This window comes from Acinetobacter sp. ANC 4218 (assembly GCF_002135245.1).
GTDB lineage: Bacteria > Pseudomonadota > Gammaproteobacteria > Pseudomonadales > Moraxellaceae > Acinetobacter.
Genome location: NZ_NEGD01000001.1, coordinates 230,687 through 346,029 on the forward strand (window position 1 = coordinate 230,687; position 115,343 = coordinate 346,029).

103 protein-coding genes, 2 tRNA genes and 2 pseudogenes (2 of these 107 running past the window's edge) are annotated in these 115,343 nt (G+C 42.2%); 45 read left to right on the forward strand and 62 right to left on the reverse strand.

All coding sequences use genetic code 11. The features are described from left to right. Both B9T38_RS01140 and B9T38_RS01145 read right to left on the reverse strand, forming a co-directional pair. Positions 1 to 354 carry the 5' portion of an FKBP-type peptidyl-prolyl cis-trans isomerase gene (locus B9T38_RS01140; RefSeq protein WP_086195026.1) on the reverse strand. Its footprint begins 129 nt before the window's first position, so only the first 354 of its 483 coding nucleotides appear in the window; it begins with the start codon at positions 352 to 354; the stop codon falls past the left edge of the window. 459 nt (positions 355 to 813) lie between these two features. Further along, on the reverse strand, positions 814 to 2,124 hold the full coding sequence (locus B9T38_RS01145) for a D-alanyl-D-alanine carboxypeptidase PBP6B (protein WP_086195027.1): 1,311 nt from the start codon (positions 2,122 to 2,124) through the stop codon (positions 814 to 816). Between the two features lie 180 nt (positions 2,125 to 2,304). On the opposite strand from B9T38_RS01145, the gene B9T38_RS01150 reads away from it, so the two are divergent. Further along, a complete protein-coding gene (locus B9T38_RS01150) occupies positions 2,305 to 4,008 on the forward strand; it encodes a M61 family metallopeptidase (RefSeq protein WP_086195028.1) in 1,704 nt (567 codons plus the stop codon). Between the two features lie 249 nt (positions 4,009 to 4,257). On the opposite strand, the gene B9T38_RS01155 is transcribed toward B9T38_RS01150, so the two are convergent. Then, a complete protein-coding gene (locus B9T38_RS01155; protein ID WP_086195029.1) occupies positions 4,258 to 5,049 on the reverse strand; it encodes a pseudouridine synthase in 792 nt (263 codons plus the stop codon). Between the two features lie 194 nt (positions 5,050 to 5,243). On the opposite strand from B9T38_RS01155, the gene icd reads away from it, so the two are divergent. Then, positions 5,244 to 6,497 carry an NADP-dependent isocitrate dehydrogenase gene (icd, locus tag B9T38_RS01160; protein ID WP_086195030.1) on the forward strand — a complete coding sequence of 418 codons (1,254 nt, stop codon included), beginning with the start codon at positions 5,244 to 5,246 and terminating at the stop codon, positions 6,495 to 6,497. A 276-nt stretch (positions 6,498 to 6,773) separates the two neighbouring features. Here icd and B9T38_RS01165 read toward each other — a convergent pair whose 3' ends face one another. Then, positions 6,774 to 7,952 (reverse strand): YbfB/YjiJ family MFS transporter, encoded by a 1,179-nt coding sequence (locus B9T38_RS01165; protein ID WP_086195031.1) that lies wholly within the window; start codon positions 7,950 to 7,952, stop codon positions 6,774 to 6,776. Positions 7,953 to 8,182: 230 nt separating this feature from the next. On the opposite strand from B9T38_RS01165, the gene B9T38_RS01170 reads away from it, so the two are divergent. Next, positions 8,183 to 10,159, forward strand: a complete 1,977-nt coding sequence (locus tag B9T38_RS01170) for an acyltransferase family protein (protein ID WP_086195032.1) — start codon at positions 8,183 to 8,185, stop codon at positions 10,157 to 10,159. Positions 10,160 to 10,233: 74 nt separating this feature from the next. Here the strand turns inward: B9T38_RS01170 and B9T38_RS01175 are convergent, their stop codons facing one another. After that, entirely contained in the window at positions 10,234 to 11,664 is a 1,431-nt protein-coding gene (locus tag B9T38_RS01175; protein ID WP_086195033.1) for a pyridoxal phosphate-dependent aminotransferase, read from the reverse strand. A 228-nt stretch (positions 11,665 to 11,892) separates the two neighbouring features. Between B9T38_RS01175 and msrB the strand changes: the two genes are divergently transcribed. Together msrB and B9T38_RS01185 are read left to right on the forward strand one after the other, a co-directional pair. Beyond that, a complete protein-coding gene (msrB, locus tag B9T38_RS01180; RefSeq protein WP_086195034.1) occupies positions 11,893 to 12,312 on the forward strand; it encodes a peptide-methionine (R)-S-oxide reductase MsrB in 420 nt (139 codons plus the stop codon). Continuing rightward, positions 12,309 to 12,791, forward strand: a complete 483-nt coding sequence (locus B9T38_RS01185; RefSeq protein ID WP_086195035.1) for a glutathione peroxidase — start codon at positions 12,309 to 12,311, stop codon at positions 12,789 to 12,791. The genes msrB and B9T38_RS01185 overlap by 4 nt, the downstream gene beginning before the upstream one ends. A 185-nt stretch (positions 12,792 to 12,976) precedes the next feature. On the opposite strand, the gene dapC is transcribed toward B9T38_RS01185, so the two are convergent. The 5 genes from dapC to B9T38_RS01210 all read right to left on the reverse strand — a co-directional run bounded on the left by dapC (position 12,977) and on the right by B9T38_RS01210 (position 19,346). Then, the gene (gene dapC, locus B9T38_RS01190; protein ID WP_086195036.1) at positions 12,977 to 14,146 is read right to left on the reverse strand and encodes a succinyldiaminopimelate transaminase; all 1,170 of its coding nucleotides are present in this window, start codon (positions 14,144 to 14,146) and stop codon (positions 12,977 to 12,979) included. 25 nt (positions 14,147 to 14,171) lie between these two features. Then, on the reverse strand, positions 14,172 to 16,838 hold the full coding sequence (gene glnD, locus B9T38_RS01195; RefSeq protein ID WP_086195037.1) for a [protein-PII] uridylyltransferase: 2,667 nt from the start codon (positions 16,836 to 16,838) through the stop codon (positions 14,172 to 14,174). Positions 16,839 to 16,868: 30 nt separating this feature from the next. Beyond that, positions 16,869 to 18,083: a formate-dependent phosphoribosylglycinamide formyltransferase gene (gene purT, locus B9T38_RS01200; protein ID WP_171263134.1), complete on the reverse strand. Its 1,215-nt coding sequence runs from the start codon at positions 18,081 to 18,083 to the stop codon at positions 16,869 to 16,871. 170 nt (positions 18,084 to 18,253) lie between these two features. Then, positions 18,254 to 18,601, reverse strand: coding sequence for an L-valine transporter subunit YgaH (gene ygaH / locus B9T38_RS01205; protein ID WP_086195039.1), 348 nt, complete (start codon positions 18,599 to 18,601; stop codon positions 18,254 to 18,256). After that, entirely contained in the window at positions 18,591 to 19,346 is a 756-nt protein-coding gene (locus B9T38_RS01210; protein ID WP_086195040.1) for an AzlC family ABC transporter permease, read from the reverse strand. Before B9T38_RS01210 ends, ygaH begins: the two co-directional genes overlap by 11 nt. A 104-nt stretch (positions 19,347 to 19,450) precedes the next feature. Here B9T38_RS01210 and B9T38_RS01215 point away from each other — a divergent pair, with 104 nt between their 5' ends. Both B9T38_RS01215 and B9T38_RS16535 read left to right on the forward strand, forming a co-directional pair. Next, the gene (locus B9T38_RS01215) at positions 19,451 to 19,930 is read left to right on the forward strand and encodes a hypothetical protein (RefSeq protein ID WP_086195041.1); all 480 of its coding nucleotides are present in this window, start codon (positions 19,451 to 19,453) and stop codon (positions 19,928 to 19,930) included. Between the two features lie 224 nt (positions 19,931 to 20,154). Beyond that, positions 20,155 to 20,334: a hypothetical protein gene (locus B9T38_RS16535; RefSeq protein ID WP_143222630.1), complete on the forward strand. Its 180-nt coding sequence runs from the start codon at positions 20,155 to 20,157 to the stop codon at positions 20,332 to 20,334. A gap of 133 nt (positions 20,335 to 20,467) precedes the next feature. On the opposite strand, the gene B9T38_RS01220 is transcribed toward B9T38_RS16535, so the two are convergent. Continuing rightward, the gene (locus tag B9T38_RS01220) at positions 20,468 to 21,169 is read right to left on the reverse strand and encodes a Crp/Fnr family transcriptional regulator (RefSeq protein WP_086195042.1); all 702 of its coding nucleotides are present in this window, start codon (positions 21,167 to 21,169) and stop codon (positions 20,468 to 20,470) included. Between the two features lie 101 nt (positions 21,170 to 21,270). Between B9T38_RS01220 and B9T38_RS01225 the strand changes: the two genes are divergently transcribed. Then, the gene (locus B9T38_RS01225) at positions 21,271 to 21,804 is read left to right on the forward strand and encodes an Mpo1 family 2-hydroxy fatty acid dioxygenase (protein ID WP_086195043.1); all 534 of its coding nucleotides are present in this window, start codon (positions 21,271 to 21,273) and stop codon (positions 21,802 to 21,804) included. Positions 21,805 to 21,870: 66 nt separating this feature from the next. On the opposite strand, the gene ychF is transcribed toward B9T38_RS01225, so the two are convergent. From ychF to B9T38_RS01265, 8 genes are all read right to left on the reverse strand, one after another. Then, positions 21,871 to 22,962 carry a redox-regulated ATPase YchF gene (gene ychF, locus B9T38_RS01230; RefSeq protein ID WP_086195044.1) on the reverse strand — a complete coding sequence of 364 codons (1,092 nt, stop codon included), beginning with the start codon at positions 22,960 to 22,962 and terminating at the stop codon, positions 21,871 to 21,873. 113 nt (positions 22,963 to 23,075) lie between these two features. Beyond that, complete coding sequence (locus tag B9T38_RS01235; protein WP_086195045.1) at positions 23,076 to 23,735, reverse strand: methionine ABC transporter permease; 660 nt, start codon at positions 23,733 to 23,735, stop codon at positions 23,076 to 23,078. After that, a complete protein-coding gene (locus B9T38_RS01240; protein ID WP_086195046.1) occupies positions 23,716 to 24,786 on the reverse strand; it encodes a methionine ABC transporter ATP-binding protein in 1,071 nt (356 codons plus the stop codon). Before B9T38_RS01240 ends, B9T38_RS01235 begins: the two co-directional genes overlap by 20 nt. Positions 24,787 to 24,796: 10 nt before the next feature. Then, complete coding sequence (locus B9T38_RS01245) at positions 24,797 to 25,633, reverse strand: MetQ/NlpA family ABC transporter substrate-binding protein (RefSeq protein WP_086195047.1); 837 nt, start codon at positions 25,631 to 25,633, stop codon at positions 24,797 to 24,799. 11 nt (positions 25,634 to 25,644) lie between these two features. After that, positions 25,645 to 26,475, reverse strand: a complete 831-nt coding sequence (locus B9T38_RS01250) for a MetQ/NlpA family ABC transporter substrate-binding protein (RefSeq protein WP_086195048.1) — start codon at positions 26,473 to 26,475, stop codon at positions 25,645 to 25,647. 15 nt (positions 26,476 to 26,490) lie between these two features. Continuing rightward, on the reverse strand, positions 26,491 to 27,912 hold the full coding sequence (locus B9T38_RS01255; RefSeq protein WP_086195049.1) for an LLM class flavin-dependent oxidoreductase: 1,422 nt from the start codon (positions 27,910 to 27,912) through the stop codon (positions 26,491 to 26,493). Next, positions 27,912 to 29,135, reverse strand: a complete 1,224-nt coding sequence (locus B9T38_RS01260) for an SfnB family sulfur acquisition oxidoreductase (protein WP_086195050.1) — start codon at positions 29,133 to 29,135, stop codon at positions 27,912 to 27,914. The genes B9T38_RS01255 and B9T38_RS01260 overlap by 1 nt, the downstream gene beginning before the upstream one ends. Before the next feature lie 11 nt (positions 29,136 to 29,146). Further along, entirely contained in the window at positions 29,147 to 30,349 is a 1,203-nt protein-coding gene (locus B9T38_RS01265) for an SfnB family sulfur acquisition oxidoreductase (protein WP_086195051.1), read from the reverse strand. Between the two features lie 381 nt (positions 30,350 to 30,730). On the opposite strand from B9T38_RS01265, the gene B9T38_RS01270 reads away from it, so the two are divergent. Beyond that, positions 30,731 to 31,495 carry a glutathione S-transferase family protein gene (locus B9T38_RS01270; protein WP_086195052.1) on the forward strand — a complete coding sequence of 255 codons (765 nt, stop codon included), beginning with the start codon at positions 30,731 to 30,733 and terminating at the stop codon, positions 31,493 to 31,495. A gap of 386 nt (positions 31,496 to 31,881) precedes the next feature. Beyond that, on the forward strand, positions 31,882 to 32,352 hold the full coding sequence (locus B9T38_RS01275; RefSeq protein ID WP_086195053.1) for an Lrp/AsnC family transcriptional regulator: 471 nt from the start codon (positions 31,882 to 31,884) through the stop codon (positions 32,350 to 32,352). A gap of 93 nt (positions 32,353 to 32,445) precedes the next feature. Here B9T38_RS01275 and B9T38_RS01280 read toward each other — a convergent pair whose 3' ends face one another. Continuing rightward, positions 32,446 to 33,195, reverse strand: coding sequence for a YebC/PmpR family DNA-binding transcriptional regulator (locus B9T38_RS01280; protein ID WP_086195054.1), 750 nt, complete (start codon positions 33,193 to 33,195; stop codon positions 32,446 to 32,448). 112 nt (positions 33,196 to 33,307) lie between these two features. Beyond that, entirely contained in the window at positions 33,308 to 33,871 is a 564-nt protein-coding gene (locus B9T38_RS01285) for a 1-acyl-sn-glycerol-3-phosphate acyltransferase (RefSeq protein WP_086195139.1), read from the reverse strand. A 936-nt stretch (positions 33,872 to 34,807) separates the two neighbouring features. Here B9T38_RS01285 and B9T38_RS01290 point away from each other — a divergent pair. Next, positions 34,808 to 34,884 (forward strand) — tRNA-Ile (locus tag B9T38_RS01290). Between the two features lie 209 nt (positions 34,885 to 35,093). Here B9T38_RS01290 and B9T38_RS01295 read toward each other — a convergent pair. From B9T38_RS01295 to B9T38_RS01345, 10 genes and pseudogenes are all read right to left on the reverse strand, one after another. Beyond that, positions 35,094 to 36,431 (reverse strand): hypothetical protein, encoded by a 1,338-nt coding sequence (locus B9T38_RS01295; RefSeq protein WP_086195055.1) that lies wholly within the window; start codon positions 36,429 to 36,431, stop codon positions 35,094 to 35,096. 2 nt (positions 36,432 to 36,433) lie between these two features. Continuing rightward, positions 36,434 to 36,997, reverse strand: a complete 564-nt coding sequence (locus tag B9T38_RS01300; protein WP_086195056.1) for a hypothetical protein — start codon at positions 36,995 to 36,997, stop codon at positions 36,434 to 36,436. Then, complete coding sequence (locus tag B9T38_RS01305; RefSeq protein ID WP_086195057.1) at positions 36,987 to 37,949, reverse strand: hypothetical protein; 963 nt, start codon at positions 37,947 to 37,949, stop codon at positions 36,987 to 36,989. Before B9T38_RS01305 ends, B9T38_RS01300 begins: the two co-directional genes overlap by 11 nt. Positions 37,950 to 38,344: 395 nt before the next feature. Next, positions 38,345 to 38,869: pseudogene (locus tag B9T38_RS01310) on the reverse strand (hypothetical protein); the annotation flags it as partial. Beyond that, positions 38,866 to 39,882: a baseplate J/gp47 family protein gene (locus tag B9T38_RS01315; RefSeq protein WP_086195140.1), complete on the reverse strand. Its 1,017-nt coding sequence runs from the start codon at positions 39,880 to 39,882 to the stop codon at positions 38,866 to 38,868. The gene B9T38_RS01315 and the pseudogene B9T38_RS01310, both read right to left, overlap by 4 nt. 293 nt (positions 39,883 to 40,175) lie before the next feature. Beyond that, positions 40,176 to 40,787 carry a phage protein Gp37 gene (locus B9T38_RS01325; RefSeq protein WP_086195058.1) on the reverse strand — a complete coding sequence of 204 codons (612 nt, stop codon included), beginning with the start codon at positions 40,785 to 40,787 and terminating at the stop codon, positions 40,176 to 40,178. Then, a complete protein-coding gene (locus tag B9T38_RS01330; RefSeq protein WP_086195141.1) occupies positions 40,781 to 41,209 on the reverse strand; it encodes a gp436 family protein in 429 nt (142 codons plus the stop codon). Before B9T38_RS01330 ends, B9T38_RS01325 begins: the two co-directional genes overlap by 7 nt. A 420-nt stretch (positions 41,210 to 41,629) precedes the next feature. Next, positions 41,630 to 42,391 carry an AAA family ATPase gene (locus B9T38_RS01335; protein ID WP_251992198.1) on the reverse strand — a complete coding sequence of 254 codons (762 nt, stop codon included), beginning with the start codon at positions 42,389 to 42,391 and terminating at the stop codon, positions 41,630 to 41,632. 54 nt (positions 42,392 to 42,445) lie between these two features. Further along, positions 42,446 to 44,320: a Mu transposase C-terminal domain-containing protein gene (locus B9T38_RS01340; protein ID WP_251992199.1), complete on the reverse strand. Its 1,875-nt coding sequence runs from the start codon at positions 44,318 to 44,320 to the stop codon at positions 42,446 to 42,448. A gap of 296 nt (positions 44,321 to 44,616) precedes the next feature. Beyond that, complete coding sequence (locus tag B9T38_RS01345; RefSeq protein WP_086195060.1) at positions 44,617 to 44,892, reverse strand: helix-turn-helix domain-containing protein; 276 nt, start codon at positions 44,890 to 44,892, stop codon at positions 44,617 to 44,619. A gap of 143 nt (positions 44,893 to 45,035) precedes the next feature. Between B9T38_RS01345 and B9T38_RS01350 the strand changes: the two genes are divergently transcribed. Then, positions 45,036 to 45,938: a hypothetical protein gene (locus tag B9T38_RS01350; protein ID WP_086195061.1), complete on the forward strand. Its 903-nt coding sequence runs from the start codon at positions 45,036 to 45,038 to the stop codon at positions 45,936 to 45,938. 797 nt (positions 45,939 to 46,735) lie between these two features. Beyond that, complete coding sequence (locus B9T38_RS01355) at positions 46,736 to 46,948, forward strand: hypothetical protein (protein WP_086195062.1); 213 nt, start codon at positions 46,736 to 46,738, stop codon at positions 46,946 to 46,948. Positions 46,949 to 46,991: 43 nt separating this feature from the next. On the opposite strand, the gene bioB is transcribed toward B9T38_RS01355, so the two are convergent. Together bioB and queG are read right to left on the reverse strand one after the other, a co-directional pair. Beyond that, positions 46,992 to 47,981 (reverse strand): biotin synthase BioB, encoded by a 990-nt coding sequence (bioB, locus tag B9T38_RS01360; RefSeq protein WP_086195143.1) that lies wholly within the window; start codon positions 47,979 to 47,981, stop codon positions 46,992 to 46,994. Positions 47,982 to 48,265: 284 nt separating this feature from the next. Then, positions 48,266 to 49,378 carry a tRNA epoxyqueuosine(34) reductase QueG gene (gene queG, locus B9T38_RS01365; protein ID WP_086195063.1) on the reverse strand — a complete coding sequence of 371 codons (1,113 nt, stop codon included), beginning with the start codon at positions 49,376 to 49,378 and terminating at the stop codon, positions 48,266 to 48,268. A gap of 23 nt (positions 49,379 to 49,401) precedes the next feature. Between queG and B9T38_RS01370 the strand changes: the two genes are divergently transcribed. The 3 genes from B9T38_RS01370 to B9T38_RS01380 are packed head-to-tail and all read left to right on the forward strand — an operon-like array spanning position 49,402 to position 51,524. Beyond that, entirely contained in the window at positions 49,402 to 50,889 is a 1,488-nt protein-coding gene (locus B9T38_RS01370) for an NAD(P)H-hydrate dehydratase (RefSeq protein ID WP_086195064.1), read from the forward strand. After that, positions 50,886 to 51,161 (forward strand): acylphosphatase, encoded by a 276-nt coding sequence (locus tag B9T38_RS01375; RefSeq protein ID WP_086195065.1) that lies wholly within the window; start codon positions 50,886 to 50,888, stop codon positions 51,159 to 51,161. Before B9T38_RS01370 ends, B9T38_RS01375 begins: the two co-directional genes overlap by 4 nt. Positions 51,162 to 51,197: 36 nt before the next feature. Beyond that, positions 51,198 to 51,524 (forward strand): hypothetical protein, encoded by a 327-nt coding sequence (locus B9T38_RS01380; RefSeq protein ID WP_086195066.1) that lies wholly within the window; start codon positions 51,198 to 51,200, stop codon positions 51,522 to 51,524. Between the two features lie 6 nt (positions 51,525 to 51,530). On the opposite strand, the gene ruvC is transcribed toward B9T38_RS01380, so the two are convergent. After that, on the reverse strand, positions 51,531 to 52,076 hold the full coding sequence (gene ruvC, locus B9T38_RS01385; RefSeq protein WP_086195067.1) for a crossover junction endodeoxyribonuclease RuvC: 546 nt from the start codon (positions 52,074 to 52,076) through the stop codon (positions 51,531 to 51,533). A 122-nt stretch (positions 52,077 to 52,198) separates the two neighbouring features. On the opposite strand from ruvC, the gene B9T38_RS01390 reads away from it, so the two are divergent. Both B9T38_RS01390 and B9T38_RS01395 read left to right on the forward strand, forming a co-directional pair. Beyond that, positions 52,199 to 52,774 carry an FxsA family protein gene (locus B9T38_RS01390; protein WP_086195068.1) on the forward strand — a complete coding sequence of 192 codons (576 nt, stop codon included), beginning with the start codon at positions 52,199 to 52,201 and terminating at the stop codon, positions 52,772 to 52,774. Positions 52,775 to 52,919: 145 nt separating this feature from the next. After that, on the forward strand, positions 52,920 to 53,561 hold the full coding sequence (locus B9T38_RS01395) for a LysE family transporter (RefSeq protein ID WP_086195069.1): 642 nt from the start codon (positions 52,920 to 52,922) through the stop codon (positions 53,559 to 53,561). Here B9T38_RS01395 and B9T38_RS01400 read toward each other — a convergent pair. Next, the gene (locus B9T38_RS01400; protein ID WP_086195070.1) at positions 53,558 to 53,746 is read right to left on the reverse strand and encodes a hypothetical protein; all 189 of its coding nucleotides are present in this window, start codon (positions 53,744 to 53,746) and stop codon (positions 53,558 to 53,560) included. The two genes, B9T38_RS01395 and B9T38_RS01400, sit on opposite strands and share 4 nt — an antisense overlap. A gap of 309 nt (positions 53,747 to 54,055) precedes the next feature. Between B9T38_RS01400 and B9T38_RS01405 the strand changes: the two genes are divergently transcribed. After that, positions 54,056 to 54,289 carry a hypothetical protein gene (locus B9T38_RS01405; protein ID WP_086195071.1) on the forward strand — a complete coding sequence of 78 codons (234 nt, stop codon included), beginning with the start codon at positions 54,056 to 54,058 and terminating at the stop codon, positions 54,287 to 54,289. Between the two features lie 77 nt (positions 54,290 to 54,366). On the opposite strand, the gene B9T38_RS01410 is transcribed toward B9T38_RS01405, so the two are convergent. Together B9T38_RS01410 and metK are read right to left on the reverse strand one after the other, a co-directional pair. Then, the gene (locus B9T38_RS01410; RefSeq protein WP_086195072.1) at positions 54,367 to 54,678 is read right to left on the reverse strand and encodes a monooxygenase; all 312 of its coding nucleotides are present in this window, start codon (positions 54,676 to 54,678) and stop codon (positions 54,367 to 54,369) included. 114 nt (positions 54,679 to 54,792) lie between these two features. Continuing rightward, complete coding sequence (gene metK, locus B9T38_RS01415; protein ID WP_086195073.1) at positions 54,793 to 55,959, reverse strand: methionine adenosyltransferase; 1,167 nt, start codon at positions 55,957 to 55,959, stop codon at positions 54,793 to 54,795. Between the two features lie 905 nt (positions 55,960 to 56,864). Here metK and tkt point away from each other — a divergent pair. The 3 genes from tkt (at position 56,865) to B9T38_RS01430 (ending at position 60,177) form a co-directional block, all read left to right on the forward strand. Then, positions 56,865 to 58,853 (forward strand): transketolase, encoded by a 1,989-nt coding sequence (tkt, locus tag B9T38_RS01420; RefSeq protein WP_086195074.1) that lies wholly within the window; start codon positions 56,865 to 56,867, stop codon positions 58,851 to 58,853. 160 nt (positions 58,854 to 59,013) lie between these two features. Beyond that, positions 59,014 to 59,229, forward strand: coding sequence for a hypothetical protein (locus B9T38_RS01425; RefSeq protein WP_086195075.1), 216 nt, complete (start codon positions 59,014 to 59,016; stop codon positions 59,227 to 59,229). Between the two features lie 363 nt (positions 59,230 to 59,592). After that, positions 59,593 to 60,177: a YceI family protein gene (locus B9T38_RS01430; RefSeq protein WP_086195076.1), complete on the forward strand. Its 585-nt coding sequence runs from the start codon at positions 59,593 to 59,595 to the stop codon at positions 60,175 to 60,177. A gap of 64 nt (positions 60,178 to 60,241) precedes the next feature. Here the strand turns inward: B9T38_RS01430 and B9T38_RS01435 are convergent, their stop codons facing one another. Next, entirely contained in the window at positions 60,242 to 60,961 is a 720-nt protein-coding gene (locus tag B9T38_RS01435; RefSeq protein ID WP_086195077.1) for a glutamine amidotransferase, read from the reverse strand. A 142-nt stretch (positions 60,962 to 61,103) separates the two neighbouring features. Further along, positions 61,104 to 62,615: an acetaldehyde dehydrogenase ExaC gene (gene exaC / locus B9T38_RS01440; protein ID WP_086195078.1), complete on the reverse strand. Its 1,512-nt coding sequence runs from the start codon at positions 62,613 to 62,615 to the stop codon at positions 61,104 to 61,106. Between the two features lie 204 nt (positions 62,616 to 62,819). On the opposite strand from exaC, the gene B9T38_RS01445 reads away from it, so the two are divergent. Beyond that, entirely contained in the window at positions 62,820 to 64,001 is a 1,182-nt protein-coding gene (locus B9T38_RS01445) for a helix-turn-helix domain-containing protein (protein WP_086195079.1), read from the forward strand. A 16-nt stretch (positions 64,002 to 64,017) separates the two neighbouring features. Here the strand turns inward: B9T38_RS01445 and B9T38_RS01450 are convergent, their stop codons facing one another. The 5 genes from B9T38_RS01450 to B9T38_RS01470 all read right to left on the reverse strand — a co-directional run bounded on the left by B9T38_RS01450 (position 64,018) and on the right by B9T38_RS01470 (position 70,746). Further along, positions 64,018 to 64,986, reverse strand: a complete 969-nt coding sequence (locus B9T38_RS01450) for an alpha/beta hydrolase (RefSeq protein WP_086195080.1) — start codon at positions 64,984 to 64,986, stop codon at positions 64,018 to 64,020. A 238-nt stretch (positions 64,987 to 65,224) separates the two neighbouring features. Further along, on the reverse strand, positions 65,225 to 66,436 hold the full coding sequence (gene mdh, locus B9T38_RS01455; RefSeq protein ID WP_086195081.1) for an iron-dependent methanol dehydrogenase: 1,212 nt from the start codon (positions 66,434 to 66,436) through the stop codon (positions 65,225 to 65,227). A gap of 461 nt (positions 66,437 to 66,897) precedes the next feature. Continuing rightward, complete coding sequence (locus tag B9T38_RS01460; RefSeq protein ID WP_086195082.1) at positions 66,898 to 68,973, reverse strand: TonB-dependent receptor plug domain-containing protein; 2,076 nt, start codon at positions 68,971 to 68,973, stop codon at positions 66,898 to 66,900. Between the two features lie 183 nt (positions 68,974 to 69,156). Continuing rightward, on the reverse strand, positions 69,157 to 70,155 hold the full coding sequence (locus B9T38_RS01465) for an ABC transporter substrate-binding protein (RefSeq protein ID WP_086195083.1): 999 nt from the start codon (positions 70,153 to 70,155) through the stop codon (positions 69,157 to 69,159). 3 nt (positions 70,156 to 70,158) lie between these two features. Beyond that, positions 70,159 to 70,746, reverse strand: coding sequence for an ANTAR domain-containing response regulator (locus B9T38_RS01470; RefSeq protein WP_086195084.1), 588 nt, complete (start codon positions 70,744 to 70,746; stop codon positions 70,159 to 70,161). Between the two features lie 449 nt (positions 70,747 to 71,195). On the opposite strand from B9T38_RS01470, the gene B9T38_RS01475 reads away from it, so the two are divergent. The 13 genes from B9T38_RS01475 to B9T38_RS01535 all read left to right on the forward strand — a co-directional run bounded on the left by B9T38_RS01475 (position 71,196) and on the right by B9T38_RS01535 (position 86,949). Further along, positions 71,196 to 72,548, forward strand: a complete 1,353-nt coding sequence (locus tag B9T38_RS01475; protein WP_086195085.1) for an MFS transporter — start codon at positions 71,196 to 71,198, stop codon at positions 72,546 to 72,548. Between the two features lie 82 nt (positions 72,549 to 72,630). Beyond that, positions 72,631 to 75,177, forward strand: a complete 2,547-nt coding sequence (nirB, locus tag B9T38_RS01480) for a nitrite reductase large subunit NirB (RefSeq protein WP_086195086.1) — start codon at positions 72,631 to 72,633, stop codon at positions 75,175 to 75,177. A 137-nt stretch (positions 75,178 to 75,314) separates the two neighbouring features. Next, a complete protein-coding gene (nirD, locus tag B9T38_RS01485) occupies positions 75,315 to 76,949 on the forward strand; it encodes a nitrite reductase small subunit NirD (protein ID WP_086195087.1) in 1,635 nt (544 codons plus the stop codon). A 274-nt stretch (positions 76,950 to 77,223) separates the two neighbouring features. Continuing rightward, positions 77,224 to 80,004 carry a nitrate reductase gene (locus tag B9T38_RS01490; RefSeq protein ID WP_086195088.1) on the forward strand — a complete coding sequence of 927 codons (2,781 nt, stop codon included), beginning with the start codon at positions 77,224 to 77,226 and terminating at the stop codon, positions 80,002 to 80,004. Then, a complete protein-coding gene (mobA, locus tag B9T38_RS01495; protein ID WP_086195089.1) occupies positions 80,001 to 80,627 on the forward strand; it encodes a molybdenum cofactor guanylyltransferase in 627 nt (208 codons plus the stop codon). The genes B9T38_RS01490 and mobA overlap by 4 nt, the downstream gene beginning before the upstream one ends. Positions 80,628 to 80,760: 133 nt before the next feature. Continuing rightward, entirely contained in the window at positions 80,761 to 81,801 is a 1,041-nt protein-coding gene (gene moaA, locus B9T38_RS01500; RefSeq protein ID WP_086195090.1) for a GTP 3',8-cyclase MoaA, read from the forward strand. 1 nt (position 81,802) lies between these two features. After that, complete coding sequence (locus B9T38_RS01505; protein ID WP_086195091.1) at positions 81,803 to 82,054, forward strand: MoaD/ThiS family protein; 252 nt, start codon at positions 81,803 to 81,805, stop codon at positions 82,052 to 82,054. A 1-nt stretch (position 82,055) separates the two neighbouring features. Then, positions 82,056 to 82,574: a molybdenum cofactor biosynthesis protein MoaE gene (locus B9T38_RS01510; RefSeq protein ID WP_086195092.1), complete on the forward strand. Its 519-nt coding sequence runs from the start codon at positions 82,056 to 82,058 to the stop codon at positions 82,572 to 82,574. Positions 82,575 to 82,658: 84 nt separating this feature from the next. Beyond that, entirely contained in the window at positions 82,659 to 83,582 is a 924-nt protein-coding gene (gene moaCB, locus B9T38_RS01515; protein WP_086195093.1) for a bifunctional molybdenum cofactor biosynthesis protein MoaC/MoaB, read from the forward strand. Beyond that, the gene (locus tag B9T38_RS01520; protein ID WP_086195094.1) at positions 83,579 to 84,820 is read left to right on the forward strand and encodes a molybdopterin molybdotransferase MoeA; all 1,242 of its coding nucleotides are present in this window, start codon (positions 83,579 to 83,581) and stop codon (positions 84,818 to 84,820) included. The genes moaCB and B9T38_RS01520 overlap by 4 nt, the downstream gene beginning before the upstream one ends. Positions 84,821 to 84,834: 14 nt before the next feature. Beyond that, positions 84,835 to 85,596 (forward strand): molybdate ABC transporter substrate-binding protein, encoded by a 762-nt coding sequence (modA, locus tag B9T38_RS01525; RefSeq protein WP_086195095.1) that lies wholly within the window; start codon positions 84,835 to 84,837, stop codon positions 85,594 to 85,596. Between the two features lie 26 nt (positions 85,597 to 85,622). Then, positions 85,623 to 86,306 (forward strand): molybdate ABC transporter permease subunit, encoded by a 684-nt coding sequence (gene modB / locus B9T38_RS01530; protein ID WP_086195096.1) that lies wholly within the window; start codon positions 85,623 to 85,625, stop codon positions 86,304 to 86,306. Between the two features lies 1 nt (position 86,307). Beyond that, positions 86,308 to 86,949 carry an ATP-binding cassette domain-containing protein gene (locus B9T38_RS01535; protein WP_086195097.1) on the forward strand — a complete coding sequence of 214 codons (642 nt, stop codon included), beginning with the start codon at positions 86,308 to 86,310 and terminating at the stop codon, positions 86,947 to 86,949. 102 nt (positions 86,950 to 87,051) lie between these two features. Here the strand turns inward: B9T38_RS01535 and B9T38_RS01540 are convergent, their stop codons facing one another. The 4 genes from B9T38_RS01540 to B9T38_RS01560 form a co-directional block, all read right to left on the reverse strand. Next, on the reverse strand, positions 87,052 to 87,501 hold the full coding sequence (locus tag B9T38_RS01540) for a universal stress protein (protein ID WP_086195098.1): 450 nt from the start codon (positions 87,499 to 87,501) through the stop codon (positions 87,052 to 87,054). A gap of 570 nt (positions 87,502 to 88,071) precedes the next feature. Next, positions 88,072 to 88,147 (reverse strand) — tRNA-Gly (locus B9T38_RS01550). A gap of 65 nt (positions 88,148 to 88,212) precedes the next feature. Further along, a complete protein-coding gene (cysS, locus tag B9T38_RS01555; RefSeq protein WP_086195100.1) occupies positions 88,213 to 89,634 on the reverse strand; it encodes a cysteine--tRNA ligase in 1,422 nt (473 codons plus the stop codon). Positions 89,635 to 89,924: 290 nt separating this feature from the next. After that, a complete protein-coding gene (locus B9T38_RS01560; protein WP_086195144.1) occupies positions 89,925 to 90,620 on the reverse strand; it encodes a DUF1826 domain-containing protein in 696 nt (231 codons plus the stop codon). A 380-nt stretch (positions 90,621 to 91,000) separates the two neighbouring features. On the opposite strand from B9T38_RS01560, the gene B9T38_RS01565 reads away from it, so the two are divergent. The 8 genes from B9T38_RS01565 to B9T38_RS01600 all read left to right on the forward strand — a co-directional run bounded on the left by B9T38_RS01565 (position 91,001) and on the right by B9T38_RS01600 (position 96,754). After that, positions 91,001 to 91,978 carry a KpsF/GutQ family sugar-phosphate isomerase gene (locus tag B9T38_RS01565; RefSeq protein WP_086195101.1) on the forward strand — a complete coding sequence of 326 codons (978 nt, stop codon included), beginning with the start codon at positions 91,001 to 91,003 and terminating at the stop codon, positions 91,976 to 91,978. Positions 91,979 to 91,981: 3 nt separating this feature from the next. Then, positions 91,982 to 92,521, forward strand: coding sequence for a KdsC family phosphatase (locus tag B9T38_RS01570; RefSeq protein ID WP_086195102.1), 540 nt, complete (start codon positions 91,982 to 91,984; stop codon positions 92,519 to 92,521). Between the two features lie 41 nt (positions 92,522 to 92,562). Beyond that, on the forward strand, positions 92,563 to 93,111 hold the full coding sequence (gene lptC, locus B9T38_RS01575) for an LPS export ABC transporter periplasmic protein LptC (RefSeq protein ID WP_086195103.1): 549 nt from the start codon (positions 92,563 to 92,565) through the stop codon (positions 93,109 to 93,111). After that, complete coding sequence (lptA, locus tag B9T38_RS01580; protein WP_086195104.1) at positions 93,095 to 93,661, forward strand: lipopolysaccharide transport periplasmic protein LptA; 567 nt, start codon at positions 93,095 to 93,097, stop codon at positions 93,659 to 93,661. The genes lptC and lptA overlap by 17 nt, the downstream gene beginning before the upstream one ends. After that, positions 93,661 to 94,407 (forward strand): LPS export ABC transporter ATP-binding protein, encoded by a 747-nt coding sequence (gene lptB / locus B9T38_RS01585; protein ID WP_086195105.1) that lies wholly within the window; start codon positions 93,661 to 93,663, stop codon positions 94,405 to 94,407. Before lptA ends, lptB begins: the two co-directional genes overlap by 1 nt. Positions 94,408 to 94,569: 162 nt before the next feature. Continuing rightward, positions 94,570 to 95,169, forward strand: a complete 600-nt coding sequence (locus tag B9T38_RS01590) for an IMPACT family protein (protein ID WP_086195106.1) — start codon at positions 94,570 to 94,572, stop codon at positions 95,167 to 95,169. After that, positions 95,162 to 95,779 (forward strand): acyltransferase, encoded by a 618-nt coding sequence (locus B9T38_RS01595; protein ID WP_086195107.1) that lies wholly within the window; start codon positions 95,162 to 95,164, stop codon positions 95,777 to 95,779. Before B9T38_RS01590 ends, B9T38_RS01595 begins: the two co-directional genes overlap by 8 nt. 132 nt (positions 95,780 to 95,911) lie before the next feature. Further along, complete coding sequence (locus tag B9T38_RS01600; RefSeq protein ID WP_086195108.1) at positions 95,912 to 96,754, forward strand: universal stress protein; 843 nt, start codon at positions 95,912 to 95,914, stop codon at positions 96,752 to 96,754. A 142-nt stretch (positions 96,755 to 96,896) separates the two neighbouring features. On the opposite strand, the gene B9T38_RS01605 is transcribed toward B9T38_RS01600, so the two are convergent. The 13 genes and pseudogenes from B9T38_RS01605 to B9T38_RS16920 form a co-directional block, all read right to left on the reverse strand. Continuing rightward, positions 96,897 to 97,562 carry an O-methyltransferase gene (locus tag B9T38_RS01605; protein ID WP_086195109.1) on the reverse strand — a complete coding sequence of 222 codons (666 nt, stop codon included), beginning with the start codon at positions 97,560 to 97,562 and terminating at the stop codon, positions 96,897 to 96,899. Positions 97,563 to 97,700: 138 nt separating this feature from the next. Next, entirely contained in the window at positions 97,701 to 98,414 is a 714-nt protein-coding gene (locus B9T38_RS01610; RefSeq protein ID WP_086195110.1) for a D-Ala-D-Ala carboxypeptidase family metallohydrolase, read from the reverse strand. 140 nt (positions 98,415 to 98,554) lie between these two features. Then, complete coding sequence (gene fdxA / locus B9T38_RS01615; protein WP_086195111.1) at positions 98,555 to 98,878, reverse strand: ferredoxin FdxA; 324 nt, start codon at positions 98,876 to 98,878, stop codon at positions 98,555 to 98,557. 200 nt (positions 98,879 to 99,078) lie between these two features. Beyond that, positions 99,079 to 101,715 carry a DNA mismatch repair protein MutS gene (gene mutS, locus B9T38_RS01620; RefSeq protein WP_086195112.1) on the reverse strand — a complete coding sequence of 879 codons (2,637 nt, stop codon included), beginning with the start codon at positions 101,713 to 101,715 and terminating at the stop codon, positions 99,079 to 99,081. A gap of 329 nt (positions 101,716 to 102,044) precedes the next feature. Next, positions 102,045 to 104,054: an esterase/lipase family protein gene (locus tag B9T38_RS01625; RefSeq protein WP_086195113.1), complete on the reverse strand. Its 2,010-nt coding sequence runs from the start codon at positions 104,052 to 104,054 to the stop codon at positions 102,045 to 102,047. 132 nt (positions 104,055 to 104,186) lie between these two features. Then, entirely contained in the window at positions 104,187 to 105,101 is a 915-nt protein-coding gene (locus B9T38_RS01630; protein WP_086195114.1) for an ABUW_2363 family tetratricopeptide repeat lipoprotein, read from the reverse strand. A gap of 111 nt (positions 105,102 to 105,212) precedes the next feature. Beyond that, on the reverse strand, positions 105,213 to 106,022 hold the full coding sequence (gene cysE, locus B9T38_RS01635) for a serine O-acetyltransferase (protein ID WP_086195115.1): 810 nt from the start codon (positions 106,020 to 106,022) through the stop codon (positions 105,213 to 105,215). Next, a complete protein-coding gene (locus B9T38_RS01640) occupies positions 106,015 to 106,872 on the reverse strand; it encodes an RNA methyltransferase (protein WP_086195116.1) in 858 nt (285 codons plus the stop codon). Before B9T38_RS01640 ends, cysE begins: the two co-directional genes overlap by 8 nt. 33 nt (positions 106,873 to 106,905) lie before the next feature. Next, positions 106,906 to 110,475, reverse strand: coding sequence for a DNA polymerase III subunit alpha (dnaE, locus tag B9T38_RS01645; RefSeq protein ID WP_086195117.1), 3,570 nt, complete (start codon positions 110,473 to 110,475; stop codon positions 106,906 to 106,908). A 244-nt stretch (positions 110,476 to 110,719) separates the two neighbouring features. Next, the gene (locus tag B9T38_RS01650) at positions 110,720 to 111,415 is read right to left on the reverse strand and encodes a methionine ABC transporter permease (RefSeq protein ID WP_086195118.1); all 696 of its coding nucleotides are present in this window, start codon (positions 111,413 to 111,415) and stop codon (positions 110,720 to 110,722) included. Beyond that, positions 111,412 to 112,437, reverse strand: a complete 1,026-nt coding sequence (locus tag B9T38_RS01655) for a methionine ABC transporter ATP-binding protein (RefSeq protein ID WP_086195119.1) — start codon at positions 112,435 to 112,437, stop codon at positions 111,412 to 111,414. The genes B9T38_RS01650 and B9T38_RS01655 overlap by 4 nt, the downstream gene beginning before the upstream one ends. Before the next feature lie 73 nt (positions 112,438 to 112,510). Further along, positions 112,511 to 113,383 carry a MetQ/NlpA family ABC transporter substrate-binding protein gene (locus tag B9T38_RS01660; RefSeq protein ID WP_086195120.1) on the reverse strand — a complete coding sequence of 291 codons (873 nt, stop codon included), beginning with the start codon at positions 113,381 to 113,383 and terminating at the stop codon, positions 112,511 to 112,513. A 506-nt stretch (positions 113,384 to 113,889) separates the two neighbouring features. Then, positions 113,890 to 114,030 (reverse strand): annotated as a pseudogene (locus B9T38_RS16920) (GNAT family N-acetyltransferase); the annotation flags it as partial. A gap of 79 nt (positions 114,031 to 114,109) precedes the next feature. Here B9T38_RS16920 and B9T38_RS01670 point away from each other — a divergent pair. After that, a complete protein-coding gene (locus B9T38_RS01670; RefSeq protein WP_086195121.1) occupies positions 114,110 to 115,258 on the forward strand; it encodes a hypothetical protein in 1,149 nt (382 codons plus the stop codon). Here the strand turns inward: B9T38_RS01670 and B9T38_RS01675 are convergent. After that, positions 115,226 to 115,343, reverse strand: part of the annotated coding region (locus B9T38_RS01675; RefSeq protein WP_143222633.1) for an IS3 family transposase (this coding region is incomplete at its 5' end). 153 nt of the annotated region lie beyond the right edge of the window; 118 of its 271 annotated nt are in view. The two genes, B9T38_RS01670 and B9T38_RS01675, sit on opposite strands and share 33 nt — an antisense overlap.

The following is a 115,343-nucleotide window of genomic DNA, read 5'->3' on the forward strand; positions in this document are numbered from 1 at the left end:
AACAACGTTGTCGCCTTCAACCGCTTTAACAGTCACGATTTGAACGCCGTCATCAGTTTGAGCTTGGAATTGCATACCAGGTTGGATGTTCTCTACACCTTGGAACATTTGAGCTGGAACTTCTTGTACGAGGTCAGGGTTGTATTCACCATAACCTTCAGCAGCAGGAACGTTTACAGTGAATTTTTCACCAACAGTTTTGCCTACCAAAGCGTTTTCTAAACCAGGGATGATGTTACCCGCACCGTGCAAATATGCAAGTGGCTCACCTTGTGATTGGTCGAGAGTTTCGCCCTCTGCGTTAGTCAACGTGTAGTGGAAAGAAACCACGAGGTCATTTGCAATAGCAGTCATGTTATTGATCCATTCAATTTTTTAAGGGTACATCATAAAGTGAAAAGTAGGTTTTGTAGACTAGATTTAGCAAAAATCTGCATTTTTCCCACTCTTATGGTGTTTTTTTAATAGTGGGGATGGTTTTTTTAATTTCAATGAAATTTTAATTTTTTTAGCTGTTTTTCTTGTGACAAAATCCAGAGCTCTTGATTTGTCCATTCATACGCCAGTCGTTTGATCATGGTTTAACGACATGGCAAGACTTTGCGGGGGAAATTTGAGCATACTATACTGGGACTGGAAAGGAATTTGAGTTTGGGGTGTCAGGCATTTACGAGTCATGATTGGTCAGTAAAAAGAAGATGATATATACCTACCATCTTCTTTTTATTACTTTTATCCAAATGATTATTTTATGAATAGGATTGTTCTGTCATCTGACTCAAGTCAAAACTATTCATCCTTACTATTCATCCTTTAGCGTAGAGGATAAATTTTGACCCGAATGTCATCGTTTGAGAAAAAACTAAAAAGCTGTTTAAACCAGAGGGCAATTTTCTGGAAAAAATTGGCTTCTTCAATTTGTACATCATTTTCAATGGCAATGGTGTGAATCAACTGGTTATTTTGATAAACCTGCACGGTGGCCAGTTGCATGACTTTGGCTAAAGGTGCTGTCAGGTATTTTTCCGTGATTTCAACATTCAAGTGTGTCTTGGTTTCTTGTAAGGGCTCAATAGCTTGAATCGTACCATTGCCTGTATTCAGCATAACACGCTGATTGACCGTATCATAAGTTTGCAGATCAATCGCATAAGGCTGATCATATAAAGACATGGTCACAATTTGCGGTTTGCTGGTTTCCAGTTTAAACATTTTTAAAGTAGATTTCACCACAGGCAATTCAGCAATCAGCTGTTTATCTTTAATCGCCACCTCATTACGGGTATAGGTATAGGCCATATCCATCAGGATGTGGGCAACTTCCGCACGTTTTAATGCATTTTTTGTACCCATCACCACCACAATCAGACGACGTTCAGGCAGTGCAGGACTACCAGTAGGGCGATGTGCAGTCAATGCCAGGTTATAACCTGCCGCCTTGGTGAAACCTGTTTTTAAACCATCTACACTTGGGTCAAATTTGAGTGCCAGATTGGTTGCGCGGTGAAAACGCTGGTTATAGCTGAAACTTGGCATGACCGAATAATGCAGATATTCAGGCGTCTGAACGGTCAGTGCTTGACCCAGCAGGGCCATGTCATGAGCAGATGAGTAATGGTCCGGCATGGTCACGCCTGGTGCATTGGCAAAATGCGTATCCTTCATTCCTAAGGCTTTGGCTTCTTTATTCATGCGTTGGATGAAAGCTGGTACAGTACCTGAAATGCGTTCTGCCAAGGTCACCGCTGCATCATTGGCTGACATCACGATCAAACCTGCCAGAAGCTGATCTACAGTAATCTGATCACCTTGTTTAAGATACATCTGCGACTCATCCCACTGCACCATTTTTACTACTGGTGTCGCCGTGATGATTTCATCCTTTTTTAAACGGCCAGCTTCAATTTCTTTCAATGCAATATACGCAACCATCATTTTGGTCATGGATGCCGGTGCACGTTGCTCATGGCTATTATGCTCTGCAATGACCTGACCTGATTGGGTATCAAGAATGGTCCATGCCTGGGCTTCAACGCTTTCAGGAACAAGGTTGAGTAATGCAGCATTGACTATCGTGGAACACAATAAACTTAAGGATGCGAGGAGGTAGATGACAGCTTTCAATGATCTTCCTTATTTACCAATCCATTGGTGGTAGAAATGCAAAAAATATGAGGAATGCTATGCCTTTTTTTTAAGAATGGCTAGTCGGAATTGCAGACAATTGCGACAGTTCAGCATTGCCGGACAAAAAATGCTAAGCTAATTGTTAAGTTAACTTTTTTATATTTTATATTGCCCATTATGTTGCATTATCAAATCGAATTTGACGATTATCGTCAGCATCTTATTCACGTGACACTTCGCTTTTTGGCAGATCCGACTCAGGTCCTTTCTCTACCGACCTGGATTCCGGGTAGCTATCTGATTCGCGAATTTTCAAAGCATATTGAGTCCGTTCGTGCTTATGATGAAGATGGGCGCATTTTACAAATTCAGAAATTTGAGAAGAATAAATGGCGCCTGTTTAATACTGATCATGAACTGATTACGGTGGAATATGATGTCTATGCCTATGACTTGTCTGTACGTGGTGCCTATGTGGACCAAACCCGTCTCTATGTGAATCCGGCCTGTGCATGCCTGGGACTACAAGGGCAGGAAGATAAAGCAGTTGAAGTTGAAGTGTTCCTTCCGGATGAATTGAAACATTTCCAGCTGGCAACCGGTTTAATGGCTAAAAGTCTGGTTAAAGGTCGCTATACCTTAAAGGCGGATAACTATGCCCAGTTGATTGATTCACCCTTTGAGCTGGCAGAGCAAACGCGCTTTAGCTTTGAAGCCAATGGTATTGCACATGAATTTGTGGTGTCTGGCAAACATGCCATGAATGCTGCGCGCATGCAGCAAGACATTGAAAAAATCTGTGCCACTGAAATATCAATGTTCGGTTCCGCACCATTTAGCGACTATACCTTTATGACCATGGCGACAGGCAATAGCTATGGGGGCTTGGAGCATCCGAACAGTACCAGTCTTATTACCCCGCGTGATGACTTGCCTAAAGCAGATGAACCTGCTGAACCATCAGCGGATTATCAGCGTTTTCTGGGCCTATGCAGTCATGAATATTTCCATTCCTGGTTGGTAAAATTTATTCGTCCTGAAAATTTCGTCAATTATGATTTAAACAAAGAAGGCTACACTTCATTATTGTGGATTTTTGAAGGTTTCACTTCTTATTATGACGACCTGATTTTGATGCGTAGTGGGGTGATTTCTCAAGAATCCTATCTGAAATTATTAAAGACACAGATTGACCGTTATTTACAAAACCCGGGACGTGCGATTCAAACCGTTGCAGATTCAAGTTTTGATGCCTGGGTAAAATTCTACCGTCAGGATGAAAACTCCAATAACGCCGGCACCAGCTACTACAACAAGGGTTGTTTAGTGGCGCTGTGTCTGGATTTGGGCTTGCGTTTACGCGGTTCAAGCCTGGATGCCTTAATGCGTAAATTGTACAAAAATGCGCAAAATGGTGTTCAAGTTAATGAGCGTACCATCTTCGAATTGTGTAATGAGTTGACCGGTGATAACTGGCTTGAACAGATCAATCATTTGATCAATACCACCGATGAATTGCCGTTAGATCAGTTGCTTCCCGAATTTGGTTTAAGTTTTGACGTTAAAAATGACAAGTCTTTGCCATTTGGCTTAAAGCTTGCCGATAAACCTGAAGGTGTGGTGATTCAACAAGCACGTCGAGAGGGTGCCGGGGCGAAAGCAGGTCTTTCTGCGCAAGATGTTGTTATCGCGATTGATAGTTTGAAAGCGACGACTAAACTTGTTGAGAAGTATGCAAAACAAGAGGGAATGTATACTGTTCATGCTTTCCGCCGTGATGAGTTAATGACTTTTGAAGTTCAGGCGGGTGGTTCTGAACTGAGTGAGGTTGAGCTGAAAGTTGAAGATCAGGCCAAAGCTGAGAAGTGGTTAAAGGCTTAATTTGTATACTCTTTAAACTTTATGTAAAACCGATGCTTAGGCGTCGGTTTTTTATTTATCTAAAGAAAAATCAATAAAAAGAGAAGAACCAGTTATTTTGCAGGATTTTTCAAGGAAGAAAATAATTGGCATCAGATCAAGACGTACTATACATTGAGCCAAGTTGATGAAGCATATGACAAGTTAAATCTATAATACTTATTAAAGAAAAAAGCCCACTTATGTAGGCTTTAATTTGAATACTAAAAATTAACCGCGACCACGCCCACGACCACGCGGTGCTTTGGTATTCGGACGCGTTGTACCATTGGTCTTACGACGCGGTTTCTCGCTTTCATCCATTTGCCAGATACGTTTCGTACCAGATGACTTCTTCACGGAACCATCTTTGTTCTTGCGAACCATTGGCTTACCGCCTGTACCACCTGGTTTTTTCACATAAGAACGTGAACGGTAGGGTTCTTCCGCAGGTACATCTTTAAAGTCCGGGTATAACAAAGGCTCGATTTCTTTAGTTTCACCTGGTTGTAAACCCAATTGAACAAGATCAATAGAACCAATTTTCGTACGAATCAAACGTAAAGTTGGAAAACCTACCGCAGCAGTCATACGGCGAACTTGGCGGTTACGACCTTCACAGATTGAAATTTCAATCCAAGAGGTGGGCACAGATGCACGGAAACGAACCGGTGGATCACGGTCCCATAACCATTCTGGCTGTTGCACTTTAATGGCTTTGCCCGGAAGGGTTATACCATCTTTCAGTTCAACCCCTTTACGCAGCTGTTCAAGCGCTTCTTCAGTGACATCACCTTCAACCTGTACCAGATAGGTTTTAAACTTCTTGTTGGCCGGGTTGGTAATAAATTGGTTTAAACCGCCGTGGTCGGTTAAAAAAACTAAACCTTCAGAGTCCATATCTAAGCGACCCGCCAAACGCAAAGTCGGATCGTCTACGAAGTCAGCCATGGTCATGTGTGCTTCGTCTTTACGGAATTGGGAGAGGACGTCATAAGGTTTATTGAGAATGACGATTTTCATAGCAAATAACTTCTTTAATTACATAAGACTAAAAAGGTTAAGTTTTATTCAATGGGGAAATGTTGTTATTTCCCGTATAAATCTTAAACACAATGGAATTCAATTAAACTATTATGCGTTAAGAAAGGACGAAAGTATTGCCTAATCGGCAATTATTTTTAGATATCGCTAGATACAAAGGGAGAACCTAGACAATGGGTTATCAGAAGATCGTTGTTCCTGCGGATGGTAGCAAAATTACCGTAAATGCAGACTTGTCACTCAATGTTCCAAACAATCCTATTATTCCTTTTATTGAAGGTGACGGTATTGGTGTAGATATTACACCGGCCATGAAAGCAGTGGTTGATGCTGCGGTTCTAAAAGCTTACGCTGGTAAACGTTCGATCGAGTGGATGGAAGTATACTGCGGCGAAAAAGCAGACAAAATCTACGGCACTTACATGCCGGAAGAAACCTTTGAAGCTCTTCGTGAATTTGTTGTTTCTATTAAAGGCCCGTTAACAACCCCGGTTGGCGGCGGTATCCGTTCTCTAAACGTTGCATTACGTCAGGAATTAGACCTGTATGTATGTGTACGTCCAGTGCGCTGGTTTGAAGGTGTACCTTCTCCAGTTCAACATCCTGAACTGACAGATATGGTGATTTTCCGTGAAAACTCTGAAGATATCTATGCAGGTATTGAATGGAAAGCAGATTCACCAGAAGCCAAAAAAATCATTCGATTCCTGAAAGAAGAAATGGGTGTGACTAAAATCCGTTTTGAAGAGAATTGCGGGATCGGGATTAAACCGGTATCTAAAGAAGGGACTCAGCGTCTGGTTCGTAAAGCGATCCAGTTTGCGATTGATAATGACAAGCCAAGCGTGACGCTGGTCCACAAAGGCAACATCATGAAGTACACCGAAGGTGCATTCAAGGAATGGGGCTATGAAGTTGCGCTTGAGCGTTTTGGTGGCGAACTTCTGGATGGTGGGCCATGGGTTAAAATCAGCAACCCTAAAACTGGTAAAGACATTATTATTAAAGATGTGATTGCGGATGCCTTCCTGCAACAAATCCTGATGCGTCCTGCCGATTACTCGGTGATTGCTACGCTGAATCTAAACGGTGACTATATTTCTGACGCGCTTGCTGCCGAAGTGGGCGGTATCGGGATTGCGCCGGGTGCCAACATCGGCGGAGCCATCCAGATGTATGAGGCGACTCACGGGACTGCCCCTAAATATGCCGGTCAGGACAAAGTCAATCCGGGTTCAATTATTCTTTCTGCTGAAATGATGCTGCGTGACATGGGCTGGACTGAAGCGGCTGACTTGATCATCAAGGGTATTTCTGGTGCAATTGCCAATAAAACTGTGACCTATGATTTTGAGCGCTTAATGCCGGACGCGACTTTGCTACGTTGTTCGGAATTTGGTCAAGCGGTCATCAACAATATGGAATAAGTCATTTGACCTGAATCTGTATGAAAAAAACCTGCGCATATCGCAGGTTTTTTTATGGTTATGGCACACGATGTTTTATAGATCAGGAGCGAAATTTATCATGCAATCTGCACAATAGCATGAATAGTTAAGCGGTATGTTCTAGCATCGAACAAACGTGAGCAAGATAGTCAGTATGCGTCTTATTGCGACCGTTATGCTCATTTTGGGAGGTCAGTCTTGGTATCTGGTGGTGCAGCAGGCATACGTTATGCCATCTGCCTGAATCGAAACAGGTTATGCTGGCTTACTGGTTTTGAATTTAGCTGTACGAGTATGCCAGACCAGTTGTAATGTTCCCAATAATAAAACTATCGCAGCCAAGACAAACTGTTGATGATAAGTCACGCCAAAATGTTGCAGAGTGCTAAAACTTAATCCGCCAATCAGCTGCACAGATGCAAAGCATAGTGTGGCAATACTCCAGAGCTTTTTATACGCCAGACCATAGAGTTGCAGAATGGTATAGGAGGTTAAAAACACCACTGCCGGATTGAGCATGCCGGTAAAAAAGGAAGAGGCAAAAGTCAGCACTGGACTGGTGTTTAAGGTTGCAATAAAAATGGCCACTATATACAGACTGTAAAGAATTCTCAGGGCGAAAAAATTGCCAAATTTTCTTGCCAGTGAATAGGCAGTAAAAGCCCCCAAAGCACTGCCTAAGCCATACAGAATCCAGTTAAAATTGATCCAGAATAGGTTCAGCCCCAGTTCATGGCTCAGGTAGTCAATCCAGAATAATGAATGTGGAATATAGGCAAATGCACTGCAGGCATACACAACCAGCAAGCTATAAAAGATTGTGTTGAGTGGAGTTTTAGATTGAGCCGGCACTGTTTGTGCAGACAGATGATGCTTAAATTGTTGCAGTAAAACACTTAAGCAGGCACAAATAATCAGCGCGAAGCCACATAAAATCAGCCAGGCGGTCTGTATGGAAATCTGGTCCAGATAAGGCAGGAACAGGGTCGCCAATAAAACCCCCAGACCAATTCCGCTAAAACCAATAAAATTGATTTTAAAACGGTCCTGAATCTCACAGCATTGTGCCACTACACTCGGGGATAAAATCATCAGCAGGCCGCCACTGATTCCCGAAATCACACGCCAAAAAATATACCAGGCTTGCGGAAAACCGGAAAATGCACAGCACATTAAACTGAACATTCCGGCAATTGCAGCCATCTGAATATATAGGGTCATGCTTTTGTTTTGAGGTAGTCGCATGGCTGCAAAAGCCCCCATCAGATAACCGAGTAAATTGGCACTGCCTAAAAGACTGGCAAAACCTGTTGACCAATCAAACGCTTCACGCGTGCTGGGTAACAAGGCGGTATAGGAGAAACGTAAAATACCAATCCCCAAGCACATACTGAGGCATAAAAAAAGACTAAGCTTGATATTGGTTGAGGACATCCATGTACTCACAGTATTTATTATTCATTCATCATATAAATAGCATGTGTACCCAACAATAAACAGGATCAGAACAAATAAACACTATAAAAACATGCATGCATACGTGATTAAGTAATCTTTAAGAGTAGTTCTATAAAATTGGCCAAAATATAAATCTTTTATTTTGTAAATTGAGTTTTCTGAATAAAGGCATACAATTTTGCTTCTTTATTATACTTTGTGAAATGATGAATTTCTCCTATCGTGCTGATATCGATGGCTTAAGGGCAATCGCCGTTTTATTGGTGATTTTTAACCATGTCGGATTATCTTTCTTTTCAGGAGGATATATTGGTGTGGATATCTTTTTTGTCATTTCAGGTTATTTAATTACCCTCATTTTAACCCACGATATTCAGTGCAAACGGTTTTCTATTGCACGGTTTTACAAGAAACGTGTGGTACGCCTGGCACCTGCTTATTTTACCGTACTCAGCGTTGTCAGTATTATTGCCTGGCAGGTGATGCTACCTGGGGATCTGACGCAATATTTTGACAGTGTGATGTATGCCACTCTGCTCATGGCGAATATCTATATGCGCAATGAGGTGGGAGATTACTTCAGCCAAGATGCCGAAGGTATTCCTTTATTGCATTTATGGTCGCTTGGGGTAGAAGAGCAGTTTTATATTTTCTGGCCGTTATTGTTGTTGCTGTTTGTTGGAAAGGTGTCGCGTAAATATACCTGGGCCATCATCACGACATTAATCGTGACCTTACTGTTTTATGCCCAGCACACGTTAACGCAAAATGCAGAGAAGGCCTATTACAGTATGCCGGTACGTGCCTTTGAGTTGTTGATTGGCGCATTAATTGGTTTTCTGCCTCAGCTCAAAATTCCGGAAAAATTACGACAAAGTCTGGTTTGGGGTAGCTTAATCACGTTGTTTGCCACAGCAGTATATTTTAACCAACAGACGCCTTTTCCTGGCGCAATGGCTCTGATCCCATGTTTGGCAACTGCATTTATCATTTATCTCGGGCAATGTTCACCCTCAAGTAATGTGTTACTGAGCAATCGTTTAAGTACCTGGGTCGGAAGAATTTCTTATCCTTTGTATTTATGGCACTGGCCGATTATCGTGTTATTCGGCATTTATATGCAGCCATTAAATGTCGAAAATCAGGTAGTGATTGTATTATTGTCCATCCTGTTGGCATTTTTAACCTATCAGCTCATAGAAAAACCCAGCAAACGTTTTGTTATGGCGGCGAATTACAAGGTGATCATCATTGGTTTTCTGCTGCCAGCCCTGAGTTTTATCGCCATTGCTAAGTCCGTCAATATAAATCAGGGATTTCCAGACCGGTTTCCACATTCTGTTTATCTTAAACAGGAAGCACTCAACTCATTTGCGCATATCATCCGAAATAAATGTATGGATATTGAGGACCCGAAAGCTTTACCTTATCAGGATGACTGTGTATTGGGCAAGCCGAAAGCGGCTATCGATTTTTTGTTGATCGGCGATTCTCATGCCAACGCTTATAGCGCAATGCTGGATGTCTGGGCCAAAGATGCCAATTTACGCGGTTATGATGTCACACAAAGTTCAACTTTCTATTTACCCGGAGTACGGCGTTTTGAGTCTAATTTTAATCGCTGGGAAGAGCTGAGCGAATTTAAATTAAGAAATGATGCGATTACTGCCCATCTTGCAAAAACACATTACCGCACCATTATTTTAGCCGGTTCTTATGTGCCATATTTTGATGGTGAAGTGAAGCTGGAAGATGGTATACATCATTCCAATGCAGAGATATTTAAAATCGGTTTTATGAAAGCCTTGAAGATTTCCTATCAGTCCAGTGATCAGGTCATTCTGCTGAATGATGTACCGCGCTTAGATCAAGATGGGGTGCCGGCAGACTGTAACCTTCGCAATGAAATTTTACATACCCATGCACCATGTGCTGTGTCCAGAAAGAATTATGAGGCACAGTTACTACAATTTAACCGAATTGTTGCAGAGGCAAAACAGCAATACCCTGACCTGAAAATCATTGACCCCACTAAGGTCATCTGTAATCAGCAGGCGTGTAAAATTATGATTAATCATGTGCCTTTATATCGGAATAAAGACAGCAATCATATTAATAATCAGGGTTCTAGAGAATTAGGTGCTGAATATTTAAAACAGTTTGGCAATCCGCTCAAAGACTAGCACTGGCTAACAGCAGGCACAAAAAAAACCGCGTGATCAAACGCGGTTTTTTTGCGATTTCAGAAATCAGGAAATTAGCGCATTTTTGACAGGAAGCGACCTAAACGGGTAATCGCTTCACGTAATTCATTTTCGGCCGGCAAGAATACCACGCGGAAATGGTCTGGAGTCGGCCAGTTAAAACCGGTTCCTTGCACCAGTAATACTTTTTCTGCACGCAATAAGTCGAGCATGAGTTTTTCATCATCCTCAATTGGGTAAACTTCCGGATCCAGTTTAGGGAAGCAGTACATGGCACCTTCTGGTTTCACGCAAGAGACACCCGGAATCTCATTTAACATTTCCCAGGCAATATTGCGTTGCTCATATAAACGGCCACCCGGACGAATCAGGTCATTAATCGACTGATAACCACCTAAAGCCGTTTGAATGGCATATTGCGCTTGATGGTTGGCACATAGACGCATAGACGCGAGCATGTCCAAGCCTTCAATGTAGTCCATTGCACGTGATTTATCACCGGTAATGGCCATCCAGCCTGAACGGAAGCCGGCAATACGATAGGCTTTAGACAAACCATTAAATGAGATACAAAGTTGATCACCCGCAAGCGCAGCTACAGAGACATGTTCAATGCCGTCATAAATAATTTTGTCGTAAATTTCGTCAGCAAACAAAATCAGGTCATATTTTTTTGCCAGATCAACAATTTGTTGCAATACATGACGAGGGTAGACCGCACCGGTCGGGTTGTTTGGATTGATAATCACAATACCGCGGGTATTTGGGGTGATTTTACTTTCCATATCCGCAATGTCTGGATACCAGAAGTTTTCCTCATCACATTTATAGTGAATCGCGGTACCACCAGACAGGTTTACAGCAGCTGTCCATAATGGATAATCCGGCATTGGAACCAGCATTTCATCACCGTCATCCAATAGACCTTGCATGGCCATCACGATCAGTTCAGACACACCATTACCTATATACACGTCATTCACATGCATGTTGAGGATGCCTTTTTGCTGGTAATACTGACAAATGGCTTTACGGGCAGGGAAAATCCCTTTGGAGTCGGTATAACCTACCGCATTGGGCAGGTTTAAAGCGACATCATTAATAATTTCCTGCGGCGCTTCGAAACCGAATGTGGCGGGGTTACCAATATTTAGTTTAATAATTTTATGCCCGGCCTCTTCCATTTCGTTGGCCGCTCGCAACACTGGCCCGCGAATGTCGTAGCACACGTGCTCGAGCTTAGACGATTTCTTAATTTCGCGTGGGGTGTGGAAAGTGTTCGGCATTTTTATATTCTCGGAAAGAGTGGAGGTCACTTTTGCATAACGGTATAAATAGCTTTTAAATGTCTCGGTTGTTACCAGATCGAGATGATGTTCATCTCTGAGTAAAGCAACAATTTTTTCATGCGTAAAACCTGTCTGTTGATATTGTTTAATCACAGGCAGAAGATTTTTAAAAATTACGCTCTTTTTCTGCGACATTTTTTAATCCTGAGCAAGAGTAGGACTAAGCCTAACACTAAATTTGCTTACAAAAAAGCATTTAATTTTCAGCATTGCTTACCATGATTTTATATTTGCTTACTTTTTGCTTTTTGAGTCATTATATTGATTTTGTAAATTATTGAATAAAGACTAGAAATTTAAGATTGAATGACGTAAATATACGATTATCCTATTTTAAATAGCACGATATAAAGGGACGTCATCATGGGAAAACTCAATAAAACAGAAAGAGAATGGCAAAGAGAGTTATCACCAGACGAGTTTCGCATTACGCGACAAAAGGGGACGGAGCCAGCATTTACCGGTAAGTACTGGAATACCAAGCAGGCAGGGACTTATCTTTGCCGTTGCTGTGGGACAGAATTATTCTCTTCTGAAACTAAATATGACAGTGGTAGTGGCTGGCCAAGTTTTTATCGCCCTGTAAATAGTTCGGTCATTGAGGAGCATCAGGATTCGACACATGGTATGGTCAGAACAGAAATTGTTTGCCATCATTGTGGCGCACATTTAGGCCATGTTTTTGAAGATGGCCCACAACCGACAGGATTGCGCTATTGCGTCAATTCAGCTTCTTTAGAATTAAAAACACAAGAAAAAAGTGACGAGGAAACCTATCCATGACCAACATTTATCAGTTTGAGGCTGAGTTGTTAGATGGAAAAAATAAATCATTTGCCGACTATGAAGGCAAAGTTTTATTAATTGTAAATACTGCGAGTAAATGCGGTTTTACTCCCCAGTTTGCTGGTCTTGAAAAATTGTATGCAAAATACAAAGATCAGGGATTTGAGGTATTGGGATTTCCCTGTAACCAGTTTGGTGGGCAAGATCCGGGTTCCAATGAACAGATTGGTGCATTCTGCCAAAAAAATTACGGCGTGAGTTTCCCGATGTTTGCCAAAGTGGATGTAAAAGGGCCTGAAGCCCACATTTTATTTCGCTATTTGACCAATAACAGCAAGGGAATTTTAGGCAATGGCATTAAATGGAATTTTACAAAATTCTTGATTGGCAAAGATGGCAAGGTGCTCAATCGTTTCGCACCCACCACTAAACCTGAAGAGCTGGAAAGTGAAATTGAAGCAGCTTTAGCGCAGTAAGCTGGAATAATAGAAAATAAATAAAATAGGGCGATTCATGAATCGCCCTATTTTATTTTACAGGCTTAGAAATCTATTTCATTTTCACAAATGCAATCAACAGGTTATTTAATCCATACGCTATAAGCTAATCATCCACTGGTGAAACAGTGGATGATGCTTGATCTTATTGTCTCTTTAATTCATTAAAGAATGGCTTTCAGACGCTGAATGGCCTGTTCACATTGTGCGATATCGGCGACCAATGCCATACGGACATGATTTTCACCCGGATTGCCTTGCTCAGTATCACGTGACAGATAACGGCCAGGCAGGACTTTAATATGGGCTTTTTCCATCAGCATTTTGGCAAAAGCTTCATCATTGTCTACTTTTAACCAGTAATAGAAACCTGCATCCGGTTTTTTTAGTGGCAACAAGTGACCCAGCTCATTTTGGAATAATTCAAATTTGGCACGGTACAACTTACGGTTTTCTTCCACATGTGCTTCATCATCCCATGCCGCGATTGACGCCAGCTGGTGCTGAACCGGCATGGCAGCGCCGTGATAGGTACGGTATTGCAAATATGGTTTCAGTAAAGTTGCATCACCTGCTACGAAACCTGAACGCATACCCGGCAGGTTTGAACGCTTTGAAAGGGAATGGAACACGACACAGTTTTTGTAATCATCACGGCCGATTTCGGCACAGACTTCCAGTAAACCGACAGGGGCTTGATCAAACCACAGTTCCGAATAGCATTCATCTGAGGCAATGACAAAGTTATATTGGTCTGAAAGGGCAATTAGTTTTTTAAATTGCTCTTTGGACAATACAGCTCCTGTGGGATTGCCGGGTGTACAAACAAACAATAATGCCGTTTTTTCCCACACTTCTGCGGGAACTGCATCAAAATCACCCAGATAATTGTTTTCTTCTGTGCAATTAATGAAGTAAGGTTTGGCACCGGCAAGTAAAGTTGCGCCTTCATAAATTTGATAGAATGGATTCGGCATCACCACATAAGGCGCATCTTCACGGTTGACCAAAGCCTGAACAAAAGAAAAGATTGCTTCACGTGTTCCAGATACAGGTAAAACATGGTTTTCAGCGCTAATGCTATTCAGCTTGAAGCGACGTGTGAGCCAGTTGGCAATGCTTTGACGTAATTCAGGTAAGCCCTTGCTGTTCGGGTAAGTCGATAAATGCTGGAAGTTGTCAATAATGGCCTGTTTTACAAACTCGGGTGCCGGATGCTTCGGCTCACCAATTGATAAGGCAATAAGGGGTAAATTTGCAGTTTGGATATCCTGAAAAAGCTTATTTAACTTTTCAAAAGGATAAGGATGCAATAATGACAAACTTGAGTTCATGAAATCGATACCGCGTAAATTTAAGTTAGTGGTGACCAGAGACTAGACTTGAGGCTTCATCCAGAGCTGACTTCAATTGGGCAGCAAAAATTTCAGCTTCTGAATCAGTCATTGGCTTACCATCTTTTTTGGTGACAAAGAAAATATCTTCTGCACGCTCACCCAAGGTAGCAATTCTAGCAGAATGAATATCTAAACCCTGCATCATAAATAAACCACCTACTTTAGCAAGTAAACCCGGATGGTCGAGCGTTGCAATTTCAACCATGTTTTGCTGTAAAGCGGCATTCAGGGTGATATCCACGGTATTTTCAATATCAAAATGGCGTAACTGGCGTGGAATACGACGCTGCATTAAGCCCGGATATTTATCTGACTCGCTCAAAGCCTTGACCAATGCCTCAATGACCGTCTGTTCACGTTCCGGGTCGGTCAGCAAGGTGCCAAAACGGTCCAGCACCACATAGGTATCCAGACTAAAGGCCGTTGAGGCGGTGATAATCCGTGCATCCTGAACATCGAGATTCATCCGGTCCAGAATGGCGACAGTGGTGGCGAATAGATTCGGTTGATCCTGAGTGTAAATAAAGATCTGTACCGCATCTTGTGCCGACTGGCGATGGGCACGCATCAAGACCAGAGGTTCAGTGTTGTTGCCATGCTGCAAGATGGCACGGGTATGCCAGGCAATTTCATCGGCTGACTCTTTAATAAAATATTCATCGCCCAGTTCTTGCCAGACTTTTTCCACATCGGCCAGAGAGAAGTCATTGACCAATAATTCACTGGCAGCAAATTTGGTGTCTTCAATCAGCATTTGATAATCCACCGGATGTCCAAGACCGGTACGAATCACATCACGTGCATGGGTATAAAGTTGACGCATTAAGGAAGCACGCCAGGTATTCCAGAGTTTGGGGTTGGTCGCGTTAATATCTGCAACAGTTAAGGTATACAGATAATCCAGATGCTCCATATCACCGAGTTTTTCAGCAAAATCTTGAACTACATCCGGATCGGAAATATCTTTTTTCTGTGCAGTCATGGACATCAGTAAATGACTTTGAATCAGCCAGGCCACCAGATTGCATTCACGTTCGGTAAAGCCATGTTTCCGGCAGAATGCAATCGCATCTTCTGCACCCAGTTCACTATGGTCACCGCCACGGCCTTTGGCGATGTCATGGAACAAGGCTGCCAGATAAACAATGTCGCGACGGCGAAGACGTTGGAACACTGAACTGACCACCGGGAAATCTTTGGCAAATTCAGGTTCTTTAAAGCGGTTTAAATTACGCAGCAATAACAGGGTATGGGCATCTACGGTATAGATGTGGAACAGGTCATATTGCATCAGTCCCATAATTTGCCCAAAGGCTGGAATATAATTGCCGAGCACGCCATAACGTTTCATCGCCACCAGCGTATCATACAGGCGATGCGGTGAACGGATGATCGCCATAAACAGGGCTTGGTGTTCTGGGTTATCGCGATAATCTTGATTGATGCGTTTGGCTGCAAGGGTGAGCAGACGTAAAGTGCGGGCACGGATGCCTTCAATTTCAGGGCGATTTGCCAATAAATAGAAGATTTCCAGGATTGCACTGGGACGTTCCGAGAAAATTTTATGATGCTGTACCGCCAGTTTGCCATCGACCAGTTTGAAATTTTCGTTAATTTCTTCAATTTTACGTTCGTAGTTGGGCAAACGTGGGGTAATCACAGATTCATTAAAGTAAGCCAGCAGCATTTCATTTAAGGTGGATACCTGCTGTGCGCTACGATAATAACGCTTCATGAATTGTTCAATCGGATAATTCGGCGATTTATCTTCTTCACGTGTATAGCCAAACAGGGCTGCAATATCACGCTGATAATCGAACAATAAGCGGTTTTCATCGCGTTTGGTGAGGCGGTGCAGATGATGACGGATTTCCCATAAAAAGCTTTCAGCTTCTTCTAGCACACCCAGTTCGAACTCTGAAATAAAGCCTAAATGCACTAGGTCATAAATACGATTGACCCGGAAGTGACGTTTGGCAATCCAGCCAATCTGGTTGATATCGCGGATGCCTCCCGGCGCATTTTTAATGTCCGGTTCCAGGTTGCTTTCGGTATTGTTATGCTGAGCATAGCGCTTTGCCTGCTCATCCATTTTGGCATCAAAAAAGGTTTTGTCGGTCCAGGTTTGTGAAACAATACGGCGTGGCCATTTGGCCAAATGCCGGTTACCACTAATTAAACGCGATTCAATCAGCGCAGTCGCGACGGTCAAATCATTGGTGGCCTGTTCCACACATTCGTAAATGGTCCGTACACTAATACCGGGTTTGAAATTACCGACATCCCAAAGCGAGGAGATAAAAGTAGAAATCAGTTTTTCCTGCTCGGCAGTAATATCATCTTCCGATAAAATCATGATATCGACATCGGAATAAGGCAACATTTCCCGACGACCATAACCACCCACTGCAAACAGGCCCAGATCGGTCTGGTCAAGTTCAGCATGTCTCCAGAGAAACTCAAGGGCTTCATCAATCAAATGGGAGCGGGCCAAGATAATTTCCCGGATTGACTGTCCATTTTCAAAACTTTCCTGAAGCTGATTTTCAACATCGGTGCGCCATTGATTGATCGCCTGAATGTCATGGTTACTTTTAACGTAATTCAGCAGTGGAGAAGTATTGATCATGAACAGTGGTCCGTTAATAAGGTTACAAGTTTAGTTTTGTTGAACACTGACTTGAGACGCAGTCTCTAGTGCAAGTTTACGTGCCTGATCTGTTGTTTCAGCACGTGCAGTTGCGACCCCCATACGACGACGTTTAAAACCTTCGGGTTTACCAAAAAGGCGTAAATCGGTGTTTGGGTTGGCTAAAGCAAGATTTAAGCCAGAAAAAGACAAATTGCGATCATCAACGCCTGCATAAATGACGGCACTGGCTGCAACACTATGACGAGATGTATTTACCGGCAGACCTAAAATGGCACGTGCATGTAATTCAAATTCGCTCTGGAATTGCGATGCAAGGGTAACAAGCCCTGTGTCATGCGGACGTGGAGATACTTCACTAAACCATACTTTATCGCCTTTGACAAACAGTTCCACGCCGAAAATACCGCAGCCGCCTAAAGCAGCCGTGACTTTATGTGCAATGCGCTTAGCTTCTTCTAAAGCCACCGGAGTCATGGCCTGAGGTTGCCAGCTTTCGACATAATCGCCAGAGTCCTGACGGTGTCCAATCGCGTCGCAGTATTGGGTTTCGATTTCACCTGTTTCAGCATTTTTGGCACGAACTGTGAGCAAGGTAATTTCAAAGTCAAAATCGATTTGTGATTCCACAATCACTTTACCCTGATTGACCCGGCCACCGGTTTGCGCATATTCCCAGGCCGCATCGACTTCATCAAAGTTCTTAACTCGTGATTGTCCCTTGCCGGAAGAAGACATTACCGGTTTAACAAAGTTGGGATAGCCAATGTCATCACAGGCTGCACGGAATGATTCAATCGAGTCGGCAAAACGGTAAGCTGAGGTCGGCAAGCCCAGTTCTTCTGCTGCCAGACGGCGAATGCCTTCACGGTTCATAGTGAGGTTGACGGCTTTTGCTGAAGGAATCACGGTGGCAATATTTTGTTGTTCGATTTCAACCAGAACCTGAGTTGCGATGGCTTCAATTTCGGGCACAATCAGATTGGGTTTAATTTTTTCAATCAGCTTTTTGAGTTCTTCGGCATCGGCCATATTCAAGGTATAAGCATAATGCGCAACTTGCATCGCAGGAGCATGGTCATAACGGTCTGCTGCATGAACTTCTACACCTAAACGTTGCAGAGAAATCACCACTTCTTTACCTAGCTCTCCTGAACCTAATAACAAAACTTTAAAGGCAGAAGCTTGAAGGGGAGTACCAATAGTCACGCTCATGTAAATCATCCATGCTTGATTTTATGGACTTTTAGCATAGCAGAACTGATTGGTGAATTAAGCCCGGATTCACATAAAATAATGATATTGTCCAACAATTTTATTTATAAAGTGATCTCTAGCCTTAATTTTAACTCCCGCTAAGTCGCCCCTTTAAAAAGAGGAGACTTTTAAAACACTTAGAAGGAAACGGGCAGATAAGTGTAAATCAAACCATAGGTCAAGGCGGCGGTTAAAGTCGCTGGGACAATCTTCTTAAACTTAAAATATAGCCCGGTTAAGGTCAGGAAACCTACAAGCATGGCGAAGCTTTTATTGGGGCTTTCCATCAAGGGGGGGAGAGTTGCCACCACCAGCATGGAACTGATCGCGGCGATGCCAATACTGCCTAAAGCTATTCTGATCCAGACTGAGCCACGCTTTTGAGAATTTTGCCGACTTTTTTGAATGACATAAAACGGACCAAAACGCGAAGCAAAATTGGCAATGCCGACAATAATCCCGACCAGAATAATTTCAAGATTCATGGGCTTCTCCCAATGCATCATCATGCTGTTTTAAAACATAATGTTTAAATAAACCTGCCAGTATGCCGGATAAGATGCCAATAAAAATGGCTGCTGACAAATTAATGAAATAGCAGGCAATTGCCGAAACAATTAAACAGACCGTGACAATAAAGGTATGCTTCTTTTCAAAGGCAGCGAGCAGGAAGCTGAGGAATAAGGCTGGCAGCAAGAAATCCAAGGCGGCTTGTAAAAACTGTGGCAAGGCACTGACCTGGTCGGCAAACAGGCCGCCTAAAAATGAACCTAAAGCCCAGGACATCCAGCTAAACAGGCTCAAGCCCAGCATCCAGGATTCTGACCATTCCTGACGTCGTTGCGAGAGTTTAATCATTCCCGAGGCAAACACTTCATCGGTCAGGCCCCAAGCCCAGACGGCAGTTTTCTTTAAATTCAGCTTGTCCTGAATCAGGTTTTGTAGGGCCGGACCGTAAAGTACATGACGAATATCTAAAGCAATCACAGTGAGGGCAGTCATCCAGATGGATGTACCACTACCCAGTAAAGCCACGACCAGAAACTGGCTGGCACCGGCATACATGGAGCAGGATAGAAATAGTGCTTCCCAAGAGCTAAAACCGAACTGGCTGGCCGAAACACCAAAAGCAAATGAAACAGGAAGATAAGTAAAAATAATGGCTTGGCTGTCTTTAGCACCTTGCCAAAAGCCGGCAGCTTGAACTGGAGGGATTTTGTGCTCAGACACGACACACCTTTGCGGGAGAGTTGAACAACAGGTCAAATGATGATTGAGTATTGTACTCGAATTCACTAGCATAGTGCCGAATTGTTTATCTAAGCGAGCCTGATATGAGGATGTTGAAGACGCGTGGAATGCTGATTGTTTCTTTATTATGCAGTAGTGTTTTGCTACAGGCTTGTGGAAATAACAGCAAGAATACTGAAAAACCTGAAATTAAGCCGGCACCCAAGCTGACCAATGATGCCACCACTTATGCCAACGAAGCCTGGAAATTCATTAATCAGGTGGATGGTCTGGTCTATGCCAAAAAACTGGATGTATTGGAAGAACAGGTCCGTAAACCTGCACGCAAGCTCAGCACGGATTGGCGCATTAATGTCAAAATGACTGATTCCGTGACTGAAGGTAAATATGCGCTCTGCCGTAAAGCCCTGACCAGTCTGGAAATCTGGGCGCGTGAGACGATGGATCAATCTAGCTCAGTGGCCCAGAAACAGGCCGATTACGAACGTGATAAACAGCAATGTAAGGATGCGATTGAGCATCCGCAGCTGGGCAATACCGATCCGAAAAAGGTCGGAGTTTAAAAAATAAAAACGGGGCAAAGGCCTCGTTTTTTTATGCCTTAAATGTCATGGTATTTTCTTTTTGTTATAGTTTTAAAGAATTAGTAAGAGAATAAAACGATTATCTGATAAATATATAGAATTATCTTAAAATGATAAAATGTGTATAATAATGTGTGTTTTTATGATAAAAAATTCAATTTAATTCTAAATATATTTAACTTTAGTAGCGATCAGGAGTAATAATGATGTTAAATAAAGTGTTTTTATCTATAAGTATAGCTGTTGTTCTAAGCGCTTTGAGTAGTGTTACCACAGCTGCAGAGCCGCTACAAGCCATCCAGTCATCATCGGACAATGAATATGAAGTTGCGCCATGCACCAATGGTTTTGATGATGTCAATGTGTGCCAATTACGTTCATAAGCACGATGTGTAAAATAAATCCATCATCAGGCAAGTTATTCACCTGTCATGCTTGGCCGTAGAACAGCTGACACTGCAATGCTATACATCTCTGAATTATTTTCATGGTTTAAAATTTCATTCATCTTCCGATTTAAATATTGGGAAAGGCATGCGCAATGCGATGCAGTTTCGCTACATCTAAAATTTCAATTTTCTTAAAAGATACGCATAAAATATTTTGCTGTTCCAACGCTTGTAGTTCCTGATTGATGGTTTGTCGGGAGCAGGTCAGCATTTGTGCCAGTTGTTCCTGAGATAAATGAATGACATTCTTTTCAATACTTAAATGATTGCCATAGCCATTTAAAATAAACATCAGGCGTTGTGCCAAACGCTGGCTGATGCTTTGCGTTTGAATGGAAATCAGCTCCAAAAAAGCAAAGCGTAACTTTTGGCTGGTTAATTGTGCGATGTGATACCAAAAAACTGGGTGCTGTTGCAGCAGGGATTGTAGTGCGGTACTCGGTATATGCAGGATCAGGCTTTTCTGAGTTGCAATCGCATCGTGGGAACGGGGCTGGGCATCCACCAGCGAGATTTCACCAAACCACATAACCGGTTCTACAATGGCCGCCACAGCAGCTTTGCCATGAATGTCAATATAACCCAGGCGAACCGCACCTTCTAAAATGGCATAGATCCCATTAAATATATCTCCTGAACGGAAGATGCTTTGTTCCTTGTCAAAACGCTGCTGCACAGCACAGTTCACAATAAAATCCTTAAATAGCGCAGGCAATTGTGCAAACCAGATATTCTGCTCTAAATGTTTAATATAAATGGGTTCGAGCATTTTTATTCCTTTTTAATCTGAGTTGTCGGCTAGCTGACAACTTGTCCTGATATTTTTTTATATAGTGAAATGAAAATATAAGTCTAACAAGGAAGATGGTCATGACCAAATTAGAACAATTACTGAGCCAGTATGCCGCCTATCATCTGGACCAGAAAAATATTTATACTCACTTTATTGGTATTCCATTGATTGTATTTTCAATCATGTGTCTGACTGCACGTGCCGGTGTGGTCATTTCAGGTGTCGAGCTGACGCTGGCTTTAGCATTACTATTGGCAAGTACAGTGTATTATCTCAGTCTGGACCGCATCTTTGGCCTGATCATGTTGCTCATCTATGCGCTTGCTTATCCATCTGCTTACAGGATTGCGCAGCTGGATATGACTGTCTGGTTAAGCCTGAGCATTGGCATTTTTGTGGTGGGATGGATATTCCAGTTTGTGGGCCATTTTTATGAAAAGAAAAAACCGGCTTTTATGGATGATGTGATTGGTCTGGCGATCGGCCCTTTATTTGTTCTGGCTGAAATGGTGTTTATGTTTGGGTTTCGAAAAGAGCTGGAGCAACGTATGCTGGCAGAAGCTCGTAAGCAACGCGCTGTAATGGATGCCAAGACCGTTAATCTAAACTGAAAACAGCTCTAAATAAAAAAGCCAGCATCATGCTGGCTTTAAACTGTTTTGAAACGTCAGAATGGTTTAAACGTTAAAACGGAAGTGCAGCACGTCACCGTCCTGAACCACGTAAGTCTTACCTTCCAAACGCCATTTACCGGCTTCTTTCGCGCCAGCTTCGCCGTTGTATTGTACGAAGTCATCATAAGCAATACATTCAGCACGGATAAAGCCTTTTTCGAAGTCAGTATGAATCACGCCCGCTGCTTGAGGCGCCGTCGCACCGACTTTTACTGTCCAGGCACGAACTTCCTGTACACCTGCAGTGAAGTAAGTCTGTAAGCCAAGCAGGCTGTAACCGGCACGAATCACGATGTTTAGGCCTGGTTCTTCCATGCCCATCGCTTCTAAAAATTCAGCGCGGTCTTCATCTTCAAGCAATGAAATTTCGGCTTCAATTTGGTTGCACAGTGGAACCACAATCGCATTTTCTTCAGCAGCCAATTTTTTAACGGCTTCCAGATGCGGGTTGTTTTCAAAACCATCTTCAGCCACATTGGCAATATACATGGTTGGTTTTAAAGTCATTAAACCGAAACCACGTACCAGTTTACGTTCATCATCATCCAGATTGGCTGCACGGGCAGGTTTGCCTTCATCTAGTAACGGTAAAATTTTGTCTAGTACCGCTTTGGTCGCAACAGCATCTTTGTCGCCCCCTTTTGCAGATTTAGCCAAACGCGTAACCGCTTTAGTCACAGTTTCCAGATCAGCCAGTGCAAGTTCTGTATTGATGGTTGCAATATCATCCAGAGGATCAATCTTACCGTTTACATGAATCACGTTTTCATCTTCAAAACAACGAACCACGTGTGCAATCGCATCGGTTTCACGGATGTTGGCCAGGAACTGGTTACCCAGACCTTCACCTTTAGATGCACCTGCAACCAGACCGGCAATATCCACAAATTCCATCGTGGTTGGAAGCACGCGTTGTGGTTTAACGATTTCCGCAAGTTTGTCCATGCGTAGGTCAGGTACAGGCACGATACCGGTGTTTGGTTCGATGGTACAGAACGGGAAATTTTCTGCAGCAATAGCAGCTTTAGTCAATGCATTGAAAAGTGTAGATTTACCAACGTTCGGCAAGCCGACAATACCGCAATTAAAACCCATAAAATGACTCACAATGTGTTATTTAAAAATTGCCGCTGATTTTACATGAAAGCCATGACAAAGTCAGGTCATGGCTGAATGCTTTGTTGAAAACTCATAAAATGGATAGGGATTTAAATTTTACGTTTATCAAGCTGGCTGGAGATGGAATCGCCTGTGGCCTGTACCAGCATGACCAGAATCACCAGCACGACAATCACGGCCAGCATAATCTGCATGTCAAAACGCTGATAACCATAACGATAGGCAATATCGCCTAAACCACCTGCGCCAATGGCACCGGCAATCGCCGATGAGTTGATCATGGTCACCAAGGTCACGGTAAAGCCTGCCACAATCCCGGGCAGGGCTTCAGGTAGCAGCACATGCCAGATGATCTGCTTGCGGTTACAGCCAATCGCTTGGGCGGCTTCAATCAGACCCTGATCGACCTCGCGTAAACTGACTTCTGCAATGCGGGCAAAGAAAGGTGTGGCTGCCAAGGTTAAAGGCACTACCGCAGCCCAGACCCCATAACTGGTACCGACAATCCAGCGGGTGAGTGGAATGAGCGCTACCATTAAAATTAAAAACGGTACTGAACGGGTAATGTTAACCACCCAGCCTAAAGCCTGATTGATGCTTTTGGACGGATAGATGCCATGTTCGGAAGTGCTGACCAAAATGACCGCGATGGGCAAGCCAATGATAAAGGCAACAAGCGCAGATACCCCCACCATCAATAAAGTGTCAATTATGCCTGTAAGTAATAAATCAATGAGCTGGTCGTGCATAGCCAATGACCTCAATCTGTGCAATGTACTGTTTTAATTTCTGCTGGAGTAGTGTGGTATTTATATGCAGATCGGGGATTGCCACAATAAAACTGCCAACCAGATGGTTCTGGATGCTATCGATATGACTCTGATAGAGATGAACTGGATTATCGAACTGCTCGAAAATCACTTTCAAATCTGGTGAATACTGAACACTAGAGGCATAACGTAATTTTAAAATGCTATGTGAACTGTCGGCAATAATCTCTGGCGTTATCGCAAAAGGTAATTCCAGCTGTTCCAGATTCAGCAATTCCTGAGTAATCTGCTGCTGTGGATTAGAAAAGACCGACCAGACTTCACCCGCTTCGACAATTTCGCCATGTTCAATGACTACCACCTGATCACAAATTTCACGAATGACCTGCATTTCATGAGTAATCAGCACAATGGTGATGCCGAGCTTCTGATTGATTTCCTTGAGCAGAGACAGCACCACAGAAGTGCTTTCCGGGTCCAGGGCAGAGGTTGCTTCGTCACACAGCAAAATTTCTGGATGGTGAACCAGCGCCCGGGCAATCCCGACACGCTGCTTTTGTCCGCCGGATAACTGGGACGGATAGTTGTGTGCTTTTTCACTCAAACCGACCAGTTGCAGGACTTCATTGACCCGCGCTTCAATCTCGTGTTTGTTATAGTTGGCGACTTTTAGCGGCAGGGCAACATTTTCCCAAACGGTCTTGGCCGACATTAAATTAAAGTGCTGGAAGATCATGCCAATGCGCTGTCTGAGCTGGATCAGTTCAGCATGTTTCAGTTCAGCCAGATCCTGCTGGTGAATGTGAATATGTCCTTCACTGATCTGCTCCAGACCATTTAAAGTACGCAGCAAGGAAGATTTGCCTGCGCCACTTTTGCCGATAATGCCAAAAATTTTGCCTTCCGGAATATCCAGGTTGATGTTTTTCAAGGCATGTACAGATTGTCCTTGTACTTCATAATATTTATTCAGGTTTCTGATCTTGATATGGGGAACAGAAAAGTCCACCTGTGAACCAAAACTCACCATTTTATTCTCCTTATTTCCAGCCTTCAAACCACATGCCCGTACCAAAATCCCGGTCTAAAATTGTTTTTACTTTTGCAGAGTTCTGGAAAGCTTTGACAAAGGTTTCGAGTTTTTTATCGTGATCGACATAATCTTTTCGGGTCACAAAAAGAATGGCGTATTTCTTATCCACCGGGTCTAAAAACAATGCACTGTGAGGATCGGCTTTTTTCGCCATATTTAAGTAATGCGGAAAACCAAAAATCAAATCTGCATCGTCATAGGCAAGAGCCGTTTGCGGACCTTCTACTTCTAAAAATTTAAGCTGTTTTGGATTGGCCACAATATCTTGCAGGGTTGATAGCTCATTATGGATATCTTTGATTTGAATCAGACCAGCACGATGCAGCAAAATCAATGCACGAGCCGAGTTTACAGGATCACTGGGAATCACCACACGTGCATTTTTGGGCAAGGCATCTAAGGATTTATATTGCTTGGAATACAAACCGACATGGCTGCCACTGCCTATGCCAAAAGCATGCAGGTCATAATGGGTTTGTTGAACCGCATTCTTTAAAAATACGCTTTGCTGGAAAAAGTTGGCATCAATATCGCCATTTTGCACCGCAACATTGGGAGCCTGCCAGTCTGAAAATTCTACCAGTTTGACATGAATGCCATCTTTCTCTACTTCTTTTGCAACCGTTTGTAATAGTTCCGCATAAGGTGGACTAATACCAATCGTCAGGACATTATCCTGTTGCAGGTTTTGCACATAACGATAGGTTATTAATCCTGCAATAATGATAACGACAGTCAGGCCAATCAGCAGTTTTTTTAAATTTAGTTTGGAAACTTGAGACATGATTTAAGCCCTTATTTCCAGCCCGGGAACCAGAGTTTGGCACCGAAATCTGCATCCAAAGCCTGTTTCACTTTTGGCGAGTTTTGATAGATCTCGACAAATTTTTTCAGCTTGTCGTTTTTATCTTGGTAATCCTCACGCACGGCAAACAGGATGGCATAACGGTTATCCTTGTTAGAGTCAAATAACAGCGCCTGTTCAGGATCAGCTGTTTTGGCTAAACGTAAGTAATGCGGATAACCAAAAGCCAGATCGACTTCATCAATGGCACGCGCGGTTTGTGGACCTTCGACTTCAACAAACTGCAAGTTTTTCGGATTGGTTGCGATGTCTTTCAGGTTAGACAGATGGTTTTTAGGGTCTTTCAGGGTGATCAGTTTTGCCTGTTGCAATAAAAGTAGAGCACGGCCTTGGTTTACAGGATCGTTTGGAACCACAACCTTCGCACCATCTTTTAACTCATCAAAGCTTTTGATTTTTTTGGAATACAAACCCACATGTGTGGCGGCACCTTTGGCAAAGGCTTTGATCTTAAAGTCAGTTTCTTTTTTGGCATTATCCAAAAAGGGTTGATGCTGGAAGAAATTGGCATCAATATCACCGTGATTCAGGGTAATGTTGGGCGTATTCCAGTCGGAAAATTCCACCAGTTTGACATTCAGGCCTTGCTGTTTGGCCTCGACTGCTGCCACCTGTAAAGGCTTGGCAAATGAAGGGCTAATGCCAATCACCAGTTCATCAGAAGCTGATTTCTTTTGTTGATTCCAGACCACCAGTCCAATAATCACGGCGGCAATAATCACCCCAATAATGGTGAATTTGGTTTTCGCTGTTTGTGCCATGTTGCACCTCAAAATTTATGCGGATTGTTTTTGCTTTAAGTTGGAGTTCGAAGTTGAGGCGGAGCTTGGACATCGAAATTGCTGAACTGGGTGTGAGGTCGACAGGCGATCTCCCTGATTAAACAGTTTGTGTCTTAAACTGCCGTGTTCGTAGGCTGTTTTATAACGGCCGCGCTGCTGTAATTCAGGAATAACCAGACGGATAAAGTCATGGTGTGATTCAGGGGCAACGGTGCGGGTCAGGTTAAAGCCATCAATACCGGTTTCATCGATCAGCTGAATCAGTTTTTCAGCCACAGTTGCACCACTCCCGACAATCAGGGGATAACGGCCGCCTAATACATGCTGGGCTTTTAAATCATTTTTACTGATGCGCTGTTCTTTAAATTTATTGTTGACTGATGCAATACTGTTGGTCTTTTGGTAAGGGATCGCTTCATCATCGGCAAATTTGGACAGATCAATGCCGACAGAACTGGAGAAATGTGCCAGACCCGCTTCAGGACTGGCATAAGAACGATATTCATCCAGCTTTTGCTGCGCCAGTTCATCAGTTTCCGCAGTCACCACGGTAATGCCGACAAAGATTTTAATATCTTCAGGATGACGTCCTTGATCGGTGGCTTGCTGACGAATCTGATCGACCTGCTTTTTGATTTTTGCAGGCTGATCACCACCAATAAACATGCCTTCCGCATGCTGGGTGGCAAAGGCCATTCCACGCGGTGAAGCACCAGCCTGAAATAACACTGGTGTGCGCTGAATGGAGGGTGAAACCTGAAATACGCCTTGGCTTTGGTAAAACTGTCCCTGATGATTGACCTGATGTACTTTGGCAGGATCGGTAAATATTCGGTTTTTCTTGTCTTTTACAACGGCATCATCTTCCCAGGAACCTTCCCAGAATTTATAGCAAAGTTGTACAAACTCTTCGGCTTGCTCATAGCGCAGGTCATGGTCTTTAAGACCTTTTTCACCAATTAATCGCTGTGCGCTGTCCAGATAACCGGTGACAATATTCCAGCCAATACGGCCCTGGGTCAGGTGATCCAGACTGGCAAAACGGCGAGCGAATTGATACGGCGATTCATAACTTAAATTCACCGTGACCCCAAAGCCGAGATGCTGGGTCACCGCTGCCATGGCAGAAACCAGAGTACTGGGGTCATGACTCGGCAACTGAATCGATTCTTTTAAAGTCAGGTCAATATTGTTTTGATAGACATCATACACCCCGGTAATGTCGGCAATAAACAGGCCGTCAAACAGGCCTTGTTCCAGGGTTTGGGCTAAATCTGTCCAGTAACTCAGCTCATTAAAATGCTGCGACTCATCACGCGGATGGGCCCATAATCCGTGATTGATATGGCCGACACAGTTCATGTCAAAAGCATTTAGCAAGATTTTCTTGGCTACAGATTGTGATGCTGTTGTCATTACAATGTCCCCCGGCGCGGTGGTAGTACGCCATTTAAAATATGATTTGCAATGAAATAATATTTCCAGCGTGATGCATCATGCAGGGTGTGTACGCGGGCATTGCGCCAGAAGCGGTCCAGACCATCTTCGCGCTGGCTACCACGGCTACCGGCCAGTTCAATCAGTTTGGATGATGCTTTTAAGGCAGTTTCGGTACTGTGTGCACGTACTTTGGCCACATCTAACGATGCTTTGGCGATATTTTCTGCGGTCGGTGCAGGTCTGGCGGCATCAATTGAACGGGCGGCCTGTTTTAGTAACACTTCAGAGGCACGTACATCGGCGACAATCCGTCCCAGTTCGAACTTTGTCAGTGGGTCATCGGTGGCTTGATCGACGCCAGAATCAATCCACGGACGGGCCTGACGCACACGGTTTAAAGTTTCTTCAAAGGCGGCACGGGCAATACCGGTTTCAATAGAGGCATGCAGCAATTGAGCAAATGGACCGGAGATGGTTGGCTCTGAATAGGCAATATCAAATGGCACTACATCTTCAGCCAGCACTTGCACATTATTGAATTTCACTGTGCCGCTGCCTGTGGTACGTTGCCCGAAACCACTCCAGTCGTCGATTAAAGTCAGACCTTCGCTATTACGCGGAACAAAAGCCAGGAATTGCTGATCCTGTTCATTGACCACCAGTGTGGGAATGCGATGGGCAAATAAACTGCCGGTGCAATAAAACTTTTCACCATTAATCACATAGCCCTGATCAGTTTTGCGTATCGCGGTTTGGCGTTGTGCAGCGGTTTTGGTTTTAAACTCGGCAAGGGCATTGCCAAAGCGGGCACCTTTTAACACTTCAGCATAGAGTTTCTGTTTTTGCTGTTCGGTGCCGCTATTACGCAGAATCTCCAATCCATAAAAATGGTTTTGCGGAATCTGGCCAATGGAACCATCTATACCACTCATTAGTGCAATCACTTGCGCTACAGTATAGCTAGAGACCTCTGCACCACCATACTGTTTTGGGACGGTAATGGCCCAGAGTCCAGACTGGCTATAGGCTTCGATTTCTTCAAAAGGCAGGATGCGTTCAGCATCGCGCTGCACAGCTCCTGCTTTGAACTGTTGCGCTAGATTGCATGCAATTTCTAGCGCTTCTGCATCGGACTGAATAACATGTGCATGCGCCAACTGTTCGGGATGAAATGAAATAATGTTTTGATATGAAGTCATGACAAATATCCTTAAATCCAGGCGTGGCGGGCAGGGAGTGTATGATTGAGGTAGTAATCCCCAAGCGCATGTAGCTTCCAGCGCACCGGATCATGCAGGGTATGCACACGGGCATTGCGCCAGTGCTGGTCCAGGTTGTGCTGACTCAGGCTGGAGCGGCTACCGCCAAGTTCCAGTAATTTTTCCGAGATATGCAGTGCAGCATCATTGGCATAAATCTTGGCTTCAGCGACTAAAATAGAGGCTTTGGCCGCCTGTTCTTCAGTCACTGATTGCAGTTGATCCAGCTCATCCAGATATTCAGCTGCTTCATCAAGCAGCAAAATGGCAGCATCCAATAGCACCGTAGACTTGCCAACTTCCTGCAAGGTATAGTGTTCAAAGCTGGCTTTTTCCACTTGTGCATCGACAATCGGGCGGGCTTTATGCACCGCCGTCACGGTATCAGCAAAGGCCGCTTCAGCAATACCGACATCAATGGCAACCTGTAATAATTGTGAATACGCACCGCGGTAATTGGGCTGACTGGAAAGCAGGCGTTCATCAAAAATCAGTAGCGGATCAACTTCAACATGCTCAAGTCTGACTGTGCCACTTGAAGTGGTACGCTGCCCAAAGCCATTCCAGTTATCAATCACTTTCACGCCTTTGGCCTGAGCATTGACGATAGTCAGTACTACATAACCTTCTGGATGAATAGCTTTAATCGCCAGCCAGTGAGCAAAACAGCTGCCCGTTGAATAGAATTTTTCGCCATCGACAAAATAACGCCCATTTTCAAACGTTAATGTAGTCGCCAGGGTTTTGGTATCTTTGGTATTACGTTCCGGCCCACCATTGGCTAAGCGTTTACCTTGTAAAATTTCTTGATAAATAAACTGTTTTTGCTGCTCTGTACCCATCATTTGGATCATATTTAATAGCGCAATCTGATTTTGTGGGATTTGTCCTACACTGGAATCGGCCTTATTCAGAATGCGGAATACATGTGCCAATGTTTTATTGGAAACGAAAGCACCACCAAATTGCTTTGGAATACGAATACCACCTAAGCCTTTCTGGCTGAACAGATCAATTTCAGCAAAAGGCAATAAACGCTGTTGATCACGTTCATTGCGACCTTCCAAAGCAAAATCTGCGACATGATACGCAGCATGAATAGCTTCAAGATCGTTTTCAATTACATGAACATTTTCAGAAATTAAACGAGACATAATGACACCTTAAATCGATATCAGAACGCTACAAGTAATTCAGTTCAAAATTAAGCAATTGCTTTTGCAAAGCTTATGAAAAATCCTGTTTAAGATAAAAACTGCAAGATTTTTATTTATTTTGCATATATTAAGTGTTTAAAAAACAACATGATTTGAATTTTTTTAAACATTTATTTTTTGAAGTTTATGGGTTTATATCTGCTTTAAAGATAATCAAGACAAAAAAATGTATAAAAATAAAAAGCGTATGACTAATAGTACCAAGATGATATTTTGGATAAAAAGCGCATTGTAATTCCCAGATAGGGTGACTAAAGTATCCGACTGAATTAGATGGTTTTGACTTGGCAGAACTAAAAAAATAAAAGCGGAGTTTTTATGCGAATTTTATACCAGTTTCCTTTATCTCATTTTTGTGAAAAAGCGCGCTGGTTGCTCGATCATAAAGAGTTGGAGTATGTCGCACAAAATTTGGTGCCAGGTGTACATCGTGCCTTTGCACAGCTAAAAACAGGGCAGAACAAATTGCCTATTTTACGTGATCAAGATCTTTGGATTGCCGACTCGACTGAAATAGCCTTATATCTGGATGAGGTATATCCGGAACACTCTTTATTGCGTGCCGATTCACAACAACGTCACTTGGCTTTGGAAATCAATGGACTTGCTAACGAACTGGGTAGGCATGTACGCCGTTGGGGGCTTGCCCATACCTTGTCGGAAAGTGAAGAATCCTTAGATATTTTAATTGGTGAAAAGGGCTATCTACGCCAGTTTGAAAAATATTCCAAACCCCTTATCAAAGCCTTACTTTCCAAAGGCTATCAACTAAATGCAGACAAAGTGGCCGAATCTAAACAGCAGATGGATAATATCATCCAGAATTTAAATGCAAGATTGATAGAGAATTATGGGCGTTATTTTGTCAGTGAACGTCTTGGTCTTGCTGATATTGCAGTCTGTTCGATGCTTGCACCAATTCTAGAAATTCCTGGGACACCTTGGGAAAAAGAACAGGGCGAAACTTTATCTGAAGAATTTCGACAGTATAAAGAACATTTAATGGCATTACCCTTGGGACAATATGTGCTGCGTATCTATCACACTGAACGGAATGCACGGGTCGATTGGCGTGGAGTTTAAAAGCCAGCGATAAAAATACGCACTCTATAGCGCGTATTATTGCAAATCAAATGACTGTATTTTTTGGTTTTGGTCGATCATCTTCCTTTTAATCTATTTCTATTCAAATATAAAAGATGAGTGATAATCCGGAGCAGGATACTTGACTGGATGAGTGTTAAATTCGATATCAGTTTTTAATATATAATTAAAATTACCATTGAGTGTTTTTTATTTTTGAATGGCTTAGGGTACTTTAAGTAGGCATCAAGATCTTTCTTTATAAGCTGGAAGGCTTATGGAAAATATTTTCATAATCTTAAAATTTTGTGAAAAATAAATAATTGCTATATCACAAAGCTAATGTAATATTTTGCGTAGCTATCGATTATTGAAAAGAGTACAAAATGGAACTAGATCGTTTTGATAAACAGATTCTTGAAATATTGAGTCATGAAGATGTCAACTTAAATGAGCTTTCGGAACGTATTAATCTGTCTGTGAGTTCGGTTCATCGACGGATCAAGCATCTGATTGAGGCCAATATCATGACCCATTTAAAGCGTGATATTAACTATGCCAAGCTGGGTTTCAGTTTACATGTGCTCTTGCAGGTGTCTTTAAATAAACATGATACGGATACTTTTGCCAAGTTTTTAGAAGAACTGGAAAGCATTCCTGAAGTCATTAAGGCTTTTTTAGTGACCGGGCAATCCGCCGACTTTATTGTCGAAGTGGTGGCTAAAGATATGGAAAACTATAGTGAAATTCTGTTAAAACGCATCGGTAAAATTGAGCATGTGGTTGCATTACATTCCAGTTTTGTGATTAAGGAATACAAGGTATTGAATTGTAGTGGCTTACTGAACCGGGTTTGAAATTATAGTTTAGGTAGCAGTTTTATATAAAAATGACTTTAAAGCACATAAAAAAACGCACCCTCAGGTGCGTTTTTTTATGTGGAAAAAGAATTAATCATCTAATTGAGCTAACACTTCTTCTGTGAATTCAACGTTGGTATAAACGTTTTGAACATCATCCAGATCTTCAAACATATCAATCATTTTGACGATTTTTTTCGCTTGATCGATATCTGAAATTAAGGCTTTAGTTGAAGGGTTCATCACAACTTCAGCATTGTCAGATTTAAGACCGGCAGCGGCTAAAGCATCTTGAACTGTACCAAAACTTTCTGGAGTGGTAATGACCAAGATTTCATCTTCATCAACTTCAATATCTTCAGCACCGGCTTCTAAAGCCACATCCATGATTTGATCTTCTAAAGAAACATCTTCAAAAGTAATCTCACCGCGTTTAGTAAACATATAAGCAACTGAGCCAGCAGTACCTAAGTTACCATCAGTTTTAGAGAAACAGTGACGAACATCAGGCACAGTACGGTTTAAGTTATCAGTCATTGTTTCAATAATAACCGCAACACCTCCTACACCATAACCTTCATAAGTGATTTCTTTTAAATCGGCATTTTCTTCACCGCCAACACCGCGCTGGATTGCACGGTTGATGGTATCACGTGTCATATTTGCGACTAATGCTTTTTCAACGACAGCACGTAAACGTGGGTTAGACGCAACATCACCGCCGCCTAAACGGGCAGCTGTAACAATTTCACGAATGAATTTTGTGAATACTTTAGCGCGGCTCGCATCTTGTTTTGCTTTACGATGCTTAGTATTAGCCCACTTGGAATGACCCGCCATGCGAAATATGCTCCTTGTAGATTGGCCTTATGCCTATCAGATTGTGCAAATTCTACCATAAGCCCTTTTTTCTTAGAAAGAGCTAGATTTTGAGTTTTTAAACAAATAGCAACTAGTTTTTAGGTTCAGGGATCACAATATCCAGTCCAACTTTTTCTCTGTAAAGCTGTTTTAACAAAGCCAGGTCGTGATTAATTTCTGTTGGATAAATCTTGCCTAAAATACCACCTTCTTTGGTTTGAGAATTGGCATACATTAAAACAATAGGCACACCAGCGGCTTTGGCAATATACCAAAAACCTGTACGGATGGGCTTTCTAGATTCACCCGTTTTGGCACGGGTCGCTTCAGGTGCAATCACCAGATTGAATTTTTCATTCTGCTGAAAATGCTCAACCATAAGTGAAACAATATCCTGATTTGCTTTTCGATCAACAGAAATTCCCCCAATAGCTTCTAATAAAGGCTTCATGGGACCTTTAAATAATTCTTTTTTAATCAGGGTATGAATTTTTATATCATAAATCTGGAATAGTGCCAGTGAAAGCACGGCATCCATCATGGATGTATGTTCAAATCCAACAATAACCTGCTTATCTTCAAGTACATCTGGTTCAACATGATATTTCCATCCTGCAAGTTTAAATGCAGATTCACCGATAAATTTTTTTAACATGAATGTAGGGGATATTTGACTATATGAAAGTGGGCTAATTTCTGCCTGTTCTTGTATGTAGTCAAGTGTTAATGAATTAAAAATAACCAAATGGATACGCATTATATGATGGATGAAATATGTGTATTAATTGCTTTTATATATTAAATCTTAAGCTTAAAGATGTAACATGTATCAAGTTATATAAAATAAGACTAAATAATGACTATTCAGATGAAAAAATACCTATTAGACTTTTGTCGAAGATAAAATTTTTTAAACACAGGGCGCAATGTGGCCTAAGTTTAATGAGGATTGAAAAGAATGATGTATGTTTCAACTTTTCTATTAGCATTTTGTTTGTTTATGCTGGTTGTTGTATGGTCTTTAATCGAAATTCGCATTGAAGAGCAAAAAGAACGCAGTCTTTAGCAGTGATTTGCAGTCGAAGCTGGAAAAATCTTTATAGTTGGATTTAAAAAATATTTCTTCACAATCTAAATAAAAATTAAAGTAATACTTTTTAGGTATAAGATTTTCATCTTTTTCACATGATTTGAATTTCAAAAAACGTGAGTGGATGAGGATTTAATTTAGTTTTGGCATTTTTAAAAAATGATAGTCAACAATCATTCATTTAAAAGGTGTTGGCTATTTAAAACTGTGTATTGATCATTCTGTTTTTTAAGTTTTACTCTTCTTAATTTATATGAGTGAAATATTGGCTCTCATTTGAATTTTTCAAACACTTACTATAAAGGCTTTTAGCTATAAAACTTACAATCTGTTTACAGGAGGGTGGGGCGGAGTTTAAGGAAAAATAATCCTCCTTTAAAATATGCTCAGTAATTGTTGTGTTACTGTGCAAGTGACAGCAAAAATGCTTGTTTTTTGAAAAAATCTTCGTTAGTATTGCCTCGCTTGAACTTGTTGATATATAACAAATTCAGCTTATCAGGGCCTATAGCTCAGTTGGTTAGAGCAGCGGACTCATAATCCGTTGGTCGACAGTTCAAGTCTGTCTGGGCCCACCAAATAAATCAAGCACTTAAGAGCGATTCTCTTGAGTGCTTTTTTAATTCTAAATTCTATGTAAGCAATCAAAAATAAATGTGTAAGTTTTCGGCTTTTTTTGCACTAATTTGTTTTTTATTCTGCACTAAAAAAATTTCAGTTATTCTGCACTAAATAAAAATCTAACGCTTCTCATCAAAGCATTAGATAAATATCAATTAAATTCTTATCAAACCGCACTGGATACACGAGCAAAACCATTAGAACCATTTTTACCTGCAATATAATTAGCAGGCGTAACCGTATTACCATTTCCATCTGTAGTTAATAGCGATGATTCACCTTTACCAGCCCCACCTACATATAAACGTGCATACTGAGTGTTAGCAGTATTGTTAGTATAGATAATAGAAAGCCGTGCACCTTCACCAGCCCCACCACCAAAACCTTGAGTAGCGGTAATATAACCATCAGCACCGTCAGCACCTGAACCACGTCCGTTAGAATCAGTTGCAGCACCAGTATGATTGGCACCCGTTGCATTACCAGCCTGACCATTACTCCGAGTCGCAGATGTGTATTCACCAGAAATTGTCCATTGGCCACCAGTACCTGCAGTACCATTAATATACTGACCGTTGCCGCCATCAACACCACCAATGCCAGCCTTACCACCTCCAGCGGTAAATATAATATTGGTGCCATCAATAGATAGATATGTAGCTTCACCATCCATACCTTTTAATGTAGCCGGATTTGAGTTAGCTACTAAATCTTCATAACGAGATGAACCACTACCGCCACCTGCACCAATTAATAAGAATGACTTGGATTCACCAGCTAGAATAGGAAAGACTACAGGCGTTCCTGTATAGATGTAATCACTATTACCCGCAGATGAGGTAAGACCTTCAGTTTGAATAATTGACCAGCTGATATTGCCTGAATACCCAACACGGTTCGTACCTGAGCGGTCGAAAACACTAATTCCAATTTTGGTATCTTGGCGTGAGATACCCCACGCTTCATGTCCACCTTCTGGTGTAATCTGAATAGCGTAGCGCGTATCAAGAAAACTAATGTTGCTACCAGCAGGTTTGTTAATTTCCCAAGCTTGTCCAGGCTTAATAACTCCAGCCATAATGACTTTTGGATAGAGTGACGCCAGTCCACTTGATAAATTAGAAATTTGTTGCTGCAATTGCTCAATTGCATCTTGTAATTGAGTCTGAAGTTCATTGTCAGCATTTTCTTGGTCTCGTTGCAACTGTTGCAATCGCACTTCAATTGTATCTGCAAATTGATTTAATACATTTTCAATAGTATCTAAATCAATCTGAACCCCATTTTTTGTAGCTAATAACTCAAATAATTGAATATGACTATTCGGATCTAAAGGAATACCATTTTTCTCAATTAAATTCGCTAATTCTTCCTGAATTGCATTTAACCAATCTGGTGTTAAGTATGTCGCATCCTGACCTGGTAAATCAGCATTATCATGAAAACCTTTTTTACCTGGGCCATTTACATCTTCACGTGCATTTACGCTATCAATTCTTTTCATTTTTAGTCCCAATCGTAGTAAGCAAAACCAAAACGGCTGTTTTTCATTGAGCCGATCTGAATGAGTCGTTTCGCACGTGTAATTTCATGTTCTGTTTGAAAGCGCTCACGCTGCAGGCGCATATACATTTTGTTGTTACGGATATAAGTCAGAATCACGTCAGAATTGGATGATTGAACCAATCTGCGTTCATCTAGTGATAATTGAGGGAAAGTAATTCCGTTGCCTAAATCTGCTGTGATTTGCTTTGAAACAGCTGTGTCATAAAACCATAAATAGCAGTGGCTGTTTGCAAGATACGCAATGACTGGCCGCATACTTAAATCAAAGCCCAAGCTTAAAGCAGCAACATTATCTACATTTAAAACTGTCTGTTCTTGCTGATCATGACTGAGCTTAATTGAGCCATTTTCATAGAAACATTTCCAAAGCGTTTGGCTAAGACCTTCTGATGCATTTTGTAAAGCAGTGCCGCCAAATTCAAAATCAATTAATGGATCATTCCGTAGCGGTGTGAAAAATTCAGTAGTGATAGGCTGTGATGAAAGTGCATTATTAGGAAGCATAATTCCCCCACGTCAACGTAAAACTATAGGTCAGAATAGTTTCGGCATTTTTAGGAATCGCTGGACTAACTTCCCAGTTATAACCACAACTCACACCTAAACTACCATTAAAATCACTGCCACACATCAAGCCATATAAGCCTGATGTGAAAGACTTGTGATTTCCGATATTTGCTTCTGAAGATGGGATAGTTTTAGATGCTTTTAATCCACTGCTCATTCCAAGATGAGTCAATCCTCCTGTATTAAATTGAGTGGTGACATAACCTGTAGGGATAGTAGGAATTTCACCAATACCAATGCCAAATACAGAATTAGACATGCTGCCATTAGTTGCATATTGAACCTTAACAGGTTTCCAAGCAGCTCCACCGGTGGCTGAACTAAATCTTGGGAGAGCAACGAAATTATGTGTACTTATAATATTTCCAGTTTTATCGACTAAATTGAAAGTACCTGTAGACTCTTGAGGGTAAATGCGGACTTCTGAAATCACATCTAAATATTCATCTGCAAGTACCGTAATGGTTGTTGGATTTCCTTCAGCATCTTTCACAAGCGCGCGGTTCCACAGCGTCGTATTTCCCCAACCTAAGCCTATTTCTGAAATATTTCCTGTTGCTGTACCAACATCAAATCTCCATGTTCGGCGACCAAACCAATAGTATGGTGCTGTAGCGACTTGTATGCCTCCTGAATCAACTACACCCGAAGCAGTTGTAGTAGTGGATGCTAAAAAACTATCTAGTGCCACTTGTAAAGCGACAGGCGTACTGTTGCCAGTGCCGACACAGCATCGGTCAATCCATGTGCCTGTAGACATTCTGGCAAGACCTGTCGTTAATACAAGATTATGGAATTCAGGTGTTTCACGAACAATTTCATCTGTATCAGCTTTGCGCACAACCATCTTGAATACTGCGCCGATACTAACATTTGCATTAAATTTCATATTTTTTCTCTGATAACGTCATTAATAGAAAGTGAAACATTGATGGCTTCATCAATGTTGGTTTTAATTCGCGGTTTTGAGACAACATCATGCATAGCGAGTGAAACACTAAGATTCTCTTGCATACTGTATTTGAGCATCTGCCGTGCAACAACATCATGTACAGTAAGCTGTACGCCAATGTTTTCAGTTAGTTCAGTTTTTGGAGGACGACTTAGCACAACATCATGTAAAGTTAATTCGGCACCAATGTTCTCAACCGCCGGTATCTTTACGCTGACTAAGACTGGATCAGGACGTGTTGAAGAATCTTCAACAGATAAGCTAGTCGATAGGTTTTCTACAAAATAAAAAGGATAAGGCTTCGATGTCTTAAACAGCAGTGGTACTTTCAAAACGTCTATTCGTAAATATCCGGGAAAGTAATTCTGAATAATGCAGTCCATGTCAGCAGGTGTAGTATTTGGAATTACAATCCGAATTTTGTACCGCAGCTGCTCTGTATTAACTGGCACATTGCAAGATGATGTACATTGCATCGGTTTAAACTTCTTAAACTCAAAAAGCTCTACACCAAAAATCTTTAAAACCTGGTCAAAGTAAGCTCGGTTCAAGACATTTCGTGTACTGCGCACCCACTTCAGAATTTCAAGCCGTTCTTCAATCGTTCTGCTAGCATTCACCGTACATTTCAGTGGTAAACCATATTCTGTTTCATACTCATTCATTAGCTCAGGTGGAATTGCTTCCAAAATACCTAAAAGCCTTGTTCCATCTAAATCCGCTTGAGCCAGCAGTTTTGCATGTGCATATACATCAACCGCCAAAGCTTCTGTGTTCGGTGATGTGTCATAACCGCCAACAGGCAATAGCTGACGCAATACTGAAGCATAAAGCTCAGTGGTTTCTTCTAAAGTCATGGCGCAGCGCTCACTAAAACAGTGCCTGTACGCAGCCAGTATGTATGCATCCAGTTCACAATCGGTTGAACGTTAGAATTAGGAGTAAGCACTACATCTTCCACATTGGCTAAAGCCATGATGCGGGATACAAGAACATTGGCCTGGTATTCTTCAACTGGGGCAAGCTCAGCAATATAGTTGCGGATCGTGGTTTCAACATCGGTGAAATTCACACCCATGCCTTTTACAGCAGCCGTAATATCAATTAATTGCTGTGTCGGTGAATACACTCGACAATCTGCCCAAAATCCAGCTTCTTCATCTAATACGATTTGAGCCGTATCTATTAAGGCTTGGTTTGGTAATGTGGGAGGGCTGCCGACTGCAGTGATTGAGACATCCATGGAACCCAAGCCACGACGCTTCTTATAAATATAAATTTTATCTACGCCAGGAACACTTTTCATGGCCCGCTCAAGGTCAGAACCACGGTCACGGGCTTGTCCAAGCTGCTTGCTTTCAAGCATACGGGCACGCCATACCTCAAGCTCTTCTTCATCAGAGCCACCTGCAATGGATATGACTTCAGCAGTTCCACTCAAGCCTGCAATCGGACTGACCCAAATCAATGAAGTGCCAGTAAAGTTCCATGACGCACCAATCTGATCAGCAGTTACGCTGATTTCAGTTGTGATATTCGGCTGAACGACTGTTGTAGAAATGATGCTCCAAAAATGACCTTTACCATCAGTCAGTTTTGTCCCAGCTTCGATGGTAATTTCAGCATTAGACTTGGCTTTGACTGTACCTGCAGCACGTGTACCACCTAGACGTGGAACGTTTAGTTCTTCAGCATGAATATCCGTAAAAGGAATGACCAGAATAGCAGGACGTTGCTCAATTGCATCCCCGACAAAGTTTAAATGATCAGTCCATGCCATGGTTTGATCACCTACAGTCGGTGCGCTATTTAAAGCAATAATGGTATGACCCAATGGTGCGATAATATCTAGGGTTTCATCTATATCAATAAATGGTGCTTCAGGATTAGTATTATCAACTGCCAAGGTAATTGCATAAGCATCGACTAAACGATTGGTTTTAACGGCAGCTTTAATCATCTTGCCGACTTTACTGTTGGCAACAATCTTATCTGCTGCATCAGCTTCATCATAAATCGCAACAGGCTGAGTCATTATTTTTGCATCGTCGGTTACAAATAAAACTTTATGTTCATTTGATGGAAGACCGGCACGCTGCGTATTGATATTTACATCAGTATAAATACCTGGTGTTTTAATACCTGCTTGAACTGGCGGCATATTTATTTTTCCTTCAGATTGACTAAATCACTTTCATCAACATGCGTATCATCAGGTTGGAAGTAATAATCAAAATTAACTTTATGAATTTCAGATTCAGTTTCAGCTTCTTCACGGTCTCGATCTGAAGCAATAATGGTGTATTGAGTCGTGAATTCTTGAGAAAGAACACTGATCGATTGATTACGAGTCTTGGTATTAAAAATGGTTTTGGTTTTGCCCAATTCTAGAGGATCAAGTCCTTTGATCTCTTCAGATGACAAATCATTACCTGTTAAAAGATTTTGAACCTGGTGCAACATGGAGAAAGTGCCAATATCAGAACCAGCACCATGACGTCGAGCTTCTTCATTCCTAACAGATTGAGCACCCACTAAAACGACGAATGTCACAGGATATTGGGTTTTGTTATGACTGGTTTTTTTTGGTGTTCCAGAGCCAACAAAAGCGACCCATATAGCAGGGAAGTGATTAATGATAGTGGAGATATCATCATCAAATTCACCGCCATAAGTTTTAATTTCTCGAATCCAAGGCCATGCTTTTGATTGGATCTGTTTTGCCATGACATCTTTTAAAGCCTGCTCAACTGTGCCTAAGTCCAGATTCACCATCCACGACCTCCAAAATCATGTCGGCCAATGGTCATCACTACACTATTATTTGAAGTCTTTACTGGAGCACTTTCACCTACTGGAGAACCACCCAGCTGAATGACTCCTTTTGAAATTTCCTTTAAGGATTTAACTGCATTTTCATAACGTGTTTTGATGGGATCATTATCTGACATGGCACCTGTGCAGGCATGGTAGCGTGCCATGTGACACGCTAATGACTCAAGGAATGGAGGTACAGTTTGCAACGGTAAAGAATAACGGGCTGCAATATAACCTTCGATTTCGCTGTTTGCCTCATTCATCGCAGCATTCAGCTTATCCAAGTTAATTACATCTTGGTAAGGTTGTTCATTGTCTGTCAGTTCAACAAGTTTACGTTCACCAAATTTTTTCGTCATTGCTTCAAGCGTTGCAAACATAGCCTTACTCCTTAAGCTAGCCTTCTTGGTAATCCGCAGCGTATTCCACATGGCTTTAGTACCAGTCTGTTTACACTGAATTTCACCTGACTTAGATACAGTTGGAACATTAAAGCCAAGATCACGTACAAGTTTGAAAAGTTTCTGTTTTACAACACAATTTTCGTGATGAACTGGTTTAGTAGAAATGATTTCAACAATTCCCGCTTTTTCTAAACAGCTTACAAACTCACGTGCGCTCTCATATTTCATATTTCCCATTCCAGCAACTTGCTTGATTGAAAAACATTCTTGATTTTTACGAATAGCAGTCCAAACGCGTTGGCGTGGAGATTGATACGGTTGACCTGCTTTCATAAAATTTTCCCCTTGTGTCAAAATTGACGAGTTTAAAAAACCAACTTGCATTTAAAACAGTCCTTAGAAACTACGTGGCTTAGGGCTTTCGCCAGTAACAAAGCCTTCAGGCAACAATGTTTTTAAGGTTTTTAGACTGATGTGTTTAACCCCATTTTCGAGTGCTGTTTCATTCAGCATTTCCAAATTGGTTGATACCCGACGGGTTGAACCACGTACTGAACTCAAGAGCTGTTCAAGTACAGGATCTTCAATCTCCAGTTTCGGTGCATAAATACTGCATAGCAGTTTAGTGTCAGACAGATCGGCTGGCAGGGCAGGCACCCAGTTCAAGATACGGCCGTGAAAGCGTTCCCATTTCTCCAACTTGCGTGCCAGCATTTCTTCACCAATAATCAAGAACGTCCCTTGGCTGGCTTCATACAGGTCACGTACAATTTCAACCTTGTTACCAACAACAAGATGGTCAAATTCATCAATGATGAGAGGACGGCCAGACTTCGCCAATTCACTACTCGCCAGCTCCATCATTTCAGACAAAGTTGCTGGATAAGGAATACTCATTTCACGTAGCAAAGCTTGTAAGAAAGCCTTTTTCGTGTATGTACTTTTGACTTGTACATAAAAAGCATTGGTTTTGGTGGCCACAAAATTGGCAGAGGTAGACTTGCCAAAGCCGCTTGGTCCGTAGTATGCAGAAATACCAGGCAATAAAGGATTACGCTCCAATGTACGTTTTACAGCGGTATAGCACTGTGAAATATTACGGATCTGAGCAATTCCGGTTGGAGTATTCATCTCCATTGCATTGACATTTGAGTTCATATAAATCACCATTAAATAAGTAGGTTGTTTTAAAAGTGGTACGCCAATACCGCTTTAGCCTTGACGCTGAGCTAAATAAGCGTTTAGTTCAGCGTTATCCTCTGAAAGTTCATCGAACTTTTTAGAAGTCTGGAAAAGCTCCCAGAAATCTTTGTCTGTTTCGTTCATCTCCTCATTACGTTTTACTTTCTGATCTAAACGAATCCATCTTTGGATTTTGGTTTCAAAACCTATATCCGCAGTGGTTTCTGCTGTCTTAATCGGGTGTACATCTTTGAAATAAATCACTCCATCTTTCGGCTTTGAAACTGGTAAAGCATTCAGTTCAGCCATCAATTCCTTATGCTGGTTTTGGTTAAATGGAATAACAGTCTGATTTTCAATGTGTTCAATCACTGCTTGAGGATTAACTTCCTGCAATACTTCATCCTGCTTAACAGCTAGGCGGCGTAAGCGTCCGTCAGCGCGACGCTGGCGAGCTTGTTCAACTTTGGTCATTGGGAAGTAACTGCGCTTATTGGCGTTCCAGAATGCATAGCAGATCAATCGGCCGTCTTCATCCCGCACGGTAATGCGGTCAGCATTGTGGATGTCATAGCCCACTAGGACTGTGTCACTGTGGTATTCAGCAAGTTCCTGGCTAAAGTAGCGGTTACCGAATAATTCAATTTCACCTCGACGTACCTTACGTTCCTCATAAGGACGGAACAGATCCTCTGCATCCCAATCCTCTACACAGTCAATCGGAGCACCCAGCTCTAACGCTTCACTCCATGCTTCCAACGGACTTTGATGACGCTTTTTAAATGTCACAGGGTCAGTAATACGTTTCAGACCGCTATGTGGTTTGTTGTTGTAGTTTCTGACGACTTCATCTGCATAATTAAGGAAGTCAGTCCAACTCATTAGTGCTTTAGACACACCAATCTGTTTGATTTCGCTACGAGTTAACTTGAACATTTTGTTACTGGCTTCGGCGTCCATATCTTTACCTATATAGGATGGTAAATTTTTGGCAGCTTTTACCCATAAAGTCTGGTGACTACGTTCAATCAAACCTTTGGCCTGAGAGTTATATGGCAGAGCATGGCTCATTTCAGTATTTAAACGTGCCATCACACCACGGCCTTTTGCACCCATCATTTGGTTTTTATAACCAGAACCGTTATCCACATAGAAAATGGCAGGGATACCGCATTCACAGGCACTCATACGTACTGCATCCAGTACCGCCCAACCACTTTCTGCCAGGTCAATAGACCAGCCGACCAGGCGACGTGTAGCCACATCAATAATCGACGTAATCTCAGGACGGAATGGCTTACCATGCATAGGGTGAGCAACTTCCGCATCAAAGCAGTGACCATCAGCGGTATACACATCAGTTGGCAAAAGCTGTTCAGTATCACGACGAATAAACGGCTTGATGTTTTTAATATCATGGCTGCCCATACGTCCACGTTGAGCTTCAACATTACCCAGCTTTTCCTTAATAAAACGGTATGCCTGATTGTAGCTAGGGCAAGGCACATCCGCTTTTAGGTAGTTTGGAAGTAATTCCAAAACAGCAGGTAAAGTCGGTTTTTGTGGTTGTGCCCAAAGCTTTAATAAATCCATTGCCCAGGCAGGAATATCTGAACGACGGGCTTTAGGTGCCAGTACACTGATAATATTGATTTTATGTTGTTCAGCTTCCTCTACTGATTTAACCCAGTCGAAAACACTGCGACGAGAAACGGTGCGGCCTTCACCTGCTTTGGCATTAGCTTTTTGCACAGCAAGCTGCATTTCTTCAGGTAATAAAAGCGCTTCTGCATCTACAATAAATTGTTCGATTGCCGGTGTCTTTTTAGTACCTTGTTTGATTTGCTGCTGAATGTAGCGCACGACAAATAAACGGTTTTCAGCAATTTCACGTTGCCAATTCATAAGTTCACTTGAAGGGCAAAATGGACTATTTGCAACATTAGTAACCGATATAACCTCAGTAGGTTGAGATTGAGAAACTACCTCATTCTTAATTTCACGTAATGAAATTAAATTCGTAAGTTCGGAACTTAGTTCGTATTCTTTTCGAGTCCCACCTTTTCCTCTACTCGGAACTTCTCTATACTTTAACGAATGAGCTAGAACGTATTTTTCAAGTCCTCGACGACTTGTAGGTAATCCGTCTAATTCAAGTTCATGTAATTCAGCAATGCTGTAATGTGTTTTCATTGAGACACCTACACTTGCTTTTTACTGTAACGTGGGTAAATACGCTTGTTATCCATAGTCCAACGCTCTGGAAATAACACATATAGTGGAAGATCCAGAAACTGTGAGATAACAAGCTCTCCGCTCTTGCATGGTTTAGCCAATGCACTGCGTAGAGTTGGTTCAGGCATATCGAAATCACGTGCTAAGTCAGAAAGGTTTTTACCTTTTCTCGCAATAGCCGCTTTAATAGAATGCTTGTCCCAAATATCATGTTCTTTGGGAAGGTTTTGCATAGACCCCATAGAGAACTCCTAAGCCAAAAGGCTTTTTTTTGAATCGTTAGAATCATCATTTGATGAATCTTGAATCATATTAGTTCGTAAATAGTTCGTTTTAAATAGTTCGCAAATTAATTACGAACGGTAAATTGTGGGTTTTAGATTAAATGACTGAAAATAAAGAAAATAAATTTGTTCGCTATTCTGATTTTGATTTTGTCCAATGTTCGCAATACAAGGAATTTAATTACGAACAAAGTGAAGTGGCTGAAATTGAATTAACTGATATACAGAAAAGACTGTATTTTTTAATGGTTAATAGTGAATTAACTAGAGATTCTAATGAGTCGCTTTATCATTGGTGTACTAGGTTAGGTTTGTCTAAATCCACAGCGTTCGGAATTTTTTCGAAAAACAATCAAACTATGCATACCTCAGTATCAAAAAAAATTGCGAACTCTACTGGGTCTAATTTTGAATGGGTACAATATGGTAGAGGTGAGCCATTCGAGAAGTTGCAAAAGTCTGAGAGTCCCTCTAAAACTTATGATCCATCCGATGATTACCATAATGAGGAAGAAGAAAGAAGCTATGTAAATCGTAAAGATTTTATAAGTAGTGATGGTATGAGCATTTATTATCTGAAAGAAGCCGTAAGGATTCAAAAAGAATTAGATATCTCTGCTCGCTTACCACAAGATGATATGCAAACCTCAAATATGTTTTTAAACTTATATAATTATTTAGTAGGTGAAAATTCTCGTAGACTTCGTTTTCCCATAGAAACAGCATTTATCATTGTAAAAAAAGCATTAAAAAATAAAAGCCAAGTAACAAATAATCGCATGGCTCAACTTATATTTAGAATTGCACAAGCTTTATCTTATGAGATTGAAAGTTTTTCACAATCAAACTCATCACAGGATATAAGTCCTTGTAATGCCTATCATATTGATGATGTTAGGAGATTTGTTTACTTAAATTGGGATAATAGCGATTTCCAAAATTATGTTATTAATAGGCTAATCGAAGAAACATTGATTTATTATGAAAATATAATTAACTCATAGATTCAGTGCAAAATAAAAAACAAAAAAAATGCACATTACATAATTTTTTAAAATTCAGTGCAAAATAAAGGGCAAATCAAGTTCAACCTGGTTTGCCCTTAAATATTTCATCAAATCCTCATCAGCTCTAGCTTTCATCCCACATCATCCCAGAACTTCCCGAATCTTCCCGCATCTCTCCAGTGCAGAATAAATAGATAACTCACAGGTAGGCAATAAAAAAGTCTCATTAAGAAGCTTTTATTTCTTAGATAGTCAAAACTTACATATTTATATTATAGTCTTTATTTTTAATAACCTATTGTTTTAGATTGCTTTATTAAAGTTCTTATAGAAACTAAAATTATTGATTGATTAAAATTTCTTGCCTTTGAAGATAGTCTAGCCTCTTTAGCACTTAAGTGAATTTTATTTTGTAATTTTCTTAAAAATTAGAGTTAAGTTATTTGAATTATCATAAAAATATGATACTAAATAACTGTGATCTTTTTTTGATCACTTTGGTGTTTCAGGATGAAATATCAGATTATAGAAGCTGAACTTAAAAAATAAACAATGATGGAGTTTAGAAAATGCTTCAATTACTTATGAAATTATTTTGCTTGCATGTGTATGAGTATGAGCATATGGAAGAGATCGGAGAACATAAAGAATGTAGAAAGTGTGGCATCAATAAACCGCTTTAAATGAAACTATGGGGATCATTAAAAAGTGAGCTTCGGGCTCACTTTTTAGTTCTTAGAAACAATTGAAAAAAAGATTAAACTACCAATTTAGACCTATTTGAAATTGTAGTCATGAGCATTGATTTTACTGCAGATACTTACATTGTCACTGATCAATTAGCAGACACTTTGGTCTGGTTAAGTCATCATCAGAATTGTTTTGATTCGTTCAGTTATGACACTTTTACTCAGGAGTTGGTGGTTTACCATGCCAATGGAGCAGATATCATTCGTCGGGGAAATTATTTAAATGCACGTTATGGCATGTTAATTACCTCGGGTTAAATAAAAAAAGCCCTAAAAGGGCTTTTTTTAGAATTTGCTCAGTTTAACTGGCCATGGCATCTACGGAGAGTTCTTTGACTGTTGGTTTGGCTTTTTCTGCGATTAAACCTAACTTGTTAAATAACTGTCTGTCCTTACCTTCACCGGCATTCGGTGTGGTCAAGAGTTTCTCACCCGAGAAAAGCGAGTTGGCCCCTGCCATAAAAGCCAGTGCCTGATCAGAATCAGACAAAGACTCTCGCCCTGCAGACAGGCGAATATAGCTTTTAGGCATAATAATGCGGGCAACCGCAATGGTACGAATCCATTCAGTCACATCTAGTTTTTCCACATCAGCCAGTGGCGTACCTTCAATTGGCACTAGCATATTGATGGGTACTGATTCAGGATGAATCGCTAAAGTTGCTAACTCATGCAATAAACCAATACGGTCCTGGCTGCTTTCACCCAAACCGACAATTCCGCCACTACACACTTTCATGCCGGCTTGACGGACAAAATCCAGAGTATTTAAGCGGTCATCAAAGGTACGGGTACTGATCACATTGGAATAATATTCACGTGAGGTATCTAGATTGTGGTTGTAATAGTCTAGCCCTGCATCTTTTAAACGTTCTGCCTGCGACTGGTTGAGCATGCCTAAAGTCATGCAGGTTTCCAGACCCAAGGATTTTACCTCCCGTACCATTTCCAGTACATAAGGCATATCGCGTTCATGCGGATTACGCCATGCTGCACCCATGCAGAAACGAGATGAACCAGAAGCAAGCGCTTCTTTGGCTTCCTGAATCACTTTATCCACGGCAATACGTTTTTCGGCTTCAAGTTTCGAATCATAATGCGCTGATTGTGAACAATACTTACAGTCTTCTGGGCATTTACCTGTTTTGATCGAAAGTAGGGTACTGACCTGAATGGTATTTGCAGGAAAGTGTTCACGATGAATACGCTGTGCTTCAAAAACCAGATCTAAAAAAGGCTGGTTATATAAATCCTGAATTTCTTCTCGTGTCCAGTCATTACGTACATTCATTAGTGAAATTCCATAAATATCTTCATTATTACTTTTATCATACATAATTTATGCCAAATCCAAAGGCATAAACGACCAAATTTAATAGCATCTAACGATTGATTTTTAAAGTTTATAGTAATTGTAAGATTGTATATTTAGTAGCAAATTGAAGCTATTTACTACAAATATCACTGCAAAGTTTTTTATTATTTTTATAATTTTGTCCTGATCTGGAGTTTATGTTTTTTATTAAGGTAAAACTTTGTCAGTATCTTGAAATTAAAAAACTGGAGCAATAGCTGTTAATTTTGGCTCAGTATGGAACTGGATTTGGCCAGATGTTCTTGAATTGCCCAGTCAATATGGACTTGCACAATCTCATCATGCTGGTCGCGAGTTTGCTTTAAAGTTTCCATAATTTCTGTGGAAAAAGGTGCATTGCCCAAACCAATGGCAATATTACGCATAAAGCTTTGGTAACCGGTGCGCCGTAGTGGACTGCCTTCGGTATGGGCTAAAAAAGTCTGTTCATCCCAATGCCATAAGTCCAGTAAACTCACCTGATCCAGACCATGTCGCGGATTAAAATCTTCAATTGTGGTTTTCTTGGCAAAACTGTTCCAGGGACAGATCAGCTGGCAATCATCACAGCCAAATACACGGTTACCGATGCCACGGCGCAATTCTTCAGGAATGATGCCTTGATATTCAATGGTCAGATAGGCAATACATTTACGTGCATCGAGCATATAGGGTTCAACAATGGCTTGGGTTGGGCAAATATCAATACACGCCGTACATGAGCCGCAGTGCTTGGTTGCAGGACTGTCAAAGGGCAGTTCAAGTGAAGTAAACAGTTCACCCAAAACAAAAAAAGAACCTGATTTTTTATGGATCAGTAAGGTATGTTTTCCGGTCCAGCCCATGCCGGCATTTTCAGCCAAAGACTTTTCAAAGATTGGAGCAGAATCAGCAAAGGGACGAGATTCAAAATCTCCCACTTTTTCCCGAATTTTGCTGGCCAGGGTTTTGAGACGGCCACGCATGGTTTTATGGTAATCACGGCCACGTGCGTAACGTGCAATGATGGCGGCATTTGGTTCATCCGGGACATAACGTGGCTTGGGTGTCTCCACCAAGTAGTTCATCCGGACACAGATAATGCTTTTGGTCCCCGGCACCAGCAAAGTCGGATCGGCCCGTTTTTCCAGGTTTTCTTCTAGAAATTTCATGTCGCCATGGTAGCCACGTTTCAAATATTCTTGAAAACGTGGTAATTCTTCTTGAGCATCCGGTTTGGCAATGACACAATTACTAAAACCTAATTGCAACGCCTGTGCTTTAATCCACGCTTTCAGCGCTTCAGGATCGGTTTGATCTAAAGGAATTTTTTGTGATGCTGCGGATGAAGCCATAATGATATAAAAAAGGAAGAACAATGCCTCCGCAAGTTTACCATAGCCCTGTTTATCATAGCCAAAGTATTCAAGCCTGGGAGCAACGCTGGTTTGCTAAGCAAAACAGTTCTTATGGCTTAATGCAGCAAGTGGCCTGGAGGATTACGCAGCGCTTAGTTCCCATTTTTCAGCGACAAAATATCCAAAATATTGCGGTCTGCTGTGGAGAGGGCAATAATGCCGGAGATGGTTATCTGACGGCTAAATATTTAAAACAATATGGTTTTGATGTAGATATTTATGCTGCTGAATTGGGTGCATCCAAAGATTTGCACACTGCCTATCAAGAAGCAGTCGATGCTGAAATCAATATCCATTCCGGATTTGCATTTCAAAAACAGTATGAGGTTTATATTGATGCGCTATTTGGCATCGGCTTAAACCGAGAACTGGGGGCAGACTGGCAACAGATCATTCAAACTATCAATGCTGAAACAGGCCTGAAAATCGCCATTGATATTCCAAGTGGCTTACAAGCAAATAGTGGTCAGCCCTTACCCTGTGCCATTAAGGCAGATTATACCTATACAGCTTTGGGCTTGAAAGCTGGACTCTTTACCGGACAAGGCAAAGAGTTTGCAGGACAGGTTGAGGTCATTTCCCTAATTCCTGCCGATGCTGAATTAAAGCCGATTGCCCAGCTTTCATCGCAGAGTATTCATTTACCGCAACGCCAAGCTTTTGGTCATAAAGGTAGTTATGGTCATGTGTTGGTCGTGGGCGGCCATGAAAATATGGGTGGTGCAGTAATGATGGCGGCTGAATCGGCGTTTAGTGCCGGGGCGGGCAAAGTGACTGTCGTCTGTCATGGAAAACATCACACCGCAATTTTGGCACGTTCACCCAATATCATGCTGCGTGATATCAATGCCTTGACCAAAGTCGAGATTCAGCAATTATTAGATCATGTTGATGCCGTCAGTTTTGGCATGGGACTAGGCCGTGATGCATGGTCAGAACAGCAATATTTTAAATGGTTTCCGAAGTTAAATTCAGCTGACCATTTACATCTGGTGCTGGATGCCGATGCATTGTGGTTCTTAGCGGAGCATCCAGACATATTAAAAGCAAATAGTTACGCTACACCTCATTCGGGTGAGGCGGCAAAATTGTTGGGTTGTTCAGTCAAAGACGTTGAAAATGATCGAGTCGCAGCGATACATGCCCTTCAGGAAAAATATGCCGGACAATGGGTACTGAAAGGTTCAGGCAGTTTAATTCTGGAAGATCAGCTGTGGATTTGTACCGCCGGTAATGCAGGCATGGGAACTGGCGGTATGGGCGATGTCTTAGCCGGAATGACTGCCAGCTTAAAAGCCCAGTTTGCCGGGAAAATCCAGTTGCATGAAATTGTAACTTTGCATGCCTTAGCGGGGGACTGGCTGGCAGAGCAAGGCATGCGTGGTTTGCAGGCGCAGCATATGCATGCAGCAATTTATCATGTAGTGAATCAGGGAAATGGCCAATGAATAGGGCGGTTAAACTGATTATTCAGGGCAAGGTTCAAGGGGTTAGTTATCGTCGCTGGTTTGCCCAGCAGGCTGAAGAATTAGAGTTAAAAGGTTATGTGAAAAATTTGACTACGGGTGAAGTGGAGGCCCTGGTTGCCGGTGATGAACTGATCATTGAAGAGCTTTTGCAGCGAAGTTGGCTAGGGCCGAGTCGGGCAGAAGTTTCAGGAATTATTCAAACACCAGTCCAGCCCGATGCTCATCTTAAAGAATTTAAAATCCTGTATTAAATAAGAAACGATAAGAATAATGAGTTAAAGGAAAAGATGGATAAATATCTGGTGGTCGCTATTGTCATAATCGCTTGTATTGTTCTGGTGATTTATACGCAGCGCACTGATATAGGTACGGCGAGCAGATCATTTAAAGACATTGTACAAAAAGAATTTAGCCCATATAAAGTCATTGAAAGAAATGGTGTGATTGTTATCGGTGAGTACAATACGCATGACCAGTTTGAAGAGCGAATCATGATTCGAATTGACCAAAATCAGAAAAAGAATATACGAAATTTTGGACGGAGAGTGACCTTTACTTATAGTAAACAACCCTCGGTCCGGGAAATGCGTCAGGATTTTGCACCTTATCTTTAAACGTGCTTAACGTCTTCTGCCGCTGTAACGGCTACGACCACGGGCCATGCCACCCAAGGCATTCAGTACCGCCATTTTACTCATACTGCCTGAGGCATGCGCATGACAAATGGCGGCAGCTAAGGCATCGGCCGCATCCTGCTGTGGTTTGATGCTTAAGTTTAAAATCCGCATCACCATCATCTGCACCTGTTCTTTATCCGCAGCCCCATAACCGACTACAGACTGTTTGATTTGACGGGCAGTATATTCAGCCACCTGCAAATCCAGATTCACCAAAGCGGCAATGGCTGCACCGCGGGCTTGTCCCAGTTTTAAAGCAGAGTCCGGATTTTGTGCCATAAAGACCTGTTCAACTGCAGCTTCGGTAGGGCCATGAAATTTAACAATCCGTTCCACACCTGCAAAAATCCGTTTCAAGCGTTCAGGCATTTCCGGAGTTTCGGTACGAATGGTTCCTGCATCTACAAATGTTAATTTTTGCCCATCTTTTTCGATAATGCCATAACCTGTTAAGCGTGAACCGGGGTCAATACCGATAATTAATGACATGCAAAGCCTTTAAAAATAAAATAATGCCCATATTGTTACATAAGCGTAGCAAAAAAGCTTGATAGTGATTAAGCAGTTAATGACTACACATTATTCATTTTGTTGAGATTAGATTAATTTTCATGAAATTATTTCTTATTGTACTGGTTGGCTTAATCCTGGAAGTTTTTGTCTGGATTGGCGTGGGTGACCTCGTCGGCAGCATGTGGTACGTATTTTTCTGGTTTGTGATTGCCTTCTTTATCGGGATGAACCTGATTCGTAAATATTCAGCGGGTTTAATGCCACAAATGCAGCAAATGCAAATGGGACAAATGAGTGGCGATCCTGCATTGACCAATAATCTGCCTAAAATTCTGGCCGGTTTTTTCCTGCTGATTCCAGGTTTAATTACCGATGTCTTGGCATTGTTAATTTTGATTCCGGGCGTTCAAAATGCATTTAAAAATGTCATGATGAAAACCATGGCCAAACGTCAGCAAGCCATGATGGATAAAATGATGGGTGGCATGATGGGCAACATGAATGGCATGGGCGGTGATGCTCAAGGGCAAAACCCATTTGCGGATTTAATGCGTCAAATGCAAGGCATGCAGCAAGGCGGTTCACAGCATCGCGATTCCAGCATCATTGATGGTGAAGCACGTGAAGTAACACCTGAAGCGAAAAAAATTGAATTGAAAGATGTGAAAAAATAATTTTTAAAATGATATTTTTTAAGCCGAATCATCATGCTTCGGCTTTTTTATGTTCTGAATTTTTATCTAAATTATTTAAAGCTGCAATCATGCAAAAGATTAAACAAACGATATAATACGTTTTTTAAAAATCTCCACTATTTCTATGTCACTGCTTTTGACCATTTGTGCACTGCATTTTGTTGCACAGCTTAGCCCGGGACCTGATGTTTTATTAATTGCCAAAAGTTCGGCATCGACCTCAAGAGCCAATACATTAAAGATTATTCTGGGTATTTCAGTCGGCATTCTGGTTTGGGTGGTGCTGACCTTGCTGGGCTTTACTGTGCTGGTTGAACAATTTCCATGGATACAACAGATTTTAATGCTGGTCGGTGGGCTATTTCTGGCACGGATGGGCTGGGCCATGCTGAATGGCGGTTTAAAAACCCTTAAACAGCACACCGGCATAGAGACGGATGGTCAGCAAGTTGCAACAGCAGATGCGCAAAATTATTTTTTATCGGGATTGTTGACCAATCTCTCCAATCCTAAAACGCTGATTTATTTTAGTAGTGTCTTTTCTTTGGCCTTAAGTTCTTCAGCTTCGAGCCATTTAAAAACACAGCTGGCCATTATTATCCCAATCCAAACTTTTTTGGTCTTTACTTTGCTCATGCTGATTTTGTCTAGGCCAAAAATTAAAACGGCCTATCAGAGTTCTGGCAGTTATATTGATGTGATTTCGGGTGGGTTATTTCTGATGTTCGCCATCTGGTTATGGTATGACGTACTTGCCATATTTTAATACTCTTTGCTGATAGCATCAGTCGCAGGAGTAGATGAGGGAGTAGCAGTGCGTACTTCCTCATTTTTTTCGCCTTGAGAATAGCGATTGGGTTTTAAGGTCGCTTCTGTATTTTCTGAGCCTTTATAGCTGCGACTACGGTTGGCACGTTCGCGTAAGCCGCCTTTTTTAATCAGTTGAACCATAAGATCCTCCCTTTCAAGTTATTCAGGGTTATTTTACTCAAAATACGAGCCTTTAGGGAGAAGATTAAAATATACAGATTTAAGGGTGATGTTTTGTGTTTCAAATAGGGACTCTTTATTTTGAGGTTTTTATTTTTTTATAAAAATTAGTATCTTGAATTTGTGCTGGAACTATTTTTACTTGGGTGACTTTACTTGTAGATCAATAAGCTTGTATTCCCAAAAAGACTGGCTTAATATTTTATTGAAACTCCGGTCCATCAGTGCTAAAAGATGGAAAATAAAAACAAAAATAGTAGGAGCATAGCTATGCTATATCAATATCATTGTGCCTGTTGTAACAAAGTTGTTGAATCGACTGAAAAGGAATGTAGTAGTTGCGGTTCACATAATATAAGAAGTCCTTATGGTTTCTGGATTTTGTGTATTTTAACCTGTCTGGCAGCCGTTATTCTTTTTAAAATTAGCCATGTTTATTTACAGGATCATCAAGATGTTCCTCTGCAACCTTCTGTACTGGAAGTGATTAGTACTAGACAATAACAGAATTCAGTTTGAGTGATTGAAAAAAATCCTGATTTTTGACCGTCAGGATTTTTTTGTTGAGTAACTTTTAGATTTTATGGATTTAAAAAGTATGCCTGATTGATGGTAGACAGAGGATTATTCACTTCAAAAATTTTTCCACGAATATTATCGATGCCAAAACTTTGCAGACGTGCAGTGTGCATATTTAAGTATTTTTCTGCATTCGCTTGGCTGTCAAATAAATAGATACCGCCCGCTTCCTTGGTGGCACTATTTTCTGTCCATATTTTCCATAAGATGCCATCTTCCTGATTAATGCTTTCAGCAAGTTGTTGATAGGCCTGACTCATTTCCTCGCCAAATGGACCTTGAGAAGGGAAGTCAACTTGAAGAATAACAGCCATATTTTTATCCTATGCCATAAAACGATGATTGATCATAACATTGTAGTCTTTGCTATATTATTTTAAAGCAGAAATAAAAAAGCCCACAACAATGTGGGCTTTTTGATGGAAAAATTACAGTCCGGCAGAGGCTTTAAGTGCTTCCACTTTATCGGTTTTTTCCCAGGTAAATGCAGTATCTGAACCTTGACGGCCAAAGTGACCATAAGCAGCAGTCTGCTTATACATCGGTTGAATCAGATTCAACATGCGGGTAATGCCGTATGGACGCAAGTCAAAGTGTTCACGAACCAATTGAATAATGAATTCTTCAGGCACTTTGGCTGTGTTAAATGTATTGATTGAAATAGAGGTAGGCTCTGCCACACCAATGGCATACGACACCTGGATTTCACATTTATCTGCTAGGCCAGCGGCGACAATATTTTTCGCTACATAACGGCCCGCATAAGCTGCTGAACGGTCAACTTTAGATGGATCTTTACCAGAGAAAGCACCGCCGCCGTGACGAGCCATACCACCGTAAGTATCGACAATGATTTTACGACCAGTTAAACCACAGTCACCTACAGGACCGCCAATCACAAACATCCCGGTCGGGTTGATGTGGAATTTGGTGTCTGCATGGAACATTTCTGCAGGAATGATTTTCTTCACGATTTCTTCAATCACAGCTTCTTTTAAGTTGGCTTGTGAAATTTCAGGATCGTGCTGGGTAGAAAGTACCACAGCATCCAAACGGACAGGCACGCCATTTTCATAGGCAAAAGTCACCTGACTTTTCGCATCTGGACGTAACCATGGTAATGAACCATTACGACGTAACTCAGCCTGTTTTTCCATTAAGCGGTGTGCATATGAAATAGGAGCTGGCATTAATACGTCAGTTTCACGGCTGGCATAACCAAACATCAAGCCCTGGTCACCGGCACCCTGATCTTCAGGTTTTTGGCGGTCCACACCCTGAGCAATTTCAGGAGACTGTTTACCGATCATGTTGATCACGGCACAGGTTGAACCATCGAAACCGAGGTCAGAATGATGATAGCCAATACCATTTACGGTTTGACGTACGATTGCTTCAAAGTCGACGTTAGCAGTTGTTGTGATTTCACCGGCAAGTACTACCGCACCCGTTTTTACAAGCGTTTCACAAGCAACCCGTGCATAAGGGTCTTCTTTTAAGATTGCATCCAAAATAGCGTCACTGATTTGGTCAGCCATTTTATCCGGATGGCCTTCGCTTACAGATTCCGAGGTAAATACAGCGTACTCGCGCATAAGTCCTATCACAGTTAATTCAAAAGACGCAATATGTTACATCGAGTTGGACTTTTGGACCAGTTCTAGACGATAAAAATGGATGAATTTATTTCAATTCAATGACTTTTTAATTGATATGGGCATCTAAAAAACTGATAAGTCGTTAAAAATGAGCCTGAAATAGTAATTTTGCTTATAACAAAAATTTGCTTAAGCAAATATTTAATCCTTGCTTCAAAAGCATTTCTATTTAATCAAAAACGATTATAAATATATTTAATCATTTAAAAATTTATATATATTATTGTTATATATTAACTTCGACAAAAAATCATTTTGAAAAAAGCCTGACGGGATGAAACTTTATAAAAGTGAAGCGATACAGTTAATAGGAATTAAATTTTTCAGTTAGTTTTGTTTAAAGTGAATCAAATTCATTTTTTAAGCTTTTGAGTGTTTATTCATCAATTGGGTAAGGCCAAAAATTTAATTTACCCTGTAATTTTGTAGCGGGCATTTATCAAAGCATAAACAATAAAATGATTCTGTAAATGAGGAAAAGCTTTAAAGGCTATATTCAATAGCCAAAGTAAAGGTTTTTTTATCATTGTTGGATACTCTTTATCTTTTCTCACATAAAGAAATAAAAGCAACTGGTGAAACAACGCTCATGCAATTAATAATGGTTAAAGTGTCATATATAAATTTTAGATTAAATAAGCCAAGGTATTTAATCATGCGCTAAGTCGCTGCAAATGATGTGAAATTGAGCTCTGCCTGCATTAAAGTATGTCCAGTGGTGAATAAATGCCGAAATGTTGGCTATTAGACTTTACCCTTTGCTGTTTTTTTAAGACAATATAGCCAGCTTTGAATTTTCCTATTCATCATATTCTTTAAACGATTTAGTTGGACTCTGACCTATGACAACCCCGCTTAACGAACGTCGTATTGCAAACGCAATTCGTGTATTGGCAATGGATGCTGTGCAAAAAGCAAATTCAGGACATCCAGGTGCTCCGATGGGGATGGCAGACATCGCTGATGTCGTTTGGCGTGAATTTTTAAATCATAACCCGCAAAACCCGCAATGGGCCAACCGTGACCGTTTTGTATTGTCTAACGGCCATGGCTCTATGTTGCAATATGCACTATTGCATTTGACCGGTTATGATCTTTCTATTGAAGATTTAAAATCTTTCCGCCAGTTACATTCTAAAACCCCAGGTCACCCTGAATTAGGTTATGCACCAGGGATTGAAACCACGACTGGTCCATTGGGTCAGGGTATTGCCAATGCAGTTGGTTTTGCGCTGGCTGAAAAAACTTTGGCTGCTCAATTTAACAAAGACGACATCAAAGTGGTTGACCACTTCACTTACTGTTTCCTGGGTGATGGCTGCTTGATGGAAGGTGTTTCTCATGAAGCATGTTCACTTGCCGGTACTTTGGGTCTGGGTAAACTTGTCGTTTATTACGATGACAACGGCATTTCTATTGATGGTGAAGTTGAAGGCTGGTTCTCTGACGATACAGAACAACGTTTCCACGCTTATGGTTGGCAAGTGATTAAAGTGGATGGTCACGATAGCGATGCGATCCGTCAAGCAACTGTTGCAGCAAAAGCTGAAACGGCTAAACCGACTTTAATTATCTGTAAAACAATTATTGGTTTAGGTTCACCAAACAAACAAGGTAAAGAAGATTGTCATGGTGCACCACTGGGTAATGACGAAATCGCCTTGACGCGTGAAGCTTTGGGTTGGACTGAAGGTCCATTCGAAATTCCTGCTGACGTTTATGCAGCTTGGGATGCCAAAGACAAAGGTGCTCAATCTGAATCTGCATGGAATGAAACTTTTGCTGCATATGCTGCAAAATACCCAACTGAAGCAGCTGAACTTAAACGTCGTTTAAACGGTGAATTACCGGCTGATTTTGTCGCTAAAGCAGATGCTTATATTGCTGAAGTGAATGCAAAAGCAGAAACCATTGCGACTCGTAAAGCCAGCCAAAATGCACTTCAGGCACTTGTACCATTATTGCCAGAGGTTTTGGGTGGTTCTGCTGACTTGGCAGGTTCAAACCTGACCTTGTGGAAAGGTGCGCAAGGCGTACAAGACAATCCGGCGGGTAACTATGTTCACTACGGCGTACGTGAATTTGGTATGACTGCAATTGCCAACGGTGTAGCACTGCATGGTGGTTTCATCCCTTACGTTGCAACATTCCTGATGTTCATGGAATACGCACGTAATGCAGTGCGTATGTCTGCATTGATGAAACAGCGTGTGATTCATGTCTATACCCATGACTCAATCGGTCTGGGTGAAGATGGTCCTACGCATCAACCGGTAGAACAGATCGCCTCTTTACGTGGCACACCAAACTTAAATACCTGGCGTCCATGTGACACTGTAGAAGCTTCTATTTCATGGAAATCTGCATTGTTACGTAGTGAAGGTCCTACAGCGTTAATTTTCTCTCGTCAAAACTTGCCATTCCAGACCCGTACTCAAGCACAAATTGAGAACGTCGCTAAAGGTGGTTATGTGCTGGCTGAAGAAAAAGGTGAATTAAAAGCGATTATTATTGCGACTGGTTCTGAAGTTTCATTGGCGATGGAAGCATATGCACAGCTTGATGGTGTACGTGTAGTATCTATGCCATGTGCCGAAGAGTTTGTGAAACAGGATGCTGTTTACCGTGAAGCGGTTCTTCCATCTCATATTCGTGCGCGTGTCGCAGTTGAAGCTGCACATGTGGATTACTGGTGGAAATTTGTGGGTCTGGATGGTCGAGTGATCGGTATGACTACATACGGTGAATCTGCACCTGCGAAAGACTTGTACCAATATTTCGGTATTACCACTGAAGCGGTTGTTGCAGCAGTAAAAGACATTACCGCTTAATCAATCTGATTAACCGGTTAAAAAGACGCCCCAGCAAAAGGGGCGTTTTTCATTGCAGAAATAACGATTTGTAACGAATGATTTAAACGTCTAGGTTTAAAATTAATTCATTCATACAGTATTCAGCCCGGGGTGCATGATTGCCCCAAGTGAGGAAAATATGAGCCTTTATGATCAGATTAATGATGAAATTGTCCTGATGGATGCTGGTGAACAGAAATGGATTGGTGCAGACCTTGAACTTGATGCTATGGTTGCTGTGGAACTCATGCTGCAAGACTTGCAGGAAGACAAGGTGATCAAGATCCGCCGTAAGAATCATGAAAAGCATACCGGTTTAAAGCAAATCGACCGTATTTTGGTTGAAAAGTTATAAAGATGAAACATCTTTTAAAAGCCCCAAAGGGGGCTTTTATTATTTTGGACATTTAAAAATGTAAATAGTTACGATAGACGAGTTGTACTTTTGATTAATTGATCATGATTTTTATAAACTGTATAGTTTTGTATTAAATATTTAATAAAAACAGAAACAAGTGATAAAGCCATAAAGTTGCAGATCAGGGTTTAAAATAAATGATGATGATGATCAATATATTAAGATGAGGTGACCATATCATTTATGGAGCTAGATAACCGGTAATTGTTCTATTCTTGCAACATATCGTTTTATCTATATCGGTGAATTAAAATAAGAAAGGTATAAACTAATAATCATTCCAAAGCGAGATAACAAGACATGAATTTTAAAGCACTAACTTTAGGTCTGGCGGTTGCATCAGTGGCAACTTTTACTATGGCAAAACCGGTTGCCTATCAGATTGATCCAACCCACACAGCAACTGTTTTTTCCTGGAGTCACTTTGGTTTCTCTACGCCTTCTGCAAACTTTAGCGACATTCAAGGTACAATTAACGTCGATAATGCAAAACCTGCAAATTCATCTGTGAATGTGACTATTCCTTTATCGAGTTTAAATACCAACGTAAAAGCATTGGATGAGCATTTAAAAACAGCAGATTTTTTTGATGCAGCGAAGTATCCAAACATCACATTTAAAAGTACTAAAGTTCAGGCATTAGGTAAAAACAAATACAAAATCACTGGTAACCTTACAGTGAAAGATGTGACTAAACCTGTAGTTTTAGATGCAGTGTTAAATAAACAAGGTGTACATCCAATGACTAAAGCAGAGGCTATTGGTTTCAATGCCACGACTTCATTCAACCGGTCAGCATTTGGCGTAGGGGCTTATGTACCAAATGTGGGCGATAAAATCACGGTAAACATTACCACTGAAGCTTCTGTTCCTGCGAAAAAATAAGCCTGAATTGGCTAATAAAAAAGCACCCTTGAGAGGGTGCTTTTTTATTGGTTGAAATTTTACTTTAAATTGCTGAAATCTGTTTGAGATATGCCTGCAATACAGCCTGTGCCTGCAATGCTAATGCAGTGGCATAGCGTTGATTGTCGGCTCGCAAAGCCGGAATATTAACGTTAGCTTTTCTTAATTCGCAGGTATGGCCAATCAGCCATTTTTCCAGGCTTTCTGGGGCAACTTCAAGATGAAATTGTAAGGCTAGAATATTTTTCCCCACAGAAAATGCCTGATGAGGATAAATCTCTGAACCTGCTAATAATGTAGCCTGTTTAGGCAAATCGAAGGTATCGCCATGCCAGTGCAATACAGCAGTTCCAGTTAATGGCTCAAGTAGATTATTTGCACTATCTGTAATGCTGAGTTGGCTCCAGCCAATTTCTTTTTGATGGCCTGCATACACTTTGGCACCCAGGGCATGGGCAATCAGTTGAGCACCCAGACAGATGCCTAAAGTTGGCAAGTTTTCTTTTAAGCGAACTTTAAGTAAGTCTATTTCTTGTTGTAAGAAAGGGTAGTCATCTGTTTCATACACTCCAATTGGTCCACCTAAAATAATGGTCAAACCTTTATGCTGAAATGCTTTGGTTAAATCATCTACACCAGCTTCAAAATAACGCACCCGAAAACCGAGTTGATAAAAGACATCTTCAAATGCCCCCAGGTCTTCAAAGGCAAGATGTTGAATGGCATAAATGGTGTCGGGAAAGTCTGAAGGAATAGTTATCATGCTTTTGTTTTCATGGATAAGGAATCATAGCAATTTAGCTTGAATAGTCAGAAAAATGAAGATTTCTCTGTTGATCGGTTGCAATTTAAAGCAAAAAAGCGAACCGAAGTTCGCTTTTGAGATACTTGATACAACGTTCTGTTTAGAAGAAGCCCATTGGCTTGGTGGCATAGCTCACCAGCAAGTTTTTGGTTTGCTGGTAATGATCAAGCATCATCTTGTGGTTTTCACGTCCAATACCTGATTTTTTATAACCACCGAATGCAGCATGTGCAGGGTAGATATGATAACAGTTGGTCCATACACGACCCGCTTCAATCGCGCGGCCTGCACGATATGACGTATGCGCTGAACGTGACCAGACACCAGCACCTAAACCATAAATGGTATCGTTGGCAATTTTGATGGCATCATCAAAATCTTTAAAGGTGGTCACTGCGAGTACTGGTCCAAAAATTTCTTCCTGGAACGTTCTCATGTTATTGGTGCCTTTGAAAATGGTCGGTTCAATGTAGAAACCTTGGCCAACTTCATGGCGTGCTTCACCACCCGTCAATAGTTGAGCACCTTCTCCACGGCCGGTTGCGATACATCCCAGAATTTTGTCTTGCTGTTCTTGAGAAGCCTGTGCCCCAATCATGGTCTCAGTATCCAGTGGATGACCGGTTTTAATGCGTTTCACACGTTCTACTGCAAGTTCCAGGAACTGGTCGGCAATACTTTCCTGAACCAAAGCACGTGATGGACAGGTACAGATTTCCCCTTGGTTTAGGGCAAACATGGTAAAGCCTTCTAGCGCTTTTTCTAGGTAGTCATCTTGCTGAGCCATAACATCTTCAAAGAAAATGTTTGGTGATTTACCACCTAGCTCTAAGGTTACCGGAATAATATTTTCGGTGGCATATTGCATGATCTGCTGACCGACAGCTGTTGAGCCAGTAAATGCAATTTTGGCAATACGTGGGTTGGTAGCCAATGGGCGACCCACTTCAACGCCATAACCATTTACAATGTTTAATACACCTGCAGGCAACAGGTCCTGAATCAGTTCAACCAGTACCAGAATACTGACCGGAGTTTGTTCAGCCGGTTTTAAAACAATACAGTTACCTGCAGCCAGAGCCGGCGCCAGTTTCCAGGTTGCCATTAAAATCGGGAAGTTCCACGGAATGATTTGTCCGACTACACCTAAAGGTTCATGAAAATGGTAAGCAATAGTATCTTCATCGATTTCTGAAATGCCGCCTTCTTGTGCACGGATACAGCCGGCAAAATAGCGGAAATGATCAATCGCCAAAGGAATATCTGCAGCCAGGGTTTCACGAATCGGCTTACCATTATCCCAGGTTTCAGCAACTGCCAAAAGTTCCAGATTGGCTTCTAAACGGTCGGCAATTTTTAACAGGATATTGGAACGGGTCGTTGGCGATGACTTGTTCCATTGTGCTTTGGCTTTATGTGCAGCATCAAGAGCAAGCTCAATATCTTCAACGCTAGAACGCGGAACTTTGGTGAAAGCTTTACCATCTACAGGCGAAATATTGTCAAAGTATTCTCCTTTGACAGGCGCTACCCATTGTCCACCAATGAAGTTTTCATATTGGGCTTTAAACTGAACTTTTGAACCAGGTTGATTAGGATCGACGTAACGCATATGTATTTCCTTTGCTTATTTTAGTGTCTTAAAACCGTATCTACAGCTTTGGTATATAAGGTACTTGTGTACATTATATGATTAGCATAACCTGAATAAGGTTGGAGAAAGGTTGGATACAAGAAGGTTTACAATCTTTTCAATCCAGCATAAAAAATAGCGATTACAGTGGATGTAAATCATGAATTGTTGTGAGAATAAGGAATGATGACAAAACAAAATTTGATGCAAAAAAGGCATAAAATTGATCAGTTTAGGCAAAGTAGCAGTTTATCTGCCTTACATGCAGAACAACTGGGTCAAAGTATTGCGAGTTCCTGGCAACGTTCATCCTCGGCCGAAATTCCCAAGGATCGCTTGGCTGCCCCACTGGTTCACTTACAAAAAGAAACCTATCCTTCGGCTTTGGCAAATGCCTTGCAACATTGCGCACAGGATTTAAAGCATATTGCCGAACAGTCTTCGATGGTAATTGCAGTCGGCGATATCGGTAGCACCATTATCTGGTCAGCCTCCAGTCCACAAATGCAGCGTGCAGCAGAAAGTGTGCATTTTATTGAAGGCGGGCAATGGCGCGAGGAACTGGTTGGAACCAATGCCTTGGCACTGTCGTTAAAAACCCAGCAATCGAGTTGTGTGTTTTCCAATGAACATTATATGCCTTCCATTCATGATTGGGTCTGTTATGCCGCCCCGATTATTGATCCTTATTCCAAACAGGTGTTAGGTGTGATTGACCTGTCGACCACCTGGCAAAAGCATAACAGTTTGGGGCTGCTTGCAGCGGAACGCTGTGCTTCGATTATTCAATCGGCTTTGCTGGAATACCAAAAGCAGCGCCTGTTTATTCGGGCTTTTTCCGTGCCTCAGGTTCTGTTTAACGGTAAGGTGCTGGTTTTGACCCCCCGCCAAATTGAAATTTTGACCATTCTGGCGTTATGTCCGCAAGGTTTAAGCCTGGATACCCTGCATCAGGCTTTATACGGAGAACGAAAAGTCAGTATAGGCACCTTAAAAGCAGAAATGTCGCAGTTGCGTGATGTACTGGGCGGTATGCTGGGTTCCAGACCTTATCGTTTATTGGCACATGTAGAGGCTGACTTTTTATTGACAGAACAGTCTTTGGATGCCGGCTATATCGATTCGGCCTTAAAACTGTGTACTGGCGTATTTTTATCCAAAACCGAAAGTCCTTTTTTATGTGCCTGGCGTGATTGTCTGGAATCACGTTTAAGTGATGCCATCTTTAAAGCCAATGAAACTGATGTGTTGCTAAAACATGTGGCTCGATTCCCTGAGGCGATTGATGCGGTGGAGCGCCTGATTGAGCTGATGCCTAAAACGCACCCTGTGCATCAAACCCTGCTGAAATATAAGGATGCCTGAGAGCTGTAAGATAGATTTACAGCCCTTTAATTTCTAGCCATTCAAACAGCCGCAGATAGACATTCTGGCGTACCGATTTTTCCGACAAGACCAGATCATGTAAGCCATTCTTGATTTTAGCAATGGTGACATCACCTTTGATTTTTCTGGCATATTTGTCGATATGCTTGACATCTAGAATCACGTCACTGCTTTGCGCATATTGATGCCATTTTTTCGGATTTTTGCTTTGATCGGAATGCATTACCAAGGCGGGTACCGTTAAGCTGACTCCCTGATGGATTTCTTTCTGTGCTTCAAAAATGGCCCGAACAAAACTCAAGCGAACCAGAGGGTAAGACTGCGGTTTCCAGTCCAGATTAAAGTCCCATTCGCCATGCAGGTTTTTATGCAGACTGGGAACATACCATTTGTTCAGCTCACTGGGAAATTTTAAATCCGGGCAAACCTTACCCACCCGGCTTAAATTGGGAATGCCCAATTTTTTCTTGATCGGGTTCATATTAAAATCATAAAACGGACTATTGACCCACAGTGCCTTAATTAAAGGATGCTCTGGATGATGTGCCGCATACAGTGTGGTGGTTAAGCCACCGGTAGAATGGCCACTAAGTAAAATGGCATCATGGCCTTCTGCGCCTATAATGTTTAAGGCTTCGGTAATTTCAGCATCGTATTCGGCAATTTCACGCACATTATAATATTTTTGATGCGGCAGAATGGAGCGACCATATTTACGTAAATCGAGTGCATAAAAGTCAAAACCATGCTGGTTGAACTGTTCTGCCATTTCCGTCTGGAAGAAATAATCAATAAAGCCATGAATATATAACACAGCTTTGGATGTGGTTTGGTCGGCTTTTTTTCTGACTAAGGTCGCTGTAACCTGACCTTCGTAATCATCCGGGAAATTTAAAGTGGCCTGTTCATAACCTGGGCCTAAGATATCGCGTTGATAAAGTGGGGCGGTGTTGCCATTGCTCATTTTTATACTCATAGAGAAGAATTTGTTTTCTCTTATCCTTCATGATGAGTGCTAATTTGTCAAATTGAATTATTTTTATAAAAAAAGCAACCACAGTTCTTATCCTGTCATCAAGGACACAGGATCAGCCAGGAAAAGGGAAATGGTTTCTTTTCTTGGCGCACTTCTTGACGAAGTGCGAACATGGGTTGCTAAAAGTGTAAGTCAAAGAATTGGATAGAAGACTTACAGGGAGGTATTACATTGCTGCTTTAAAATCGACTACCGATGCATTAGGTTTCAATGCTGCCTTAAAGATATCGACCACTTGTGCATGGTTAGCTTTACGTGGGTTGGTCAGCATGCAGGCATCTTTTTGCGCATTTTCTGCCATGATGGTCAGATCAGCTTCTTTGACACCCAGTTCAGCCAAACCAGATGGAATACCAATAGAAGCAGAAAGTTGACGAATGGCATTGATGGCTTCAAATGCAGCTTCAGTTACCGTCAGGCCTTCAGTGTTGACTCCCATTAACTGTGCAATTTTCGCATAGCGATCAGGGCAGGCGATCAGGTTAAATTCAGATACATGCGGAAGCAGAATGGCATTACAAACGCCGTGTGGCAGATTGTAGAAACCGCCCAGCTGATGCGCCATGGCATGAACATAACCTAAAGATGCATTGTTAAAAGCCATACCTGCAAGATACTGTGCATAGCTCATGGCATCACGTGCTTCTAGGTTTTCACCATTGGCAACAGCCGGGCTAAGCCATTCGCTAATCATGGTAATTGCTTTTTCGGCACAGGCATCGGTAATTGGATTGGCTGCAGTTGATACATAGGCTTCAACAGCGTGAGTCAATGCATCCATACCGGTTGCCGCAGTTAAGCTGGCTGGTTTGGCAATCATCAGTTTAGGATCGTCGATGGCAATCAGCGGGGTACAGCGCCAGTCAACAATGGCCATTTTTACATGGGTATCGGTATTGGTAATAATACAGAAACGGGTCATTTCTGAAGCCGTACCTGCCGTGGTATTGATCGCAATCAGCGGTGTCATTGGTACAGTGCTTTTATCGATCCCTTCGTAGTCACGAATATGACCGCCACCCGCTGTCACCAGGCCGATGCCTTTGGCACAGTCATGTGATGAACCACCGCCTAAAGAAACAATAAAATCACAACCCTGTTCATTATAGGCTTGAACGCCGTTATGTACGTTAATGTCGGTTGGGTTTGGTTCTGCACCCGGGAAAATATGACTGTCAACGCCAGCATCTTTTAAATAGTTTGAGATAGTATCTGCGACACCAAATTTGAATAAACCTGCATCAGTTACAATCAAGGCCTTCTTGGCACCTAGATTTTGCGCTTTAGTTCCAATTTCTTTGGCACAGCCTGGGCCAAAAAGTGAAACACAGGGAATATAAAAACCGTTGGTTTGATCTGCAATATTTTTAAAAGCCATGGTGCGATTCCTTCTACCATTCATTATATTATCGGTGACTCTCACCGTAATTGGAGTATCGAATGAAGCTGAAAAAAATCCTACCTACCAAATACCTACCATTTTAAGTTAATGAATTTTATAATTTTTTTATAGAATATTGTCCAGTTATCTATTTTTTATGCATCATTTACTCATATCTAATCTATCTTGCAAGCCATGTATGAAAGGTTCTCGAACTTTAGCATGTTTGAATCATATTCAGGTGATCAACCATTAAAAAGCCCTAAGCATCAGATTGATATTTAAGCCCGAATACCAGTTTTGAGGGCGGCGATAGGGTCAAGCTAAAAATCCTGACTGGTTGAGAAATCATAGAAAATTGGCAACGGCCAGAAGATTAAATTTTTCCGCTGAGCATAAATATAACCCTTATCTGGATGTAAAAAACCGGTGACTGGCACCGGTTTTTATCTTCCCGTTTAGAATTTTTTTTCTACACTGAGGAGTACACTTAGAATGGCCTGATTGACCCGTGATTCATACAGGCTGCTATCAGATTGATTGGTTAAACGTTCTTTATAATCTGTACTCAAGATATTGCGTGCACTCAAGGTCGTTGCCCAGCCATTATCAAAGCGTTTGCTCACACTGATATCGACATTGACCCGTTCATTGCTGGTACGGTCATAGGGCTGGTTATCTAGGGCACGGGTAAATTCAGGAACATAGTTCAGATTGACACTGCTGGAAAGACGCCAAGGTTGATAGTTATAAGATAAACCGGCACTGGCTGTATAAGGTGCCACATCACTGGCTAAACGTTGCTGATGATTGGTCTCTTCAATTTTTGCACGTACCGTCGACAGTTGACCATTCAACATCAATGCATGCCCATTTTCAGTTTGCTTTAAGGCATAACGAGCAGCAATTTCAACTCCATAGGTGGTGGCATTGTCCTGGTTTTGTGGGCGTTCTACAAAATGCGAACCTTCCTGACGAATCACTTTCTCAATGTAATCTTCAATTTCACGTTGGTATGCCGTGATATTGATGCCACCTGACGGGGTGTTATAACCCAAGGTGGATTCAAAGGCGGTTATTTTTTCCGGACGTAAATTGGGGTTTCCGCCACGATCCGGATTGTTCAGGCTACCGGCATCACTATCGGTAGAAACAGAAACCGTAGGTAACAGCTGGTCGGTTTTAGGACTGCGGAATGCATGGCTGATATTGCTTTGTAATGACCAGTGATCATCAAAATCAAAACGATGCGCCAAGACTGGGCTGAAGTGACTGTCGCTATAATCCACCAGTCCTGAACGATGAATCCATTCCTGACGTGCACCCAAGGTCACGGTTTGCCGGTCGGTAAACTTCCAGCTGCCTTCGGTATAGAGCGCATAACGCTGTTCATCGAGTGTATCGGTAATATTACTCTCAAGTTCACTCGAGCGAATATCCGTACCAAATTTCAGTTGTCTGGTGTTATCAAATTTACGCACACCATCATAAGCCACACCATATTCATTGACGGTTTCATCGGTATAGCTGCTGAAGAGCGGTGACCGGGTCGATTCGGTTTCGTTCTGCTGTTCTACTGAAAGACGAATTTTGTCGGAATTATCCTTGTCTTTACGTTCATAACGGGTATTTAAACGGATGCTGTCATTCTTGTCATTTTGCGTCTGATCGCCACGGCTGCCGTCACTTTCATTATTGCGATAGAACAGTTCGGCAACCAGTTTTTGCTGGTCATCCAGTTCATATTCAACACGGGGTGCCAGCATTTGCGACTTGCGTTCGGTAATACGCTTTTGTTCATGGGTTTGGCTGCTGTTTTGGGTCTGGGTGATCGAGGTGGTGTCATTCCACATCTGGTTGGCAGATAGGCTGTATAACCAGGCATTATCCCGGCCATCCATTTGTACACTCAGGTTTTTGCGTTCCTCTTCTTTCTGGTCAGATTTTGCCAAACCATATCCTGCACGGATAGTTCCGCTGATGCGGGCATGATCCAGCGGTTGTTTCAGAATAATATTGATGACGGCGGAAGATGCCACAGAAGCCTGAGCGACACTTGGCTGTTTGGTAATTTCAATCCGTTCGATCATGTCTGGCGTGATGCTGTCAACAACCGACATGCCACCGCGTGGGCCACCTTGAACCGGTTCACCATTGATTAAAAATACCGGGGCACCACCGCCACGAAAACGCATAGCTGAAGCACCGCCACCCCCACGTGGACCTTGTCCCGGTGTGGGCATCTGAAAACCGGCGGCACGGCGTAAGGCATCATTCACGGATTGATCACCAAATTGCAGCATTTCTTCACGCGTGACAATGGTTTTAGCTACAGCACTGATATCGGCATCTTTGCTCTGGGTGGGCGCTGCTTGAAATTTTAGGGTTGCCAGTGTCTGTACCGGATCTGTTTGAACAACCGTGCTGTTTGTTATGGCATCGCTAATCGTGTCAGCCGCCCAGCTTGGGGAGATAAAACTAAACAGTGCACAACTCAGGGTGCTCCATTGCCAACGCGGTTGTATGCGTTTCATTATTCGATGTTCCCTATGTAATTTTGCGTAAGATAACGTAAAAATATGGAGAAAATTTGTGGGAAACCGCAGAAATGAAAATAAACCATAAAACTGGATTACAGCGATAAAATAATCAAAATGAATGGCTTAACCCCAGCATTTTGATTGTTTTTTGTGGCCGGGGGCAATACGGATGCTGCCTTATTTCGTCAAAGATAAAATACAGTTTTGGCTGATGTTTTCAATCATCGTATCATTCAAGTGAATTGGGTTATCCCATTTCAGCATTTGTTGGGTCAGCCATTTAAAATCTTCTACCTTTGGCACAGATGTCTCATCGACAAAATTGCGGATAATATTTTGAATGGAGTGGAATTTTTGTACGTGAATGCTGTCTGAGCATTGAAATTGCACAATATTGAACTCGGTCAGCATTTGCCAAACGTCGGCATAGTCCTGTAAATCTTTCAGTTCTTGCTGGGCTTTTTGAATGGCCTGCGTTAAAGCCTGATGCGTGTTTGGATGTTGCATTGCCCAATCACAGGTGACTGCCAAAACCTTATCTGCTACTTGGGGAATAATGTCCTGACTGGAAGCGATAATTTGACCGATTCCCAGTAGTTCAGCCTGGCTGTTCCAGGGTTCACCGACACAAAAACCATCAATGACCTGATTGGCTAATGCCTGCACCATATAGGGTGGGGGAAGCGTGGCCAGTTTTATATTTCGTGCAATTTCAGGATTGGCAAGGGCGAGCCATTCTCTAAGGCAATAATGATGAATCGACTGCTTAAACACATGTGCCAGCTGAATCGGTTGCTGTGCCTGTAGGGCAGAGACAACTTTTTGTGCCGATTGTTGTGCACTGTCCTGACTGGAAATGTTCAGCTCAAAGCACAGTTTCTGACTCAGACTAATAAAGGCGCGGTTATAACTTAATACCAGGGCAGTCTGGAGTGGAATACCGAGCTGGTCTTCACCGAGTGCTGCAGCAGGCAGCATGGCAGACAGGCAATGTGCAGCATCTAAAAAACCAAAAGCCAACCGGTCTCTTAAGCTGGCCCAGGACGCTTCCTTCACCAGCGTGACCTCTAAACCCGCTTCCTCAAAAAAACCACGCTGCTTGGCCCAAAGAATGGCCACACAATCCAGCAGAGGAATATAGCCGATCTGGATTTGAGTTTTTTCTAAATCTGGCATGGCTTAATCCTTCAATTGGCTTTGTAGTAGTTGCTGTGCATCCAGTAAACGCCGTGCCATTTCGCCAATGGTCATACGGTGGCTCATGGCATTTTTACGCAGTAACTGAAAGGCTTGATCTTCAGTAAGATGGTGCAATTGCATCATCAATACTTTGGCTTTTTCCACATCTTTACGGTCGGCCAGCTTGTTTTTGGTGTCTTCCAGATCGCCGAGCAATTTTTTATGTTTTTTAAACTGTTCAATCGAGATTTCTAAAATACTGTCCAGTTTGGATGGGTCAATGCCATCGACAATATACGCCGTAACCCCGGCATCAATGGCATTTTTAATGGTGTCTTTGTGGCTGTTTTTAGTGAACAGTACTGTTGGCAGATCGAACTGGCTGACACAGCTTTCAATGATGTCACGATGGGGATGATCCATATCCAGTAAAATCACGTCGGCATGCAACTGTTCAAGACGGAACATGCTTAAATGGTCCGCACTGAGACAGGCCACGACCTCGAAATTGTGTTCGATCAGGGAGGCTTGAATGTAATGGGCACGGTCTTGATCGTCATCAATCAGTGCGATTTTGAGTTTTGGCATATGGGCTAAATATCATCAGGCCATGCCTGAAAGAAAAAGTCATAATCCATTTAAAGCAATTAAAATGCCAAATAAGTTAAATCATTATGATTTCAATAAAACTTCACTGAACCAAGGAACGGTGAGCAAATTGCGCACTGTCTTAAAGCAAAAATGCGCTACAAGGAAGCATAATCATTGTTGAGCTGAGTCAGGAGGTCATACTTAAAAATAGAGAAGCAGACCATTACTGGCATTGAAAAATTATAAATAAAAATTAAAAATGATAAAAAATATGAACTTATAGTTTTCTCTGAGTTGTTGGCACGCGCATTGCTATATCTCTTGTGAGTCAAAGACGACTCTAAAAAATTGTAAGACGGCCAAAGACGTCCGTTCTGATCGAATCTGCTGTGCAGCTATCCGCATGGCAGATAAAACCATACGTTCAGTTCAGGAAGGAGAGGGCTATGTCTTCAAATTTAAATGCTAAAAAAGCAACAAAAATAAGTCTTTTCAATTTCAGTAGCGCAGCAATGCGGGCCTTCCACATGAGTTGGCTCGCATTTTTTGTCTGTTTCTTTGCCTGGTTTGCCTGTGCTCCGCTCATGCCTGTCATTGCCGGCGAGTTCCATTTAACTAAAGACCAGATTGCCAATATTAATATTGCCGCTGTGGCCATCACCATTTTGGTTCGCTTAATTGTGGGACCTTTATGTGATAAATACGGGCCACGCAAAACCTATACTGCATTATTGGTGATCGGCAGTATTCCTGTGTTTGGTGTGGCTTCTGCCAACAGTTACGAATCTTTTCTTTTCTTCCGTTTGTTGATTGGTGCCATTGGTGCCAGCTTTGTGATTACCCAATATCACACCAGCATCATGTTTGCACCGAATGTGGTGGGAACCGCCAATGCTGCATCAGCAGGTTGGGGAAATGCCGGTGGCGGTGCAACTCAAGCCCTGATGCCTTTATTACTTGCTGCCTTGGTGATGTTCGGAGTTGAACAGTCCATGGGCTGGAGAATTGCTCTGCTTGTTCCGGGTGTACTGATGCTGATTGTAGGTGCACTGTACTGGAAATTCACCCAAGACTGCCCGCAAGGAAATTTTAAGGAACTGCGTGCACAAGGCGTGCAAGTAGGCAGCGATAAAAAAGGCGGTCTGGCGATTCTGATGCATGCAGCACGCAACTACCGGGTCTGGATTTTATTTGGCGCCTATGCCGCCTGCTTTGGTATCGAGATTTTCATTCATAACATTATCGCTTTGTATTTTGTCAACAATTTCCAGTTTGGCTTAAAAGAAGCCGGCATGGCCGCAGGAATTTTCGGTCTGCTGGCCCTATTTGCCCGTGCCTTGGGTGGCATCATCTCTGACAAAGTGGCAATCAGAAAAGGTCTGGATGGGCGTACCAAAGTGCTATTCGGCATGATCCTGATGGAAGGTTTATTCCTGATCTTGTTTTCACAAATGAACACCGCAGTTCTGGCCATCATGACCATGACAGTTTTTGCACTTTTTACCCACATGGCCTGTGGTGCCACCTATGCCCTGGTGCCTTTCATTGACCGTGATGCTTTAGGCGGTGTGGCCGGCATTATTGGTGCAGGCGGTAATGTCGGTGCCGTGGCTGCAGGTTTCCTGCTCAAAGGCATGCTGGATATTCAAACCACGTTAATGGTGTTGGGTGGCTTGGTGGTGATTGCCGCTAGTTGTGTGCTGATGATTCGCTTCTCGGTTGAGCATAAAGAAAAAGAACAGCAGCTTTATGAACAGGCCATGCTGGAACGCAACAGTTTGGCTGAAGCCCAACAATAAAATTCCTCGGATCAATACGCTTAGATCCAGAGCTTAAATTAATAAATTGAAAGAAGTTTTTAAAGAATTGAGGATAAATACGATGAAACTGCTCATGATTGGCCATGGCATGGTGGGCCACAAATTTATCGAATCGGTTTTAGAATATGCAGGTGATGAGGTTGAAATTACCATTTTGGCAGAAGAGCCGCGCTTGGCCTATGACCGCGTACATTTAACCGAATATTTCACTGGAAAATCTGCTAAAGACTTAACCCTGTGTCGTGCAGACTTTGCCGATGCTTATGGCATAGATTTACGCCTAAGCACCAAAGCTACTGCAATAGATACCCTGAATAAAACCGTTACGACTAATCATGGCGATGTCATTGCATATGACAAACTCGTGCTGGCAACCGGTTCATATGCTTTTGTCCCTCCTATTCCAGGCAATGAACGTGAAAACTGCTTTGTTTACCGCACCATTGAAGATCTGGATGCCATTCGTACTGCTAGTTTAACTGCCAAAACCGGGGTAGTGATTGGTGGTGGTTTGTTAGGTCTGGAAGCGGCCAAGGCCTTACGTGATTTAAATCTGCAAACCCATGTGGTCGAATTTGCCCCACGTTTAATGGCGGTGCAAATTGATGATTTAGGCGGCAAGGTTTTACGTGCAAAAATTGAAAATCTGGGGGTAAAAGTTCATACCCAAAAAGCCACACAATGTATTGAAAAAGGTAAAAATACGACTCATATGATGAAGTTCAGTGATGGCTCTGAACTGGAAACCGATATCGTTTTATTTTCTGCAGGGATTCGACCACGTGACGAGCTTGCACGTCAAAGTGGTCTCACGATCGGTGAGCGTGGCGGTATTGCCATCAATGATTATTGCCAAACTTCCGATGCTGACATTTACGCGATTGGTGAATGTGCACTGTGGCAAAACAAAATTTATGGTCTGGTTGCGCCAGGCTACGACATGGCGCGTATTGCAGCCAAACATGTCATGGATCAGGCCTGCAATGAATTTGCCGGCGCAGACATGAGTACCAAGCTGAAACTGATGGGTGTTGATGTAGCCTCTGTGGGGGATGCACATGCCGTGACGCCAAATGCGCTCAGCTATTTCTATGCCGATGAAGATGCTTTGGTCTATAAAAAGATTGTGGTGAATAGCGAAAAAACCAAGCTACTCGGGGCTGTGCTGGTGGGTTGTGCCAAAGAATATAACGACCTGCTGCAAATGATGCTGAACGGCCTGGCTATCCCGGAAAATCCGGAAAGCCTGATCATGCCGGGTTATGCACAATCCTCAGCGAAAACAGGCGGCAGCGGTGTCGATTTACTGCCAGACAGCGCAACCATCTGTTCATGTAATAACGTCTCTAAAGCCGATATTTATAGTGCTATCGCCGATGGTTCAACCTCACTGGGTGCACTAAAAAAATGTACCCAAGCTGCAACGGCCTGTGGCGGCTGTGCGCCTTTAGTGACCCAAGTATTGAAGTCTGAACTGCAACGCCAAGGCGTAACGGTAAACAATCACCTGTGTGAACACTTTGCTTATTCACGCCAGGAGTTGTATCACCTAGTTCGGGTCAATGAAATCAAAACCTTTGATGATTTGATCGGACAACATGGTCATGGGATCGGCTGTGATATCTGTAAGCCGACTGCAGCTAATATTTTAGCCTCCTGCTGGAATGACTTTGTATTGAAGCCAAGCCATGTCGGTCTGCAAGACAGCAATGACTATTATCTGGGTAATATTCAAAAAGATGGTTCTTACTCGGTTGTACCGCGTATGGCAGGTGGTGAGGTCACTCCAGAGGGCTTGATTGCCATTGGTCAGATTGCCAAAGAATATGGTTTGTATACTAAACTCACCGGTGGACAACGGGTCGACATGTTTGGTGCGCAAGTTCATCAACTGCCGGAAATCTGGGAAAAATTGATCAATGCCGGTTTTGAGTCGGGTCATGCTTACGGTAAATCTTTACGTACTGTGAAATCCTGTGTCGGCAGTACCTGGTGTCGTTATGGGGTGGATGACTCAGTCGGTTTGGCCATCTTCTTGGAAAATCGTTACAAAGGACTGCGTTCACCACATAAACTCAAAATGGCTGTGTCTGGCTGTACCCGTGAATGTGCTGAAGCACAAAGTAAAGATGTCGGGGTGATTGCCACTGAAAAAGGCTGGAACCTGTATGTCTGCGGTAATGGCGGGATGAAACCACGCCATGCTGAATTGCTGGCATCTGACCTGGATACGCAAACTTTAATCTGTTATATCGACCGCTTTTTTATGTTCTATATTCAAACCGCAGATCGTTTGCAACGTACTTCGGTATGGCGTGACAACCTGGAAGGTAGTCTGGATTATTTAAAAGATGTAGTGGTGAATGACTCGCTTGGTTTGGCAGCTGAACTGGAACGCCGTATGCAGCATGTGGTCGGCACCTATCAAGATGAATGGCGTACTGCGGTGGAAGATATGGAAGTCCGTAAACGCTTCGTAACCTTTATCAATGCAAAAGTTGAACAACAAAACGATCCAAACATCCAATTCGCTGAGGTTCGCGGTCAAATCCGCCCAAAAACCGAGGCTGAACGTGATGTGACCCGTATTCCAGTGGTTGAGGCATAAGAGATTTAGACTTCTTTCATCAAACCTTTTGATTTCTCTTGCGCCTGGCTTTAAAGCAGTGCTTAAAACCAAGCTCAGGGAGAAAAACAAAGAGGGTATGAAATTGATGAAAGAAGTTAAAGAAAAGGATAAAGATGATGACAATATTTAAAGAAATGAATAAAACCAACGAGCTGGAATGGGTCGAAGTTTGCAGTCTGGATGACATTACTCCAAATACCGGTGTGGGTGCATTAATTGAAAACCAGCAAATTGCCATTTTCCGTGTCGGTAATGAAAAACGCGTTTATGCCTTAAGCAATCAAGATCCATTTAGTCAGGCATTTGTGATGTCACGCGGCATCATTGGTGATTTGCAAGGTGAGCGTGTGGTGGCATCTCCCATCTACAAGCAGCATTTCAGTCTGGCAACTGGACGCTGTCTGGAAGATAAAGGCCAGAAACTGCTGGTATTTCCAAGCAAGATTGAAAATGGCAAGGTCTGGGTCAGCCCGACACCGCAAAAAACCTATATCACCAATAACGGCACTTCCCAAGAAAAAATGAAACTGGTGTTGGTGGGCAATGGGCTGGCGGGTATACGCTGTCTTGAAGATTTGCTGGATATGGCGCCTGAGCGTTATGAAGTGACCGTGATTGGTGAAGAACCGTGGGGCAACTATAACCGGATCATGCTTTCACCCGTACTGTCAGGTGATAAAAGCATTGATGACATTATGCTGCATCCACATGCCTGGTATAGCGACAAAAACATTCGCTTTATTGCTGGTGATGCCGCGGTAAAAATTGATCGCCCACGTAAGCAGGTCTATACCGAAAAAGGCCTGGTGGTGGATTATGACCGTTTGATTCTGGCGACTGGTTCCAAGCCGTTTATTCCGCCAATTCCCGGTTCGGACTTAAAAGGCGTGATCAGTTTCCATGATATCTATGATGTCAATAGCATGCTGGAGTACTGCAAAACCAAGAAAAATGCAGTGGTGATTGGTGGCGGTCTGCTTGGGCTAGAAGCAGCTTATGGCCTGAAACAACGCGGAATGAATGTGACGGTTTTGCATTTGATGGACCGGATTATGGAACGTCAATTGGATAGTCGTGCAAGCAGCCTGTTAAGACAAAGTATTGAAGCCAAGGGCATCAACATTATTACTCAAGCCAATACAGAACAACTGATTGGCGAAGAGGGTTATGTCACCCAAATCAAGCTGAAAGATGGCACCGTGTTAGATGCTGATCTGGTGGTTTTTGCTGTGGGCATTCGTCCGAATATGGCATTGGCGCAAAGTGCGGGCTTACGTTGTAACCATGGCGTAATCGTCAATGACACCATGCAAACCTTTGACCCAAGTATTTATGCAGTGGGGGAATGTATTGAACATCGGGGTCAAACTTTCGGTCTGGTTGAACCACTTTGGGGCCAAGCCTTTATTTGTGCCTCACATCTGGCCGAACACGGCAGCCTGACCTTCAAGGCACCAACGGTTCCAACCCAGCTCAAGGTCAGTGGCTGTGATGTATTTTCAGCGGGTCGAATTGATTTAGAAAATGGTGAACCGCAGGATGATTATGAAGACATTATCTTGAATGATGAAAAACGTCAGATCTATAAACGCATTATTATTCAAAAAGATAAAGTCATTGGTGCAGTGCTGTTCGGCGATACTGAAGATGGTGCCTGGTATGCAGAGCTGATTTCTGATCAAACGCCAATCAGTAATATTCGTAATAAATTGCTCTTTGGTAAAGATTTTGCATTAAAGAAAGCAGGTTAATCACATAAGTGGTATTTGTTCAATTTTAAATATTTGCACAGCCACACTTTGCACTCATAAGTAAAGAGTAATTGCGTAGGCATGATCTTACTTTTGAAAGATCAAAAGTAACAAAAATCTTTGTTTCCCATACATTACGTCCTGTAATGATGGGAAACGGTGGCATCCATGCCACCTCGACAGAATACATGCTTACGTGAACTCTAAAGATTTAGATAGCTTGGAAAATAGAAGAAATTATTCAAGTGAATTTATTCGATAGAAAGGAGCATCCATGAAGAGTATTCCCATTATGGAACTGCATAGCTCCACAGAAATAAATACCAAAATCACCAATACCACCTGTCCCTATTGTGGGGTGGGGTGTGGTGTCACTGCGACTGTGCAGGACACTGCTTTAGGGAAAAAAGTGTCGATTGCAGGGGATGTCAATCATCCATCCAACTACGGGAAACTGTGCATTAAAGGTAGTAATTTGGCCGATACCCTGGGGCTTGAAACACGTGTTCTTTATCCTATGCTGGGCAGAAAAAATCAGCGTGAAAAGACTGACTGGGATACTGCAATAGATTTAATTGCTGAAAAATTTCAGCAATGTATTGATCAATATGGTCGTGACAGTATTGCCTTTTATGTGTCTGGGCAATTGCTGACTGAAGACTATTACGTAGTGAATAAGTTCGTCAAAGGTTACCTCGGTACAGCCAATATCGATACCAATTCACGACTTTGTATGTCTTCCGCAGTTGCTGCACATAAACGGGCTTTTGGTGAAGATATTGTTCCCGCGAGCTATGCAGATTTTGAACATACCGACATGGTGGTGCTGGTTGGTTCCAATACCGCCTGGTGTCATCCGGTATTGTATCAACGCATCATGCAAGCCAAAGAGCAACGTGATCTGTTTGTGGTGGTGATTGATCCGCGCTTTACCAGCACCTGTGAAGCAGCAGACTTACATTTGCCGATTTTACCGGGGCAGGATGTCACGTTATTTAACGGCTTATTGCAATATCTATCGCAAAATGGTCATGCTGCCCCAGATTTTATTGCTGCACATACCCACGGCTTAGAGCAAGCTTTGATCCACAGCCAAACTGAATCGTCCATTGAAGATGTCGCAGTACGCACCGGTATTGCACTGGAAAAACTGCAAGTTTTTTATCAAAAATCTGCCCAAACTGAAAAAGTCATGACCCTGTTTTCCATGGGGGTGAATCAGTCCTCACAAGGCGTCAATAAAGCCAATAGCATTACCAATTGTCATTTATTCACCGGAAAAATTGGCAAACTGGGTGCGGCGCCTTTTTCCATGACCGGGCAACCGAATGCCATGGGCGGGCGTGAAGTCGGTGGATTGGCCAATATGCTGGCAGCCCATCTGGAGCTAGAAAACGAAAGCCATCAGCAACTGGTGCAAGACTTCTGGCAAAGTCCCTATATCGCCAAGCAGGCTGGGTTTAAGGCGGTTGATCTATTCCATGCGGTAGAAAGTGGCAAAATTAAAGCCATCTGGATTATGGCCACCAATCCGGTGGTGAGCTTACCCGATGCCGATCAGGTCAAACGTGCCTTAGATAAATGTGAATTTGTGGTGGTGTCCGACATTTGCCAAGACACCGACACTACACAATATGCCGACGTGCTGTTACCGGCTTTAGGCTGGGGTGAAAAAGATGGTACAGTCACCAATTCTGAACGCCGTATTTCCAGACAGCGTGCATTTTTAGAAGAGCCAGAACAGGCTAAAGCCGACTGGTGGGCGATCAGTCAGGTCGCAAAACGCATGGGCTTTAGCGGTTTTGATTTTAACAATAGCCATGACATTTTTCAGGAACATGCCCGTTTATCGGCACATCAAAATGCAGATTTAAGCCAGTGCGATATAACGCCATATTTCCGCTATTTTAATTTAAACGGCTTAACAGATTTAACCTTTAATCAATATGATGACCTAAAACCGGTGCAATGGCCGGTCTGGACTAAACATCAGGCAGATGGTTGTGTAGCGCGACTTTATTCCAAAGGTCAGTTTAGTCATGCGGATGGCAAAGCCCAATTTATTGCCATTAGCGCAGTTAATCCCGTCAATCAGGTGTGTAGCGAATTTCCTTTGGTGCTGAATACCGGGCGGATTCGTGACCAGTGGCACACCATGAGCCGTACCAGTTTATCTGCCAATTTAAGTAGCCATCGCGCAGAGCCATTTTGTGAAATCCATCCACATGATGCCTTGAAATACGGGGCCAAAGATGGCGAGCTGGTGGAAGTCAAATCGAAATGGGGGAGTTGTATATTACGCGCCACAGTCAGTGACAACATCCGTCGTGGACAGGTTTTTGCACCGATTCACTGGAATGACCAAGTGGCATCGGATGCACGGATTGGCAAAGTAGTCAATCCGGTGGTGGATGCCATTTCCGGTGAGCCTGAATTTAAGCATACCCCAGTCATCATCCAGCCATTTTACAGTCAGTGGCAAGGCGTCCTCTATGTACGTCAGGGCTTTGAAAAGATTGTGCAATCATCCATTCAGAATATGGTGTGGTGGACCAAAATCATCACCGCCAAAGCTGTGCGTTATGAACTGGCCGACCGTAAAAAATTTACCCAGACCACAGAGCAGTTAAAAGAGCTGTTACCGTTTCAGGATGAAAGTTTTGAATGGCTGAATATTGAAGATCAGACTGCCCATATCAGTCACAGTGTGGTGCTGAAAGATGGGCATTTGATTGCCAGCCTGTATATTGCACCGAAAGCGTTATTACCGGATCGTGACTGGGTCGCCAGTCTGTTTAAACGTGAACGTTTAAGTGCTATGCACCGTAAAGCCTTGCTGGCCGGACAACCGATGTCGATGGCAAATAATGAAGGTCCATTGGTATGTAGCTGCTTTAAGGTGGGTAAAAACCGGATTATTGAAACCATTAAAGAAAAAAATATAACCAATGAAAAACAGGTCACTACATGTTTAAAAGCAGGCGGTAACTGCGGTTCATGTCTGCCTGAAATTCGTGGCCTGATTAAAGCCTGTCAAATGGAGGTGGTAGAATGAGAAAAACATTAAAAAATGCTGTTTATCCGAGCACCGATCTGGTGATTTTAGCCGGGGGACAGGCACGGCGCATGAATGGCATCAATAAGCTGTTGCAGAAATTTGATGACCAGATTCAACTGATCAAAATCCATCAACAGCTAAAATCCGATGTGGCACATGTCTGGATTAACAGCCACCGGGATGATTCGATTTACCAGAAAATTATTCCCAGCATTCATTGCTATCAGGATGATGAAAGCGGCTTTTTAGGTCCACTGATGGGCATGAAAAGTGCCTGGGCACATGTACAGGTCGACTATGTGCTATTTGTCCCTTGTGATGTGACCTATATCCCTTCACGAGTTCTACTCAAGTTGCATCAGGCTTTGGCCAAAAACAGTCTGGCAGAGGTGGCTTATGTGGAAATGAACGGCAAGGCACTCTATCCATTTTGTCTGCTTAAACGCAGTAGTCTACCTACCTTCATCAGTCATCTCGAACAAAAACAGCGCAGTCTAAAACACTGTTTTGCCGACTTGCACGCTCAAGTGGCAAGTTTTAAAAATCGTGCCCTGTTTTTTCACAGCATTAATTCACTGGATGAGCTGCAGCAGCATCAACAACTTAAATTTCTGCATTAAAAATGAATCTTTTGCCTTTGGCACAAAGTTGGAACACTTATTGCAATTCTAACAATAACAAGATTGGGCACTTTAAATCTTGCGCACAATTGCTGTGCGGTAACAGGAAGTTGTTCGAAGATGGATGTTCAACATGAATATGATGACAGAACTTGAAACCGAAGCGCGCTTTGTCGATCAGTTTGGTCGCAGCAAGCGAAAATTGCGAATATCAGTGACCGATCGCTGTAATTTCAAGTGTGTCTATTGCATGCCAGAACACCCTGAATGGATGAAAAAACATGATTTACTCAGTTTTGAACAGCTTTATCATTTTTGTGATTTTATGGTGCATCGTGGCATCGAATTTATTCGCATTACCGGTGGCGAACCTTTAATGCGTCAAGGCGTGGTGCATTTTATTGCACAACTGCAACAGCTCAAAAAGCTGGGTTTAAAACGCATTTCCATGACCACCAATGCCCATTATTTAAAACAATATGCACAGGCGTTAAAACAGGCTGGACTGGATGATCTGAATATCAGTCTGGACAGCCTGGATGCCAATCAATTTAAACAACTGACCCAAAAAGAGCTGGCCCCGGTACTGGATGGAATCCGCGCTGCACAAGACGTGGGACTGTCTATTAAAATCAATAGTGTATTGATGAAGGGGATGAATGATGACCAAATTCTGTCTTTGGCACGCTGGTCGGTGCAGCAAAAAATTATCTTACGTTTTATTGAGTTTATGCCGCTGGATGGTGACCGCAAATGGTCGAGCGCACATGTAGTCAGTGAACAGCAGATTTTAGACACTCTAGCCACTGAATTTGCAGTCACTCACCAGGTAAATGATGCAGCTCAGTCAAGCTCAGATCCGGCACGACAATATCTGATTGATGGTCATCCAATTGGCATTATTTCCACCATCACGAACTCATTTTGTGGAACTTGTGATCGAGTACGTTTAACCGCGCAAGGTGAGTTTTATAACTGCCTATTTGCACCGAAAGGTTTGAATCTAAAAACTGAAATTAAAGCCTTGGCTGCATCTATACCTTTGAGTGAACTGGGCTTGCATCACACTGTATCAAATTATATCTGGAATAAAGAACAGGGCTTTCATGCCATTCAACAACGCTTGAAAAATGAGCCATCCCGTAAAATCAGCATGCATATGATTGGAGGTTGAAATGCCACAAATCAAGATCAAAATTGAAGCCTTCGGTGCAGTAGAACGACAGTTACCTGCAAATTTAGCCCTGTTATGCAGTGCCCGGAGCACCATTGCTGAGGTATTGACACAAGTCGGACAGGATTATCCGGCAGCTTTTGCCATGCTTGAACGTTGTGCCTGCGCCATCGGTGAGGACATCATTCCCCGACAAACCCAGCTTGATACAGACAGTACGCTGGTGCTGTTGTCACCAGTGGCAGGAGGCTGAAATGCCGTTATTGAAAACATTTTGCAGAATTCAGGATACCGACTTAACTTTAGACAGCTTTGATCAGATTGAGCAGTTTCCTGAATGCGGTGGCATAGGGGTGTTTATCGGAACCGTGCGTAATCATCATGAAGGCAAAGCGGTTAAGGCACTGAAATATACTGCGTATGCACCCGTGGTGGAAAAAATGATTCGCCAGATCGAGCAGGAGATTCAGGCTAAATATGGTGTGTCCTATGTACGGGTGATTCACCGGATTGGTGCTTTGGCGATTGGTGAAAAGGCCATTATTGCCATGGCCTATGCTGCACATCGCCGCGAAGCCTTTGCTGCCTGTGAAGAAGCGGTAGAACGGGTCAAGCACGAAGTACCGGTGTGGAAAGAAGAATTTTACCTAGATGGCAGCAGTCAATATGTAGAAGGTTGCTGTATCCGTAAAGATACAGCGGAGCAGGGGTCTGCACATCATCATGCAGATAAACAATCTGCACACAGTGATCATGCCCATTGTCATCATTAAAACAAGATTAAGCTACTCATTGAATCTGAGTAGATGTCAGTCAACAGCATTATTTAAAGTAAAAATGAATTCAGGAAAGATGCAATGAAAAATGTCGGGATGAAAGCCGAGAGTTATCGTACTGCAGTGGCCACAGGGATTCTGCATGCCCCAGCACCTTGCATTGAATTGTTACGTCAGGGCAATACCGAAAAAGGCGATGCGCTGAAGACGGCACGAATTGCAGGGATTTTAGCAGCCAAACGTACCGATGAACTGATTCCGCTATGCCATCCGCTACCGATTTACCGGGCCGATGTGGAATATGAACTGTTTGATGCACATGTGGAAATTATTGCCACGGTGGAAACCATTGGGCCGACCGGGGTGGAAATGGAAGCGTTGACCGCAGTCAGTCTGGCCGGTTTAACGTTGTATGACATGCTGAAACCGCATTGTGAACCGGAAGACCTATGTCTGGATCGGGTTAAGTTGCAAAAGAAAAAAGGCGGTAAATCACACTTTACCCGTGCCTTAAAAGAAGCAATGCCTGCCTCTATCATTGTGCTGTCGGATACCGTGGCTTTAGGCAAAAAACTGGATACGGCAGGGCAGAATGTATTGGAAATTTTACAGGAAGCCAATTTTGGCAATATTGCCTATCAGGTGATTCCGGATAGTCCGGAACAGTTACTGGCATTGATTGAACAGCAGAAAAATGACTATCCCCTGATTTTAACCGTAGGTGGAACCGGGTTGGGGCCGAAAGACTTAACCGTGGAAACCATCCAGCCGTTATTAAAACGGGAAATTCCCGGGCTGATGGAAGCCTCACGCAGTTTTGGGCAAAAACGTACACCTTATGCCGCCTTAAGTCGTGGTGTGGCCGGATATATCGAGAACAGTTTGGTGATGACCTTACCGGGGAGCCGGCAAGGGGCGAAAGAATCGTTGATTGCAGTTCTGCCAGCATTGGTACATTTATTTGATGTGCAAAAAAATATTCCCCATTCAGGGGGTTACCAATGAATAGCCTAATGTCAGGATGTGGTGCTGAAAACGGCTTGATTAGTGTGGATCAGGCACTGGATTTAATCTTGCAGCACACTCAGGTGTTAGCAACTGAACGCCTTGAGCTTAATCAGGCTTTAAACCGCTATTTGGCGCAAGATGTGTATGCTGCCATCAATCTGCCCTTATTTTCGCAAAGTGCGGTAGATGGTTATGCACTGTGTGCCCAGTCCGTAATTGAGCCGCATAGCGAATTTGAACTGATCGGTGAAATCCGGGCCGGACAACAGGATGAGCTGCAACTGAAAGCCGGACAAGCGGTTCGGATTTTTACTGGCGCCAAAATTCCGTTTGGAACCACCACAGTGGCACGTCAGGAAATCGTCAAGCTCATCGATTCAGGCAAAATCGCAATAGTTGAAAACCTGCATGCTCATGCTGATATTCGCAATGCAGGTGAAGAAATTACCACTGGACAGCTGCTAGCCAGTAAAGGCCAACAGCTGTCTGTGGGGGCAATTGCCAGTTTAAGTATGGCAGGCATTCACAGTGTAGAAGTTGTTCGATATCCTAAAGTTGCAGTGGTCATTACTGGAGATGAAGTCGCGAGCAGCATTGAAGATTTTGCAGCAGGTAAAATCTTCGATGCCAATGCGCCGCTGATTCAGGCCTGGTTTCAAAATGCAGGACAGCAGGTTGAAATTTTCCATGTAGCCGATAGCGAAGATGCAGTGAAAGCATTAATTCAGCAATTATCGGACAGCTATGATGTGGTTTTAAGCACTGGCGGTGTCTCGGTGGGAGATTATGATTTTATTCGGCCAGTGGCACTGGATTTAGGCTTCGAACAGCTGTTCTGGAAAGTGAAACAGAAACCGGGCAAGCCGATGTTCTTTGCAGAATTAACCCGCAATGATTGTTCGCGTTGTTATCTGTTGGGTTTGCCGGGTAATCCTGCAGCCGTGTATGTGGGTATGCAAATTTATACCGCAACCTTATTAAATGTGTTGCAGGGGCAAAAACAGCGGCCGGACTGGTTTAGTGCAGTACTCAGCCATGATTTAAAAAACGACAGCCGAGAACGTTTTTTAAGAATGTCCGCCCATTTTGATCAGTCAGTTTTGAAAGTAAAAAGTCTGTCCAAACAGCAATCGCATATGCTCAGCAATTTAGTGCAGGCCAATTGTCTGGTGCGTATTCCCGCAGGGCAAAGCCTGCTTGAAGGGGATATTGTCCAGGGCTTATTTATTCATTAAGGGGCAAAAGAATCATGAAAAAATCTCTGTTTTTCTCAGTATGTCTACCGGTTTCACTTTCAGTTGCACATGCTGAAACAGTCAAAATTTATGCTGCTGCCAGCCTGACCAACGCCGTGAGCGACATTGAAGAAATTTATGCAAAGCAACATCCGAAAACAAATCTTGTAACGGTATATGGGGCTTCATCCGCGCTTGCAAAACAGGTTGAAGCAGGGGCAAGCAGTGATATCTTTTTTTCGGCCGATCTGGACTGGATGAATTACCTGATCAAAAAGAACCTGATTAATCAAAACAGAACCAGGCTCTTATTGTTTAACCAGCTGGTGGCCATCAGTTCAAAAAATTTAAATATTGCATTTAAGCCACAGTCTACTTTTAATTTTGCTCAAGCGTTTAAAGGACATCTTTGTACGGGACAGATGGAATCTGTGCCTGCGGGTAAATATGCCAAACAGAGCCTGATTAAACTAAACTGGTTGAATAGCCTAAATAGACGGATTGTGGGAACAGATGATGTGCGCTCGGCTTTGGCTTTTGTTGAGCGTGGCGAATGTGAGGTAGGTATTGTTTATAAAACGGATGCCCTGATTAGCCAGAAAGTCAAAATCATCGGTACTTTTCCCGCAAACTCACATAGCCCGATTGCGTATCCGCTGGCTTTAACCAAGCAGGGCGAACAGAATAAACAGGCAGTACAGTTTGTACAGTTTGTGGAAAAAAGTGCTCAGGCCAAAGCAATCTTTAAAAAATACGGTTTTAGCCTGAAATCCTAAGCAATCCCTTGGGAGATAAATCAACGATGTTAAGTCCAGAAGAGCTGAGTGCCCTGTATTTATCTGCCAAAGTAGCCGGTTTTGCCACCTTGTTCTGCTTACCTTTTGCCATCGGATTGGCTTGGGTACTAGCACGATATGAATTTCGGCTGAAATTTATTATGGAAGCATGTTTACAGTTGCCGATGGTACTCCCTCCCGTGGTGCTGGGCTATTTGCTGCTGGTACTGTTTGGCAATCAGGGCATCATTGGAAAATATCTGCATACACTGGGCATACAGCTGGCTTTTAACTGGAAAGGGGCTGTATTGGCCTCGATGATTGTGGCATTTCCGTTGATGGTACAACCGATTCGGCTGTCCTTTCAGTTGATGAACCAGCAGCTGGAACAGATTGCTGGTTCATTGGGGGCTGCGCCATGGAGAGTCTTTTTCAGTATCAACTTGCCTTTGGCTATTCCTGGCATCGTGATGGGTAGCATTTTATGTTTCAGCCGCAGCCTAGGGGAGTTTGGCGCCACCATTACTTTTGTCGGTAACATTCCTGATGAAACCCGTACCATTCCCATCGCGATTTATTCCTTGCTGCAACAACCCAATGGTGAAGATATGGCAATGCGTTTGGTGGCCTTATCCTTATTTTTGGCTTTTAGCGCCTTAATTGCCAATTATTTTATTCTGCAAAACTATCAACGCAAATTGGGAGCCTGAAATGTTGAAATGTGATTTTCAATATCAACATGCTGATTTTAGCTTGAATGTTGAACTGGAGATGCAGCAGTCACTTTTGGGCATTGTGGGCGTTTCTGGGAGTGGCAAGAGCACCTTGTTAAAAAATATTGTCGGACTATTCAAACCTGATCAGGGGTATATCCAGTTTAATCAACACATTTTGGTGGATACCTGGCAAAACATTCATCTGCCCATGCATCAACGCAAAATCGCTTTAATTTTCCAGCAGGCCTTGCTGTTTCCGCATATGAATGTCAAACAGAATTTATGTTATGCAGAAAAATGGCTGGCACCCTCGGAACGAAAATTCCAGTTTGATGACATTGTAGATTTGCTGGACTTGAATGCCCTGATTCAGCGTAAAGCCTGGCAGCTTTCAGGTGGGGAAGCACAGCGGGTATCGATTGGACGTGCCTTATTGTCTTCTCCCAATTTGCTGTTATTGGATGAACCATTAACTGGATTAGATGTACAGTTAAAACAGCAAATTTTACCCTTTTTTAAACGAATGAAAGATGAACTGAATGTGCCGATGATTTATGTCTCTCATCATCTGGAGGAACTGGAGTATTTAGAGGCTGATACTTTGCAGTTAAACCACGGTCAATTACAGCATAATTAAACTGATTAGAGCCGGCTCATATTATTAAAAATAGCCTAAGCAATTTAAATCCTAAACTGCTTAAACTATTTCTATAAATATCAAAAAAGCATCTTAAAAGGATTATGGAGTATGTTTAACCACCAGCACGGGAACATGGCTGGCGGTCAGAATATCCTGGGCAATACTGCCAATAAAAGCTTTTTTCAAACCGGTACGCCCATGCGATCCAACCACAATCAAATCAGCCTTTAATTCATCGGCTAGTTCAGCAATGGCCTCACTGGGGGATTGTTTGGCCAGAAGTTTAGTCTCTGCGGCAATGCCTGCTTCAGCAAATCTGGCACCTAGCTCAGCTAATATATTTTTAGCGTGGGCTTGGGCCTCCATAAAATAATCTGTGACTCCAGGTACATTTTTATAAAAACTGACACTGGTTAAAGGGTCGATAATTACCACACTGACTATAGTCACTTTACTTCCTATAGCTTTAGCCAACATCATCGCTTGGTCAGCGGCAGCGAGAGAGATAGGGGAATCATCTACAGAAACTAAGATGTGCTGGTAACCCATGATGTTATCCTCTTGTTTCAATATTTATTATTTGTTCAAAGCTTAACATAGTTAGAATGCTGGAAGGAAAAAAGGTAAAAATGTATCTTTTATATTTAATTCACCAAAATATTAATCATATGAATACACTCAAATATTCATTAAATTTGAAAATTATCTTTTGACTTATAAGAATAAATATCAAACCTATTTTTAATGATAGAAATTTCAGCAGCAAAGCCTGAGAGAATTGACATTTCCAGCTCTTGGCTTTGGTAGCTAACCAGCGCACTCCTTTGTCTAAAGAGATGAGATAGTTGCCAGCATTATGCATGGTTTTGAACACCTGTGGGCTTCTTGGGATTTTTTATCCAATCAAGAAGATTTTGAATTTTTTAGAAAGCTGCTTAGGTGACTATGACTAATAGGGGGCTTTCTGTAGACTTGCTTATCTATCCATGTTGATATTATCGATTAGTTTGGAATTGATCTGTTTTTGTTTAAGCTTTTAATAAGAAGGTTGAAAGATAGAATGATAAAAATTAGCTTATAAAAAAAGCCCCAATATTTCGATTAGGGCTTTTCGTATTCTGGAGCGGGAAAGGAGACTCGAACTCCCGACCCCAACCTTGGCAAGGTTATGCTCTACCAACTGAGCTATTCCCGCAATATGGAAGTGAATTATAGAGAGTTTCTTTCAACTGTCAACTCTTTGTGCTTCCAAATGTTTAATTAATCAGCACGACGCCAAATGGTGCCTTGACGGGTATCTTCCAGAACCACGCCTTGATCGAGTAAATTCTGGCGAATTTCGTCCGCTTTGGCAAATTCCTTGGCCTTTTTCGCATCTTTACGTTGCTGAATCAGGTCTTCAATCTGCTCTTCCGACAAGCCTAATGCTTCCTGACCAATATCTGATTTCAAAAAGTCGTCTACATTATGCTGTACCAAACCTAAGATATTGGTCAAGTGACGTAAAGTTGAATAATACACTGCAGCCTGTTCAGCATTTTCATCTTTCACTGCACGGTTGAGTTCTTTGTTGACTTCAAACAATACGGCAATTGCTTCAGCGGTATTGAAGTCATCGCGCATAGCAGAATTAAAACGTTCAACCAATGCTTCATCTAGAATTTCTACAGTTTTTTCACCATAGGCTTGTTGATATGCCTTAAATGAGTGATAGAAACGGGAAAGGGTGTTCTTTGCTTCTTTTAGTGCTGTGTCAGAGAAGTTCACCGGGCTGCGGTAATGCGAAGAAACAATAAAGAAACGGATCACTTCCGGATGGAATTTATCCATCACATCGCGAATGGTGAAAAAGTTACCTAAAGATTTCGACATTTTTTCGCCGTCGACATTAATAAAGCCGACATGCATCCAGTAATTCACATACTGTTCGCCAGTTGATGCTTCTGATTGGGCAATTTCATTTTCATGATGTGGGAAGGTTAAATCTGAACCGCCTCCATGAATATCAAAATGATTGCCCAGACAGCACGTGGACATCGCTGAACATTCAATATGCCAGCCCGGACGTCCATTGCCCCAAGGTGAAGCCCATGAAGGTTCATTTTCTTTGGCATGCTTCCACAGCACAAAGTCAAATGGATGTTTCTTTTCTACTTCTACATCGACGCGTTCAGAGGCACCGGCTTGCATATCTTCCAGTTTACGGCCAGACAAACGGCCGTATTTGGCAAATTTTTCCACTTCAAAATAGACATCGCCATTTGCAGAAGGATAAGCCGTGCCTTTATTGACCAGATTGCCAATCATGTTTTGCATCTGGTCGATGTAATCAGTCGCACGAGGTGCTTCATCTGGATGTAGGCAGCCTAAGTTTTCAGCATCTTCGTTCATGGCTTTGATAAAACGATCGGTTAGCGCAGTAATGCTTTCCCCATTTTCATTGGCACGTTTGATGATTTTGTCATCAATATCGGTAATGTTACGTACGTATTTTACCTTCCAGCCCTGACTGCGCAGAAAACGAATAATATAGTCAAATGCAACCATAACTCGAGCATGACCAATATGACAGTAGTCATACACAGTCATACCGCAAACATACATGTCGATATGACCTTCTTTACGAGGTACGAATTCTACTTTTTTACGTTGCTCTGAGTTATATAGAATAAAAGGTTGCATAGGTCTTCAAATTGTTTCTACCAAAAGATGGCTCATCTTAACCTAAGCATTTTTTTTCATAAAGTTAAAACAAAAAAAAGCAGGAATTTTTTAGGGATATATGGATGTATAAATGTTGAGTGCCATGACTGATGATGCGCAATGCTCTATTACAAATAAAATCCCGGATCTGTCCCCGTTTTTCTGGAGCATTTAAGACCAGAACCTTCAAAACGAGAGCCTTTTAGAAATAGGCAGATGTAATATCCAGATTTTATAGATCAAGTGAACACTATATATCTCATCAATATTTAACAGATCAAGAGAAGTCTATATTCACCTGCTTCATGAGGCGCTCTATGCACACAAGGTAAAACGGGCTGTGTTGGATGATCGACTGCCAGGCGCCAAAGATGTCCTTGACCTAAATTGATCGGGGTTGCATCCGCTTTGGGTGCATAATGTAAATCAAAGAAATATTCTTCCAAGAAATTTTCGAACTCGGCTTCTGGACCGTCATATAAATTTTTAAGCTTTGCTCTTATTTCTGGAATCAGAATCTTTTGTTCAACCTGATTGTTTGGCAAAATATCACTGGCACAACCATAATAAGTACATAAAAAAGTATCTGTTTCTATAGCTGAGCGGTCAACATGGTAGGAATACACATCTGTTGAAATGAAATCCAGCTCTTCATCCCGTTCATAACTTTTAAGTAAATTAAGAGAAGGGGATGCGCCGAAATCAGTTAATAGCTGTATATCCCTTAAGATCATTTCCCGAGCCAGATGACCTTGTTCGGAAAGTTGCAGTGCTAAAAGATCTTCAATAGAAACTTCGGTAATATTCTCTTTTAATTCAAGTTTGGTAACAATTTCTTTAAAATCCCCAGCTAGATTTCTATACCAGCAAAGGGCATTCATATTTCCTTGAAACTTCGAATTGACCAGTTCAGGAAAAGTGGAAACCACGCCAATTTGCTCGTGATCAGAAAGTGTATTTTTCATATTAGAATTAAATAATAAAACCATGTCTAATAATATAACTCAGCTTGGTATAAATGAAGCAGGATGAATGAAACACAACACCTACGCATCAAGTGGCTGTTTGCAGCTGGAATAACATGAGTTCATACAAATAAGAATGTATATCAATTCAATATCTTAAGATTGCTATAGGATACTGGCCAAACCTGAGGTTAGGGAAGCTGAGGTTCGCTAGGAAATTAGGCAAGTTCATGACCATCATTTCTACACAATTCGTGGAATCTTGTACATTTAGAAACGTGACATTTGCATAGATATGATAAAATTGCGAAAATTATTTTTTGCTTGATTGAATCAGCTCTGTATAGAGTAAAGGTAAACCTATTTTGAACCCCTCAAATATGCCAAATCAAATAGACTTTCAAAAAGTTGCACTAGAAACTTTGCGTATAGAAGAACAAGCCCTGGAAATATTGGCAACGCAAATTGATGATCGTTTTAATCGTGCCTGCGAAACCATTTTGCAGTGCCGGGGACGTTTAGTCATTACTGGTATGGGAAAATCAGGGCATATCGGCCGTAAAATGGCAGCAACGTTTGCTTCTACAGGTACGCCATCATTCTTTATGCATCCGGGAGAAGCGGGGCATGGTGATTTAGGCATGCTGGTTCCTGGCGATGTGCTGATTGCCATTTCTAACTCGGGCAAGAGTGATGAAATCATGATGCTGATGCCTTTGATCAAGCGTCTGGAAATTCCTCTAATTACTATTAGTGGTGATGACAAAGGTCCTATGCCGCAAAATGCCGATGTCGCTTTAACCCTGGGAAATATTCAGGAAGCCTGTCCACTGGGTTTGGCTCCGACTTCAAGCACCACGGCAACTCTGGCTTTAGGTGATGCCTTGGCAGTTGCTTTACTGGATGCACGTGGTTTTACTGCTGATGATTTTGCGCTGTCTCATCCTGCCGGTGCATTAGGTAAACGCTTATTATTACATGTCGAACACCTCATGCACACAGGTACAGAATTGCCAAAAGTCTCTCCAGATACACCAATGAATCAGGTTTTATACGAAATTTCAAACAAACGCCTGGGTTTAACCACAATTGTCGATCAAAATGACGTACTGCTCGGGATTTTTACTGACGGTGATTTACGTCGTTTAATTGATAAGCAACAAGGCTTTGATGTGAAATTGCCGGTTTCTGAGGTCATGACTAAAAATCCATTGACCATTTCGCAAGATGCGCGTGCGGTTGAAGCTTTAGAGCGCATGAACGAAAAGAAAATCAATCAATTTGTTGTTGTAGATGATGTAAATAAGGTCATTGGTGTGATTAGCATGCATGACCTGATTCAAGCCGGGGTAAATTAATAAATGGCATCTTATATTTTATTGGAACAGGCACGTTATGTTGAAGCCTTGGTTCTTGATGTCGACGGGATTCTGAGTGATGGTTTTGTCACCCTGACCAATACTGGGGATGAAATCAAGTCCTTTGATATCCGTGATGGTTTAGGTATGAAACTCGTACAGAAAGCCGGTGTAAAAGTCATTATTATTACTGGACGTAAAAGTAATATTGTGGAAAAGCGCATGTCTGACTTGGGCGTAGACCTGGTTTTTCAGGGTCGTGAAGATAAAGGTACTGCATTACGCGAAGCCTGTGCCCAATTGAATGTTGCTCCAGAAGACTGTTTGTATATAGGTGATGACTGGCCTGATCTTTCGGCATTTGCAATTGCAGGTATGAAAGTGACTGTTCCCAATGGTCATGTTGAAGTTCGACGCCGTGCTGACCTTGTAACCCAGGCCATGGGTGGTCGTGGTGCAGTGCGTGAAATCTGTGACATGATTCTGATGGCTAAAGGAGCTTATGAACAGCTACTTGAAACCTATACCGCTGCCCCACATTAATTGTTAAACCATTCATTGAATTTGAGTTAAGTACCACACTTATGGATACAAAAGTTTTATACCTAACTGCTATAGCAATTGCAGCTATAAGTGGTGGTTACTACTATTACAGTGGTAAGGGCAACAAGCTCGAGGTTGACTCAGCCAGAAGCATGACCTATTCCGCTGAAAAAATTAACCTGACTCAAACCGATGACAACGGTAATTTGTATGCCCGTGCTCAGGTCGATCGTATGGAACAGGACATGCAAAAAGAAACGGCCAAACTCGAAAACCTGAATGCTTCCCTGTATAAGAATGGCGCAGTTGATGCTACTTTTTATGCCAAAGTGGCGAACAGTTATGATGATAATCAAAAGGTGATTCTGTCGGGCAATGTTGTGGCGACCAAGTTGATGCAACAGGGCAAAATGCAGTTTCAGACTCAGGAATTAACCGGATATCCTGACACTCGGGAAATAGAGACAGATAAACAGGTCATTGTGCAATCTCCGCAAGCTGAATTTGTAAGCCAGGGGCTGAAAGCCAATTTAAATGACGGTCAATACGAATTTTTTAATATTCGAGGAAAATATGAACCACAATCTTAAGCTTACATTGCCTAAAACCTTGCTTAAACAAGCAGCTTTAGCCGGTTTGGTTGTATTCTCGTCGGCAGCTGCATTTGCCATTCCATCTGACCGAAATCAGCCTATTTCATTGGTCGCCGACCGTGCAACCTATAATGAAAAAACCGGGGTGACGACCTATAGCGGGAATGTCATCATCGAACAGGGCACCATGAGATTGCAAGCCAACTCTATTGTTGCCAATCTCAACAGTCAAAAACAGATTAGTAGCATTACAGCGACAGGCGGTCCTGCACGTTTTCAACAGCAAACCGAGGTCAATAAAGGCTTGGCGAAAGGTCAGGCACAAAGGATTCTTTATAATGCCCAAACAGGCATTATCACCTTGTCCGGCAATGCATTTTTACAGCAGGATGGGGCAAGTATTCGCGGTAATACTTTGAAATACAGCATGAATAAAGGTGATGTTGAAGCGACGGGTACACCGAACAATACTGGCTCATCTTCAGGTCGCGTACAAATTATTATTCCACCATCTAGCTCAAAAACGTTTCCAGGAGCACGTGATTAATGGATCAACCGCTAAATCAGCCCCAAACATTATGTATTAAACATCTGGCAAAAAACTATAGTAAAAGATGGGTTGTGAAAGATGTCTCTTTTCAGATGCAGAGTGGACAGATTGTAGGCTTACTTGGTCCAAACGGTGCGGGTAAAACCACCAGTTTTTATATGGTGGTGGGTTTAGTTCGGATGGACAAAGGCGAGATTCATTTGGATAATCTTGATTTGTCAGACTTGGCTATGCATGAACGTGCCCGTAAAGGCATTGGTTATTTGCCGCAAGAAGCCTCAATTTTTAGAAAACTGACGATTTCTGAAAATATTATGGCGATTCTTGAAACCCGTAAAGATTTGAACAAGCAACAGTGTCAACAGCGTTTAAATGAATTACTGGCAGATTTTAAAATCACGCATATTAAGGATTCACTGGGAATGAGTGTGTCTGGTGGTGAGCGTCGCCGTGCTGAAATTGCCCGTGCTTTGGCTGCTGATCCTAAGTTCATGCTGCTGGATGAACCTTTCGCGGGGGTCGATCCTATTTCTGTAGCGGACATCAAGGATATTATCCGTGAACTTAAAGACCGCGGAATTGGTGTACTGATTACTGATCATAACGTACGGGATACATTAGCGATTTGTGAGCATGCCTATATTGTCAGTGAAGGTGCGGTAATTGCAGAAGGTACACCGCAAGAAGTGCTTGAAAATGACACTGTGCGCAAAGTCTATTTGGGTGAAGATTTTACTGTTTAATTAAAGTTTAATCAGAATGATTTAATCTTATAAATTACAGTATCATTTAAGTTTAAATATTTTTAATTCTTAAGAAACCTTCTTTTATAGGAGGTTTTTTTGTATCTGCAAGTGGTTCAAAACAGGCTATACTGCTGCTGTATTGTTATTTATTCCAGATTTATGCCATTTACGATTGCCTCATCCGTTACTTTCGAAGAAGACATTAAAAAAAGTCGCTTTCAGGCGATTGCTGCACCAGTCGAAAATGAACAGGATGTCAAAAACTTTTTAGAGTTCCATAAAGATATCACCACCACACATCAGTGCTGGGCCTGGAAAATTGGTCATAATGTTCGTTTTAATGATGATGGTGAACCATCAGGTACTGCGGGAAGACCGATTTTGGCAACCATTGAAGGCAATGAATTAACCAATATCATCGTTCTGGTCAATCGCTGGTTTGGCGGTATTAAACTCGGAACGGGCGGGCTGGTTCGGGCCTATGGTGGTTGTGCAGGGCAGTGCCTGGTACTGGCGGAAAAAATTGAACTGATCGAAAAAAAGAAAGTCAGCTTTGCCTGCCATTTTAATGAATGGGCTATTTTTCAGTATGAGTTGAACCACCAAAACATCGAATTTCAAGAACAATATACTGCCACAGGCGTACAGGTCGAAGCCTTGTTACAAGTTCATCAAATTCAGCCTTTGGCACTGAAAATTCAGGATGTGACTCGCGGACGTGAACAACTGAAAATTGTAGAAGATCCGAACCATGACTGAACAGGATCCGCTATTAAAATATCGTGAACAGCACAAGCATCGTTTGAATTACATGCCGTGGCTGTACTGGTCATTAAAACCGAAAAATCGCGGCTGGGCAGAACAGTGGCAAAAAGAATATCAGGCTTATTTGATGGAAATGGAAACTGTCGAAATTGGTGAAAACTGTTTTATTTCACCGCTGGCCCATATTTTTGCCGAGCCAGGCCGGAAAATCACGATTGGTGACAATACTTTTATTGCTGCAGACTGTACTTTGCATGGTCCTTTAGAAATTGGCAATGAAGTGGCCATTAACCATCACTGTATTCTCGATGGTGGGCGCATGGGGATCAAACTGCATGATCAGGTCCGTATAGCTGCATATTGCCATTTATATGCCTTTGACCACGGGATTGAACTTGCACAGCCCATTTACCAGCAAGCGGTACGTTCTCGGGGCATCGAGATTGGGCAAGATGTCTGGCTGGGCGCGCATGTGGGTGTTAAAGATGGTGTTAAAATTGATGCTCATGCTATTGTCGGCATGAACAGTATGGTCACAAAGAATGTTGAAAAGGCAACTATTGTTGCAGGTAATCCGGCCAGATTTATTCGTCATCGGGATTAAAAAATCCAAGAAAATGAAGATGAATCAGGGAGTAAGTTTAATTACATAAAAGCATGCACAGCGGTGAAGAGTTATGCTAACTTAAAATAACAATTAGACTTAAAGCCTGTATGGGCGAAAAGCGAGGCGAAAATGAAACGTGTAATCGCTTGTATTGATTCTTCTCCATGTGTAAATGCAGTGGCTGAAGCTGCGGCATGGGTTGCAAAGCAGACACAACGTGAATTGGTACTATTACAGGTTTTAGATTATTACCCGGCTAGTTATCATTTGGGGGAAATTAGTGGGGTGATCGGGTTTGAAAGTAATGCAATGTTACTGAAAGAACTGGCAGAACTTGAACAAAAACAAAGTGAACTGGCACTGGATTACAGCAATAATCTTTTAACCCATATTTCTGACATGATTCAGCAGAAGTATCAGATTAGCGCCTCACATCTGCAAGAAAAAGGCGATTTCCTGGAACAGAGTTTTCATGTGCTTAAAGAAGATGACATCGCCATTATTGGCCGGGTCGGAGAGCATTCTGCGGAACGAAACAAACCAATAGGCAGTAATGTAGAAAATTTTATTCGTGGTGCAAAATGTACCGTAATGACCGTCGGGGAACAGTTTAAGCCACCCACACGATTCATTTTTGCCTATGAATATTCACCAACCTGCGTTAATCTGATGAAACGTGTCGCACAAAGTGATTTATTAAGACTCTTACAGTGCCATCTGTTATATGTAGGTGATCATCCGGAAATACTGAATGAACCTTCGCAGTATTTACGTGATGCCGGGATGGATGTGGTGACTGAATACCGTTATGGCGATGTTTCGGAAAATATACTGGAATACCAAAGTGAACATGGCATACAACTGATATTGCTGGGTGCATTTAGTCACAGCAAGATTCGCCAATTCTTTTTGGGAAGTGTGGCAACCAGTATATTCCGAAATTCAAGCGTACCCTTACTGGTGGTGAAATAACTGAGTCAACACCTAACAGGTTTGATTAATAATTACCCATAGTTATCCGCATAAGTTGTGGATAACTATATGGACAGTATCTGTAAATTATTAATAAAAAACAAAAAAAATAAAAAGATTGTTTTTTAACCTTTGTGTCATATTATTTCACTATGGCAAGCGCAAAGCCATCATGTCCTTTGCTACCAACTGTTTGTAATGCAGTACAGGACAAAATTCGAGGATGGTCTTGCAAGGCGACAAACATATCGCGAATACCTTCAATACTAGGTTTGTGGTTTGCAGGATTAATGATCTCGCCAGCACGAATCACGTTATCGAGCACAATAATAGTCCCTGAATGGGACAAGTTTAAGCTGAGTTCTAGATACTCTGGATAACTCTGTTTGTCGGCATCAATAAACACAAAGTCAAATGGTTCAAAATCTGCAGGCAATGCCTTTAATACATCTGCTGCACGCCCCACTTTAAGCTCAATGGTCTGCGGAAGTTTGGCATTATCGATATTTTCCTGACCCAAAGCTGCATGAGTATCACGACCCTCAATGGTCAGAATGTAGCCATCTTCTGGTAGCGCACGAGCCAACCACATTGTACTGTAGGCAGCAAAGGTACCCAGTTCCAGTACACGTTTGCACTTGTTCATCTGAATCAGCATTTGCAGCAGCATGCCCTGATTGGGCGCGACTGCGAGGTGATCTGGAAAACCTTTATCTTCAGTATTTTTTAATGTCTGTAGCAGAATGGGGTCTTCTGGAATTAAATGTGAATCGATGTAAGCATCAATCTCTGTCCACATTTGTTGCATAGTCTGGTCACCTGTGTTGCGATGCATGCATTTTAAACCTTTCCATTCAGAGTGCAATTTATCGTTTTGATTTATTGAAAATAGGGCAATAAAAAAGAGATCAGCAGGATCTCTTTTTTTTTACCGCAATACACGATTTTAAAAATTACACATTGAGCTGTGGCGTGAGTGGTCTGGACCCCAGGTGCGGTAACCTTGAGTATCAATATGGATTTGACCAGAAGCATATAGCCCAAGTCCCATATTCAGGCTTTGTCCGTACTGCACCCAGAATTGACATAATTTAAATTTGCTATTTTCAATAAATGCATAATCTTCTGCTTGGGGCACTTCAGGCCCAATACGGAAATCGATCGCCGAATTAAATAAGTGGCGTGATGAATTTGCGCCACCGGCACACTGGTTAAGTGACAAATCCCGGTAAACGGAGGTTACTTCAAAGTCAGTAAGCACTTTGGCAGCAACCAGATATTTAAAGACTCTCAAAGTTGCAATTTGATTGTTCCACAATTCACGGTTAGGAATCATATATTGGGGACGGCCGCATTTTTGCCAGTCACGGGCAGAACGCAACAATTCGAAACTTGGGATAATATTGCCGACACCATTACGTTCCAGAAAATTTTCATATTCACGGACACGATGTAAATTATCGCCGATGGCAATCCATGAATTATAAACATAAGGTACTGTTTTAGGTGGAATTGGGCGTTCAAGGCTAATGCGTTCTTGAGGAATGAAGATCCGTTTTCCATGGGGCATTTGCCCTTGTTTCTGAGGAGATGTGCTACATCCAATCATGACAAGTGGGACCAAGCTCAAGCCCAGTAAGCCCTTTAAAACATGCTTCATTATAGAAATCAGATATTTATAAATACATGCTATTTTAATCTAATTTGAAGGATAAAATTTGAAAATATTGCAATCAAATGTTTTTTTAAGTATAAAAAAAGATCAGCATAGGCTGATCTTTTTCAGGCTCAGAAACAGTCTTATTTTTCCAAGTATTTTAACTTGTCGGCTTTCCCGTTCCATTCTTCGCGATCGGCAGGCTGGTCACCAATTTGAGTGATGTTTGGCCATTTTTGTGAAAGCTCAGCATTCAGTTCAATAAAGACTTCCTGACCTTCAGGCAACTCATCTTCCGAGAAAATAGCATTTGCCGGGCATTCAGGTTCGCATAATGCGCAGTCAATACATTCATCTGGATTAATCACGAGGAAATTTGGACCTTCGTAGAAACAATCTACCGGACAAACTTCTACGCAGTCTTGGTATTTACATTTAATACAATTTTCAGTGACAACAAAGGTCATGGCGACAGCTACCTAAAAAATATGGTTCTAGTTACTCTTGCTGTATTTTAGGCAAAAATGCTGCTAAGTAACAATTGCTTTTATTGATATTTATTATATATAAGGCTGTTAATTTTAGTAAAAATTGAATATTTCATTAAATATATGTAGTAAATGAAAAAGACTTCTATTTAGAAGTCTTTTTCTGGCACAGATTTAAATTAGCTTTCCAGGGCATCTTTTAAAGCATAAATCTGTTGCAAGGCTTCCCGGGGAGAAAGATTGTCTACATCCAGCGATCTTAACAAATTTAGTGCAGGGCTATCTTTTTCAATTTCCACTACACGTTCAATAATTTCTACAGCCGGTTCATCGATCGCACTAAACAAGTCATTTTGTACTACCTTATTGACCTGTTGATGTTGCTGTTTTTCCAGAATCTTTAACCGATTTTGTGCTTCTTTAATCACACTGGCAGGAATACCGGCCAGTTTTGCTACCTGTAAGCCATGGCTTTGACTGGCAGGGCCGTGCTGAACCTTGTGTAGCAGGATTAAATTACCGTTCAGCTCCTTGGCTGTGACATGATAGTTATCAATTCCTGATTCCTTGCCCAGTTCAGTCAATTCGAAATAATGAGTCGCAAACAGGCACAGGCACTTAATCCGTTTGCTCAGGTCAATCACACAAGCCCAGGCTAGAGACAAACCATCATAGGTACTGGTTCCGCGTCCGACTTCATCCATCAGTACCAAAGACTGGTTGGTGGCATGATGCAGAATTTGCGAAGTTTCGGTCATCTCCACCATAAAGGTCGATTTACCGGTCGATAAGTCATCTGCTGAACCAATACGGGTAAATACACGGTCAATCGGACCTAATACAGCAGATTTGGCAGGTACATAGCATCCACAATAGGCCAGTAAACTGATCAGTGCGGTTTGACGCATAAAGGTGGATTTACCGCCCATATTCGGACCGGTCACAATGGCCATACGGTGGTTAAAGTCCAGTGTGGTATCGTTCGGGGTAAAAGCGGTTTTACTTAAGGCTTCCACCACAGGATGTCGTCCTGCAACAATTTTAACCCCAATTTCAGGGCTGAATTCTGGACGGGACCAGTTGCGTAAACGTGCCTGATGGGCAGAATTGGCCAGCATGTCAATCTGGGCAATAGCACTGCTCATCATTTGTAAATTGCCGATGTCCTGACGTAATTCATCCAGCAGCATTTCAAACAGCATTTTTTCACGCGCGAGGGCACGTGATTCGCTTGACAGGACTTTATCTTCAAAAGATTTTAGTTCTGGCGTGATATAACGCTCGGCATTTTTTAAGGTCTGGCGACGGATGTAATGATCTGGTGCTTGCTCGGCTTGAGCGCGGGTCAGTTCAATATAGTAGCCACTGACACGGTTATAGCCAATTTTCAGGGTTGAAATACCGGTATTGGCACGCTCTTGAGTTTCCAGATCAATTAGGAACTGGCCCGCATGATCACGGATTTTACGCAGCTCATCCAGTTCACTGTCAAAGCCTTCTGCAATGACATTGCCATCACGGAGTAATACTGGTGGATTTTCGACAATCGCAGACATCAGGCGTTGATGCAGGCCATTAAAATCACCCAGCTCATCTGTCAGTTGCTGAATCAGAACGGATTGTTTAGTCTGCGTCATTGGCTGTAGCGCATGGCGTAAAAAAGGAATTTGCGCACAGGCCTGACGTAGTTGTACCAGATCACGAGGACGTGCACTGCCTAAAGCGATACGACTCAGTACACGTTCAATATCGCTAATTTCTTTCAGGACCAGACGAATCGGTGTTTCATGATAACCGCTCAACATAGCGGCAATGGCATCCAAACGGGCATCCAGTATTTTGGTGTCGCGTAAAGGCTGCATCAGTGTACGGCTGAGCAGTCGACTGCCCATGGCGGTCTGGCAATCATTGATCAGCTGGAACAGGGATGTACCATGTTCAAATAGAGGTTCAACCAGTTCCAGATTGCGACGCGTGACCGGATCTAAAGCAATAAAGTCACTGCTTTGTTCCAGCTGAATCGAGCGGATATGCGGTAAAGCAGTTTTCTGCGTTTCTTTGGCATAATGGATCAGTGCCGCTGCCGCTGCCTTGGCCAACGGTAAATGATCAATCCCAAAACCAGAAAGGGTAGCGACCGCGAACTGGTCACATAAGGTTTTTTGCGCATTATTCAGGTTGAAATCGACATTCGGACGACGGGTCACAGGGCAGTCGAGCTGTTTTTTAATCTGCTCAATAATATTGGGATCGACAATATCTTCATCTACCACAATTTCACTTGGCATTAAGCGGGAAAGTTCAATTGCCAGTTGTTCGTGATGAAACTCCTGTTGCTGTACCTTGAAAATACCGGCACTTAAATCCAGCAATGCAATACCAATCTGGCCTTGCTGCAGGCAAAGCGCAACTAGATTGGAAGACTGGTAGCTGTTCAATAGGGCATCATCGGTCAGGGTGCCCGGAGTGATGATACGCACCACACCGCGCTCTACCGGACCTTTACCAGTAACTTCACCCAGCTGTTCGCAAATGACCACAGTTTCGCCTTTTTTGACCAGACGGGCCAAATAGCCTTCAGCGGCATGATAGGGAACGCCTGCCATGGGAATCGGTTCGCCATTGGCCTTACCGCGGTGGGTTAAGGTAATCCCCAATAATTTGGCGGCTTTATGGGCATCGTCAAAAAACAGTTCATAAAAGTCACCCATGCGATAAAACATCAGGGAGTGCGGATGCTGCATTTTGACGCTCATGTACTGCTGCATCATCGGCGTTAAAGTGGAAAGATCAGCCATGATTTCCGGGTAACTCATTGAGGTAAAATCCTTAAATATTTAAATACATCTCATCGTTAAAATTTGGCTGTCTCACCAATTTCAAATTTATGCATGAAACGATATGCGTTAAATCCTAGACTCTGGCTTTGTTCTTGTTGTGATTTTCAAGCCAACCCGAGCTATGGAAAAACGCTGTTTCATTTGCTCAGACATCTTATCAAATTTGCATGAATTGCGAAAAATGCTTTGCAGTAAATGGATAAAAATTAGGAGAATAGTTTGACGGGTTTTATCGCAGTGCTGATCGTACCGGCAAGTGAAATGATATTGCCGGTTGATACGAAACTGGAGAACTCAAGCGGACATTAGGGCTGATGCAGACTGAGCTTGGTTAGATGTAGACGCAAGATACGACGCAATTCTAAAACAGCTTCTGGTGTTTCCTGAATGGAATGACCGCCTTTAATAATTTTTTCCGAAATAGCACCCTCCAGATGGGCACTCTTATAGGGCACTACGTCATCAGTGATCACATGGATATCATTACTGTTGGTGATATTGCCAATAATGGAATGAAAGACCAATCCTTTACGCGGGTTAATGTCTTTGGTCAGTTCAATAAACTTGGACTGATAACTTAAATCACTCGGTCCATTTTGAATCAGGCCATGATCAATTTGTTGTAACAGCTCTTTCAAATCCAGATCCTGAGTTTGTATGCTATCGCTAATCGCAGAGAGGAAAGCACCGGGAATACGGATGATTTTACGTGCCGCCTTGGTAAACCAGCGATCGGCATAATCGGTTCCCCGATGCGGGGTGGCCAGAAAAATCGCCCGAGAAAAATTAGGAATGTCCTTGATGACCAGGCGCTGCGAAATAATCGGTAATTTCTGAAACTTGTTTAACTGGCGATTATTCATCATGGATAAGGCTTTTGGGGTCACGTCTGTATCACTGACCAAAAGTCGGGCAATAATGCCCCCCATACTATGTCCGACCAGTACGGCATCCTTTTTTGCAGCAGCTTTGGCATCGACCTGAGCAAAGGCCTGAGTCAATAGGGCATAAATCTGGAAACGGCTTTCCATAATTGGCATATTGGTTGAATAAAACACCTGCCAGACCTGAAAATTTTCCCGTAGTACCGTGTCCCCCATAATATCGTTGGTCAGACGAATCCATGCTTCAGGGCTGCTGGCCAGACCATGGATTAAGACAATCACTTTTTTATTCGGATTATAAGGTTCCAGCATATATAAATGCGGCATGGTGAGATGATCATCACGGTCAATCAGGGTTAAATAGGCTGCCCGACCGAGATTGTTTTGTGCCAGCCATAAGCCATAAGGCGTAGAAAAGTTTCCAGCCAGCGGATAGGTCTTGCCGGCCATATTGACCTGATCGTATTTGTACGGATCAAAGGCTTTTATTTCAAATTCTGCATTGTTTAAAATATCTTCTACACTGCTGGCTGCTTTAGGCTGGGCAGTCAGGGTTGCGGCTAAATAGCGGGCCTGATGAATATTCGGATTGACCCCGTTTTTGTAGCTGAAATTCATCGGGTCGATAATATATTTATTTTTTCCTTCGCTAATACCATCCTTGACCTGCGGTAGAACCAGGACGAATTCTGAGCCAAAACCATCGCGACGGTTAATGGAACGTAAGCCTGAAAAATTCAGGTTATAACTGGAAAGCAGCTGCTCGATTTTCTGATTTTTCAGTTGTGGATAGTAATCAAAGTTGATCTGATAAATACTTTTACCCACCTTGACCTGTGGCTCAACTACAGTAGGTTTATGACGCAAGGCATAAGCAGTTACCAGTTTGGCCAGTGCTAAATTATAAAAGTCACGTATTTGCACCTGCCGGTTGTCAAAAATGCGGTCTTTGGGCTGTCGTTTGGTTTTAAACATGTAGGCATAGCTGTAGCGGATACTTTTATCCAGCATATACAGTTGCTGATCCAGACATTGATCGTATGTGACTTGTAGCTGTTTCTGTTTTTCTTCGGATCGGGTACTGGCTAAAGTACTGGTTTTACAGTTAGAAGAATTTTCAAATTCCAATGCTTTGGCCAGGTAGATTTCACTGGAGGTAGAGAGCAGCTGTTCGTCCTGAATTTGCGGAATCTGTTGCAGTTCCTGAATACACTGGTCGGGTTGGTCGGAACAGATTTTAGCTTCACGACCGGTCATGGACAGCACGTTTAAACTGGCTTCACTCAATTTATTTCGGGTAAGGATACTTTCACGTTCATTGGCAATGGTGACATTAATGCCCTGGCTTTTGACACTGACAATTTGACAACCTGTAAGCAGATAACTACTCAGCAGTGAGGCAAATAAAAGCTGATATATTTGTTTTGGCATAAAGTATGTCTACGTGAGTATTTGTTTGAATTTTTCTTCATCATACGATGATTCTTCTAATTTTCAATTCGTACATATAAAAATAGACCGTTTTGAACGGTCTATCTGAAAGGCGAATGGACAAAGTAAAAATTAAGACGTTTTAGCCGGATTAAGTACTTGCCATACATTCCAGCGACCTTGCTTTTCAATTTCGGCAATTAAACGGTCAGCCACTTCAGCTTCTTGTGGATATTTCACTTTGTAATTTTTTAAGACCTGAATCGCATTTTTCTTTTGTTCCATGGCAATGTAATTGTTTGCCGCAGATAAATAGGCTTCCTGCACACCTGCCTTCATGGCCTTGTCTAAATAAGGAATAGCTTCACGTTGACCACCACCTTCAGATAAGCCAAAACCGAACCAGAAGTTTGCCTCGGCATCTTCTTTATTAATTTTCAAAATGCGCTGTGCATAAGTTAAAGACTTGGTGGTATAGACTGAACCCAGGTCCAGGTTACGTGCCATAACACTGGCTTTAAATGCACGGATCAGCACATCAAAAGAGGCATTGTCTTTAGATGCCAGGGTATCAAGCTGTTGAGTCACTTGTTTCAGTTTGGCTTCAAAGCCTTTACGTTCCTGACGTTCGGTAAAACGGGGCGGATAATGGCGTGCCTTGCCTTCTACCAGCTGCAAGAAGTCATCAATTTCGGTGATATCTACTTCATTGTCACCGGCAATAACCGCATATTTTACATTCCGTTGCTTGCTGTTCACGGTAGGAATAATCAGCTTGTTGACATCAAGCATCACTTTTTTCTTTGGATCACCCGGCAGTGTGACTTCCATTTTGGTTACCGGCTGTGCAGCAGCTTTTTGTAAGGCAATTTCAAATGGAGGTGGGGCATCATAGTTAAATGGATTTAGTGCATAGAATGGCGCAGTCAATTCAGGTTCAGTGAAAATGATCGGTGCATTGGAATTTTTATCTTTTGTTGGTGTCGAGCTACAGGCTGAGAGTAAAGAAACAGCAATCAATGTACATGCCAAAGGCTTAAGGGTCATAGGGGTCATCCGTTCATTTAATTTTAAAATTAATTAGTAGGTATGTTCCTCAGTCTAAAAAAACTTTCAGGAACATACAAGTCAGGGCTTGTTAATATTCAGGACAGCGGTTCAGGCTTTGGATTGACTGCTTTGCGCTTCGCATTCACGGCGAACGTCCTCCATAATTTTTAATTCTTCTGCACTAAAAGGTTGTTCATTCTGCTGCTGCTTTTTAAATGAAGGATCAATCACTGATAAACGCTGACATAGGGTATTCATACGTTTTTCATTGAGCTGAATCCGGTCCAGTAGTACGCGCATGCCATCCAGAATCGGGTCAGACTGATCCTGTGTGGCTGCATAAGGCTGAAAGCCAATACTTTCTGCATAATCACGACGGCGGGCTTCTTCTGCGTCTTTAGGCTTATCTTTAGTAATAAAGCGCGCCGGGTTTCCTACAGCAGTCGTATTCGGTGGAACAGCCTTGGTTACGACGGCATTGGAACCGACTTTGGCATTTTTACCCACGGTAAAAGGGCCCAGAATTTTGGCACCTGCACCAACCACCACGCCATCTTCCAGCGTAGGATGACGTTTGCCCTTGTTCCAGGTGGTACCGCCCAAAGTGACGCCGTGATAGAGCGTGACATCATCTCCAATTTCAGCCGTTTCACCAATTACTACACCCATGCCATGATCGATAAAGAAACGGCGCCCGATTTTGGCACCCGGATGGATTTCAATGCCGGTGGCAAAACGGCTAAAAGAAGACAGCAGGCGAGCAGAGCCTTTACACTCTTTTTGCCAAAGTTCATGGGCAATACGGTGCATGATCAGTGCATGAATGCCGGGATAGGTAGTGAGAACTTCTAAAGTGTTTCGTGCTGCAGGATCGCGCGCGAATACAGCTTGGATGTCTTCTTTGAGCTGTTTAAGCATTGGATTGATCCTCTGAAGAATCGGTTGTTTTGTCTGTAGATTTTTTCCATGTACCATTGTTCAATGCCTGTACACGGCTAAAGATGCCACGCAGTAAATGATATTCCATACGATCTAATTGTATACGTCCAAATAAACGACGCAAGCGTAAAGGCAATAATCGTGGGTTTTTCGGGTCCATAAATTCAATTTCGGCCAGCATTTTTTCAATATGTGGGTAAAACTGTTCCATCTGTTCATGCGTTACCAAAGGCTCATCCCACTGCATGTCAATGTCATCGGTGACATGCATGGTGGCTTTAGGGTCTTCCGCCTGTTCAGTCAATGCCATGGCAGCCATACGCATTTCATAGCAAATGACCTGAATGGCCTGAGCAACATTCAGTACGCCATAATCGCTATTGACCGGAATGGTGACATGATAATTGGCCATCGCCAGTTCTTCATTGGTCAGACCGCGATCTTCACGACCAAATACAATCGCAATTTCCTGTTTGTTCTGTACCACAGCTTGCAATGATTTTTCTGCAGCAGGGCGGGCATCGAGTAAAGGCCAGGGAATGGTGCGGTTACGTGCACTGGTACCAAAGACCAGATGACAATCCTTAATCGCTTCTTGCAAAGTCGGCACAATTTCAATCTGTTCAATCAGATCGGTTGCGCCTGCGGCCAGTGCATCAATATCAGGATGCGGATAGATTTTAGGCTCTACCAGTACCAGTCTGGATAGGCCCATGGTTTTCATGGCACGTAAGGCGCTGCCGATATTGGCAGGCAAGGTAGTATTGACCATGACAATACGCACATGAGAGAGATGTGCGGAAACCACAGCATTGTCAACTTGACTCATAAGGTGTCCGATTTGAATTTAAATATTTAAAAATTAAGAATATTGAGTGGCTTCAGCCTGATACATATCCATCGCTTCATCCATGCTCACATTGGCTGGAGGCGGCGGGACATTCGCAGGCATGGCCTGCTCGTAACTCACAGCTTTGGCCGCCTTGGATTTGACCTGATATTCAATATGAATTACGTCTTTACCAAAATAGTCACGTAATTTCGTCAGTAACTCATCCAGTGGAGCCACCTTCCAATTCAGGCCCAGGTTGATATCAGCAGAGGCATAGGAATAATCAATGTGTAATTGCATCGGGATATGATTGCACATATCGACATTACAGAATGGCATTAAGATTTTGCGTAAATCCTGACTGAGTGAAGGGTTGAGATGTTCCGCGTTCAGCTTGATTTGAATACTGTTGGCACGTTTCTGACGAATTTCATTCAGGCTAAAGGCTTTGGTCAGGCGTCCCATAGGACGGTCAAAACCTTCACGTTCATAAATTTCGCCTTCAATCACCACCACTTTTTCATTTTGAATAATGTCTTTAAAGCGTTGGAAACGTTCGTGATTGGCCGAGACTTCTATACGTGCAGTGCCATCATCCAGAGTAACCATCATGCGGTTCGGGAAGTTGGCGACATCGACCACCAGACCGGCAAATACGGTAGTCACACCACGGCGTGTAGGGGTGAGCTCATTAATACGTGCAGGAATAAAGGATTTAAGTTCTGGACGATACACATCAATCGGATGTCCGGTTAAATACAGTCCCAAGGTGTCTTTTTCACCTTTGAGGCGAACTTCATCTGACCACGGTTTGACCGGTTTGGCTGGTTTGCGCTGAACTTCCTCAACTTCACCGAATAAATCCATGATGCCAGATTCACGGTTTGAACGTGCCTGTTCTGCGGCTTGAACCGCTTCAGGAAGTTGCGCCATGAGGTCAGCACGTTCAATGCCCAAACAGTCCATCGCACCTGCACGGATGAGTGCTTCAAGGGTACGTTTATTGATTTTTTTCAGATCGACTCGGTGGCAGAAATCAAACAAATCTTTATAAGGACCATCCTGTATGCGTGAATCAATCACCGACTGCATTGCAGCTTCACCCACGCCTTTAATTGCACCTAAACCATAGACAATGGTATTCGGACTGCTGGCATGGAAATTATATAAGGACATATTGATAGATGGCGGAAGAACTTCCAGACCATTAATACGGCAGTCATCAATCAGGAACACGATGTTGTCGGTGTTCTGCATTTCCGAGGTCATTACCGCAGACATAAACTCTGCAGGATAATGTGCTTTTAGCCATGCGGTCTGATAAGCAACCAGGGCATAGGCGGCAGCATGTGATTTGTTGAAACCATAACCGGCAAATTTTTCCATATAGTCGAAGATATGGTTGGCGGTCGCTTCATCAATATCTTTTTCAGCAGCACCTTTAATAAAGATCTGGCGCTGCTTGACCATTTCCTCAGGTTTTTTCTTACCCATGGCACGGCGCAGTAAATCCGCACCGCCCAGACTATAACCGGCACAGAACTGTGCAGCCTGCATCACCTGTTCCTGATACACCATAATCCCGTAGGTCGGTTCCAGAACTTTTTCCAGTAATGGGTGCAGGTATTCAAACTCACCGCCATGCATACGATGAATAAAGTCAGGAATCAGGTCCATTGGACCCGGACGGTACAAAGACACGAAGGCAATAATTTCTTCGAATTTGCTTGGACGTGCTTCCTTGAGCATTTTTTTCATGCCCACGGATTCAAACTGGAATACCGCAGTGGTGTTGGCGTTGGCAAAGATTTCGTAGGCCGGTTTATCATCCAGTGGAATATAGGAAATATTGACCGGTTCTGTGACATCTGGACGCGCATTGATATGCTTAATCGCATCTTCAATTACGGTTAAGTTACGTAAACCCAAGAAGTCGAACTTGACCAGACCAGCTGCTTCGACATCGTCCTTATCGAACTGGGCAACACGGTTAGTTCCGTCGGCATCACACATTACAGCTGAGTAGTCGGTCAGCTTGGTCGGTGCAATCACCACACCACCGGCATGTTTACCGGTATTACGGGTAATGCCTTCAAGTTTGAGTGCCATTTCCCAGATTTCAGCGGCATCGTCATTGTCCGGGTTGGACGGATTGGTGACAATATCCTTGAGCTGCGGCTCAGCTTCCAGCGATTCTTCCAGACTCAAACCCAAGGGCTTGGTTGGAATCATTTTGGAAATACGGTCCGCCAGACCATAGGATTTACCTAAAACACGTGCCACGTCCCGAATTGCACCTTTGGCCGCCATGGTCCCGAAAGTGGCAATCTGTGATACCGCATCTCGGCCATAAGTACGTGCCACATAGTCAATTACGCGGTCACGACCGGCAATACAGAAATCGACGTCAAAGTCGGGCATCGACACACGTTCCGGGTTCAAGAAACGTTCGAACAGCAGGTCATAACGCAGTGGATCCAGATCGGTAATTTTTAAGCTATACGCCACCAGTGAACCGGCACCTGAACCACGGCCCGGGCCGACAGGTACACCGTTACCTTTGGACCATTGAATAAAGTCCATCACGATCAGGAAGTAACCGGGGAAACCCATGTCGAGAATAATCTTTACTTCGAAGGCTAAACGCTCGTCATAAGGTTTACGGATTTCCGGCCAGTCTTCACCGCGCTTTTCAGGTGGATATAGGAAGTTAAGTCGTTCTTCCAGACCTTGTTCGGATAAATGTGCAAAGTAGGTATCAATGGTATGACCTTCCGGAATTGGGTAGTCCGGTAAGTCATTAAAACCTAAGCGTAAAGTCACATTACAACGCTTGGCAATGTGGTAGGTATTTTCAATGGCTGTTGGAATATCTGAAAATAGTTCCGTCATTTCTACAGCAGTTTTAAAGTACTGTTCAGGGCTATAGGTTTTAGGACGGCGGTTATCACCCAATACATAACCATCGGCAATACAGACCCGGGCTTCATGTGCTTCAAAATCATCACGTGTAATGAAGTGTACGTCGTTATGGGCGACCACGCCTATATTGTATTTTTTTGCAAGTTTGACAGCTTCTTCAATAAAGGCATCTTCATCAGGACGGTTGGTACGGGTCAAAGCTAAATAAACCCGATTGCCGAATTTTTCAATCCATTCTTGAAGGAGGGGTTCAGCTTTATCTGGATTTGATGTGATCAGCATTTTGCCAACATCAGATTGCATGCCCAATAGCACAATCAGGTCTTGATGCTGATCTAAAATCCAGTCTTTTTGTACACAAGGAATATCGAGTTGCTGACCTGAAATAAAACCTTGAGAAACCAGTTCGGTCAGACTGCGCCAGCCTTTATTGGTCATGGACAATAATGTCACACGATGTTCAGCATCATTCAGGCGGATTTCTGAACCTAAAATAGGTTTAATGCCTTTATCCAGACATTTTTTATAGAATTTTACCGCAGCATGCAGATTGGACAAGTCGGTAATGGCCAGTGCTGGCATTTCATCATTTGCAGCAGCTTTAATTAGATCAGATATACGTACGATAGATTCTGTAATGGAAAATTCTGTATGTATACCAAGATGAACAAAGTGCATAAATGAGTCCCTGCAAAAACCACTGGATAGTTTAGCATGCTCTAGGAAAAGTCATGGATTATTATTTAGCTAATTCAAGTTCAAAATTGACTTTTTAAGTGTGATGAATAGGTGATTAAAATCATATCAGTAGGTTAAACGAACTTGAGTCCTCCTAATATTGATTGGAAGTGAAGCTGTGCTTAAAGCTTAATTCTGAATATAAAAAAAGCCCTCAATCGAGAGGGCATTCAATAATAGTATTTTATCTTAATCGTGACAGCCATTCACCGAAGGTTTGTACAAATTGCACCAGCAATAACAGTACAATCACGGTCAAAATGACCACACTGGTATCAAAACGCTGGTAACCGTAGGAAATGGCCAGATCGCCAATACCACCGGCACCGACCGCACCAGCCATCGCCGTTGCACCAATCAGGCTAATGGTTGCCGTAGTAAGGTTTAAAATCAGCGAACTGCGTGCTTCAGGCAAAATAAACTTGAAAATAATTTGCAGGGGCGAAGCACCCATGGCTTGCGCTGATTCGATAATACCTTCATTCACTTCAAGCAATGAAGTTTCAATCAATCGACCCATATAAGGACCAATATAAATGGTCAACGGCACAATTGCCGCCCATGTACCAATTGATGTTCCCACCAGCAATTTGGTCAGCGGAATAAAGGCAATCAGCAGAATAATAAAGGGCAAGGAACGCAGTGCATTTACAATCGGGTTTAAGCCATGATAAATCACCCGGTTTGGTAAAATGCCTGCCGGACGGGTCACCAGCAAAATGATGGCCTGAATAAAGCCCCAGATACAACCAAACAGCATGGCAAAAAATACCATATGCAAGGTTTCTTGCAGTGCGGTAACAAACTGGTCAATCGAAAGTGAGCTTTTCCAGTAAGGTGCCGTAATTTCAGTCAGCCATTGAACAATTAAATCTCTCATGCGCTGACTCCAGACTGTTCAACTTTGACCCCATTTTGCTGGAAAAATGCAACAGCTTGCTCAATTACCACAGGATCACCTAGCAGCTGGACAAACATTTGTCCAATCACAGAGCCGTTAATTTCAGTCATATTGGCAAACAGAATATTCAAGCTGATATCAAACTGTTTAATGGCTGCCTGTACCACGGTTTCTTGTGCAGATGTACCCAAAAATTGCAGGCTATAAATGCTGTTATGATTTTTGTTTTCCAGGCTATTTAAAATATTCACCGGTAACTGTTGTTGCAGCACGGTTTGAATAAAACTTTTGGTGGTAGGATGCTGTGGCTGACTAAAAATTTCCAGCGTCGAACCGGTTTCGATCACTTTACCCTGTTCCATTACCGCCACATAATCACAAACAGATTCAATCACATCCATTTCATGGGTCACCATGACAATGGTAATGCCTTGTTCTTTATTAATCTTTTTAAGCAAATCTAAAACAGATTTGGTGGTTTGCGGATCCAGTGCCGAGGTCGCTTCATCACAGAGTAAAATTTTAGGATGATTGGCGAGGGCACGGGCAATACCGACACGCTGTTTTTGACCGCCAGACAGTTCATCCGGATAAGCATCTTTTTTATGCTTAAGATCGATAAACTCGAGCAATTCTGCCAAACGTTTTTCACACTCGGCTTTGCTCCAGCCCAACAATTTCATTGGCATTTCAATATTGGCTGCGACAGTTTTACTCTGCAACAAATTAAAATGCTGAAAGATCATCCCGATGTTGGCACGTTCCTGACGTAATGAGCGTGCATCCAATGCAGTAAAATCTTTTTGATTAATGATGACTTGACCATCATTTGGTCGTTCCAGCAAATTAATCAGGCGGATTAAGGTACTTTTACCCGCACCACTATAGCCAATAATGCCAAAAATACTGCCATCTGGAATCTGTAAATTAATTTGATCCAAGGCACGAATTGTTTGACCTTTAAGCTGATAATGTTTTGAAATATTTTTAAATTCAATCATATGGTCAAAAACTATCTATAAAAAGAAAAACAGGCAAAGAGACTTTGCCTGTTTAGATAAACCAATTATATTACTATTTCGAGTCAGTGAGATAGCTAATCGGTTTATTTACGTCAACTTTGGTACCGCCAAATTTCTGTTGCACAAATTTTTTCACGGCTTCAGAGTGGTAAAGCGCACCTACTTTTTGCAATACTGGGTCATTTTGACGACCTTCTGCAACAGCAAGAATATTGACATTCATTTTGGTGCTTTGGTCGATTGGCTCATAATAAATAGAGTCTTTCAGCACATTTAAGCCACCTTCCATTGCCAGAGTATTACCCAAAACAATCGCATCGACTTCATCTTTTACACGTACAGCAGTGGCCATCTGAATTGGTTTGATCACAATTTTTTTGTTGTTTTCAACAACATCGGCAGGGGTGCCTTTTACGTTGTCAAAATTAGTTTTTAATTTAACCAAACCGGCAGATTGAAGTAACAATAATGCACGTGATTCATTTGCACCATCGTTAGGAATGGCAATCGTTGCACCTGTTTTGAATTCATCAAGTTTCTTCACTTTACTTGAATAAATACCCATTGGTTCCAGGTAAGTGGTAGAAAGCGGAGCAATCTTGTCTTTATTAGATTCGTTAAAAGCAACTAAATAAGCATAAGACTGGAAGGCATTTACATCAATTTCTTTATTGGCTACTGCCGTGTTCATAGACACATAGTCAGTGAAGTTTTTCACTTCTAGCTTAATACCCGCAGTTTTGGTTTCAGGAAGTGTGGCAATATAACGCCAAACTTCTGCATCCGAACCTGTAGACGCCATAGTGACCGTTTGCAGACCATTCGCGTCTTTTGTTTGAGCTGCATTATTTGCAGGCGCTTCTTGCTTACCACAGCCAGACAAGCCAACTGAAAGACCTAAAACAAGACCAAGGAGCTTTTTCATGTATATGTCCTAGTAAATTTAATTTGGCGATAAATTTACGAATATGTCATTGGAGAGATTAAATCAAGTGTGAATCAGATCAATTGATTGATGCAGATAACTTTAAAATGTCCCATTCATCAACGCAATTGGATATCGGTAGCATCATGGAGAGATGTTTTTTGTTTGAAAAAAGCAAATTGCTGTAATCAAACAATTTTCATGATGACTTATTCCTAAAAATTGGATACATCATAACAATTTTTTTTTATGCATAATAGTGATTATAAATCTGATATTTAGCTTAATTTTGCATAAAAAAGTGAGACGTTTTTATAAATTAATTCATAAAACAATAGATTAAATTTATTGAAATGAGTAAAACTGATAATTAAAGAATTTTGTTTCTATATAAATTTTTTGAAAATACAAAGCTAAAAAATGGATAAGTGGCAATTTCATATTTTTAATATTGTTTCTTCAAGTTTACGAAGTCTTGTCGCTTAAATTCAGGATAAAAAGAACAAAGCGATTGCTTCAGTCGCATCGAGTTTTTTTAGAAAGTAGTGTATGACTTTGTCATCTGCACACATTTGGATAAATGGGGTAGTGTCGGAGTCTTGCCACTGGCGCAGGATGAGGTGAGGGGGTTGGAGGTGTATTTTCATAATCTAAATATTTGAAGTACTACTATTAATGCAAATAACTACATGATAAAACAAGTTGATTTTTAGATGAAAACAGAACATGAATACAGAAATAAAAAGTTTCTTTGCTGAATGTTTAGAAGAATATACTAACTTCTCTCAAAATGATTTGATCAGTGAATCTAAGATGATTCATTTTGCTAAAGATAGAGGGATAGCTGTTTCTGGAGTGGTAAGAGGTGATCTAAGTAAGTTTGTAGAGTTTGGTTGGGTCTCTAAAGACAGTGAAGAGGATTATTTCCATCTTTTTAGAATGTATCCTTTTGTATTGGCAATTGATTTGAGAAATTTAAAAATTAAGAATCAAGAGTCAGTTGCTTCTGATTCAATGATAGAGAAAATACGGTTAGCGGATGAAATTAGTTGTTTAGCCATTCTATTGGAGCCTTTATATTGGCCTAAAATTATAAATCAGACAACTTTTCCATCCCCGAACTGCTCAGCTCTTAAAGAATTTGAATCACAGCTAAGACCTTATAAAGAGAGAATTTTAGAATATATTAAACAACTAGATCCTGAAATTTGGCAATCTTATCATGAGCGTTTAAGAATAGAAGCTGCAAGACTTGATGATAATCATGAGCTCTATATTTTGTTAAGACTTTCACCATGGGTTAAAAGAAAAAATATAAAAGGCAATATTGGAGGTGCTTTATGGCTTCGGCATATTGCTGAAGTTATACGATTAGCTTTTGAAGAAGTGCATGGTGTTCAGTGGAGTGAAGAGGATGAAGCTTTTGGTATTTGGCGTGAGGGTGCGAAGACTAAATTATATGGCTCTGAAAGACCAATTCAAAATGCTTTAACAACTAGACCTCATATTGCATTTGAATTTGGATTACATACAGGAAGTACTGTAAGGTGGTATGTAGAGGGTGAAACTGAATATCAAGCTGTATTATATGCTTTACCCAAAGCTGCTTTAAGTGGTATTGAAATCATTAATTTAAAAGGTGTTTTTAAAGAAAAACAAAAAAATATGTTGCGATTGGAGGAAAATTTACTACAGGATAAAATCTTACGTAGGTTTGTATTTATTTCTTGCGATAATGATGTTGAAGCCAATTTAAAGTTTTTAAGAGAACAAATAATTAAAGATAATATTGTTGGTTATATAAATTGCAATTCTCCTGATTTCGAATTTGAAAATTTGATCCTAGACAGTATCGTGGACAACAAGTCCCTCTAAATTCTTACAATATTTCTGCTCAAAGGCTTCTGGACTTAACCAGCCGTTTGCAGAATGCCTTCTGACCCGATTGTAATAAATCTCA

What these genes read in the sequence shown, in the direction of transcription:
- B9T38_RS01610 (WP_086195110.1), bottom strand. Translation starts at nt 98,414, where the DNA reads ATGAAGCATGTTTTAAAGGGCTTACTGGGCTTGAGCTTGGTCCCACTT.
- B9T38_RS01240 (WP_086195046.1), bottom strand. Translation starts at nt 24,786, where the DNA reads ATGGTGAGTTTTGGTTCACAGGTGGACTTTTCTGTTCCCCATATCAAG.
- icd (WP_086195030.1), top strand. Translation starts at nt 5,244, where the DNA reads ATGGGTTATCAGAAGATCGTTGTTCCTGCGGATGGTAGCAAAATTACC.
- B9T38_RS01655 (WP_086195119.1), bottom strand. Translation starts at nt 112,437, where the DNA reads ATGATTGAATTTAAAAATATTTCAAAACATTATCAGCTTAAAGGTCAA.
- B9T38_RS01570 (WP_086195102.1), top strand. Translation starts at nt 91,982, where the DNA reads ATGGCATCTTATATTTTATTGGAACAGGCACGTTATGTTGAAGCCTTG.
- B9T38_RS01285 (WP_086195139.1), bottom strand. Translation starts at nt 33,871, where the DNA reads ATGTTAAAAAAATTTATCGGTGAATCTGCATTTAAACTTGCAGGATGG.
- B9T38_RS01270 (WP_086195052.1), top strand. Translation starts at nt 30,731, where the DNA reads ATGCGAATTTTATACCAGTTTCCTTTATCTCATTTTTGTGAAAAAGCG.
- bioB (WP_086195143.1), bottom strand. Translation starts at nt 47,981, where the DNA reads ATGAATGTACGTAATGACTGGACACGAGAAGAAATTCAGGATTTATAT.
- B9T38_RS01380 (WP_086195066.1), top strand. Translation starts at nt 51,198, where the DNA reads ATGGATAAATATCTGGTGGTCGCTATTGTCATAATCGCTTGTATTGTT.
- ygaH (WP_086195039.1), bottom strand. Translation starts at nt 18,601, where the DNA reads ATGAATCTTGAAATTATTCTGGTCGGGATTATTGTCGGCATTGCCAAT.
- B9T38_RS01600 (WP_086195108.1), top strand. Translation starts at nt 95,912, where the DNA reads ATGAAACGTGTAATCGCTTGTATTGATTCTTCTCCATGTGTAAATGCA.
- B9T38_RS01355 (WP_086195062.1), top strand. Translation starts at nt 46,736, where the DNA reads ATGAGCATTGATTTTACTGCAGATACTTACATTGTCACTGATCAATTA.
- dnaE (WP_086195117.1), bottom strand. Translation starts at nt 110,475, where the DNA reads ATGCACTTTGTTCATCTTGGTATACATACAGAATTTTCCATTACAGAA.
- B9T38_RS01265 (WP_086195051.1), bottom strand. Translation starts at nt 30,349, where the DNA reads ATGTCTCGTTTAATTTCTGAAAATGTTCATGTAATTGAAAACGATCTT.
- B9T38_RS01465 (WP_086195083.1), bottom strand. Translation starts at nt 70,155, where the DNA reads ATGCCAGATTTAGAAAAAACTCAAATCCAGATCGGCTATATTCCTCTG.
- nirB (WP_086195086.1), top strand. Translation starts at nt 72,631, where the DNA reads ATGAAACTGCTCATGATTGGCCATGGCATGGTGGGCCACAAATTTATC.
- moaCB (WP_086195093.1), top strand. Translation starts at nt 82,659, where the DNA reads ATGAAAAATGTCGGGATGAAAGCCGAGAGTTATCGTACTGCAGTGGCC.
- B9T38_RS01345 (WP_086195060.1), bottom strand. Translation starts at nt 44,892, where the DNA reads ATGGGGTCTATGCAAAACCTTCCCAAAGAACATGATATTTGGGACAAG.
- B9T38_RS01350 (WP_086195061.1), top strand. Translation starts at nt 45,036, where the DNA reads ATGACTGAAAATAAAGAAAATAAATTTGTTCGCTATTCTGATTTTGAT.
- B9T38_RS01490 (WP_086195088.1), top strand. Translation starts at nt 77,224, where the DNA reads ATGAAGAGTATTCCCATTATGGAACTGCATAGCTCCACAGAAATAAAT.
- B9T38_RS01155 (WP_086195029.1), bottom strand. Translation starts at nt 5,049, where the DNA reads ATGAAAATCGTCATTCTCAATAAACCTTATGACGTCCTCTCCCAATTC.
- B9T38_RS01250 (WP_086195048.1), bottom strand. Translation starts at nt 26,475, where the DNA reads ATGGCACAAACAGCGAAAACCAAATTCACCATTATTGGGGTGATTATT.
- B9T38_RS01470 (WP_086195084.1), bottom strand. Translation starts at nt 70,746, where the DNA reads ATGCCAAAACTCAAAATCGCACTGATTGATGACGATCAAGACCGTGCC.
- B9T38_RS01340 (WP_251992199.1), bottom strand. Translation starts at nt 44,320, where the DNA reads ATGAATTGGCAACGTGAAATTGCTGAAAACCGTTTATTTGTCGTGCGC.
- B9T38_RS01395 (WP_086195069.1), top strand. Translation starts at nt 52,920, where the DNA reads ATGTCACTGCTTTTGACCATTTGTGCACTGCATTTTGTTGCACAGCTT.
- B9T38_RS01595 (WP_086195107.1), top strand. Translation starts at nt 95,162, where the DNA reads ATGACTGAACAGGATCCGCTATTAAAATATCGTGAACAGCACAAGCAT.
- B9T38_RS01405 (WP_086195071.1), top strand. Translation starts at nt 54,056, where the DNA reads ATGCTATATCAATATCATTGTGCCTGTTGTAACAAAGTTGTTGAATCG.
- B9T38_RS01650 (WP_086195118.1), bottom strand. Translation starts at nt 111,415, where the DNA reads ATGAGAGATTTAATTGTTCAATGGCTGACTGAAATTACGGCACCTTAC.
- nirD (WP_086195087.1), top strand. Translation starts at nt 75,315, where the DNA reads ATGACAATATTTAAAGAAATGAATAAAACCAACGAGCTGGAATGGGTC.
- B9T38_RS01215 (WP_086195041.1), top strand. Translation starts at nt 19,451, where the DNA reads ATGAGGATGTTGAAGACGCGTGGAATGCTGATTGTTTCTTTATTATGC.
- modB (WP_086195096.1), top strand. Translation starts at nt 85,623, where the DNA reads ATGTTAAGTCCAGAAGAGCTGAGTGCCCTGTATTTATCTGCCAAAGTA.
- mutS (WP_086195112.1), bottom strand. Translation starts at nt 101,715, where the DNA reads ATGAGTTACCCGGAAATCATGGCTGATCTTTCCACTTTAACGCCGATG.
- modA (WP_086195095.1), top strand. Translation starts at nt 84,835, where the DNA reads ATGAAAAAATCTCTGTTTTTCTCAGTATGTCTACCGGTTTCACTTTCA.
- B9T38_RS01535 (WP_086195097.1), top strand. Translation starts at nt 86,308, where the DNA reads ATGTTGAAATGTGATTTTCAATATCAACATGCTGATTTTAGCTTGAAT.
- queG (WP_086195063.1), bottom strand. Translation starts at nt 49,378, where the DNA reads ATGGCTTCATCCGCAGCATCACAAAAAATTCCTTTAGATCAAACCGAT.
- B9T38_RS01425 (WP_086195075.1), top strand. Translation starts at nt 59,014, where the DNA reads ATGAGCCTTTATGATCAGATTAATGATGAAATTGTCCTGATGGATGCT.
- B9T38_RS01630 (WP_086195114.1), bottom strand. Translation starts at nt 105,101, where the DNA reads ATGACCCTTAAGCCTTTGGCATGTACATTGATTGCTGTTTCTTTACTC.
- mdh (WP_086195081.1), bottom strand. Translation starts at nt 66,436, where the DNA reads ATGGCTTTTAAAAATATTGCAGATCAAACCAACGGTTTTTATATTCCC.
- B9T38_RS01390 (WP_086195068.1), top strand. Translation starts at nt 52,199, where the DNA reads ATGAAATTATTTCTTATTGTACTGGTTGGCTTAATCCTGGAAGTTTTT.
- B9T38_RS01245 (WP_086195047.1), bottom strand. Translation starts at nt 25,633, where the DNA reads ATGTCTCAAGTTTCCAAACTAAATTTAAAAAAACTGCTGATTGGCCTG.
- fdxA (WP_086195111.1), bottom strand. Translation starts at nt 98,878, where the DNA reads ATGACCTTTGTTGTCACTGAAAATTGTATTAAATGTAAATACCAAGAC.
- B9T38_RS01605 (WP_086195109.1), bottom strand. Translation starts at nt 97,562, where the DNA reads ATGCAACAAATGTGGACAGAGATTGATGCTTACATCGATTCACATTTA.
- exaC (WP_086195078.1), bottom strand. Translation starts at nt 62,615, where the DNA reads ATGCGTTACGTCGATCCTAATCAACCTGGTTCAAAAGTTCAGTTTAAA.
- B9T38_RS01560 (WP_086195144.1), bottom strand. Translation starts at nt 90,620, where the DNA reads ATGAAAAATACACTTTCTGATCACGAGCAAATTGGCGTGGTTTCCACT.
- B9T38_RS01400 (WP_086195070.1), bottom strand. Translation starts at nt 53,746, where the DNA reads ATGGTTCAACTGATTAAAAAAGGCGGCTTACGCGAACGTGCCAACCGT.
- B9T38_RS01300 (WP_086195056.1), bottom strand. Translation starts at nt 36,997, where the DNA reads ATGCTTCCTAATAATGCACTTTCATCACAGCCTATCACTACTGAATTT.
- B9T38_RS01295 (WP_086195055.1), bottom strand. Translation starts at nt 36,431, where the DNA reads ATGAAAAGAATTGATAGCGTAAATGCACGTGAAGATGTAAATGGCCCA.
- lptC (WP_086195103.1), top strand. Translation starts at nt 92,563, where the DNA reads ATGGATACAAAAGTTTTATACCTAACTGCTATAGCAATTGCAGCTATA.
- B9T38_RS01150 (WP_086195028.1), top strand. Translation starts at nt 2,305, where the DNA reads ATGTTGCATTATCAAATCGAATTTGACGATTATCGTCAGCATCTTATT.
- B9T38_RS01165 (WP_086195031.1), bottom strand. Translation starts at nt 7,952, where the DNA reads ATGTCCTCAACCAATATCAAGCTTAGTCTTTTTTTATGCCTCAGTATG.
- B9T38_RS01625 (WP_086195113.1), bottom strand. Translation starts at nt 104,054, where the DNA reads ATGCCAAAACAAATATATCAGCTTTTATTTGCCTCACTGCTGAGTAGT.
- cysE (WP_086195115.1), bottom strand. Translation starts at nt 106,022, where the DNA reads ATGCTTAAACAGCTCAAAGAAGACATCCAAGCTGTATTCGCGCGCGAT.
- glnD (WP_086195037.1), bottom strand. Translation starts at nt 16,838, where the DNA reads ATGATCAATACTTCTCCACTGCTGAATTACGTTAAAAGTAACCATGAC.
- mobA (WP_086195089.1), top strand. Translation starts at nt 80,001, where the DNA reads ATGAGAAAAACATTAAAAAATGCTGTTTATCCGAGCACCGATCTGGTG.
- B9T38_RS01220 (WP_086195042.1), bottom strand. Translation starts at nt 21,169, where the DNA reads ATGCTCGAACCCATTTATATTAAACATTTAGAGCAGAATATCTGGTTT.
- tkt (WP_086195074.1), top strand. Translation starts at nt 56,865, where the DNA reads ATGACAACCCCGCTTAACGAACGTCGTATTGCAAACGCAATTCGTGTA.
- B9T38_RS01670 (WP_086195121.1), top strand. Translation starts at nt 114,110, where the DNA reads ATGAATACAGAAATAAAAAGTTTCTTTGCTGAATGTTTAGAAGAATAT.
- B9T38_RS01375 (WP_086195065.1), top strand. Translation starts at nt 50,886, where the DNA reads ATGAATAGGGCGGTTAAACTGATTATTCAGGGCAAGGTTCAAGGGGTT.
- B9T38_RS01225 (WP_086195043.1), top strand. Translation starts at nt 21,271, where the DNA reads ATGACCAAATTAGAACAATTACTGAGCCAGTATGCCGCCTATCATCTG.
- B9T38_RS01640 (WP_086195116.1), bottom strand. Translation starts at nt 106,872, where the DNA reads ATGAGTCAAGTTGACAATGCTGTGGTTTCCGCACATCTCTCTCATGTG.
- B9T38_RS01520 (WP_086195094.1), top strand. Translation starts at nt 83,579, where the DNA reads ATGAATAGCCTAATGTCAGGATGTGGTGCTGAAAACGGCTTGATTAGT.
- B9T38_RS01235 (WP_086195045.1), bottom strand. Translation starts at nt 23,735, where the DNA reads ATGCACGACCAGCTCATTGATTTATTACTTACAGGCATAATTGACACT.
- B9T38_RS01460 (WP_086195082.1), bottom strand. Translation starts at nt 68,973, where the DNA reads ATGAAACGCATACAACCGCGTTGGCAATGGAGCACCCTGAGTTGTGCA.
- ychF (WP_086195044.1), bottom strand. Translation starts at nt 22,962, where the DNA reads ATGGGTTTTAATTGCGGTATTGTCGGCTTGCCGAACGTTGGTAAATCT.
- B9T38_RS01590 (WP_086195106.1), top strand. Translation starts at nt 94,570, where the DNA reads ATGCCATTTACGATTGCCTCATCCGTTACTTTCGAAGAAGACATTAAA.
- cysS (WP_086195100.1), bottom strand. Translation starts at nt 89,634, where the DNA reads ATGCAACCTTTTATTCTATATAACTCAGAGCAACGTAAAAAAGTAGAA.
- B9T38_RS01275 (WP_086195053.1), top strand. Translation starts at nt 31,882, where the DNA reads ATGGAACTAGATCGTTTTGATAAACAGATTCTTGAAATATTGAGTCAT.
- B9T38_RS01305 (WP_086195057.1), bottom strand. Translation starts at nt 37,949, where the DNA reads ATGAAATTTAATGCAAATGTTAGTATCGGCGCAGTATTCAAGATGGTT.
- B9T38_RS01430 (WP_086195076.1), top strand. Translation starts at nt 59,593, where the DNA reads ATGAATTTTAAAGCACTAACTTTAGGTCTGGCGGTTGCATCAGTGGCA.
- B9T38_RS01540 (WP_086195098.1), bottom strand. Translation starts at nt 87,501, where the DNA reads ATGGGTTACCAGCACATCTTAGTTTCTGTAGATGATTCCCCTATCTCT.
- B9T38_RS01510 (WP_086195092.1), top strand. Translation starts at nt 82,056, where the DNA reads ATGCCGTTATTGAAAACATTTTGCAGAATTCAGGATACCGACTTAACT.
- B9T38_RS01185 (WP_086195035.1), top strand. Translation starts at nt 12,309, where the DNA reads ATGACCAACATTTATCAGTTTGAGGCTGAGTTGTTAGATGGAAAAAAT.
- B9T38_RS01660 (WP_086195120.1), bottom strand. Translation starts at nt 113,383, where the DNA reads ATGAAAAAGCTCCTTGGTCTTGTTTTAGGTCTTTCAGTTGGCTTGTCT.
- B9T38_RS01435 (WP_086195077.1), bottom strand. Translation starts at nt 60,961, where the DNA reads ATGATAACTATTCCTTCAGACTTTCCCGACACCATTTATGCCATTCAA.
- B9T38_RS01450 (WP_086195080.1), bottom strand. Translation starts at nt 64,986, where the DNA reads ATGAGCAATGGCAACACCGCCCCACTTTATCAACGCGATATCTTAGGC.
- ruvC (WP_086195067.1), bottom strand. Translation starts at nt 52,076, where the DNA reads ATGTCATTAATTATCGGTATTGACCCCGGTTCACGCTTAACAGGTTAT.
- metK (WP_086195073.1), bottom strand. Translation starts at nt 55,959, where the DNA reads ATGCGCGAGTACGCTGTATTTACCTCGGAATCTGTAAGCGAAGGCCAT.
- msrB (WP_086195034.1), top strand. Translation starts at nt 11,893, where the DNA reads ATGGGAAAACTCAATAAAACAGAAAGAGAATGGCAAAGAGAGTTATCA.
- purT (WP_171263134.1), bottom strand. Translation starts at nt 18,083, where the DNA reads ATGATTTACATGAGCGTGACTATTGGTACTCCCCTTCAAGCTTCTGCC.
- B9T38_RS01175 (WP_086195033.1), bottom strand. Translation starts at nt 11,664, where the DNA reads ATGTCGCAGAAAAAGAGCGTAATTTTTAAAAATCTTCTGCCTGTGATT.
- B9T38_RS16535 (WP_143222630.1), top strand. Translation starts at nt 20,155, where the DNA reads ATGATGTTAAATAAAGTGTTTTTATCTATAAGTATAGCTGTTGTTCTA.
- B9T38_RS01170 (WP_086195032.1), top strand. Translation starts at nt 8,183, where the DNA reads ATGAATTTCTCCTATCGTGCTGATATCGATGGCTTAAGGGCAATCGCC.
- B9T38_RS01410 (WP_086195072.1), bottom strand. Translation starts at nt 54,678, where the DNA reads ATGGCTGTTATTCTTCAAGTTGACTTCCCTTCTCAAGGTCCATTTGGC.
- moaA (WP_086195090.1), top strand. Translation starts at nt 80,761, where the DNA reads ATGAATATGATGACAGAACTTGAAACCGAAGCGCGCTTTGTCGATCAG.
- B9T38_RS01565 (WP_086195101.1), top strand. Translation starts at nt 91,001, where the DNA reads ATGCCAAATCAAATAGACTTTCAAAAAGTTGCACTAGAAACTTTGCGT.
- B9T38_RS01325 (WP_086195058.1), bottom strand. Translation starts at nt 40,787, where the DNA reads ATGGTGAATCTGGACTTAGGCACAGTTGAGCAGGCTTTAAAAGATGTC.
- B9T38_RS01370 (WP_086195064.1), top strand. Translation starts at nt 49,402, where the DNA reads ATGCCTCCGCAAGTTTACCATAGCCCTGTTTATCATAGCCAAAGTATT.
- B9T38_RS01505 (WP_086195091.1), top strand. Translation starts at nt 81,803, where the DNA reads ATGCCACAAATCAAGATCAAAATTGAAGCCTTCGGTGCAGTAGAACGA.
- dapC (WP_086195036.1), bottom strand. Translation starts at nt 14,146, where the DNA reads ATGAACTCAAGTTTGTCATTATTGCATCCTTATCCTTTTGAAAAGTTA.
- B9T38_RS01445 (WP_086195079.1), top strand. Translation starts at nt 62,820, where the DNA reads ATGATGACAAAACAAAATTTGATGCAAAAAAGGCATAAAATTGATCAG.
- B9T38_RS01335 (WP_251992198.1), bottom strand. Translation starts at nt 42,391, where the DNA reads ATGAACTCAAATGTCAATGCAATGGAGATGAATACTCCAACCGGAATT.
- lptA (WP_086195104.1), top strand. Translation starts at nt 93,095, where the DNA reads ATGAACCACAATCTTAAGCTTACATTGCCTAAAACCTTGCTTAAACAA.
- lptB (WP_086195105.1), top strand. Translation starts at nt 93,661, where the DNA reads ATGGATCAACCGCTAAATCAGCCCCAAACATTATGTATTAAACATCTG.
- B9T38_RS01260 (WP_086195050.1), bottom strand. Translation starts at nt 29,135, where the DNA reads ATGACTTCATATCAAAACATTATTTCATTTCATCCCGAACAGTTGGCG.
- B9T38_RS01255 (WP_086195049.1), bottom strand. Translation starts at nt 27,912, where the DNA reads ATGACAACAGCATCACAATCTGTAGCCAAGAAAATCTTGCTAAATGCT.
- B9T38_RS01280 (WP_086195054.1), bottom strand. Translation starts at nt 33,195, where the DNA reads ATGGCGGGTCATTCCAAGTGGGCTAATACTAAGCATCGTAAAGCAAAA.
- B9T38_RS01330 (WP_086195141.1), bottom strand. Translation starts at nt 41,209, where the DNA reads ATGTTTGCAACGCTTGAAGCAATGACGAAAAAATTTGGTGAACGTAAA.
- B9T38_RS01475 (WP_086195085.1), top strand. Translation starts at nt 71,196, where the DNA reads ATGTCTTCAAATTTAAATGCTAAAAAAGCAACAAAAATAAGTCTTTTC.